The organism is Rhodococcus sp. AZ1, from assembly GCF_054979605.1.
The window spans coordinates 115,344-230,686 of sequence record NZ_JBUEQF010000005.1 but is presented as its reverse complement, the minus strand read 5'-3'; the positions used below and the strand labels follow the sequence as shown (position 1 = coordinate 230,686).

Below are 115,343 nucleotides of genomic sequence, written 5' to 3'. Positions count from 1 at the left end.
CGGTACGGGGATCAGTGCGCCGACGGCCGGGGTGACCGAGGCGATGAAGTACGCCTGCTGCTCGGCCCTGGCCATGATCGAGCGCGAGCCCATGCCCAGCGCGAGTGCGCCGTACGCCTTGCCGTGCGCCACCTCGACGCGCTTCATCGACGCTCCGTCCTCGCGCTGCGCGGCGACGATATGGCCACCGGCGTCGAGCACCACCACCGTGAGGGGCTTGAAGCCCTGCTCGCGGCCGTGCGCACGCGCACCGTCGATGATGGTGAGGGCCTGGTCGAGGGTGAGGGGCTCGAGGGACATGACGGGTTCGCCTTCTCTCCGGGGGAACACCCCCTGGCTCTTCCGGGGGAGTGCCCCCGAGGCGGGGGCCGCTCGAGGTTAACGCGACCGGCCGACACCGACTCGATTCGGGTCACACGATCAGGCTCGATTCGGGTCACACGATCAGGTCGTCGCCGAGCACGCGCGCCCGACCGCTGTGCCGTCGCGTCGCCGACCACGCCGCGGCGATGGCGTCGAGCACGTCGTCGAACGCGGGACCGTCCGGGATGGACGCGAACGCGCTCGTGAGTACCTCCGCCGGGAGGAACTCGGTGAGGGCGGCGATGCGCTGCCCGGCTCCGCGGGCGGTCTTCTTCGACGCCGTCACCCCGCGCCCGACCACCCGGAAGGTGGTTTCCGGGTGAACCTCGACCACCCGCTCGCGGTCGAACTCTGCCTCGCGCCAGGCTCGGATTGACGGGACGAGGTACCACGCCTGTTTGCTGATCGCCTTGCCGGTGATCGACCGCGAGATCGCGCACGCCTGCGGGTAGTCGGCGGCGTCGAGCACCGCGGCGACGGGAGTGTGGAAGATCGAGGACCTCGCGGGCCCCAGGAGCGCCTTCGCTTCCAGCTCACACTGGCGGTAGTCGCGCGCGGGCATCGACAGCGGCATGTCCACCCCGACCACCGCGCAGTCGGCGGTCACGGCGAGCACGTCGTCGACGGTGGCCGCGCGATCGAGCAGCAACCGTGCGCCGTCCGTGCGGGCGACGATCCACGCGCCGCGCGCGCCATCGACGCCTGCGTTCCACACGTGCGAGCCCACCTGCCAAACTCTATGCATGCGCGTATACCTGGGTGCCGACCACGCCGGCTTCGAGTTCAAGAACCAGATCATCGACCACCTACGGGCGAGCGGCCACGAGCCGATCGACTGCGGCGCCTTCGAGTACGACGCCGTGGACGACTACCCGGCGTTCTGCATCGAGGCGGCGCGTCGCACGGTCGCCGATCCGGACAGCCTCGGACTGGTGCTCGGCGGTTCCGGTAACGGCGAGCAGATCGCCGCCAACAAGGTGCCCGGCGCTCGGTGCGCCCTGGCCTGGAGCGTGGAGACCGCGAAACTCGCCCGCGAGCACAACAAGGCGCAGCTCATCGGTATCGGTGGGCGCATGCACTCGCTGCCCGAGGCGCTGGCCATCGTCGACGCGTTCCTGGCCACGCCGTGGTCGGGGGAGGAGCGCCACCAACGACGCATCGACATCCTCGCCGAGTACGAGAAGACCGGTGTCGCGCCCGAGGTTCCGGGCAAGCCGGCCTGACCGATGCCCGAAGGGCACACACTGCACCGCCTCGCGCGGCTGCATCAGCGTCGGTACGCCGGTTCACCGGTGGAGGTCTCGAGTCCGCAGGGCCGATTCGTAGAGGGCGCCGAGTGGGTGGACGGTCACGTGCTCACCCGCTCGGATGCCTGGGGCAAGCACCTGCTGCACTCCTACGACAACGGCGCCGTCGTCCACGTCCACCTCGGTCTCTACGGCAAGTTCTCCGAGCAGAAGGTGCCGATGGCCGACCCCGTCGGGCAGGTACGAATGCGGCTGGTGGGCAGCGAGTACGGCACAGACCTGCGGGGACCGACCGCCTGCGAGATCTACGACGACACTCAGGTCGAGGCGCTCATTGCACGGTTGGGGCCGGATCCGCTGCGCAAGGAGTCCGATCCGGACAAGGCATGGAATCGGATCCACCGCTCGTCCGTGGTGATCGCGGCACTGCTGATGGAGCAGGACGTGATCGCGGGAATCGGCAACGTCTATCGCGCCGAGCTGCTCTTCCGCCATCGGGTGGACCCGTATCTGCCCGGCAAGAAGTTGGGCCGGGGCCAGTGGGAGGAGATGTGGGCCGACCTGGTGGAACTGATGAAGGTCGGTGTGCGGCGGGGCAAGATCATCACCATCGACCCCGAATACGACCACGGTGAGGGCGGCCCCGGTGGGCGCCCGCGCAACTACGTCTACCGGCGCGCGGGTCGACCCTGCCGAGTGTGCGGGACAACGGTGCTGCTCGCAGATCTCAAGGGCCGCAACCTCTTCTGGTGCCCGTCGTGTCAGGCGAGTTGACTCCGTAGCTCAGAAGCCGCCTCCGAAGTCGCCCCCGCCACCGAAGTCGCCGCCCCCGCCGTCCCAGCCGCCGCCACTGTCCCAGCCGCCCCCGAAGTCCCCGCCCCCGCCGTCGGTTCCGTCGTAGCTCGCCCCGTCGCCCGCGGACAGCCCGTCCTGGTAGCCCTCGCCGTAGCCCGACTCGAACTGCTCGGCGCCGTAGGACACCCCGGCCATCCCGGAGAACATCGACGAGAAGAGCATCGCCGACCCCAGTGCCCACGTCCCGGTGATCAGCGCGCTCTGCCACCACGGCTCGGAGTACCACCCGGCCGGCACCGGGCGCCCGGCGACGCGTCCGCCCGGGTAGTAGTTGGGTGTGGCAGGTCCGGGTTCCGGCGAGGCCTGCACGGTTCGACCGTCGAAGTCGACGGTGCGCTTCTCGGTGACCGCGCCGGCGGAGGCCTGCCCGGCGAGCACCGGAATCTCGGGTCCGGGATCGATGCCCATGGCCGTGCGTGCCGCGCGAATGTAGTACAGACCTTCGATGGCGGTCTGCTTGGCCAGGTTCGCCTGCGCCGGGGTGGTGGCACGGTCGATCTGCGAACCTGCGGCGGTGAACCGCTCGGCGGCGTCGGCCAGTGCCTGTTTGGACGCCGCGTCGGTGCCGACGAGGTTCATCACCTGCCCGCCGAGGCGTTCGATCGACTGGCGGGCATCAGCAGCGGCGTCGGCCAGTGTGGTGGCGGCGCGGGCGGCCGTGGAACGGCGAGCGAAGACCACCAGCGCGATCGCGGCGGCGAGGACGAGTATCACCGTGAGAGCGAGCATGCTTCCCACGGTACCGACCGTGTGACGACCCGCAGATCAGCTCGGCTCAGGTCACCGTGAGGTCGGACGGGCCCTCCCAGCCACAGTGTTCGCAGCCCGCGTACGTGCTCGACATCGGCTGTCCGCCGCGACGGGTGGTGACCAGCTCGGCCGTGCAGGGCGCGGCGCACATCGGGCACTTCCCGCGAAAGTCGGGAACAGGTCGGTAGTGAGGCAACGGCGGACCAATGCGATCGGTGGATCGATGTCGTCGACAGCGGTCCGAGTTCGGAGGAATCGGGAAAGCATACCTGCTGTCACGAAAGATCACTCACGCCGTGCGAGATCGAGAACGTGTACGGCAGCAACCGCGCTTGACTACGGTGGCCAGCATGACAGTGCGCGTCCTGGACGAGGCCCATCCCTTCTCGGCGGACGGTGGTAGCACCGGGTTCGTCGTCAGCCACGGTTTCACCGGCAACCCGTCGTCGGTGCGGGGGTGGGCCGAGCATCTCGCCGGAGCCGGGTTCTCGGTGCGGGCTCCTCGACTGCCGGGGCACGGCACCACGTGGCAGGACATGAACACCACCACCTGGCACGACTGGTACGGCGAGGTCGAACGCGCCTACGACGACCTGGCCTCGCGCTGCGACCGGGTGTTCGCGGGCGGTCTGTCCATGGGCGGCGCGCTGGTGACCCACCTCGCGCAGGAGCGGCCGGTGGCCGGGCTGGTGCTGGTGAACCCGGCGTTCGCCACCGAGCGCCTCGACGCGAAGATGGCCCGCTACGTGGCCTGGGCCATCAAGTCGCGGCCGGCGATCGGTGGTGACATCAAGAAGGCCGGCGTGGTGGAGTCCGCATACGACCGCACGCCCCTGCCGGCTTTCGTCTCACTTCAGGATCTGTGGCGGATCACCGTTCCGCGGCTCGGCGAGATCACGTGCCCCATCCAGTTCTACCGCAGCCGCATCGACAACGTCGTCGAGCCGCTCTCCGGGAAGATCCTGGTGGCCGGGGCGACGAACACCACGGTCACCGAGACGATCCTCGAGAACAGCTACCACGTGGCCACGATGGACAACGACGCCGAGACCATCTTCACCGGCAGTGTGGCGTTCGCCAGGGGGTAGGTGACCTATCCGCCGGCGGCCGGGTCGACCACCGAGTAGTCCCGGTCGCCCCACACCGACTTCGCGCCCGAGTCGCCGATGCGGTAGACGGCGATGAACGACGCGATCGCGACCACGACGGCGAGGAACCCGACGCCGGCGTGCAGGATTTGCGGGACTGCGCCCTTGCGCTCGCGCAGATGCACGTAGACCAGTGCTGCCGCACCCAGGACGATCGCGATCGAGTAGTAGAGCATGGTGTCGCCGAGCTCGGTGTGCTCGCGCAGCGCGGCCGAGTCGGCAGTTCGCTGCTCGAGCCACTCGCCCGCGTTGGTGGTCAGCGGGGTCAGCACGAGGGTGATCAGGGCGAGGGCGGCGACCAACCACACCAGACGTTTGCGTGCGGGTGCCCAGAGCGCGCTGATGACCAGGAGCACCGCCGTGAGCGGGGCCAGCACGATCACGCCGTGGACGAGCAGAATGTGGGCGGGGAGCCCGTTGAATGTCGACACCTGCCGAACCCTACAGAGGTTGACGGTGCAACCGCCAGAGGAGAGGTCAGGTTCGGGCGGGGGTTGCGCGAACCCACCCCTTGCGGTCGTAGAACCACGTGATCACCCACCCGAACAGGGCGCCGACCACCAATCCGAGTAGCGACATCCCCACCCCGCGCAGCAGCCCGGCGTCGAGCCTGCCGTAGAAGTGCAGGATCGCGCGTACCCCGAGGAAGATCTGGTGCAGCGGCTCGAAGGACGACAGGGCCACCAGAACCCGAGGGGTTGCCTCCAGGGGAATGGTGGCACCGGCCGAGGGGAGGCCGAGCACCACGAAGAAGACGAGGTTGATGATCAGCCCTGCCGAGCCGAACACCGAGATGATCGAGGTGGCCGTGACCCCGACCGCGGCGATGGCCAGCGCGCCGAACATCCACAGCAGCCACGAGTTGGGGATCGGCATGCCCACCAGGCGACAAACCCCGATGTAGACCCCCGACACCACCGGGGCGACCGCCAGCACGATCGCCCACTTGACGTAGAGGGTGGTCAGTCGGCTGGGCGGGTCGGTCAGCGGTGCCATCGAGTAGCTCGGACCCACCTCCAGCGGGACGAACCTGAGGTGGCTGTCGACGAGTGCGCTGATGATCATCGCGCCGGTGAACCCTGCGAGCAGCAGCAGCAGGGCGTAGTAGAAGGCCGTCAGCCCGAACCCCGTTCCGTCGGGGAGTGGGTCGCTCGGTGCGGTCACCACCTGTATCGGGTCGGCGAGTGCCACCTGACCGGCACCGGTGATGCGCGCCGTGGGATCGGTGGTGCGCAACTGGGCCTGCACGTTCTGGACCAGGCGATCGCCGAGCGTGGAACTCGCCCGGGTGAGCGCCGTGGTGGCGACCGTGGTCACCACGGACTGGCTCAGAGTGCTCGCCCGCGGGTTCGTCACCACGGTGATGGTCGGCTTGACCAGTGTTCCGGGTACCACCGATCCGGCCGCGAGGTTGAGTGATCGTTTGGTGAAGTCGGACGGGATCACGAACGCCCCGTACAGCTTTCCGTCGGCGAGCTGCTCACGAACCTGGCCGGGTCCGAGTCGGCGGACGTCGAACTCGGCGGGATCGAGGCCGGCGACGAGCGCATCGGCAATCTGGGCGCCGAAGTTGGCGCGGGTGCCGTCGGGCAGGGTGTCGCCGTCGTCGTTGACGACGACGGCGACGGGGAAACCGTGCAGATTGCCCCGGGGGTCGGCCACGCCGCCGACGTACATGGCGGCGAGCAGGGCCATCACCAGCGTCACGGCCAGAGCCGGCCCGAGCCACAGCGCGGGACTGGCCAGTCTCGCGTTGGTGGCTGCAGGATCACTGGTGCGTGCAGGATCGCTGGTGTTTGCAGGGTCGGTGTCGGTGTCGATGATCGGACCCCCGGTGTGGAGCGGGCGACGGGAATCGAACCCGCGTAATTAGTTTGGAAGACTAAGGCTCTACCATTGAGCTACGCCCGCGTGCATCCGGCGGCGCCAGGATCGCCGGCCCAGCCGTCTGCGGTCACCGACTGTACCCAATCCCGCTGTGGAACCGGTAATCGCGCCACCGTACGATTGCCTGCGGCGGTGACCGGGATGTGGCGCAGCTTGGTAGCGCATCCGCTTTGGGAGCGGAGGGTCGCAGGTTCGAATCCTGTCATCCCGACACCGGTCGATCCGACAGACTCCACAGTCAGGTTTCCCCACGTCGAACGACCTACCGAACGACCTACCCGAACGATCTACAGAACGAGGAGTGCGTGGCCGTGAAGAGCACCGTCGAGCGAGTGAGCCCGACGCGAGTCAAGATCAACATTGAGGTGCCCTTCGAGGAGCTCAAGCCCGATTTCGATGCCGCGTACAAGCAGCTCGCCCAGCAGATTCGCGTGCCGGGCTTCCGGCCCGGCAAGGCGCCCGCCAAGCTGATCGAGGCCAGGGTCGGCCGAGTGAACGTGCTCAACCAGGTGGTCAACGACGCTCTGCCCGCCAAGTACAACGACGCACTCACCAGCACCGACCTCAAGCCCCTCGGCCAGCCCGACATCGAGATCACCAAGCTCGAGGACGGTGAGGAGTTCACCTTCACCGCCGAGGTGGACGTTCGCCCGGAGATCGCGTTGCCGGACTACTCCGCCATCGCCGTCACGGTCGACCCCGTCGAGATCGACGACGCTGCCGTCGACGAGCAGTTGCAGTCGCTGCGCGAGCGTTTCGGCACCCTCACCGGCGTCGATCGCGCCGCCCGCACCGGCGACTTCGTCTCCATCGACCTCTCGGCCACCGTCGACGGGCAGGACGTCCCCGAGGCGTCGACCGAGGGTCTGTCCCACGAGGTCGGCTCGGGCCAGCTGATCGAGGGCCTGGACGAGGCCATCGTCGGGCTGTCGGTGGACGGCTCCGCCGAGTTCACCACCACCCTCGTCGCCGGGGAGTTCGCCGGACGGCAGGCGCAGGTCACCGTCACCGTCAAGTCGATCAAGGAGCGCGAGCTGCCCGAGGCGGACGACGAGTTCGCCCAGCTGGCAAGCGAATTCGACACCCTCGACGAGCTGGTGGCGGACCTGCGCGAGCGTGTGGGACGGGTGAAAAAGGTCGAGCAGGCCGGTCAGATCCGCGACAAGGTGCTCGAGCACCTGCTCGAGACGCTGGAGATCCCGGTGCCCGAGGCGTTCGTGCAGGCCGAGGTTGACGCCGCCGTGCACGACGCCGTGCACTCGCTCGACCACGACGAGGACGCCCTCGCCGCCCAGCTCGAAGCTGCCGGCAGCTCGCGGGAGGAGTTCGACCGCACCGCTCGCGAGAACGCCGAGAAGTCGGTTAAGACCCAGCTCCTGCTCGACGCCATCGCCGACGCGGAGAAGACACAGGTCGGCCAGGAGGAGTTGACCCAGAACATCGTCTACCAGGCCCAGCGCTACGGCATCTCGCCGGATCAGTTCATCTCGCAGATCCAGCAGGCCAACCAGTTGCCGGCCCTGTTCGCCGACATTCGTCGCAGCAAGTCCCTCGCGGCGATCGTCGACAAGGTCACCGTCACCGACACCACCGGCGCAACCGTCGACACCGCCGAGCTGTTCGGCGGTGGCGACGACAGTGCGGACGCTGGTGGTTCCGCCGAGGGCGAACAGAACGCGTAACGCTCACAGCGAACGACGGCGGTTCCGGGACTCCGGGACCGCCGTGCTTCGTTAGTGTCGACGTCAGCAAGTACATCCGTTTGGAGAAGGCAGGTACCGTGACAATCCCGAATCCGGCAGCACCGCGTCACCCGGTCGGCACAGTCGGCGCGACGAGCCCGATCATGACCTCGGCCACGGCGGGTCTGAACCTCAGCGACTCCGTCTACGAACGCCTTCTGCGCGAGCGCATCATCTTCCTGGGCACTCAGGTCGACGACGACATTGCCAACAAGCTCTGCGCCCAGATCCTTCTGCTGTCCGCGGAGGACCCCACGCGTGACATCTCGCTCTACATCAACTCCCCGGGCGGATCGGTCACCGCGGGCATGGCAATCTACGACACCATGACCTTCGCCGAGTGCGACGTCGCCACGTACGCGATGGGCCTGGCAGCGTCGATGGGCCAGTTCCTCCTCACCGCCGGCGCCAAGGGCAAGCGCTACGCCCTGCCGCACGCGCGGGTGATGATGCACCAGCCGTCGGCCGGTATCGGTGGTTCGGCCGCCGACATCGCGATCATGGCCGAGCAGTTCGCGCACACCAAGCGCGAGATGGCCGAGTTGATCGCCAAGCACACCGGTCAGACGTTCGAACAGGTCACGGCCGACTCGGATCGCGACCGCTGGTTCACCGCGGCGGAGGCGCTCGAGTACGGCATGGTCGACCACGTGATCTCCCGGGCCGCGCAGGCCGGCGGCACCGGCAACTGATCCGGGTCCGCCCCACCATCACCCGGAGAAGTCCGGACACACGTCGCACGTACAGATCAGCAACGGAGCACAGATGAGCAACCTCTTCGACCCGAGTCAGCTGCCGAGTTCGCGGTACATCCTGCCGTCGTTCGTCGAGCACTCGAGCTACGGCGTCAAGGAATCCAACCCCTACAACAAGCTCTTCGAGGAGCGCATCATCTTCCTCGGCGTGCAGGTCGACGACGCGTCGGCCAACGACATCATGGCGCAGCTGCTGGTGCTCGAGGGTCTCGACCCCGACCGCGACATCACGATGTACATCAACTCACCCGGTGGCTCGTTCACCTCGTTGATGGCCATCTACGACACCATGCAGTACGTGCGCGCCGACGTCGCCACCGTCTGCCTCGGGCAGGCGGCATCGGCGGCGGCGGTGTTGCTGGCGGCCGGCACACCCGGTAAGCGCGCCGCACTGCCCAACGCCCGCGTGCTGATCCACCAGCCCGCCACCGGTGGGATGCAGGGCCAGGTCTCCGATCTCGAGATCCAGGCCGCGGAGATCGAGCGGATGCGACGGCTCATGGAGACCACCCTGGGTCGGCACACCAACAAGGATCCCGACATCATCCGCAAGGACACCGATCGCGACAAGATCCTCACCGCCGCCGAGGCCAAGGACTACGGGATCATCGACACGGTCTTCGAGTACCGCAAGCTGTCGGCACAGAAGTAGCGGCCGGCACAGAAGTAACGGCAGGCACAGAAGTAGACGAACTGCAGCCGACACGCGGGTCGGCAGGAGCCTCGCGTGTCGGTCTGCTCCCACATACTCACTGGGAGAAAGTCCACCTTGTTCGCCGTCGGCGGGTACGGTCGGATCGGACACCGAACGTGCGAGTTCGCCGCAGACGGTGTTCGGAAGTCGATGAGGAAGTAGGAACTGGCACATGGCACGCATCGGAGACGGTGGCGATCTGCTCAAGTGCTCTTTCTGCGGAAAGAGTCAGAAGCAGGTCAAGAAGCTGATCGCCGGACCCGGCGTGTACATCTGTGACGAGTGCATCGACCTGTGCAACGAGATCATCGAGGAGGAGCTGGCCGAGTCCAGCGAGGTCAAGCTCGACGAGTTGCCCAAGCCCTCGGAGATCCGGGACTTCCTCGAGAACTACGTCATCGGTCAGGACACCGCCAAGCGCACCCTCGCCGTGGCCGTCTACAACCACTACAAGCGTATTCAGGCCGGGGAGAAGGCCCGCGATTCCCGCGGGGAGACCGTCGAGCTCGCCAAGTCCAACATCCTCATGCTCGGTCCCACCGGGTGCGGCAAGACCTACCTGGCGCAGACGTTGGCCAAGATGCTCAACGTGCCGTTCGCCATCGCCGATGCCACCGCGCTCACCGAGGCGGGTTACGTCGGTGAGGACGTCGAGAACATCCTCCTCAAGCTCATCCAGGCTGCCGACTACGACGTCAAGCGGGCCGAGACCGGGATCATCTACATCGACGAGGTCGACAAGATCGCGCGCAAGAGCGAGAACCCGTCGATCACCCGCGACGTCTCGGGTGAGGGCGTACAGCAGGCGCTGCTGAAGATCCTCGAGGGCACTCAGGCGAGCGTGCCGCCGCAGGGTGGGCGCAAGCACCCGCACCAGGAGTTCATCCAGATCGACACCACCAACGTGCTGTTCATCGTGGCCGGGGCCTTCGCCGGTCTCGAACGCATCGTCGGTGACCGCATCGGCAAGCGCGGTGTCGGCTTCGGCGCCGAGGTGCGCACCAAGGCCGAGATCGACACTCAGGACCGCTTCGCCGATGTCATGCCGGAGGATCTGATCAAGTTCGGCCTCATCCCGGAGTTCATCGGCCGCCTCCCCGTCGTCGCGTCGGTGACCAACCTGGACAAGCGCTCCCTGGTCACCATTCTGTCCACTCCCAAGAACGCGCTGGTCAAGCAGTACACGCGCCTGTTCGAGATGGATGGTGTGGAACTCGAGTTCACCCCCGCAGCCCTCGACGCCATTGCCGATCAGGCCATCCACCGGGGTACCGGTGCCCGTGGCCTGCGCGCGATCATGGAGGAGGTGCTCGGGCCGGTGATGTTCGACATCCCCAGTCGCGACGATGTCGCCAAGGTCGTGGTCACCGAGGAGACCGTGGTCGACAACGTGCTGCCGACCATCGTCCCGCGTAAGCCCGAGCGTCCGGAGCGCCGCGACAAGACCGCGTGATCGTCAGCGGTGCGATCCAAGGTCGTCTCGACCGCAGCCGAGGCCGTCGTCGACGTACCTGACGGCGCAACCATCGCGGTCGGTGGTTTCGGTTTGGTCGGTGTTCCCGAAGTTCTCATCGCGGCCCTGCTCGAGCAGGGCGCCACCGATCTCGAGACCGTCAGCAACAACTGTGGGACGGACGGGTTCGGCCTGGGAATCCTGCTGGCGCAGCGACGCATCCGGCGCACGATCAGCTCCTATGTCGGAGCGAACGAGGAGTTCGCTCGGCAGTACCTCGCCGGGGAACTCGAGGTGGAGCTGACCCCGCAGGGCACGCTTGCCGAGCGGCTGCGAGCGGGCGGGGCCGGGATCCCCGCCTTCTACACCCCCGCCGGTATGGGCACCCTGGTGGCCGACGGAGGCCTGCCGCTGCGGTACGACAGCGCCGGAGGCATTGCGCTGGCAAGCCCACCCAAGGAGACGCGGGAGTTCGACGGCGTCACCTACGTCCTCGAACGCGGCATCGTGGCCGATGTGGCGTTGGTGCACGCCTGGAAGGGCGATCGGCACGGAAACCTGGTCTACCGGGCCGCGGCGCGCAATTTCAATCCGCTGGCCGCAGCGTCCGGCCGGATCACCATCGCGCAGGTGGAGCACCTTGTCGAGCCGGGTGAGATCGACCCGCAGGACGTGCACACCCCCGGCATCCACGTCGCGCGCGTGGTGCACGTGGGTCCGGTCACCGTGGGTATCGAGCGGCGGACGGTGCGCGGGTGAGCGCCGAGCGGCGGACGGTGCGCGGGTGAGCGCCGGTCGCACGCGAGATCAGATGGCGGCGCGGGTGGCGCAGGAGTTGTCCGACGGCCAGTACGTCAACCTCGGCATCGGCATGCCCACCCTGGTCCCCAACCATATTCCCGCCGATGTCGCCGTTGTCCTGCACTCGGAGAACGGAGTGCTCGGCGTCGGCCCCTATCCCACCGTGGCCGACCTCGACCCCGAACTGATCAATGCCGGCAAGGAGACCATCACGGTGCTGCCGGGGGCGTCGTTCTTCGACTCGGCCGATTCGTTCGGCATGATCCGCGGCGGTCGCATCGACGTCGCGGTGCTCGGCGGTATGCAGGTGGACCGCCACGGCAACCTGGCCAACTGGATGGTGCCCGGCCACATGGTCAAGGGGATGGGTGGGGCGATGGACCTGGTCCACGGTGCGCGGCGGGTGATCGTGATGATGGAGCACTGCTCGCGCTCGGGGGAGTCGAAGATCGTCGATCGGTGCACCCTCCCGCTGACCGGTGCTGCCTGCGTGCAGCGCATCGTGACCGACCTGGCGGTCATCGACGTCACCGTCGCCGGTCTCGTGCTCGTGGAGACCGCACCGGGGGTGTCGGTGGACGAGGTCCGCGCCGCGACGGCCGCGGAGCTCCGGCTGTGAGCGTGCCGGTGATCCCGGGTCGGCGATCACCGGCACAGTGATCACAGCTCGTCGTGCATCGCCTCGGCGGCGCGTGCCCGCTTGGCACGGGTGGCGGCGTACGTGGCGCCGAAGAACCCGCATATGGACCCCACGATCAACCCGGAGGCTGCCGATACGCCATCGGCGGCGGGATAGAGAAGGCGGACCGCGATCCCCACGATGCCCACGAGGTACACGCCCATGAACACCCACAGGCGACGGCCGAGCCAGGGCCGCTCGATGGCGGTGTCGACGCGGCGGGCCCGGGCGTACAACGAGACGACGCTGGAGATGATGGCCGTCGCGACCAGCAGCCCGACGGCCACCCACGCTCCGGGGGTGCCGGCCACCCAGGGCAGCACCGCCGCGGCGATGAGGGACGACCACAGGAACAGCTGCAATCCGATTGCCGACGCCTCGTTCCACACGTCTCGCTGGAACTCGTCGGCGTAGAACCGGTCGTCGAGATCGCCGACGAACCGCATGGCCTTGATGAACGTGCTCATTGGGGATCCTCTCGGGAAGATGCGGTGGTTGCCGGGGGCGCGATGCCCTCGAGGTGTGTTCCGCTTGCGGGCAGTGCCGGGTCGAGTGGGAACAGGTTCTCGACCGTGGTGTCCAGCGCGCCGGCAAGGCGCAGGGCGAGGTAGACACTCGGTGCGTAGTCGCCCCGTTCGATCGAGACGATGCTCTGACGGCTGACGCCGACGATGGTTCCGAGTTCGAGCTGCGTCAGTTTGGTCGGCCGACGGTGCTCCCGAACACGGTTCGTGCGGGTAACTTCGGGCATGACAAAAGACAACCCGACTTGACAATAAATGTCAAGCCCACTTGTCACGCGGGGGTCGGTGCGCGGTGCTCGACCCGATCGGTGCGGGTGTAGAGGTTCATCGAATCGCCCCGCAGGAAGCCCACGATGGTCAGGCCCGCCTCGGCCGCAAGATCCACTGCCAGCGAGGACGGGGCGGAGACGGAGGCGAGAACCGGGATACCGGCCATCACGGCCTTCTGCGCGAGTTCGAACGATGCGCGGCCGCTGACCATCAGGATCATGCCGCGCAGCGGGATCGACCCGTTCTGCAGCGCCCACCCGATCACCTTGTCGACGGCGTTGTGGCGCCCGACGTCCTCGCGCACCACCAGCAGTTCACCGGTCGCGGTGAAGAGGGCTGCCGCGTGCAGACCCCCGGTGGAGTCGAAGATCCGCTGCTGCTCGCGAAGTCGGTCGCCCAGGGTGGCGAGCACCGCCGTGTCGACCACGACGGGATCGGCGGCGGGGGAGTGGTGGGTGCGCAGGCGCACGGCGTCGAGTGAGCCCTTTCCGCACACTCCGCACGAGGACGTGGTGTAGAAGTTGCGTTCCACTCCGGTCTCGGGGGCCGGAACCCCTTGTGCCAGAACCACGTCGAGAACGTTATAGGTGTTGAGGCCGTCGTCGCCCACGCCGTCGCAGTACCGCGCCGCGGCCACGTCCTCCCGTGCGGTGAGCACACCTTCGGTCAGCAGGAATCCGTGTGCGAGTTCCACGTCGTGACCGGGGGTCCGCATGGTGACGGCCAGGGCCTTGCCGTCGACCCGAATCTCGAGCGGCTCCTCCACTACCACGGTGTCCGGTCGCGAGTTCTCGTGAGCCCCTCGGATTCTCACCACGGGGCGTCGAGCGGTGGCCCGACCCATCAGGGCCGGGCCGGTTCGACACGCACGACGATTGCCTTGGAGACCGGTGTGTTCGAGCGTGCCGCAACGTGATCGAGCGGCACCAGCGGGTTGGTCTCCGGGTAGTACGCCGCCGCGTTGCCCACGGGCGTGTCGTAGGAGACGACGCGGAATCCGCTCACGCGGCGTTCCTCGATGCCGGACTCGGTGGGCCACTCGGAGACCAGGTCCACCAGTTGCCCGTCGTGCAAACCCTTCTCGGCGATGTCGGTGGGGCTCAGGAAAACCACGCGGCGCGCGTTCTTCACACCTCGATAGCGGTCGTCGAGGCCGTAGATCGTGGTGTTGTACTGATCGTGACTGCGCAGGGTCTGCAGGATCACCCGGCCCTGCGGGATCGGCTCCCACACCAGATCGTTGACGGTGAAGTTGGCCTTGCCGGTGGTGGTGTGGAACTCGCGGGAATCGCGTGGGGGGTGCGGCAGCTGAAACCCGTCCGGGCGGCGCACGCGGGTGTTGAAGTCCTCACACCCGGGCACCACGCGCGAGATCGAGTCGCGAATGCGGTCGTAGTCGTCGCGGAACTGCGCCCACGGCACCGGGTGGTCGGGGCCGAGGAGTTCGAGCGCGAGCTCGCAGACGATGGCGACCTCGCTGCGCAGGTGCTCGCTCACCGGCTCGAGTCGCCCACGGGAGAGGTGCACCATCGACATCGAATCCTCCACCGACACGGCCTGTTTGACCCCGCCGCGGTCGTCGCGATCGGTGCGGCCCAACGTGGGCAGGATCAGCGCCGTGCGCCCGGCCATCGCGTGGCTGCGGTTGAGCTTGGTGGAGACCTGCACCGTGAGATCGCACGAGCGCAGCGCCTTCTCGGTGACCTCGCTGTCGGGTGTGGCGCGCACGAAGTTGCCGCCCATGGCCATGAACACCCGAGCCTTGCCGTCACGCATGGCCCGAATGGCGTCGACGGTGTCGTAGCCGTGCCGACGGGGGCTGGTGATGGAGAACTCGGCATCGAGTGCGGCCAGGAACGATTCGGGCATCTTCTCCCAGATGCCCATCGTGCGGTCGCCCTGGACGTTGGAGTGCCCGCGCACCGGACACACCCCGGCGCCGGGCTTGCCGATCATCCCGCGCATCAGCAGCAGGTTGGTGGCCTCGCGAATGGTGTCCACACCGTGGCGCTGCTGTGTGATGCCCATCGCCCAGCAGATGATGATCCGCTGCGACCGTGCGAACGCCGCCGCGGTGTCGCGAATCTGCTTCTCGCTCAGTCCCGTTGCGGCTACCACGGTAGCCAGGTCCACCGCCCGGGCGTGCTCGGCGTAGGCGTCGAACCCGGCGGTGTGATCGCGTACGAAGGCCTGGTCGACCACGGTTCCCGGGTCGGCGTCCTCGGCGTCGAGCAGCAGCCGGCCGATGCCCTGGAACAGCGCCATGTCGCCGCCGATGCGAATTTGCAGGTAGTCGTCGGCAATGTCGACACCGTTGCCGATCACGCCGTTGACCTTCTGAGGGTCCTTGAATCGGCGCAGCCCGGCCTCGTGCAGCGGATTGACCGCGATGATCCGTGCGCCGTTGCCCTTGGCCTTCTCCAGCGTGGAGAGCATGCGCGGATGGTTGGTGCCCGGGTTCTGCCCGGCGATGACGATCAGGTCGGCCTGCTCGAGATCGGGAACGGTCACCGAGCCCTTGCCGATGCCGATCGTGTCGGTCAGCGCGGTGCCCGACGACTCGTGACACATGTTGGAGCAGTCCGGCATGTTGTTGGTGCCGTAACTGCGGATCAGGGTCTGGTACGTGAACGCGGCCTCGTTGCTGGTGCGCCCGGAGGTGTAGAAGACGGCCTCGTCGGGGCTCGGCAGGGCGCGCAGGTGCTCGGCGATCAGCCGGTAGGCGTCGTCCCAGGAGATCGACGAGTAGTGGGTATCGCCCGGGCGGACCACCATCGGGTGCGTCAGCCGGCCCTGCTGACCCAGCCAGTAGTCGGTGCGCTGGGCGAGCGATTCCAGCGAGTGCGCGGCGAAGAACTCCGGCCCGACGGTACGTTTGGTGGCCTCCTCGGCGACGGCCTTGGCGCCGTTCTCGCAGAACTCGGCAATCTTGCGGTGGCCGGGGGTTTCCGGCCAGGCGCAGCCGGGGCAGTCGAAGCCCTCACGCTGATTGAGCCGCAGCAGCGATCGACCCGTCCGCACGGCGCCCATCTGCTCGACTCCGCGTTCGAGCGAGACCAGCACGGCGGGCACCCCGGCGGCGTAGGTCTTGGGGGTGCCCACTTCGAGGGCGGATTCGTCGATGTCCTTCTCGGGGGCTCCGCGCGTCATGGTCTCCAGTGTGCACCCGCGGCGGGCTCGAAGGTCCCACCTTCACTGCCCACACCGACTAGGTTTCCTGTGGTGAGCGAAACACCTTTCGACGACCTCGACTCCTACGTCGCCCTGACCCGCGCCGCGGGTCTGGCGCTCTCGCCGGACGGCACCCGACTGGTGACTGCGGTGTCGCGGCTGGACGAGAAGTCCACCGCGTACGTGTCGTCGCTGTGGGAGGTCGATCCCACCGGGGCGGATGAGCCGCGTCGACTCACCCGCGGTCCACGCAGCCAGTCGGGCGCGGCGTTCACCGCGTCGGGTGACCTGCTGTTCGTGGCCCCGGAGTCGGGCGACGACGACGCGCCGTCCGCGCTGTGGTGCCTGCCCGCGGTGGGGGAGGCCTACCGCGTGGCCCGTCGCGGGGGTGGGGTGTCGGGTCTGCTCACCGCCGCCTCCAGTGATCGCTACCTGGTGCTCACCGACGTTCTCGGCAGCAGCGGTGACGCCGAGCAGGACGAACGCATTCGCACTGCCCGCAAGGACGGCAAGATCAGCGCCATCCTGCACACCGGCTACCCGGTGCGGTACTGGGATCACGACCTCGGGCCCGCGGTGTCGCACCTGCTCATCGGGTCCTCCGCCGCGCCGGATACCGAGTTGACGGACCTGACCACGATGCCCGGCCCGGCGCTGCGCGAGGCGAGTTACTCCCTGGCTCCGGACGGGTCGTTCCTGGTCACCACCTGGCGCGTCGGTGGCCCCCTGGCGTCGCAGCGGATGACGCTGGTGCGCATCGACACCGCCACCGGCGATCGGACGGTGCTGATCGACGACCCCGACGCCGACGCGCTCGAGCCGGTGATCTCGCCCGACGGTGCCCGCGTCGCCTACCTCCGCGAGGTGCTGCCCACACCCGAGTCCGCGCTGCGGTACACCGTGCACGTGCTCGATCTCGAAACCGGTGAGTCCGAGCAGTGGGCGCCGACCTGGGATCGCTGGGCCTCCTCGCTCGCCTGGACGCGTGACGGGTCGGCCCTGATCGCCACCGCGGACGAGGACGGGCGCGGCCCGATCTTCCGACTCACGGCCGGGGATGCGGTGGCCGTCACCGCCGACGACTGGACGTACACCGACGTGATCGTCGCCGCCGACGGGTCGACGCTGTTCGCGCTGCGCTCGTCGTATGCGGCGCCGTCGCACCCGGTGCGGATCGACCTGGCCTCGGGTGAGGTGATCGTGCTGCGCTCGCCGGCCGACACCCCCGCTCTGCCCGGCACGCTCGAGGAGGTCGAGACCACGGCCGCGGACGGGTCGCGGGTGCGTGCCTGGCTGGCGGTGCCCGCGGGCGCGTCGGACCAGGCGCCCGCGCCTCTGTTGCTGTGGGTGCACGGTGGGCCGTTGGGATCGTGGAACGCCTGGTCGTGGCGCTGGAACCCGTGGCTGATGGTGGCGCGCGGCTATGCGGTGCTGCTGCCGGACCCGGCGCTGTCCACCGGATACGGGCAGGCCTTCGTCCAGCGCGGGTGGGGCCGCTGGGGGCAGGAGCCGTTCACCGATCTGATGGCGATCACCGACGCCGCCGAGCAGGTGCCACACATCGACGGCTCCCGCACCGCGGCGATGGGCGGTTCGTTCGGCGGGTACATGGCCAACTGGATCGCCGGCCACACCGACCGATTCGACGCCATCGTCACTCACGCGAGTTTGTGGGCGCTCGATCAGTTCGGCCCGACCACCGACGCGGCCTGGTACTGGGCGAAGGAGATGACGCCGGAAATGGCGTTCGAGAACTCCCCGCACCTTGCCGTCGCCGACATCGTGACCCCGATGCTGGTGATCCACGGGGACCGGGACTACCGCGTGCCGATCGGGGAGGGACTGCGGCTGTGGTACGAGTTGCTGTCCGAGTCAGGTTTGCCCGCAGACGATTTCGGCACCACCGACCACCGGTTCCTGTATTTCCCGACCGAGAACCACTGGATCCTGACCCCGCAGCACGCCAAGATCTGGTACCAGGTGGTGCTGGCCTTCCTCTCCGAGCACGTGCTCGGAGAGGCCATGGAGCTGCCGGAGAGTCTGGGGTTGTAGGGCAGCAGGGGTGGTCGGCCACAGCGTCAACCCGCGGTTGACGTTCGGGCATCGTCAACTTAACGTTGACGCATGGCTATCGACAGACCTGCACCCACCGTCCGACTCGACGACCTCATCGACGCCATCACCCGGACCGAGAGCGAGCCCCTCGGGCAACTTTCGCGCGCGGTCGTTGCGGCCGATCATCTCGGCGACGTCGCCGATCACCTGATCGGCCACTTCGTCGACCAGGCTCGGCGGTCGGGTGCATCGTGGACCGAGATCGGGCGCAGTATGGGCGTGAGCAAGCAGGCGGCGCAGAAGCGCTTCGTCACCAAGGGCCCCGACGAGCCCGACGACCTCGATCCGAACCAGGGCTTCGGCCGCTTCACCGAGCGCGCCCGCGCCGTCGTGGTCGCCTCGCAGACCGAGGCGCACGCCGCGGGCAACGACACCATCACGCCGGGACACCTGCTGCTCGGCCTGACCGCCGAGTCGGACGGGTTCGCGGCCGTCCTGTTGACCGAGCAGGGGATCGACCGAGCGGCCCTCGCCGAGCGCGCGCGAGCGAGTCTGCCGGTCGCCGCACACGCCGTCCCCGCTCTGGTGCCCTTCGATCCCGACGCGCGCAAGGCTCTCGAGCTGACCTTCCGTCAAGCGCTGCGCCTGGGCCACAACTGGATCGGTACCGAGCACATCCTCCTCGCCCTCGCCGAGATCGAGGGTGACGACGGCATCCTCGCCGGGGTCGGTTTCGACGCGGTGGCCGCCGCGGCGTACCTGCGTGAGGCGATACCGGCAGGCGCAGTGGAGGATAGTGCCCGGTAGGCGGGCACTATCCTCCACTTCTTGCTCCGAGGGCGCCGACTAGAATCGCCCGGTGACCGAATCGACGCCTGATCAGGCCCGCACGCCCGCCGACCAGCTGCCCAAGAACTGGGTTCCGGGCGATGTGGAGGCCGATCTCTACGCCGGGTGGGTCGACGCCGAGTACTTCACCGCCGACGCCACCAGCGACAAGCCCGGCTACTCGATCGTGCTGCCCCCGCCCAACGTCACCGGCAGCCTGCACATGGGCCACGCACTCGACCACACGTTGATGGACATCCTGGCGCGCCGCAAGCGGATGCAGGGCTTCGAGGTGCTGTGGCTGCCCGGCATGGACCACGCGGGCATCGCCACGCAGTCGCTGGTGGAGAAGCAGCTCGCCGCCGAGGGCACCACCAAGGAGGAACTCGGCCGCGACGAGTTCATCGAGCGCGTGTGGTCATGGAAGCGCGAGTCCGGCGGCACCATCGGCGCGCAGATGCGACGGCTCGGCGACGGGGTCGACTGGTCGCGGGAACGTTTCACCATGGACGAGGGCCTCTCGCGTGCGGTGCACACGATGTTCAAGCAGATGTTCGACGCCGGTCTGATCTACCGGGCCGAGCGACTGGTGAACTGGTCGCCGGTGCTCGAGACGGCCATCTCCGACATCGAGGTCAAGTACGAGGACGTCGAGGGCGAACTGGTCTCGTTGCGGTACGGCTCGCTCGACGATTCCGAGCCGCACGTCATCGTCGCCACCACCCGCGTGGAGACCATGCTCGGCGACACGGCCGTGGCCGTGCACCCGGACGACGAGCGGTACCGGGACCTGGTGGGCACCACACTCGCGCACCCGTTCCTCGACCGGCAGATCCCGATCATCGCCGACGATTACGTCGATCCCGAATTCGGTACGGGTGCGGTGAAGATCACCCCGGCGCACGATCCCAACGACTTCGAGATGGGGTTGCGGCACTCGCTTCCGATGCCCTCGATCATGGACGAGAAGGGCCGGATCACCGGCACCGGAACACAATTCGACGGGCTCGACCGGTTCGAGGCCCGCGTGAAGGTGCGCCAGGCCCTGGCCGAGCAGGGCCGCGTGGTCGCCGAGAAGCGGCCCTACCTGCACAGCGTGGGTCATTCCGAGCGCAGCGGTGAGCCCATCGAGCCGCGCCTGTCGATGCAGTGGTGGGTGAAGGTGGAGTCCCTCGCCGCGGCGGCCGGCGACGCGGTTCGCAGCGGTCACACCACCCTGCACCCGAAGAGTCAGGAGCCGCGGTGGTTCTCCTGGGTCGACGACATGCACGACTGGTGCATCTCGCGCCAACTGTGGTGGGGCCACCGCATTCCCATCTGGTACGGCCCCGACGGGGAGGTGCTGTGCCTCGGCCCGGATGAGACCGCGCCGGAGGGCTATCGCCAGGACCCGGACGTTCTCGACACCTGGTTTTCGTCGGGACTGTGGCCGTTCTCGACCATGGGCTGGCCCGACCGCACCGCGGACCTCGAGAAGTTCTATCCCGTCTCGGTTCTCGTGACCGGATACGACATCCTGTTCTTCTGGGTGGCGCGCATGATGATGTTCGGCACCCTGGCGGCAGATCAACTGCCGGGCGGCGTTCCGTTCACCGACGTGTTCCTGCACGGGCTGGTGCGCGACGAGTTCGGGCGCAAGATGAGCAAGTCCAAGGGCAACGGCATCGACCCGTTGGACTGGGTGGACAAGTTCGGCGCCGATGCCCTGCGCTTCACTCTCGCGCGCGGCGCGCACCCGGGCGGCGACCTGTCGGTGGGCGAGGGGAATGCACAGAGCTCGCGCAACTTCGCCACCAAGCTCTACAACGCGGTGAAGTTCGCGCTGATGAACGGTGCCGAGATCACCGAACTCCCGGCACGTGAGCATCTTTCGGACTCCGACCGCTGGATCCTCGATCGGTTGGCGGCCGTGCAGGCCGAGGTGGACGAGGCTTTCGACCGCTACGAGTTCGGCAAGGCCTGCGAGGCGCTCTACCACTTCGCATGGGACGAGGTGTGCGACTGGTACCTCGAGCTGGCCAAGGTGCAGATCGCGAGCGGCGCGGCGGAGAGCACCCGTGCCGTGCTGGGCGCGGTGCTCGATTCGCTTCTGCGCCTGCTGCATCCGGTGATCCCCTTCGTCACCGAGACCCTGTGGAAGACCCTCACCGGCGGCGAGTCCCTGGTCATCGCGTCGTGGCCCGCACGTGCGGAGGGCGAGCCCGATGCCGTTGCGGCCCGGCGGATCGACGATCTGCAGAAGCTGATCACCGAGGTGCGGCGCTTCCGCAGCGACCAGGGTCTCGCGCCCAAGCAGAAGGTGCCCGCGCGGTTCGGCGGCACCGAGGCTGCCGACCTCGCGGGCGTTCTTCCGGCTGCCTACGCGCTGTCGTTCCTCACCGAGGCGGTGGACGGCGACTTCACCCCGTCGGCGTCGGTGCAGGTGCGGTTGAGCGGGGGCACGGTGAGCGTGGAGGTCGACACCTCCGGCACCATCGACGTGGCCGCGGAGATCAAGCGGGCGGAGAAGGACCTCGCCGCGGCGCGCAAGGAACTCGACACCACCACGGCCAAGCTCGGCAACGAGCAGTTCGTCTCCAACGCCCCGGCGGCGGTGGTGGAGAAGATCACGGCGCGCCGGCAGGTGGCCACCGAGGACATCGAGCGGCTCACCGCACGCCTGACCGAGTTGAGCCGGGCGTGAGCTCACCCGAGCCGGGTCCGGTGGATCTGGCGGAGTTCACCCTCGTCGAGGTCGAACTCGATCGGCGCTGGCCGGAGACGAAGATCGAGCCGTCGCTCGCGCGGATCAGCGCGCTGATGGACATCCTCGGCAACCCGCAGAACAGCTATCCGACGATTCACGTCGCGGGAACCAACGGCAAGACCTCGGTGACCCGAATGATCGAGTCGCTGCTGCGGGCGTTCCATCGACGTACCGGGCGCACCACCAGCCCGCACCTGCAGGTGGCCACCGAACGCATTGCGGTGGACGGGGTTCCGATCTCGCCGCGCACCTACGTCGATACCTACCGGGAGATCGCACCGTTCGTGGAGATGATCGATTCCCGCAGCGAAGCCGCCGGCGGACCGGCGATGAGCAAGTTCGAGGTGCTCACGGCCATGGCGTTCGCCGCGTTCGCCGAAGCGCCCGTCGACGTGGGTGTGATCGAGGTGGGTCTCGGCGGTCGCTGGGACGCCACCAACGTGATCGACGCGCAGGTTGCCGTGATCACCCCCATCGGACTGGATCACGTGGAGTACCTGGGGTCCGATCTCGCGGGCATTGCCGCCGAGAAGGCCGGAATCATCAAGAAGGCCAGGGACTCTGTGATCCCGGTCGATACCGTCGCCATTCTCGACGAGCAGGTCCCCGAGGTCGCGGACGTGCTGCTGCGCCGGGCCGTGGAGACCGACAGCGCCGTCGCGCGCGCCGGGTCGGAGTTCCGCGTACTCGCCCGGCGAGTGGCCGTGGGTGGCCAGCAGCTGCAACTGCAGGGCCTCGGTGGCGTGTACGACGACATCTTCCTGCCGCTGCACGGAGAACACCAGGCCCGCAACGCTTCCCTGGCCCTGGCGGCGGTGGAGGCGTTCTTCGGTGCGGGTGCCGAGCGCGGACTCGACGCCGACACCGTGCGGGAGGGGTTCGCCTCGGTGGTCAATCCCGGCCGCCTCGAGCGGGTTCGCAGCGCCCCGACGGTGTTTCTCGACGCAGCCCACAACCCCCACGGGGCACAGGCCCTGGCGAGCGCGCTGACGACCGAGTTCGACTTCCGCAAACTGGTCGGTGTCGTGGCTGTGATGGCGGACAAGGACGTCAGCGGCATTCTCACCGCGCTCGAGCCCGTACTCGACGAGATCGTGGTCACCCACAACGGCTCCGCCCGGGGGATGGCGGTGGACGAACTGGCCGACGCCGCGGTGGCTCGGTTCGGCGACGAGCGCGTCGTCGTCGCCGACACGCTGCCGGACGCCATCGAGGTGGCCGTGAGCATCGCCGAGGACACCGTCGACGACGGTGAGGCAGTATCGGGTGCAGGTGTGGTGGTGACCGGATCCGTCGTCACGGCGGGTGCCGCACGCACCCTGTTCGGGAAGGATCCGGCATGAGCGAGCAGCCTGCCTACGACGACATCGATCCGGAGACCGGCTTCCGCGCCCCCATCACCGATCCCTGGAAGGGATTTCGAGGGGTGTGCGCCGGCACGCTGGTCCTCGAGGCGATCGTGGTGTTCCTGGCCCTGCCCGTGGTCGCGACCGTGGGCGGTGGGCTCAGCTGGATCTCCACGCTGTACCTGGTCGGGGTGGGGCTCGCGCTGATCGCGGGCGCCGGTTTGCAGCGTCGCCCGTGGGCGATGACGTTCACGCTCGTTCTGCAGGGACTGCTGCTGCTGGGCTTCCTCGCCCACCCGTCGATCACCGCGGTCGGGGTGATCTTCTCCCTTGTGTGGGGCTACATCCTGTATCTGCGCCGCGACATCAGGCGACGCATCCGGCAGGGCCGCCTGGCCGGCCAGCGGGACTTCTAGGGCGCTCGGCTCGCCCGCGATCGGGCCCCCTAAGCTGAACGGCGTGAGCGCGCAGACCGTGACAGAGAAGACGCTGATCCTGATCAAGCCCGACGGCGTGGCCCGCCGATACGTCGGTGAGATCATCGGCCGGATCGAGCGCAAGGGCCTGACCCTGGTCGCGCTCGACCTCCGGACGGTCAGCCGAGAGGTGGCGCAGGAGCACTACGCCGAGCATGCCGATCGGCCTTTCTTCCCCGGTCTGATCGACTTCATCACCTCCGGCCCCCTGGTGGCCGCCATCGTCGAGGGCCCGCGTGCCATCGCCGCCTTCCGCCAGCTCGCGGGCGGAACCGACCCCGTCGAGAAGGCCGTGCCGGGCTCGATTCGCGCCGACCTCGCGCTCGACGGCGGCGAGAACCTCGTGCACGGCTCGGACTCGCCCGAGTCCGCCGCGCGCGAGATCGCGCTCTGGTTCCCCTCCCACTCCTGACGCTCTCGCCCGCGCGCCGAAGGGCGCTTGTGGCGTGAGCGAGCCACCGAGTGTGGGATAGTGGGAGGCGGTTGCACCGCAACCGGATGACACCGACACCTCGATGCCCGTCATCGCGAACGTCGTCGCAGGACTTCCCTGCGGCACGCCACGCTGAGGATCAGGCGCTCGAGAAGTTGGGCCGTACCAGCCATCCGACCAGGCAACGCTCGAACGCTCGTGGTGACTACAGTCGCTCGGTTCGTGCGGAGCGAGACCTATTTCCCGTCCTCGGCGACGATGCGGGATACGAACCAGCCCCTGCGTGGCCGCGTCTTCACTCTTCCGTCGTGTGCGCGCCCGGGGGCCCGAGGAGAACACGTGGCCGACCACGAGCCGCACGACACACCGTCCACCCCCGCACTCGAGATTCCCGACCGGATTCGCGTGCACGCCCTGGCGAAACTCCTGGGTGTCACCAGCAAGCAGGTGATGTCCGCGCTGGTCGACGCCGGATCCAGCGCCCGCAACGTCCAGTCGTCGGTGCCCCGGGCGGAGGCGCAGGCCGTTGCCGCGGCGCTCGGTGTCGCAGGTGATGCGGGTGCCGCGGCAGATTCGGCTGTCGTAGGGGAATCTGCGCCGTCCGAGGCGACTGCCGTGGACACCGCCGCCCCCGTCGCGGATCTGTTCACCAACATCGAAGCGCAGACGGCCACCGTGGCACCCGCCATGGCCGCCGAGGTGCCGTTGTTCCTGCAGCCCGAGATCCCGGAGCCGGCTCCGGTCGCCGCGGCCGACGACGACTCACCCGCCGAGGACACCGTCGCCCGGGCTCCTCGCCGGCGCCGTCGTCGCTCCGGCGGCTCCACCGGTGCAGCAGAGCAGCAGGCTGCCGACGAGGGCCGCACCGGTGAGACCGCATCCGGCGACGCCGTCACCGAGGCGAGCGCAACCGAGGCGAGCGCAAGCGAGGAGACCGCAAGCGAGGAGACCGCAACCGAGGAGACCGTCGGCGATCAGGGCGAGGACGAGGCCGGTGCCACCGGTCCACGGCGTCGTCGGCGTGGTCGGCGTGGTCGAGGTCGTGGTCGTGGCGACGCAGCCGGTGAGGAGTCGGCCGAGACCGATGCGGCCGACGCCGACACAGCTGACACCGAGACGACCGAGGCCGATACGACCACCAGCGACGCGGCCGCCCTCGGCACACCCGATGCCGATACCGGCGATGCCGCGGATGCTTCCGAGTCCGCGGACTCCGAGACCGCCGAGGCAGGGGAGGACGAGGAGAGCACGGGAAGTCGCCGTCGTCGTCGCCGCCGCCGTCGCAAGTCCGGTTCCGATTCCGCGGATGATGCGTCCGACGACGATCCGCCGAACACCGTCGTGCACGAGCGCGAACCGCGCAACAAGCAGCGCTCGCGCGACGAGGTTCAGGGCATCGCCGGATCCACGCGACTCGAGGCCAAGCGCCAGCGCAGACGCGACGGCCGCGACGCCGGTCGCCGTCGTCCGCCCATTCTGAGCGAGGCCGAGTTCCTCGCTCGTCGCGAGGCGGTCGACCGGAAGATGGTGGTGCGGCAGAAGTCGCTGGCCGGTCACCCCGATCTGACGCAGGTCGCCGTGCTCGAGGACGGGGTGCTGGTGGAGCACTTCGTCACCAGCACGTCGTCGGGGTCGATCGCGGGCAACGTCTACCTCGGTCGCGTGCAGAACGTGCTGCCGAGCATGGAGGCGGCGTTCATCGACATCGGCAAGGGCCGCAACGGGGTCCTCTACGCCGGTGAGGTGGACTGGGACGCCGCCGGCCTCGGCGGTAGTGCCCGCAAGATCGAGCAGGCTCTCAAGCCCGGCGATCAGGTGCTGGTCCAGGTGAGCAAGGACCCGGTGGGGCACAAGGGTGCCCGCCTGACCACGCAGATCTCACTGGCCGGTCGCTTCCTGGTCTACGTTCCCGGAGGATCGTCCACCGGCATCAGCCGCAAGCTCCCCGACACCGAACGCAAGCGGCTCAAGGACATCCTGCGCGAGGTGGTCCCCGCCGACGCCGGCGTGATCATCCGCACCGCATCCGAAGGGGTCAGCGCGGAGGAACTGGCCCGCGACGTCAGTCGGCTGCAGGCGCAGTGGGCTGCCATCTCCGAGGCCGCCTCAGCGGCCGACTCGGGGAGGGGCACCGGCCCGCAGAGCCTGTACGAGGAGCCCGACCTGCTGGTCAAGGTTGTCCGCGACCTGTTCAACGAGGACTTCTCGACCCTCGTCATCGAGGGTGAGCGCGCCTGGTCGACCGTGCAGAGCTACATCGAGACCGTCGCGCCCGACATGGTCGAGCGGGTTCAGCGGTACGAGCCGACGTCGAAGGACGTCGACGTGTTCGCCGCGTACCGCATCGACGAGCAACTCGCCAAGGCCCTCGATCGCAAGGTGTGGCTGCCCTCGGGTGGCACCCTGGTGATCGACCGCACCGAGGCGATGACCGTCGTGGACGTCAACACCGGCAAGTTCACCGGTGAGGGCGGCAACCTCGAGGAGACGGTTACACGCAACAACCTCGAGGCCGCCGAGGAGATCGTGCGGCAGATGCGTCTGCGCGACATCGGCGGCATGATCATCGTCGACTTCATCGACATGGTTCTCGAATCCAACCGCGACCTCGTGCTGCGTCGTCTCACCGAGGCGTTGGGCCGTGACCGCACCCGCCACCAGGTTTCCGAGGTCACCTCGCTCGGACTGGTGCAGATGACGCGCAAGCGCATGGGGACCGGCCTCGTGGAGGCCTTCTCGACCACCTGCGAGCACTGCCACGGCCGCGGCATCATGATCCACCAGTTCCCGGTCGAGCACCGTTCCGACGACGGTCGCGACGGCTCCCGTGGCGGCAGCAGGTCCGAGTCCTCGGGCAGCTCCCGTCGTCGCCGAGGGGGTCGGGACAAGTCCGATTCCCGCGCCGAGGGTGGCGCCGAGACTGCCGGTGTCGACGCCGAGGATGCCGACGACGTCGCCGCCCGCCGCGCTCACCCCGTAGCCCTCGCGATGGCAGCCCACCACGCCGACGATGCCGATCCGGCGGTCGAGGCCTCCGCCGCGGCCGAGCCGGCGGTCGAGGACACGGCCGCGGCCGAGCCGGCGGTCGAGGACGCCGCCGCGGCCGAGCCGGCGGTCGAGGACACCGCAGCGGAACCGGTCGCCGAGCCTGAGCCGGTGGTCGACGCCGAGGTCGACAGTGCACCCGAGCCCGTCGCCGAGGCCACGCCACAGCCGACTCCGGAGGCCGCGCCGCGTGCGCGCCGCGGTCGGCGGGTTGCGCGGGCAGCGGCGGCACCGGCCGGTGATTCGGCCGGAACCGTGATCGTGGTTCCCGCGTCCGACGCCGACGCCGACGGTGCGCCCGCGCCCGCTCCCGCGGCGCCGCCGTCGACCACGACGGGGACGGCCTCGGTGGCTGTGGTGAAGGCCGCGAGCCGTCCCGCGCGCCGCCGTTCGGCGGCCCGTCCGGCGGGTCCGCCCGCCGACGAGCAGGGCTGATCGGGCGGTTTGACCAGCCGTAGCGCTCTGCCGTAGCCTTGGACGGTCGCTGTTGGCGACGCGGTATCGCCCTGCCCGCTGTGCGGGATGGCTCGCGTGGCCCGTCCGGCCGGTGGCCGCGTCCGACACGCGACCGTGCTGCACCACCCGGCACGTGACCGTGCTGCCCCAACGGGGCAGCAACAACCTGACCTTCTCGTGCCTGTGGCCCGAGATTCGTTCGAAGAAGCAAGGGGAAGCCCTCCGATGGCAACGTACGCGATCGTCAAGACCGGCGGAAAGCAGTACAAGGTCGCTGTCGGCGATCTCGTCGAGGTCGAGAAGATCGAGGGAGCGCCCGGCACGGCTGTCTCGCTTGCTCCGGTTCTCGTCGTCGACGGTTCCGACCTGACCACCGATGCGGACAAGCTGGCGAAGATCTCCGTCGCCTCCGAGATCGTCGAGCACACCAAGGGCCCGAAGATCCGCATCCACAAGTTCAAGAACAAGACCGGCTACCACAAGCGGCAGGGACACCGGCAGAAGCTGACCGTCCTCAAGGTCACCGGAATCAAGTAATCGCCCAACCGGCGTGACAACCCAGGAGGGTTAGCAACATGGCACACAAGAAGGGCGCGTCCAGCTCACGCAACGGTCGCGATTCCAATGCACAGCGTCTCGGCGTCAAGCGCTTCGGCGGCCAGTCGGTGAGCGCGGGCGAGATCCTCGTTCGTCAGCGCGGCACCCACTTCCACCCCGGCGTCAACGTCGGCCGCGGTGGTGACGACACGCTGTTCGCTCTCTCGGCCGGCTCGGTGCTGTTCGGCACCAAGCGCGGACGCAAGACCGTCAACATCGTTCCGGCTGCCGCAGAGGCCTAATTCTGCGACGAATCGGGCCCGCGGTCCGATCCGATCATCTCCCGACAGGGGCGGACCAGGGCCACGTGCTCTGCATCCGCCCCTGTCGGCGTTCTCCACCCGCTCCTGGAAGGACCACCCGCTGTCATGTCCCGTTTCGTAGACCGCGTCACGCTGCACGTCAGCGCGGGCAAGGGCGGTAACGGGTGTTCCTCCGTGCACCGCGAGAAGTTCAAGCCCCTGGGCGGACCCGACGGCGGCAACGGTGGGCGCGGTGGTGACGTGATTCTCGAGGTCGACCCCGGCGTGCACACCCTGCTGGACTTCCACTTCCATCCCAATGCCAAGGCCACCAACGGTGGTCAGGGAGCCGGCAGCAATCGCGACGGCGCCAACGGTGAGGACCTGATCCTCGCCGTCCCCGATGGCACCGTGGTGCTCGACGACACCGGGCGCATCCTCGCCGACCTGGTCGGGGAGGGCACCAGGTTCCAGGCTGCGTCGGGTGGGCGAGGAGGACTGGGCAACGCCGCGTTGGCATCTCGCGCGCGCAAGGCGCCCGGATTCGCGCTGCTCGGTGAGCCCGGCGTGGCACGTGATCTGGTGCTCGAACTCAAGTCCGTGGCCGACGTGGGCCTGGTGGGTTTCCCCAGTGCAGGCAAGTCGTCGTTGGTCTCGGTGCTCTCGGCGGCCAAACCGAAGATCGCGGACTACCCCTTCACCACGCTCGCGCCGAACCTCGGTGTGGTGTCGAGCGGCACCACCACGTTCACCGTCGCCGACGTCCCGGGCCTGATCCCCGGCGCCAGTCGGGGCAAGGGACTGGGGTTGGACTTCCTGCGTCACCTCGAACGGTGCGCGGTGCTCGCGCACGTGGTCGACTGCGCCACACTCGATCCCGGCCGCGACCCGATCTCCGACATCGATGCGCTGGAAGCCGAACTGGCCGCGTACCGCCCCGCTCTGTCCGGTGACGCGAGTCTCGGCGATCTGGCGGACCGTCCCCGCATCGTCATCCTGAACAAGGTGGACGTGCCCGAGGCGGCCGAGCTCGCCGAGATGGTCGGACCCGAGATCGCCGAGCGGGGCTGGCCGGTGTTCTCGATCTCGGCGGTCAGTCGAGAAGGTCTGCGGCCGTTGACGTTCGCGCTCGCACAGCTCGTGGCCGACTACCGCGTGGCTCATCCGAAGGCCGCGCCGCGCCGCCAGGTGATCCGTCCGATCGCCACCGACGAGTCGGGCTTCTCGGTGATCGTCGATCCGGACGTGCCGGGTGGTTTCATCGTTCGTGGTTCCCGGCCGGAGCGCTGGATCCAGCAGACACAGTTCGACAACGACGAGGCCGTGGGTTACCTGGCCGATCGCCTCGCCCGCCTCGGCGTCGAGGACGAGCTGGTCAAGAAGGGCGCCGTTGCCGGGGCATCGGTCACCATCGGTGACGTCAGCTTCGAGTGGGAGCCGCAGACACCCGCGGGCGTGGACGTGACCATGACCGGCCGCGGCACCGACTCCCGCATCGATCAGGTCGAACGCATCGGGGCGGCCGAGCGCAAGCACGCCCGCCGTGTGCGGCGCGGTCTGGACACCGACGACCGGTGAACACCCGCACCCAGATCGCCACCGCGCGCAGCGTCGTGGTCAAGATCGGATCGTCTGCCCTGACCAGCCTTGCCGGTGGCCTCGACACCGAACGACTCGACCGGCTGGCCGAGGCACTGGAGGCACGCATGCGGGCGGGCTCGGATGTGATCGTGGTGTCGTCCGGTGCCATCGGTGCGGGCCTCGCGCCGCTGGGGCTGCGCAAGCGCCCCACCGATCTGGCCACCAAGCAGGCCGCCGCCAGTGTGGGGCAGTTGGCTCTGGCGTATGCGTGGGGGGCGTCGTTCCGCCGGTTCGATCGCACCGTGGGGCAGGTCCTGTTGACCGCCGACGACCTCAGCCGGCGCTCCAACCATCGCAACGCCCAGCGCACGCTGGACCGCTTGCGCGCGCTCGGCGCGGTGGCCGTGGTCAACGAGAACGACACCGTCGCCACCACCGAACTGCGCTTCGGCGACAACGATCGACTCGCAGCGCTCGTCGCTCATCTCGTCGGTGCCGATGCGCTGGTCCTGCTCTCCGACGTCGACGGTCTGTACACCGGTGACCCGCGCAAGGACCCGCAGGCGCAGTTCATCGCCGAGGTGGCGGGCCCTGAGCATCTCGACGGCGTGATCGCGGGGTCGGGCGGTGCGCTCGGGACCGGCGGGATGGCGTCGAAGCTGTCGGCGGCGCGCCTGGCGGCCGACGCCGGGGTTCCGGTGCTGCTCGCCGCCGCATCGGACGCCGCCGCTGCACTCGCGGGCGATCCGGTGGGAACGGTGTTCACGGCGAAGCCGCATCGGCTCTCCGCCCGGCGATTCTGGGTGCGCCACGCCGCGGACACCCGCGGCGAGATCCGCTTGGACCCCGGCGCCGTCCGCGCCGTGCTCGAGCGGCGCAGGTCATTGCTGCCGGCGGGCATCACGAGTGTGATCGGCTCGTTCGGAGCGGGTGACGTGGTGTCCCTGTGCGATGGGGACGGCGCCGTGGTGGCGCGCGGGGTGGTGGCCTACGACTCCATCGAGCTCGAATCGATGCTCGGGCGATCGACGATCGATCTGCCGCCGGACCTCCAGCGGCCCGTCGTGCACGCGGACGATCTGGTGTCCGCCACGTCGTGATGAGGTGACGTCCTGATGGGGTGTCCGGGTGGGCGAGTACCCTCGTCGGCCATGACCGGTGACTGGCGCGCGCAGACCGTCGAGACGATTCGGGCCGCGATACTCGCTGCCGACGACGAGGTGGTCGAGGAGATCAAGTGGCGCAAGCCGTCCAATCCCGATGGTGTGCCCACGTTCTCGTGCGCGGGCTTGGTGTGCACGCTCGAGACCTACAAGGACAAGGTGAAGGTGACCTTCGCCAAGGGAGCATCGATCGACGACGCGGCGGGGCTGTTCAACGCAAGTCTGACCGCCGGGACCCGGCGGGCCGTCGACATCGCCGAGGGTGCGACACCAGACCTCGCGGCCTTCACCGATCTGGTGCGCCGCGCGATCGCGGTGAACCGCTCCTGATGTCCGGTCAGGCGAGCGCCGACGCCGCCGCCGCCAGCTCCGTGAGTACGTCCGAGCATCCGAGTTCGAGCTTGGCGGTGGCAAGTTCGTCGCCGCGGGTCGCGCCGCGGTTGACGATGAACACCGGCTTGCCGTGCTTGTGGGCGTGCCGGACGAATCGCAGGCCCGACATCACTGTCAGCGACGAGCCCAGCACCAGAAGAGAGGTGCCCGCATCCACCATGTCGTACGCGGCGCGCACACGTGGCTTGGGGACGCTCTCGCCGAAGTAGACGATGTCGGGTTTGAGGATCCCGCCGCACTTCTCGCACGCGACCATGCGGAAGTGCGCGGTGCTCTCGATCATCGCGTCGCCGTCGGGTGCTATCTCCACGCCCGTCGCCGGGGTGACGGTGTCGGCGAACCCCGGGTTCAGTCGGTGCAGTCGCTCGTCGAGTTCGAGGCGTGAGATCAAGGCGTTGCAGCTCAGACATCGGATGCGCCCGTACACCCCGTGCAGGTCGATCACATTCCGTGAGCCCGCCTTGGTGTGCAGCATGTCGACGTTCTGAGTGATCACACCCGTCATCAGTCGGCGCTGCTCGAGCGTCGCCAGCGCACGGTGGCCGGCATTGGGTCGGGTGCTGTCCATGTGACGCCACCCGATGTGATTGCGCGCCCAGTAGTGGCGTCGAAAGTCCTCGCCGCTCATGAACTGCTGGAAGGTCATCGGGGAGCGCGCCGGCGACGACGGACCTCGGTAGTCGGGGATTCCGGAGTCTGTGGACAGCCCCGCTCCGGTGAGAGCGACCACGCCACCGGCCGCGACGGCCGACACGAGTGAGTCAGGAAGGTCCACCCGATCCAGAATAGGCGCGGTCTCGACCCGCCATTGTGGCGAGAATGGTTGCCAAATCGTTGTCTGCCCTCACGGCGCGGGAGTTACAGGTGAGGCAGGAGTGACTCTAGGGTCCCGAGAACTATGAGGCTCCTCTCCACCCGGCTGCGTCGTTCAACCCGGCTGAGTCAGTCAACCCGGCTGCGTCCGAGAACCCGTGCACTGACCTCGGTGGCGTTGCTCGCCGCGATCGCCGCTCCCGCGGTGGCGGCGGGGGTGTACTTCGTGGGCAGCTCACCGGCACCGACGTCCGTTTCGACGCAACCGACGTCGTCGACTGCCGACCCTCTCGCGCCTGCGCGGAAGTCCCTGGCGGCGACCACGCTTCCGCTCGGACTGATCACCGCGTCGCTCGGCACACTCACCACCGGTAGCGCCGAGATCGACGACGGCGCACACCGGATCTCCGACGGACTGCACACCGCGCGCAGTGGATCGCGCGATCTCGCCGACGGCATGGTGGCCCTGCGTCAAGGTGTGTGGGCGCTCGGTGACGGATCCACCAAGGTCAGCGGTGGCGTCAACCAGGTGGTGGACTCCCTCGCGGGCATCGGCGCGGTACAGGGACAGGTGGAGCTGATCGTGGGGCAGGTGATCGACCAGCTCGCCACCAGTACCGACCCTGCGGCCAAGAGTGCCGTCGACCAACTCACCACGGTCAAGACCACCCTCGCCACCGCCGGGCTGGGGAGCGAGGTCATGGCTCGCCTGCGCGACCTTCAGTCGGGTGCCGCAGCAGTGTCGTTCCAGCTGACCGACCCCAAGTCCGAGTTCGTCGACGGTCTTGCCCGTGCCACGAACGGATCGGCCGCCCTGCGCGACGGGTTGGTCACGCTCGACGACGGTGCCGCCAAGCTCGCGGTGGGTACCACCAGCCTGGTCGACGGTGTGCGTCCCATCCCCGGCGTGGTGTCCACGCTGCAGACCAACCTCACCACCGCCACCCGGTCACTCCCCCCTGCCGACTCCCTGGCGGCCGGCGGCGCGGGCGCGGCGGAGGGCACCGCGACCTACGTCGTACGACCCGCGGCGCCCCAGTGGCCCTTCCTGGTGGCGTCGTTGGTTCTGGTGGGTGCGGTGCTCGTGGGGTGGCTGCGCCCGGGAGCTGTGCGGTTCCCCGCGGCCCTGACTCTGATCATTGCCGCGTCGGCGCTGCTGACCGTGTGGGGGGCGTCGCGTGAGCTGTCCGTCGGCGCTTTCGTCGTGACCGGAGTGGTGCTCACTGCCTGGTCGGGAGCGTTCGTGGCAGCCGGGCGGGCGGTGGTTTCGTTGGTCGGTGCGGGCCGCGCGGTTCTCGCCGCTGTGGCCGGTCTCCAACTCGTGGTGTGCGGAGCTGTGGGCGTCGGTTCGTGGGGGTCGTCCGCCGACAGCGCCGCGTCCACGGTTGCGTCGTTCCTGCCGCTCGGGCAGCTCATCACCGCGCTCGGCGACGTGGCGGGCTCCGGCCCGGGGATGCCGACCATCGTCTCCGTAGTGGTTGCGGTGGCGATCATCGCGGTCGCGTCGGTGGTCCGGACCGCGCAGTTCTCTACGGGTGGACCCGCAGCGGTCTCGGCCGAAACACCACACACCGCCCTGGTTGACTCCGTACCCTGAGGGCAACTTTCGACCACGTCGATTGGGGAGGTGGGGCCGGCGGTGCTGCTGGAAGGTCAGAATGCCGTCGTGTACGGCGGCGCCGGTGCGGTCGGCACGGCGGTCGCCCTCGCCTTCGCCCGCGAGGGCGCCGAGGTGCACCTCGTGGGCCGCACGATGTCGCGTCTGCAGGCCGTGGTGGACCGCATTCACAGCTTCGGCGGGATCGCCGAGGCCATGGTTGTCGACGCTGCCGACGAGGTGGATGTCGATGAACACGTCGACCTCGTGGCCGCTCTCTCGGGAAGCGTCGACCTCTCGTTCAATGTCACTGCCCTCGATCGGGCGCATCCCGAAACCGGCCTGCGCTCGCAGGTGCTCACCACGTGCGCCGCAGCGAGACACATGATGTGCCAGCGGTCGGGGGTGATCCTGCTGCCCGGCTGGATCGCCGGCCTCGACGTGCTGCGGCGCTCGTTGAGCACCGAGATCGGTGCCCGCGGGGTACGTGTGATCCAGGTTCAGAGTGCGGGCATCACCGACATCGCCCGTGCTGCCGTGTCGGCCGCTGCGAACGGATTCGCCGGGCGCGCAGTCTGAGCGTTCGGTGCCGCATCCGGATCCGGTGCGTACTACGTCGGGATGGCCAGGGCTCGGTGGGTGTGGCCAGGGCTAGGTGGGTGTGGCCAGGGCTAGGTGGGTGTGGCCAGGGCTAGGTGGGTGTGGCCAGGGCGAACGGCAACACCGCCTCGGCGCCGGCGTGGCGCAGGGCGCGCGCAGCCATCGTCAGGGTCCACCCGGTGTCGGAGAGCATGTCCAGCAACAGGATCGGCCCGGAGACGTCCGTGAGATCGGGGGGATCGAACGCGTCGACCAGCCCGGCCACGGCGAACGCGGAGTTCGCTGCCGCCCTGATCGGGACGTCGGGCCGCCGCCGCAGAACGCCGAGGTCGGTCAATCGGCCGACCCGCGCCAGCCGCGCGCCGAGATCTCCCAGGAGGTGGCCGTGCCCGGTGGTGTCCATGACCATGATCGCCGACGGGCGGGTCGCCCAGTCCCAGGTGGCCAGCACCGTGATGCATGCCTTCTCGAGAGCGTCCGTCGCCGGTTCGTCGGGCCCGTCGAGCAGGGCACGCAATCGTGGACCCCACACCGGATCCGACAGGCGCCCGAGCACTCGTCCGGTCTCGGGTCCGTCGGTGATCCTCCCCGAGAGCGAGACCCCCACCTTCGCCAGGCCGGTGGGCCACTGCTTGCGGAACGGCAGATCCACCCCGGGGCGGTCGAGTCGGGAGCGGGTGGCGGCGACGGTCTCGGGATCGACCTGCGCGGAATATGCTGTGCCCGTGCAGTTGTCGCATCGCCCGCACCGGTCCCGCTCGGCGCTGCCGGTCAGTTCGGGATCATCGAGTTGGCGCCGCAGGAAGGCCATGCGGCACTCGGTGGTGCTCTCGTACTCGAGCATCGCACGCTGCTCGCTCAGCCGCGCCTCGTCGAGCCGCTCGTAGCGTTGCGCGTCGTAGGTCCACGGCTGTCCGGTGCCGACCCATCCACCGCGTACACGTCTGACGGCCCCGTCGACGTCGAGCACCTTGAGCACCATCTCGAGGCGGGTGCGCCCAAGCTCGACGAGGGGCTCGAGGGCCTGGGTGGACTGCGCTCGCTCGGAGTCGAGCACCTCGAGAACTCGCCTCACCACGTGTTCGCGGGGGAACGCGACGGAGGCGAAGTAGCTCCAGATTCGCTGGTCCTCGGGGCCGGGGAGCAACACCACCTCGGCGCGCTCGGTGGCGCGGCCGGCGCGGCCCACCTGCTGGTAGTAGGAGATCGGCGACGATGGTGCACCCACGTGCACCACGAACCCGAGGTCCGGCTTGTCGAAGCCCATGCCCAGTGCCGACGTGGCGATGAGCGCCTTCACCCTGTTGTGCTGCAGATCCTGTTCCGCTGCTTCGCGTTCGGCCGGATCGGTCTGCCCGGTGTAGGCCGCGACGGTGAGGCCGCGTTCGGTGAGCAGCGACGCCAGGTCGGTGGCCCCGGCGACGGTGAGGCAGTACACGATGCCCGACCCGGGTAGCGAGTTCAGATGCTCTGCCAGCCAGGCGATCCGAGCCGTCGGGTCCGCGATGCGCACCACCGACAGGTGCAGCGATCGACGTTCGAGCCCACCGCGCAGGATCGTCGTATCGGACCCGCCCACTCCCAGTTGTGCTGCGACGTCGGCCACCACGCGGTTGTTGGCGGTGGCCGTGGTGGCCAGCACCGGGATACCGTCGCGTAGGTCGGCAACCAGGGTGCGGATGCGGCGATAGTCGGGGCGGAAGTCGTGGCCCCAATCGGAGACGCAGTGCGCTTCGTCCACCACGATCATGCCGGCATCGGCGGCGAGCGCGGGCAGCACGGCGTCGCGGAAATCAGGGTTGTTCAGCCGCTCCGGGCTCACCAGGAGCACGTCGAGTTCGCGGGCCCGCACGCGTGCATGGATCTCGTCCCACTCGGTGACGTTGCCGGAGTTGATGGTGGCTGCAGCCACCCCCGCGCGCTCGGCCGCGGCCACCTGGTTGCGCATGAGGGCGAGCAGGGGCGAAACGATGACGGTGGGTCCGAGACCCTGCTCACGCAGGAGCCGCGCGGAGATGAAGTACACCGCCGACTTGCCCCACCCGGTTCGTTGGACGACCAGCGCACGACGGTGGTGGACGACCAAAGCCTCGATGGCGGTCCACTGATCCTCGCGCAACACTGCCGATTCACCGGCCAGCTCGCGTAGCAGCACCGCGGCTCGGGTGCGCAGCGCGGTCACGGTGCTGGGGTCGGTGTGCTCGTCGGTTCGGGAGGCTGTGGCCATGAACCGACCGTAGCCCCGCGGTCCGACAGCGTCGTCCGCTTTAATGGCGCCCATGACACCGCCCCTGACTGCGGCCGAGTTCTTCGCCGCCAAGCTCGCCTACGAGACCGATCCTGCCGATCTGGCTGCCGCCCGCTCGGGCGGAGCAGCGCCGCTCGTGATCGACGTCCGCAATGAGCAGGCGTGGTTGCAGGGCCACATTCCCGGCGCCGTGCACGTACCGAATGCCGAGCTGGCCGCGCGTGCCGGGGATGTGGCTCCGGATCTGCACGCCGCGATCGTCGTCTACTGCTGGGGTCCCGGGTGCAATGGGAGTACGCGCGGTGCGCTGACGCTCGCCACACTCGGGTACTCGCAGGTCAGGGAGTTGATCGGTGGGTTCGAGTACTGGGCGCGCGAGGGCTTTGCCATCGCGTCCGCGTCGGGTCGCTCGCGACGGGCACCGGATCCGCTGACGGCCCCGGTTACGGAAGGTTCTTCGGAAAGTTCGACAGAACTATAGAACATACGTTCGATTCTGAGGTAGGCTGCCGGAACGATGCCAGGGAGGCGTCGGTTCGGGGGTTTCGATCGTGCGTTTCGAAGATTGCACAGGTGTCACCAGCACGGGCGCTGTCACCAGCAGGGGCGCTGTCACCTGTGCGACCACATTCGAGGGATCCGTTCGCGCTGCATTGACAGGGCATGAGATCGCAGGGTGGTCGGCCAGTTCGTTGGAGCAGCACCTGGCGGGTCTCGAGCGCCTCGCCGCGACCATCGCGGCGGAACAGGCGCGGGTGGTGCACAGGATGCACACGGTGGCCTCGTCGGCGGATGCCGCGCAGAAGCAGAGAGACGCTCAGGAGTTCGACGGAACCACGGTGCCGTCGCGACCCGGTCGCGCGGCGGGTCTGGCGCTGGTCGTGGGCCTGGCGTGCCAGGTGTCGCCGAGCACGGGCGCGCGCACCATCGATCGTGCGTGTCGGCTGGTCACCCGGTTGCCATCTGTGATGCGACTGCTCGAGCAGGGTCTGCTGACGTCAGCGCGGGTGCAGGTTGTGGTCGATGCGGCCGCGGTGCTGGGCGACGATGGTTGCGCAGAATTGGATGCGCGAATCGCCGAGCGGTCGAGCGAGCTGTGCGGCGCGTCCACTGCCAGGGTGCGCGAACTCGTGGTGGCCTGGATCGCCGAACTCGATTCCGATGCCGTTCTGGCGAAACGAGATTCGGCCGTGCGGGGGAGACGGGTGACGTCGTCCCCGCTTCCGGACGGGATGGCGAGAATCTCCATCACCGCGCCGATCGACCAGTGCGCGTACGTGATCGGTGCCCTGCGGGCGAGGGCAGCGCAGGTGATCGCGACCGGTGATCCCGCCGGTCGCACGCGAGGTCAGATCATGGTGGACCTCGCCGTCACTCGGCTGACCGGACAGTCCGTCGCAGATCAGGTTCCCACCACCGTCGACCTGGTGATCTCCGACGAGACGCTCTTCGCCGGTGGCGCCGAGCCCGGATGGTTGGGGGACGGCACCGCGATCCCTGCCCCGCTCGCGCGACGGCTCGTGCGCGACAGCGTGCTCGGCCCGTCGGATTGTTCACCCCCGCCGAGGATTCCAGAGCCACCCCCGGTGGTCCGGGACGGGGATCGGCCGTTACCGGTTGCCGGGGACTTCGGTGCCGCTGCTCGATACGGCGTGCTGGCTGATGTGCTCGGGGGTGACAGGCCGAGGGAAGGCGAAGGTGTGGGCTCTGCAGAGAGGGGATGCGCCGAGTCCCCGAGCGCGGAGGAGGTCGATGCCACGTTCCGGGTGGCCGAACTCGAACTGCTGCTGGCCGCCACGGTGAGTGCGGCCGACAGCGCTGCGGCTCGTGTTCGCAACGCGGCGGCCACGCAGTTGCGACTGCTGTACGCATGCCCCGAGACCGGTGCGCTGACAGCCACCAGGTCGCGGTCACGGACCTTCCCGACGGCGCTGGCCACGATGATCGACCTGCGGGACGGTGGTCGATGCCGCACTCCGTTCTGCGGAGCACGGATCGCCCATCACGATCACGTTCGGCCGTACGCGCAGGGCGGCTCGACGTCGCTGGCCAACGGGTCGGGCCTGTGCGCGCGATGCAACCTCGTCAAGGATGCGCGCGGCATAGTCACCGACACCGACACCATCGAGGCCGAGCGGCACACGACGCGGATTACGACTCCGGGTGGTCGCTACGTCTCGACGGCACCCCGCATGCCAAGCCCTACGCAGGCCGCAGGAACAGCTCAGTACGCCCGGGCGTACTGCCGGGGCGGAGCGGGGTCGATGTCCGCACCCAGCTCACGGGCGGCGCGGCGAGGCCAGTAGGGATCGCGCAGCAGTTCGCGCGCGAGGAACACGGCGGTGGCGTCGCCCTCGGCCACGATCTTCTCGGCCTGGCGGGGTTCGGTGATCATGCCGACCGCCGCGGTGGGGATGCCTGTCTCGCTGAGAAGGCGGTGGGCGAAGGGCACCTGGTAGCCGGGCTCCACGGGAATCTGCGCGCCGGGGTGGTTGCCGCCGGTGGAGACGTCCACCAGATCGACTCCGAGTTCACGAAGTTGACGGACCAGGATCACGGTTTGCTCCGGCGTCCAGGTGGCGGAGTCGACACCGAGGTCGTCGCCCACCCAGTCGGTGGCCGAGACCCGGACGAACAGCGGAAGATCCGTCGGGATGGCGTCGCGGACGGCGGCCACCACCTCGCGCAGCAGCCGGGTCCGGCCGTCGAACGATCCGCCGTAGTTGTCGGTGCGGTGGTTGGACTCGGGGGAGAGGAACTGGTGCAGCAGGTACCCGTGGGCCGCGTGGATCTCGACCACCTCGAAACCGGCACGAACCGCGCGGACGGCGGCGGCACGGAAACCATCGATCACGGCCGTGATGTCTGCGCCGGTCATCTCCCGCGGCGGCGTGTACGAGCCGAACGCGATGGCCGACGGACCGATCGTGGTCCAGAACAGCGGGTCGTCCGATGCGAGTGAGCGGCCACCCTCCCAGGGGACGGTCGTCGAGCCCTTGCGTCCGGCGTGGGCCAGTTGGATGGCGGGTACGGCGCCGAAGGATCGGATGTCGGAGGTGATCTCGGCGAGGGCGCCGACCTGTTCGTCGTTCCACAAGCCCAGGTCGGCCGGGGTGATGCGGCCAACCGGGTCGACGGCGACGGCCTCGGTCATGACGAGGCCGGCGCCGCCGATGGCACGGGATATCAAGTGAGTGCGGTGCCAGTTGTTGACCGTGCCGGTCTCGGCGCCGCTGGTGGCAGCGGAGTACTGGCACATCGGCGACACCCACACCCTGTTGGGGATGGTCGTGCCGCGCAGGGTCAGGGGTTGGAACAGGTTGCTCACGGGTGGGTCCAACCTGTCGGGGCCCGGCGACATTCCGTCGGTGACCTAGTCTGACGGTGTGACTTCCCTATCTTTGAGGGCCGAAGGTGACCTCCGCGAAGATGTCCACGAGGCGGCTCGGCGTGCCCGGGTGGCGGCGCGGAGTCTGGCGTTGGCGGATCGGGCACGCAAGGACGCGGCGCTGCACGCTGCGGCGGACGCTGTCCTTGCCGCGGCCTCGGCGATCCTCGATGCGAACGCGAAGGATGTCGCCGCGGCGGAGGCGTCCGGCACCGCACCCGGCCAGATCGATCGGCTGCGGCTGACCGGTGATCGCATCGACTCGATCGCAGCCGGTCTGCGGCAGGTGGCGTCGCTGCCCGACCCGGTCGGCGAGGTTCGCCGCGGCAGCACCCTCCCCAACGGCCTCGAGCTGCGACAGATCGCCGTTCCACTGGGCGTGGTGGGGATGATCTACGAGGCGCGTCCGAACGTGACGGTCGATGCCTTCGGGCTCACGCTCAAGTCGGGCAATGCCGTGCTGCTGCGAGGTTCGTCGTCGGCGGCGCACAGCAACACTGCACTGGTCGAGGTGCTGCGCGGTGCGCTGGCCGATCAGGGGATCGATCCCGATGCGGTCCAGCTGCTCTCGAGCGCTGATCACAGCACGGTCACCCACCTCATCCAGGCGCGTGGACTGGTGGACGTGGTGATCCCGCGCGGCGGCGCCGGGCTGATCTCGGCGGTGGTGCGCGATGCCACCGTTCCCACCATCGAGACCGGTGTGGGCAACTGCCACGTCTTCGTGCACGCGGCGGCGGATCTGGATATGGCCGTCTCGATCGTCCTCAACGCCAAGACTCGACGGGTGAGCGTGTGCAACGCCGCCGAGACGGTTCTGGTCGACGCCGCGATCGCCGACCGGGCGGTGCCCGTGCTGCTGGCAGCGCTCGCCGATGCCGGGGTCACGGTGCACGGCTCGATTCCCGGCACCGTGCCGGCCACCGAGGTGGACTGGGGTCAGGAGTATCTCTCCCACGACATTGCCCTGGCGGTGGTGGACGGCGTCGACGGCGCCGTGGCCCACATCGACACCTACGGCACCGGCCACACCGAGGCCATCGTCACCGGTGACCTGGCCGCGGCCCGCGAGTTCGGTGCCCGCGTCGATGCGGCGGCGGTGATGGTCAACGCGTCGACGGCGTTCACCGACGGCGAGCAGTTCGGGTTCGGTGCCGAGATCGGAATCTCCACGCAGAAGTTGCACGCCCGCGGCCCGATGGGATTGCGAGAGCTCACCTCGACCAAGTGGTTGGTGTGGGGCACCGGACATGTGCGGCCGGCATGAGCGAGACGCATCTGTTCCGGGACGTCGACGATGTTCTGACCAGGCTGGCGACCACCGGCTACCTGGCCGACAAGGCGACGGCCACGTCGGTCTTCCTCGCCGACCGGCTCGGCAAGCCGCTGCTGATCGAAGGCCCCGCAGGAGTGGGCAAGACCGAACTCGCCAAGGCGGTGTCCGAGTGCACGGGTTCCGAACTGGTGCGTCTGCAGTGCTACGAAGGTGTCGACGAGGCGCGTGCGCTCTACGAGTGGAACCACGCCAAACAGATCCTGCGTATCCAGTCCACCTCCGGGCAGAGTTGGGACGAGACCAAGCACGACGTCTTCGCCGAGGAGTTCCTGCTCGCGCGACCGCTCCTGACCGCGATCCGTCGAGAAGATCCGACGGTCCTGCTGATCGACGAGACCGACAAGGCGGACATCGAGATCGAGGGTCTGCTGCTCGAGGTGCTCAGCGATTTCGCCGTCACTGTGCCCGAGCTGGGCACCATCACCGCGGCCAGGCGCCCCTTCACGGTGCTGACCTCGAACGCCACCCGTGAGCTGTCCGAGGCGCTCAAGCGTCGCTGCCTGTTCCTGCACCTCGACTTTCCCGATGCCGATCTCGAGCGCCGAATCCTGGCCAGCCGTGTCCCCGAACTGCCCACCGCGGTCGCCGAGGCGATGGTGCGCACCATCGGCGTCCTGCGCGGGATGCAGCTCAAGAAGGTGCCGTCGGTCGCGGAGACCATCGACTGGGGTCGCACCCTCCTCGCGCTCGGGATGAGCGAACTCGACGACGCCGCGGTCCGCAGCACGCTGGGTGTGGTGCTCAAACACCGCTCCGATCAGGACAGGGCCATCAGCGAACTGCGACTGGTCTGAGCGGGGTCACCGATGTCTCCCTTCGTCACGCCGACACCTACGGTTACGCACGGGGAGAACGCGTTCGGCGCGCATCTCGTCGACTTCGTGGAAGCGTTGCGCCGCAGGGGAATCGGCGTGGGGCCGTCGGAGACGGTCGATGCGGGACGAGTGCTCTCGGTGCTCGACCTCCTCGACCGCGAGGCCGTGCGCGAGGGGCTGGCCTGCTCGCTGCTGCGACGGCCGGGCCACCGCGAGACGTTCGACGCGCTCTTCGACCTGTGGTTCCCGTCCGGCATCGGTGCGAGCGCCGACGAGCAGTCCGAGAAGGTGATGCCGCGTCATCGGGACGGCACGGTCGATCTCGATGCGCTGCGCGATCTCGTCGCCGAGCTGCTCGCCGACGGCTCGGCGGAGGCGATGGCAATGGTCGAGGCGCTGATCCGCGGCATCGTCGACGAACTCGGCCAGTACCGAACCGGCGCGGGCTCGTCGTTCTCGGCGTATCAGGCTCTGCGCGAGGTGGATCCGGCGACGATCACGACCAAGCTCATCGAAGGACTGATGGGCCGGTCCGGCGGTGGTGGCCGCTCGGACTCCGGCGACTACGCCGCGGAGGTGGCCACCCGGGCGGCGGCCACGCGGATCTCCGATTTCGAGAAGTCCGTTGCCCGCGAGACCCGTCGGCGATCAGCGGAGGTGCTCGGGCGTGAACGCGTCGCCACCTACGGCGCTCCCAAGCTCATCGAGGAGGTCGACTTCCTGCGCGCCAACAACGCGGAGTTGACGGCGCTGCGGCGCAACGTGGTCCCGCTGGCCAGGCTGCTGGCCACGCGGCTGGCAGCGAGGCGCAGACGTGCCCGGGCCGGGTCGGTGGATCTGCGCCGCACGCTGCGCCGATCGATGTCGACCGGGGGCGTCCCGATCGACCTGGTGATGCGCAAGCCGCGCGCTGCGCGCCCGGAACTGGTCGTGCTGTGCGACATCTCGGGATCGGTGGCGGGATTCAGCCAGTTCACGCTGCTCCTCGTGCACACCCTGCGCGAGCAGTTCAGTCGGGTGCGGGTGTTCGCGTTCGTCGACACCACCGACGAGGTGACCCGGTTCTTCGAGGGCGGTGACGACCTGGCGTCGTCCACCGCCCGGATGATCGAGGAATCAGACGTCATCTCCTACGACGGGCATTCCGACTACGGCAACTCGTTCTCGGTGTTCGCCGACAAGCACCTCGGTGCCGTCTCGGCGCGGTCGTCGCTGCTGGTGCTCGGTGACGGGCGCACCAACTACCGGGACCCGCGGATATCGGATCTGGTCCGCATGGTGACCGTGGCCCGGCACGCGTACTGGCTCAACCCGGAACCGAAGGGACAGTGGGGGACGGGTGATTCGGCGGCGCAGCTCTATGCGGAGGTGATCGAGATGCACGAGTGCCGCTCGGCGCAGCAACTGGCCGACGTGGTGGCCCGCCTGCTGCCGACATGATCGGCCGGTGATCGCCCTGCCCGTAACATCGCTGCACATGACCACCGCCCCAGCGTCCGGCGCTGTCGATGCCGATCGGCGACGCGTCGGTGTGATGGGTGGGACGTTCGACCCCGTCCACCACGGTCACCTCGTCGCGGCCAGCGAGGTTGCCGATCGGTTCGGGCTCGACGAGGTGATCTTCGTGCCCACCGGGCGCCCGTGGCAGAAGCTGGACCGGTCGGTCAGCCCCGCCGAGGATCGCTACCTGATGACGGTCATCGCGACCGCGTCCAATCCGCGGTTCTCGGTCAGTCGCGTCGACGTCGAACGCGACAAGCCCACCTACACCGTCGACACCCTGCGCGATCTGCGCCGCCAGCACCCCTACGCGGAGTTGTTCTTCATCACCGGCGCCGACGCACTGGGCAGCATCCTGAGCTGGCAGAACTGGCAGGAATTGTTCGACCTCGCGCACTTCGTGGGCGTCTCGCGTCCGGGATACGAACTGCGTGCCGACCACCTCGATGCCCTCGACGCCGAGTCGGTGACGTTGATGGAGATCCCGGCGCTGGCCATCTCGTCGACGGAGTGTCGCCGACGCGCCGCCGAACACCGACCCGTGTGGTACCTCGTTCCGGACGGGGTGGTGCAGTACATCTTCAAGCGCGGTCTCTACCGCCCGGACGGGGAGATACGTCCCGACGGGACGGTGACCACCTCCGAGCCCACAGCCCCGCCACCGGACGCAGCACACGAAACGGATCCCGAACCCACCCCCGACAGCAGGAGTGCCAGCACGTGAGTGCCACCGAAGACGCCACGGCCATCGCTACGATCGCCGCGCTCGCAGCCGATGACAAGCTCGCCACCGACGTGGTGGTGCTCGACGTCTCCGAGCAGTTGCAGATCACCGATTGCTTCGTGATCGCCTCCGCGCCCAACGAGCGGCAGGTGAACGCGATCGTGGAGAACGTGGAGGAGAAGTTGGCGGCCGCCGGGCACAAGCCGGTTCGACGTGAGGGCACCCGTGAAGGACGGTGGGCGCTCCTGGACTACGTCGATGTGGTGGTGCACGTCCAGCACAACGACGAGCGCAACTTCTACGCCCTCGAGCGACTGTGGAAGGACTGCCCCGTGATCGCCGTCGACGGCATCGCGGCCGCCGGGAACGCCGGGGCCGGGAATGCCGGAGAGACCGGGGACGAGTGAGTCGGCGCCTGATCCTGCTCCGGCACGGGCAGACCTCGTACAACGCCACCGACCGGATGCAGGGGCAGCTCGACACCGAGCTCACCGAGACCGGCCGCATGCAGGCCGTTCGCGCCGCCGCCGACCTCCGCGACCGGGGACCGTCGGTGATCATCTCGTCCGATCTCACGCGTGCGCGCGACACCGCCACGGTGCTCGGCGAGGCGGTCGGGCTCGAGGTGAGCACCGACGAGAGACTGCGCGAGACGCATCTCGGTGCGTGGCAGGGCCTGACGCATCACGAGGTCGACGCGCAGTACCCCGGTCAGCGACTGGCCTGGCGCGCGGACGCGACGATGGCACCGCCGGGCGGTGAGTCGCGACTGGACGTCGCGGCACGGACGGTTCCCGTGGTGAACGAGATCCTGGCCGATCCTCTCCTCGGCGACGGCCCGGCTGTGCTCGTCGCGCACGGAGGCACCATCGCCGCGCTCACCGCGGCTCTGCTCGATCTGCCCGTCGAGCGGTGGCCGGTGCTCGGCGGGTTGGACAACGCGAGCTGGGTGCAGGTCTCCGCCCATGATGGGCTCGGTGTGGCCGGTGCCGATGGACGACCGTCGTGGCGACTGGATGTGTGGAATGCATCCGCCCGCGTGGCGAGCGACGTCCTGTAATGACGCGCCGGGTGCTGCTCGTCCTCGCCGATTCTCTGGCCTATTACGGCCCCGAGGGTGGTCTGCCCGCCGACGATGCGCGCCTGTGGCCCAATCTCGTTGCCGCCGAACTCGATTGGGATGTCGAGCTCGTCGCCCGAATCGGCTGGACCTGTCGGGACGCCTGGTGGGCCCTGACGCAGGACCCGCGCGTGTGGGCGGCCGTGCCGCGGGCGGGTGCGCTCGTCGTCGCCACCGGGGGGATGGACTCGCTCCCGTCGCCGCTGCCCACCGCGCTCCGCGAACAGATTCGCTATCTGCGACCGGACGCGGTGCGACGGGCAGTGCGCACGGCATATGGATGGGCGCAACCGCGGCTGGCTCCGCTGGGCCGACCCGTCGCGCTCCCACCGCGGTTGTCGGTGGAGTACCTCGAGAAGATTCGTGCGGCGATGACCGCGGTGCGACCCACACTGCCGATCATCGGCACCCTGCCGTCGGTGCACCGCTGCCAGGGTTACGCCATGGTGCACTCCGGGCGCGCTCCCGCCGTCGCCGCCACCAGCGACTGGGCGGCCTCCCGCGCTGTTCCGCTGGTGGATTTCGGTGCTGCTGTGGCCGACCACATCGATTCCGCCGACGCCAACCCCGACGGGATCCACTGGGGTTTCGCCGCCCACCGACGCGTCGCAGACGACGTGCTCGCCGTTCTGGGTCCCCTGCTCGCCGCGCACCCCGACTGATCCGGGCCGGCCCGGTTGTCCACACCCGGGTCGGTTGTCCCCGGGTGGGCGTCGAGGCCGATCGGGGACGGCGGTCGGCTGGCACCGGCCACATAGGGTCCGCTCATGGCTCCGTTCGAACCCCGCATCGCACCGCGGCCGCGTGACCGCGCGATCGACAGTCCGCGCCGGCGCCTGCTGACCGTGCCCGCAGACGACCACCGGATCGGCCACGACGTCTCTCCCGAGGTGCCGGCCGCCACGGTGCCCCCGTTGCACTCGGAACCTCCGCTGCATCCGGAACCGCTGGTCGAGCCCGAACGCATGCGCCTGGACCCCGGCCGAAAAGGGATGTTCGCGCTGGCCGGTGTCGCGGCTGTCATCGTGCTCTACGCGGGGGTGACGTACTGGCGCGATGCTCCCGCTCCCGCACCGGTACCGGCTCTGCCGGTGGTCGCGGTCGGCTCGGATCCGACGTCCACCCCCGGATCGCCGTCCCCGCCGCCGCCCCCGCCTGCACCGATGGTGGTGTCGGTGGTGGGGGCGGTGGCCCGGCCCGGCCTGGTGACGTTACCCGCAGGTGCCCGGGTGGCCGACGCCCTCGCTGCCGCCGGGGGAGCGGCGCCCGATGTGGACACCACCTCCCTCAACCTCGCCGAGCGGATGTCCGACGGGCAGCAGATCGTGGTGGGGGCTCCGCCAGCGCAGGCGCGGGCTCCCGCGGCGCAGTCCAGGCCGTCGACGGGCGCGGGGCAGTCCGCCCCGTCGCCGGGCGGCGCCGCGGGACCGGTCTCGCTCAACACCGCGACCGTCGAGGACCTCGACGCACTGCCAGGGGTGGGTCCGGTGACCGCCGTAGCGATCATTGCCTGGCGGGAAACCAATGGACCTTTCACGACCGTCGATCAGTTGGCCGAGATCAACGGCATCGGTCCCACGCGCCTCGCGCGCCTGCGCACGCTGGTCACCGTGTGAGCGAGTCGTCGGGTCGCGGCGATGCCACCCACGGTCCTCTCGATGTCCGACTGGTCCCGGCCGCTGTGGGGTGCTGGGCGGTGACGGTGGCGGCCGTGGTGGGCGGGCCGGTGAGCGGGGCGGTGGCGGCAGGGCTTGCCGCGCTGGCGTCCGCGGCGGTCTGGGGTGCCGCAGCGGTCCGAGTGTCGGCACAGTCGGATCGTCGTGTGCTGTTCGATCGTCGTCTACTGTTCGATCGTCGTCTGCTGGCGGGAATCGTGGCGTTCTGCGCACTGGTCGCCTCCTGCGCGCTGCTGGCGGGTGTGCGGGCCCACGAGGCCCGGTCGAGTCCGGTGCGTGCCGCGGCCGATCGCGGCGCCACCATCACCGTCGTGGGCACGGTGATCGATGATCCCCGTCCGCTGTCGGGTGCCTTCGCGCGCACCGTGCTGGTCCCGATCCGTCTCCAGTCGGCGGTGATCGGTCGCGACGGCGTGACCCTCGGCGGACGGCTGACCGTGTTCGGCAGCGGTGCGCGCTGGGCGCACACCACGCCGGGTCAGAGCCTGCGCTTCCGCGCAGAACTGTCGCCGCCCGATCGGGCCGACCTCACCGTCGCGGTGGCGCGGGCGCGCGGTGACCCGGACCTCGTCGCCCCGGCCGGCGGAGTGCTCGACGCGGCTCGAACGGTGCGCGAGCGACTGGCGCAGGCGTCATCGCATGCGCTGCCCGCCGACACGGCGTCGCTGCTACCGGCGATCACGGTCGGTGACACCTCCGCAGTTCCGGACGATCTGCGCGCCGACTTCCGAGCCACCGGACTGACCCACCTGACAGCGGTGTCGGGGGCGAACTTCACGTTCCTCATCGGTGCGGTGCTGCTGCTCGCGCGGCTGCTGACGGTGGGACCGCGCACCGCCACGGTGATCGCCGCGGTGGTGCTGGTGGCGTTCGTGGTGATCGCCCGACCGTCGCCGAGCGTGCTGCGCGCCGCGGTGATGGGCGCGATCGGGCTGTTGGCGTTCGTCACCGGTCGTCGAAAGCATGCGGTGCCCGCACTGGCCACCGCCGTGATCGCTCTTCTGGTCTACGACCCGGCGTTGGCGGTGGGCCCGGGATTCGTGCTCTCGGTGACGGCCACCGGTGCGCTGATCCTGTTGGCGCCGTGGATCACCCGGCGACTGAGCCGACTGATTCCCGAACCTGCGGCGGCGGCGATTGCGGTGGCCGTGGCAGCCCAGGTGGTGACGGCGCCGGTGATCGTGGCGATCTCCGGATCGGTCAGTGTGGTCTCGGTGCTCGCGAACATCGTGGTGGCGCCCGTGGTGGGACCGATCACGGTGGTGGGGGCGATCGTGGCTCTGGTCGCGGTGGTGCACCCGCCGACCGCGGAGGTGCTCGCGCGCGCAGCGGAACCGGGGCTGCGGTGGCTGGTTCTGGTCGCCGAGCGCCTGGCTGCGTTACCCGGCGCCGGCGTCGCAATGCCGGGCGGGTGGAGTGGCGTGGCGATGGTGGCCGCTGCGGGGATCGCCGTGCTCGCGGCGATCGCTCGGCTGTCGGGGCGGCGTGGGACGATCGAGCGATGACCGAGACGCCGGCCCGCCCGCAGCCTCTGCACCTGGTGCTCGGCGACGAGGAATTGCTGGTCGAGCGTGCGGTGGCAGCGGTGATAGCCGACGTGCGCGCCGTGGCCGGGGCGGACGTGCCGATCGATCGCCTGCGCGCCGGCGACACCACGGTGACCGAACTCGCCGAGTTGCTCAGTCCGTCGCTGTTCGCCGAGGACCGGGTGGTGATCTTCGAGGCCGCAGCCGAGGCGGGGAAGGACGCGGTCGCCCTGGTCACCGACACCGCGGCGTCCCCGCCGGAGGGCGTGGTACTCGTGGTGGCGCACTCCGGCGGCGGCCGAGCCAAGGCGATGGTCGCGGCGCTCGAGAAGGTCGGGGCAACCGTCCACCCGGCAGCCAAGCTCACCCGCGCCGCCGAGCGGGAGGACTTCGTGCGCGGTGAGTTCCGCACCCACCGCACCCGGGTCTCGGGCGACGTGGTGGCCGCCCTGGTGGACGCGGTGGGCTCGGATCTACGCGAGTTGGCCGCCGCCTGCTCGCAGTTGGTGGCCGACACCGGCGGCAGGGTCGACGTCGCCGCCGTACGGCGCTACTACAGCGGCCGAGCGGAGATCAGCGGGTTCGATATCGCCGATCGTGCGGTCGCCGGTGACCCGGGTGGTGCGCTCGAGGCGTTGCGGTGGGCGAGTGTGCGCGGCGCGCCGCATGTTCTCATTGCAGATGCGCTGGCGGACGCGGTGTACACCATCGCCCGCGTCGGTTCGGCCGGTCGGGGAGATCCGTTCGCGATGGCCTCGCAGCTGGGCATGCCACCGTGGAAGATCAAGAAGGCTCAGCAGCAGGCCCGGTCATGGAACGCCGAGCGGATCACCGCGGCACTCGATGTGGTCGGCAGGCTCAATGCCGACGTCAAGGGACAGGCCGCGGACGCCGACTACGCCGTCGAGAGCGCGGTTGTGAGGGTGTCCGAACTCGCGCGAGGATGAGTGATCGAGCTCCTCCGCTCGGACCACGCCGCGCCCGGGACACACAAAACCGCCCCGGCATGTGCCGGGGCGGTGGGTGCGTGTGGAGCGGGCCGGCGGTGCTGCGCGGCCCACCGGGATCAGAGCTTGTTCAGTGCCAGGGCGAGTGCCGACTTCTTGTTGGCGGCCTGGTTCTTGTGGATGACACCCTTGCTGGCGGCCTTGTCGAGCTTGCGGCTGGCGGTCAGCAGCAGTGCCTCGGCCTTGGCCTTGTCACCCTCGGCGGTGGCCTCACGGAAGGACCGGATGACCGTGCGCAGCGACGACTTCACCGACTGGTTGCGCAGGCGGTTGCGCTCGTTGGTGCCGATGCGCTTCACCTGGGACTTGATGTTGGCCACGCGTGATCCTCTGTTCTCCGGGAGCAGGGTGCTCCCCGGTTGGTTCTCGAGTTCGTACAAGTTCACGAGCTCACGACTACTGAGCCCACGACGCGATCGACGGGCACGGCCCGGCGCGTCGTCCGACGTGCAACAGTACCAGCGCACGGCGCGCGAACCCAATTCCAGCCGTCTGCTCGGCCGCGAGTGCCGGCTGCGCGGCCGCGGGGCCGAAGCTCGGTGGCGGTGAGAATCGTCGGCCCTGCTGAATTTCCGCCCTGCCGAATTTCCGCCCTGCCGAATCTCCGCCCTGCCGAATCTCCGCCCTGCCGAATTTCTGTGGGTGGGGCAACATGAGCCCCATGAGTCCGCGATCGACCACAGTGCCGCGCACCAAAGCCACCGCGGCGGCTGCACGCAAGAACTCCGCGCGGGGATCACGCGAGGCACCGAGCGTGTTCGACGGGTACGCCGACATCGGCAAGTACGACCTGGCGTACGACGAGATGTTCGACGGCTCGGGTGGTCTGCGAGCCCCGTACCGCGGCATTCACAAGGCATTGGCGCAGCAGGACGCCGCCGACCTCGACGCCCGCTCGCAGGCCCTCGGGCGGGCCTTCGTCGACCAGGGCATCACCTTCTCGCTGTCCGGTCAGGAGCGGCCGTTCCCGCTCGATCAGGTGCCGCGCGTGATCGCGGCGGCCGAGTGGTCGCGCCTCGAGAAGGGCATCAAGCAGCGGGTGAAGGCGCTCGAGATGTTCCTCGCGGACATCTACGGTGATCAGGAGATCCTGCGCGACGGTGTGGTGCCCAAGCGGCTGGTCACCTCCTGCGAGCACTTCCACCGCGAGGCGTTCGGGATCACCCCGCCGAACGGCGTGCGGATCCATGTTGCGGGCATCGACCTCATTCGTGACGCCGAAGGCACGTTCCGGGTTCTCGAGGACAACCTGCGAAGCCCGTCCGGGGTGTCCTACGTGATGGAGAACCGGCGCACGATGGCCCGGGTGTTCCCCAACCTCTTCGCGACGCACAAGGTGCGAGCGGTCGGTGACTATGCGACTCATCTGCTGCGCGCACTGCGAGCGGCCGCGGCGGTCAACGAGGCCGACCCCACCGTGGTGGTGCTGACCCCTGGTGTGGCGAACTCCGCGTACTTCGAACACTCCCTGCTCGCGCGGCTCATGGGCGTCGAGTTGGTCGAGGGGCGCGACCTGTTCTGCCGTGACAACAAGGTCTACATGCGCACCACCGAGGGCGAACGGCAGGTCGACGTGATCTACCGCCGCATCGACGACGACTTCCTCGACCCCATGCAGTTCCGCCCGGACTCGGTGCTCGGTGTGGCGGGGCTGGTCAATGCCGCCCGCTCCGGGAACGTGGTGATCTCGAGTGCCGTCGGCAACGGTGTCGGCGACGACAAGCTCACCTATACCTACGTTCCCACGATCATCGACTACTACCTCGGTGAGAAGCCGCTGCTGGCCAACGTCGACACCTATCGGTGCTGGCTGCCCGACGAGTGCGAGGAAGTGCTCGATCGGGTGGCTGAGCTGGTGATCAAGCCGGTGGAGGGGTCGGGCGGATACGGCATCGTCTTCGGACCCGACGCGTCGCCGCGAGAGCTGAACGCCATCTCGAAGAAGATCCGGTCCGATCCGCGCGGATGGATCGCGCAGCCGGTGGTGCAGCTGTCGACGGTTCCCACCAAGATCGGTGATCATCTCGCTCCGCGGCACGTGGATCTGCGCCCCTTCGCCGTCAACGACGGTGACGACGTGTGGGTGCTGCCCGGTGGTCTGACCCGTGTTGCGCTGCCGGAGGGGTCGTTGGTGGTCAACTCCAGTCAGGGTGGCGGCAGCAAGGACACCTGGGTGTTGGCCGGCCGCACGGCCACCGAATCCGAGCGTGAGCTGGGCGGCGAGGAGATCGTCAGTGATCCGCCTGCCGCGCCGATGGCCGAGCAGGGCCCCGAACTGAGCGGCATCCAACAGATCCAGCAGCAACAGCAACAGCAGCAACAACAACAGCAGCAACAACAACAGCAGGCTCGGGCCGCGGCGGGTGAGTGCTGATGCTCGCGCGCAACGCGGAGTCGCTGTACTGGATCGGCCGGTACGTCGAGCGCGCCGACGACACCGCCCGCATTCTCGACATCACCGTCCACCAACTTCTCGAGGACGCAACCGTCGACCCCGACCACACCTCGCGCGTGCTGCTGCGGGTGCTGGGGTTCGAGCTGCCGGAGACGCGCCTGGACGTGTGGTCGCTGACGGAGTTGGTGGCGTTCTCGCGTGACGGGGTGGGCTCGATCGTCGACTCCCTCTCGAGCGCCCGGGAGAACGCCCGCGGCGCCCGCGAGGTGACCTCTAGCGAAATGTGGGAGTGCCTCAACACCACCTACAACGCCCTCGGTGACCGGATCCGGGCGTCGAAACGGCTGGGCCCGCACGAGTTCTTCAGCTTCATCGAGGAGCGGGCGGCGATGTTCGCAGGGCTGTCGGACTCCACCCTCAGCCGCGACGACGGCTACCGGTTCCTCATTCTCGGACGCTCGGTCGAACGTGTGGACATGACGGTGCGGCTGCTGCTCGCCCGCGCCGGCGATCGCCCGTCGTCGCCCGCGTGGGTGACGGTGTTGCGCTCGGCCGGTGCCCACGACACCTACCTGCGCACCTACCGCGGTGCCCTCGACGCGCAGCGCGTGCTCGAGTTCATGCTGCTCGATCGACTGTTCCCGCGGTCGGTGTTCTACGCGCTGACCCAGGCCGAGCACGCGCTCGAGCGGCTGGACCTGAGCCCGAACAGCCGCGTCGGCGCCCGCGCGGAGGCGCAGCGCCTGCTGGGCCGGGCGCGCAGCGAACTGGAGTTCCTGCAGCCGGGTGTACTGCTCGAGGATCTGCAGGATCGACTGATGGGTCTGCAGGAGGCGTGCCGGGAGATCGGCGAGGCGATCTCCAAGCAGTACTTCCATGCCGCGCCGTGGGTGGCGTGGACCGGCGCCGGTGTGAGCTCGGACGATGTGCAGTTGGAGGGTGAGGTATGAGCTGGCGCCTGCGGGTGGTGCACACGACCGGGTTCAGTTACGCGGCGCCGGTGACCTCGTCGTTCAACGAGGCTCGTCTGACCCCGCGCAGCGACAACCGTCAGAACGTGATCCTCAACCGAGTCGAGACCGATCCGGCCACCCGGTCCTACCGGTACACCGACTACTGGGGCACCGCGGTGACCGCGTTCGACCTGCATGCCCCGCACACGGCCCTCGAGGTGGCCGGGTCCTCGGTGGTCGAGACCGAGGCCTTCACCCCGCCCGAGGAATCGTGGACCTGGGACGAGTTGTCCAGCACCGCGGTGATCGATCGGTTCGACGAACTGCTCGGAGCCACGGCCTACGTGCCGGTCGATCGTCCCCTGGCGGCGGTGGCGCGCCGCCTCGCGCGCGGACTCGAGCCCTACGACGCCGTCGTCGCGATCGCGGGGTGGGTGCACGCGGAGATGAAGTACGTCTCGGGAACCACCGGCGTGCACACCTCCGCCGTCGAGGCGTGGGGTGAGCGCAAGGGTGTGTGCCAGGACTATGCGCACCTGACGCTGCTGATGCTGCGCAGCGTCGGGATCCCCGCGCGGTACGTCTCGGGGTATCTGCACCCGCGCAAGAACGCGGTGGTCGGCGCGACGGTCGAGGGACAGTCGCACGCGTGGGTGGAAGCGTGGACGGGCTCGTGGTGGGGGTACGACCCCACCAATGCGACGCCGATCGGAACCCAGCACGTGTCGGTGGGTATCGGCCGGGACTACGCGGACGTGCCGCCGCTGAAGGGCATCTTCTCCGGTGGCAGTTCCACCGAACTGGACGTGGTGGTCGAGATCACTCGGCTGGCCTGACGCCGGGTGCGCCTACTTCCAGGAGTAGTCGCTACGCAGACGGTCGGCGACCATGCGGAATCGCTCCTCCGACAGGATCGTTCCCTCGCGGCGGATGCCCTCCTCGGGAACCACGAGCACCCGGTCGAGGCGAACCCAGCTCGGGCGATGCGCAGCGTCCCAGTTGCCGGACCCCAGAGCCAACCATCCGTGCTTCCCGTCGCGGCTCGACTGGCTCGACAGCATCAGCCCCAGCAGCGACGATCCGTCGCGCCCGACCACCAGCACGGGCCGGTCCTTGCCCTGACCGGCATCCTCCTCGTAGGTCACCCACGTCCACACGATCTCCCCCGGATCGGCCTTGCCGTCGAGGTCGGGGGAGTACTCGATGTGCCGGGCCGTGGACGAGGTCGGCAGTGCGGTGGACGAGACCGGGCGCCCACCGGCATGCGACGGGCCCGGTTGGGAGGAACTCGGCCCGGACGAGCCCGCACCGCCACCGATCGCGGTGGTGATCCTGTCGAGGGCGCCCGAGCGCTGGATCTGACGCAACAGCGTCGGTCCGTGCTGCTGCGCCAGTTTTCCCAGAGTGCTCCAGATCCCTGCCATGGGCACAAGGCTAGCGGTCGTCGCCGGTATCGCGACCGCGCACCGTCCGTGGACCGCCACCGCGCTCGGGCCGATATTGTGGGGGTGGACCGCGCGCGAGATCGCGGTCTCAGACCGCACTCGCGGCCGCCGCCGAGTCGTCACGGACACAGCGCCGTCACGGAGGAGTACCCCATCAGTAGCTTCGCCGACATCACGTTCACCGATCCCGCCCGGATTCGGAACTTCTGCATCATCGCGCACATCGACCATGGCAAGTCGACACTGGCCGACCGCATGTTGCAGCTCACGGGTGTGATCGACGACCGGTCGATGCGCGCCCAGTACCTCGACCGGATGGACATCGAGCGTGAGCGCGGCATCACCATCAAGGCGCAGAACGTCCGCCTGCCGTGGGTACCGACCAGCGGCGAGCACGCCGGCCGCGAGCACGTTCTGCACCTGATCGACACTCCCGGCCACGTGGACTTCACCTACGAGGTCTCCCGCGCGCTCGAGGCGTGCGAAGGGGCGGTCCTGCTGGTGGACGCCGCGCAGGGCATCGAGGCGCAGACGCTGGCGAACCTCTACCTCGCCCTCGACAAGGATCTGACGATCATCCCGGTCCTGAACAAGATCGACCTTCCTGCGGCCGATCCGGATCGCTACGCCGCCGAGATCGCTCACATCATCGGGTGCGAGCCCGAGGAGGTGCTGCGGGTGTCGGGCAAGACCGGCGTCGGTGTGGGCGAGTTGCTCGACGAGGTGGTCTCGTCCGTACCCGCGCCCGTCGGCGACCCCGACGGTCCGGCCCGGGCGATGATCTTCGACTCGGTGTACGACGCGTACCGCGGCGTGGTCACCTACGTGCGGGTGGTCGACGGGCGGATCATGCCGCGCGAGAAGGTCACCATGATGTCCACCGGCTCGACGCACGAACTGGTGGAGGTGGGCATCGTCTCGCCCGAACCGAAGGCCACGCAGGGCCTGGGTGTCGGGGAAGTGGGATACCTGATCACGGGCGTGAAGGACGTGCGCCAGTCGAAGGTCGGCGACACCGTCACCACTGCTCGCAAGGGCGCCACCGAACCGCTCACCGGGTACCGCGAGCCGCGGCCGATGGTGTACTCCGGCCTGTATCCGGTCGATGGTTCGGACTACCCCGATCTGCGCGACGCACTCGAGAAGTTGCAGCTCAACGACGCCGCCCTGACCTACGAGCCGGAGACGTCCGTGGCCCTGGGCTTCGGGTTCCGATGCGGGTTCCTGGGCCTGCTGCACATGGAGATCACCCGCGAGCGCCTCGAGCGGGAGTTCGACCTCGATCTGATCTCGACCTCGCCGAACGTGGTGTACAGGGTGGAGATGGACGACGGGTCCGAGCACGTCGTCACCAACCCGTCGTACTGGCCGGAGGGCAAGACCCGCAGTGTGTACGAGCCCATGGTCAGGTGCACGATCATCTCGCCCAGCGAGTTCATCGGATCGATCATGGAGTTGTGCCAGAGCCGTCGCGGTGAGCTCGGGGGGATGGACTACCTCTCCGAGACACGCGTGGAACTCCGGTACACCATCCCCATGGCGGAGATCATCTTCGACTTCTTCGACATCCTGAAGTCGCGCACCCGCGGGTACGCGAGCCTGGACTACGAGGAGATCGGCGAGGAGACCGCGGATCTGGTGAAGGTCGACATCCTGCTGCAGGGTGAGGCCGTCGACGCGTTCTCGGCGATCGTGCACAAGGACGCCGCCGGTGCCTACGGCAACAAGATGACCCTGCGGCTCAAGGACCTGATCCCGAGGCAGCAGTACGAGATCCCGATCCAGGCCGCCATCGGCTCGAAGATCATTGCGCGCGAGAACATTCGGGCCATCCGCAAGGATGTGTTGGCCAAGTGTTACGGCGGTGACATCAGCCGCAAGCGCAAGCTGCTCGAGAAGCAGAAGGCCGGCAAGAAGCGGATGAAGACCATCGGTCGCGTAGAAGTACCTCAGGAGGCCTTCGTGGCGGCTCTGTCGACCGAGTCCACGGCCGACAAGAAGAAGTAGTCGGGCAGTCTCACCCGCCGCGCGACCGGGCGGTGGTCACCCGCCGTGCCGGTGGGCGGGACGGAAGTGGCCGATGCCCTGGCTCTCCTCCGCGCGAACGACGTGCATGACGGCGTTGATCAGCGCCAGGTGGGTGAACGCCTGGGGGAAGTTGCCCAGGTGCCGTCCGGTGCTCGCGTCGAGTTCCTCGGCGTAGAGCTTGAGCGGACTGGCGTAGCCGAGCAGACGGTGGCACAGGCTCTTGCCGCGATCGAGTTCGCCTATCTCCACCAGCGCGGACACCAGCCAGAACGAGCAGATCGTGAAGGTGCCCTCGTGTCCGGACAGGCCGTCGTCGGTGGTGTCGGTGCGGTAGCGCAGCACCAGACCGTCCTCGGTGAGTTCGTCCGCGATGGCCAGGACGGTGGCTCGGATGCGGGGGTCGTCGGCGGGCAGGAACCGCAGCAGCACTGCCAGGAGCAGGGACGCATCGAGCGAGTCGTCGCCGTACCGCTGGGTGAGGACCCCGCGCGAGTCGACGCCGTGGGTGAGAACGTCGGCCCGGATCTCGTCGGCGATGGCCGTCCACTGTTCGGCGTAGCGCGTCTCCCCGTGCAGGACGGCAAGTTTCGCGCCACGGTCCAGTGCCACCCAGCACATGATCTTCGACGACGTGAAGTGCTGCGGCTGCCCCCGGACCTCCCAGATGCCGCGGTCGGGTTCGCGCCAGTGCGCGATGGCCTGCTCGACCTGCATGCGCAGCAGCGGCCACAGGGCTTCGGGAACCTGACCGCGTGAGCGCACGTGTAGGTACACCGAGTCGAGCATGGTTCCCCAGATATCGTGCTGAACCTGATCGAACGCGCCGTTGCCGATCCGCACGGGCGAGGCCCCCTCGTACCCGGACAGGTGGGGAAGTTCGGACTCGGGCAGCGAGTACTCCCCGCCGATCCCGTACATCACCTGGAGCGGGACGAGCGTGCCGTCGGGGCCGCGGGAGACGTCGGAGATGAAGGCGAAGAAGTCGTCGGCCTCACGGTCGAGTCCGAGGGTGTACAGGCCCCACAGCGCGAAGGTCGAATCGCGCACCCAGGTGTATCGGTAGTCCCAATTGCGGCCGCCCCCTGGCGTTTCCGGAAGCGAGGTGGTGGCCGCGGCCATGAGCGCGCCGGTCGGCGCGTACGTCAGGCCCTTCAGCGCGAGCGCACTCCGCTGGAGATATCCGCGCCACGGGTGGTCGGGGAAACGTCCCGTGGTGATCCATTCCCGCCAACACTCGGCGGTGCGGTCCATGCGCGCGGCGGCCTCCGCGAAGGTCGCCGGGGCGGGCAGCGGTGACCACGACAGCGCCACGAACACGTTCTCGCCCTGTGTCATTCGGGTGCGGGCCCGCGCGGCGCCGCCCTCGATCCCCAACCGCATGTTCGTGTTCAGGCGCAGCGCGGTGTCCAGGTGCCCGGTGGTGCCCGGGTGCCCGGCTCCGTCGCCCACGACAGCGGTGGCGGTGGCCTCCTCGTACACCGAACCGGTGTACTCCCACCGGGCCCGCGCTCGGTGATAGTCGAAGGCGGGCTCGCAGTTGAGTTCGAGTTCGACTGTGCCCGATACGCATTTGACCGTGCGGACCAGGCAGTGCTCGGCATCCCAGTCGTTGGGGGTGCGGCGATGGCTGCGCGACCGCTCGTCGGTGTTGTGCCACGGGCCCATGACCAGCGCGTCACGCACGATCAACCACCCTGTCTCGGTCTGCCAGGTCGTCTCGAGGATCAGGCCGCCCGGCAGGTAACGACGGGCTGCGGGCACGTTGCGGCCGTACGGGCCGAGCCTGAAGTGCCCGGCGCTGCGGTCCAACAGTGCACCGAAGACGCTCGGTGAGTCCGGCCGCGGCAGGCACAGCCACTCCACCGCGCCGTTCCGTGCGATCAGGGCGGTGTTCTCACAGTCGGAGAGAAACGCGTAGTCGTCGATCGGAGGGAACGGGGTGCTCATCGGCAGCTCGTACCGCTCGTCGGGTGAGATGGGCTCGTCGGGTGAGACGGATGGGAGTCCGGGCGCGCTCATCACCCCACCTTGGCCCGCCGATCTTCCGCCGTCCACCCCCCGAGGTGGGTGCGACTACAGTCGTTCTCGTGAACGGCGTACCGAACTGGTGGGATCAGGTGGAGTTGACGCTGGCCGGACTGCCCTTCCTGCCGCAGGTCGCCCTGGTGCTGCTGGTGGTGGTCCCGTCCGCGGCCGCAGTGGCCACGGTGTTCGACCGCATCGTGCAGACGGTGCGTGTGCGCCGGTCGACTCGGCCGGTCGCCGACACGACGGCGGGGGAGTAGATGCTGCACTCGCGCGTGACGCTGACGCTCGCGGTTCTGTTGGTTCTGATCGTGGTCGGGTGGTTCCTCACCCGCTGAGCCGAGGTTTCCGTTCGCCGAGTTCACGGGTCTCGCCCGATTTCTCACGTGTACCTGGCTCTGCTACCTTTGCGCACGTGATCGTCGCCGTACGCCCCGATTTCCGCCATGTGCTGGCGTTGATTGCCGTGGGTGTGCTCGACGTCGCCGACGTCGACTGTTGCTGACCGCCCCCTGAATCGTCCCGCTGTCGGGGGTTCGGGTGCCCGTCCTGCGTTCAGACAAGACCCACCACTGCAACCCACGTGGCAATGGCCCGTGCGCGTGAAAGGCCCACCCATGAAGTTCCGTTCCGTCGCGTTCCCTGCCGTCGTCACGGCCACCGTTCTCGCCCTGACCGCGTGCAGTGGCGGCGCCTCCGACACCGTCGGTGCCTCGTCGGGCGGCGGCTCGGGCACCACCCTCACTCTCATCGGCTACGCCGTTCCCAAGAACGGATGGGATGCCATCGGCGAGGCCTTCGCCAAGACCGACGCCGGCAAGGACGTCACCATTCAGGCCGATTACGGCGCATCCGGTGCCCAGTCCCGCAAGGTGGCCGACGGCGCACCGGCGGACATCGTCAACTTCTCCGTCGAGCCGGATGTGACGCGACTGGTCAAGGCCGACAAGGTCGACGCGAGTTGGGACGCCGGGGCCGACAAGGGCATCCCGTTCGGATCCGTCGTCTCCATCGTGGTGCGCCAGGGCAACCCGAAGGGCATCAAGGACTGGGCGGACCTGCTGCGGCCGGACGTGTCGGTGATCAGCCCGAGCCCGCTGAGCTCCGGCTCCGCCAAGTGGAACCTACTGGCTCCATATGCTGCCGCCAGCAACGGAGGCGTCGATCGGCAGGCCGGGTTGAACTTCATCACCGAGTTGGTCAAGCGCTTCCCCATTCAGCCGGACTCCGGTCGCTCGGCCAGCGAGGCGTTCGTGCAGGGTCAGGGTGACGTGCTGCTCAGCTACGAGAACGAGGCTCTGCTGCTCGAGAAGCAGGGCCAGAAGGTCGAGCACTTCAACCCGCCCACCACCTTCCGCATCGACAACCCGGTGGCCGTGATCAAGGGCGCCGCGCACGCGGACAAGGCCAAGGCGCTCAGCGACTTCCTCTACACCGCCGACGGCCAGAAGGTGTGGGCCGAGGCCGGGTTCCGCCCGGTCGACCCGGCGGTGGCAGCGCAGTACGCATCCAAGTTCCCCACGCCCGCAAAGCTGTTCACCATCGACGACCTCGGTGGGTGGAGCAAGGTCGATCCCGACCTCTTCGGTGACAACGGCGCCATCACGGCAATCTACAAGAGCGCGAAGTAACCATGACGACGCTGCGCGCACCACGCGTTCGGCGCAGTCCCACGCGGCTGGCCGCCGGTGGGACGGTGGTGCTGTGGCTATCGATCGTGGTGCTGCTCCCGCTGGCGGCGATGACCTCGAAGTCCTTCGACAACGGGCTCTCGGGGTTCGTCGACGCCGTCACCGATCAGCGCGCCGTGGACACCTTCGTGGTCACCCTCATCGTGTCGGTGGGCGCAGCGGCGATCAACGTGGTGATGGGAACGATCATCGCCTGGGTGCTGGTGCGGGACGAGTTCCCGGGCAAGGGCATCGTCAACGCCCTCATCGACCTGCCGTTCGCGCTGCCCACCATCGTCGCGAGCCTGGTGCTGCTCTCGCTCTACGGGCCCGACAGTCCCGTGGACATCACGCTCAACGCCACCAAGGCCGGTGTGATCCTGGCCCTGGCGTTCGTGACGCTGCCGTTCGTGGTGCGAGCGGTGCAGCCGGTGCTCATCGAACTCGACACCGAGATCGAGGAGGCCGCGGCCTCCCTCGGGGCGGGCAACGCGACCATCTTCCGCAAGATCGTGCTGCCGGTGCTGATCCCGTCCATCCTCACCGGCGCGGGTCTGGCCTTCGCGCGCGCTCTGGGCGAGTTCGGCTCGGTGGTGCTCATCGGTGGCAGCGTCCCCGGGCAGACCCAGGTGGCGTCGCAGCTCATCCGCGAGCGTATCGAGACCGACCAGCCGGTGGACGCCGCCGCGATCTCGGTGGTGCTGCTGCTGATCGCCTTCGTGGTGCTGTTCCTGCTGCGGGTGATCGGCTCGAGGTTCGCCCGGCGAGAGGAGCGCAACGCGTGAAGCAGAGCACATCGAGCAGGTTGACGCTGCGCACGGTGGGGCTGGCCTACCTGGCGGTGCTCGTTCTGTTCCCGCTGGTCACCATCTTCTGGCGAACGTTCGAGAACGGCATCGGCACGTTCTTCGACCTCATCTCCACCCCGGCTGCCGTGTCGGCGCTGAACCTCTCGCTGCTCATCGTGGCGATCGTGGTGCCGGTCAACGTGATCTTCGGGGTGATCACAGCGCTGGCACTGGTGCGCGGGAAGTTCCGCGGCAAGGGTGTCATCGAGGCGATCGTGGACCTCCCGTTCGCCGTGTCACCGGTGATCGTCGGCGTTTCCCTGATCCTGCTGTGGGGGGTCAACGGCTGGTTCGCATTCCTGCCGCAGTCGGGACTCACCATCATCTTCGCCCTGCCGGGCATGGTGCTGGCCACGATCTTCGTGACGCTGCCGTTCGTGGTCCGCGAGGTCGAGCCGGTGCTCTACGAGATCGGGCAGGAACAGGAGGAGGCCGCGGCCACCCTCGGCGCCACCGGCTGGCAGACCTTCTGGCGGATCACCCTGCCCGCGATCCGGTGGGGTCTGACCTACGGCGTGGTGCTCACCGTCGCACGATCGCTCGGCGAGTTCGGTGCCGTGATCATCGTCTCGACCAACCTGCCCGGTGTCTCGCAGACCCTGACACTGCTCGTGAACTCCCGCTACGAGGACTTCAATCAGGCCGGTGCCTACGCCGCGTCCACCCTGCTGATGATCGTCGCGGTGATCGTGTTGCTTCTGATGACAGTTCTCGACCGCAAGAGGAGTTCGACATGACCGATTCCGGCAGCGTGGGCATCGAGATCTCGGTTCGCAACGCACGCAAGAACTACGGCGACTTCGCCGCCCTCGACGACGTCTCGATCGACATCCCCGAGGGATCGCTGACGGCACTGCTGGGCCCGAGTGGATCGGGCAAGTCGACGTTGCTGCGCTCGATCGCCGGGCTCGAGGAACTGGATTCGGGTGCGGTGCTGATCTCGGGCAGCGACGTCACCCGAGTGAGCCCGCAGAAACGCGACATCGGGTTCGTGTTCCAGCACTACGCGGCGTTCAAGCACCTGAGTGTGCGGCGCAACATCGCCTTCGGACTCGAGATTCGCAAACGCCCGAAGAAGGAGATCGACGCGCGAGTCGACGAACTCCTGACCATCGTCGGCCTCTCGGGGTTCGCCGATCGTTATCCCGCACAGCTCTCCGGTGGACAGCGTCAGCGCATGGCGCTGGCTCGGGCGCTGGCGGTGGACCCGCAGGTGCTGCTGCTCGACGAGCCGTTCGGTGCTCTCGACGCGAAGGTACGCGCGGATCTGCGCACCTGGCTGCGACGCCTGCACGACGACGTGCACGTCACCACAGTGCTGGTCACGCACGACCAGCAGGAGGCGCTCGACGTCGCCGATCGCATCGCCGTGCTCAACAAGGGCCGGATCGAACAGGTCGGCACACCGCAGGACCTCTACGATCGCCCGGCCACCGAATTCGTGATGACCTTCCTCGGTGATGTGTCCAAGCTCAACGGACAGCTGGTGCGCCCACACGACATTCGCCTGGGTCGTACGCCGGAACTGGCGCGGGTCGACGAGCGAAGCGGCGCCACCCACTCGGCCGACGTGATCAAGGCGACCGTGCAGCGCGTGGTCCACCTCGGTTTCGAGGTACGTGTGGAGTTGCTCAACGCCGCGACGGGGGAGCTGTTCTTCGCTCAGATCACCCGCGGTGATGCCGCGGCGCTGGTGCTCGAACCCGGCGACGCGGTGTACGTGCGCGCGACGAGGGCGACTACCGCCGTCGGCTGACCCGATGGCGATGCGGGGCTCACTCAGGTCGCGGTGATGGCCTCGAGTACCGCGCGGGCGGACGCGTCCACGTCCGCGGCGTCGGGGTGATTCTCCGGGTGCACGGTCACGGCGACCACGTCGACACCGCCGTCGGTCAGCACCGCCCGTGCCTCGTCGGTGACCTCGGTGGCGGGCACGATCGCCAGCACGTGGGCTTCGGCCAGCACGCGGGTCAGGTGCGCGAGCCGTTCGGTCCGCGCCGGTCCGGCGTCCGAGCCCACCAGCGCGTCGACCGATGGTCCGGTCAGCACGTGCGCTGCTCGCCCCCCCGCGGCGGCGTAGCGGTCGATCGCCTCGGCGACGGCTGTGGTGCGGGCGCTGGGCGTGCCGGTCAGCCACACCGAGGTGGCGGGGGCGTGCACTGCTGCACCATCGCTCGACCCGCCGGCAGGTGCGACGGACACCGACTCGGACGCGCTGGTGATGGTGCCGGCTCCGACGGTGTCGTTGGTGTGCTCGTCGATCAGGACGAAGGCGCCGCTGTCGCGGTTGTGCGCGTACGAATCCACGACGACGGGTGCGCTGGTGCGCAGGGTGACGCGAGCGATGTCGTTGAGTGCGAGTTCGCTCTCGACCGGATGCTCGTCCAGGGTCTCCGGGTCCAGCCGCGCCGACAGCCCCGCGACCGTGGCGCGCACGGTGGAGGTGGTGTGTTTGAGCGCCACCCGGTCCCCGACGCGCAGCGGACGCTCGGCGAACCAGCAGACGGTGGTGTCGAGTTCGCGCGCGATCGTGGGCCGATCGGCCTGCTCGAGTGCGGAGACGATGGTGTCGCCGCGAGCGATGTCGATGTCGTCGGCGATCTCGATGGACACCGACAGTGGTGCCACTGCGGTGGTGCGGTCCGGGTCGAGCGTGTCGAGTGCGGTGACGGTGGTGGTCGAGTTCGAGGGCAGCACCAGCAGGCGGTCACCGACGGTGAGGGTGCCGGCGCTGAGGCGGCCGGCGTAGCGCCGTCGGCCGCCGTCGGTGGGCCGGGAGACCCACTGGACGGGTAGCCGCAGGTGGTGGGCGTCCGCGGCAGGTGCGTCTAGTTCGATGCCCTCGAGGTAGCCGAGCAGCGTGGGGCCGGTGTACCACGGGGTGTGCTCGGAGCGGTGCACCACGTTGTCACCGCCGAGAGCTGCGATGGGAATGACGGTGATGTCGGTACCGAGGCGGCGTCCGAGTTCGTGGAGTTGGGCCTCGACCTCCCGGAACCGACGCTCGTCGTAGTCGATCAGATCGATCTTGTTGACCGTGGCCACCAGGCGCTCGACACCGACGACGGTGGCGATGCGGGCGTGTCGACGACTTTGCCGCAGCACACCGGAGCGGGCGTCGACCAGCAGGATCGCGACGTGGGCGTTGGAGGCGCCGGTGAACATGTTGCGCGTGTAGCGCTCGTGTCCGGGAGTGTCGGCGAGGATGTAGCTGCGGGTCTCGGTGGCGAAGAAGCGGTAGGCGACGTCGATGGTGATGCCCTGCTCGCGCTCGGCGCGCAGCCCGTCGGACAGTGCGGCGAGGTCGGCCACCCCGTCGCCGTCGGTGACGGCATCGAGGTGATCGAGGGGCAGCGAATCGGTGTCGTGCAACAGGCGCCCGATCAGGGTCGACTTGCCGTCGTCGACCGATCCCGCGGTGGCGATGCGCAGCAGCTGCCGTACCCCCACCGGGCTTGCGGTCCCGGGCGCGCCGGTGGTGACGGTCATCAGAAGTAGCCTTCCCGTTTGCGATCCTCCATCGCCGCGGCGGACGTGCGATCGTCGGCGCGGGTCTCACCGCGCTCGGACACCGTGGCAGCGGAGATCTCGGCGATGACGCGATCGATGGTCGTCGCCGTCGAGCGAACGGCCCCGGTGATCGTCAGGTCCCCGACGGTGCGGTAACGCACCCACTCGGTGGTGGCCGTCTCGCCGTCGGCCGGGGCTGTGAACTGCGATGTGGCCAGCAGTATCCCGTCGCGCTCGAACACCTCGCGCTGGTGGGCGAAGTAGATCGAGGGCAGTTCGAGGTTCTCGAGCTCGATGTAGCGCCAGATGTCGAGTTCGGTCCAATTGCTCAGCGGGAACACCCGCACCTGCTCACAACGCCTGATGCGGCCGTTGTAGAGCGTCCACGGTTCGGGGCGCTGCGCGCGGGGGTCCCACTGGCCGAACTCGTCGCGGAAGGACAGCACGCGCTCCTTGGCGCGGGCGCGTTCCTCGTCGCGTCGGGCCCCGCCGAACGCGGCGTCGAAACCGCCCTTCTCGAGTGCATCGAGCAGAGTGCGCGTCTGCAGCCGGTTGCGCGATCCGCTGGGACCGCCCACCTCCTGCACGCGTCCGCTGTCGATGGACTCCTGCACCGACGCCACGATCAGCTGATGTCCGTGGTCGGCGGTGCGGCGATCGCGGAAGGAGATGACCTCCGGGAAGTTGTGGCCGGTGTCGACGTGCAGCACCGGGAACGGCAGCGGAGCGGGCCGAAACGCCTTCTCCGCCAGGCGCAGCAGCACGATCGAGTCCTTGCCGGCCGAGAACAGCAGAACCGGCCTCTCCAACTCGGCGACCACTTCGCGGATGATGTGCACCGATTCGGCCTCGAGTGCCCGCAGCTCGTCGACGTGTGTCACGTCTGGTGTGGGAGCGCCGTGTGTCACGTCTGGTGTGGGTGTGCCGTGGGTCACGTCTGGTGTGGCTGTGTTCACGCGATCCCGCCGGGGCCCGAGATGGGTGCGTGCAGGCCGCACTCGATCTTGCTGGTGCCGGCCCAGCGCCCACTGCGCGGATCGGCGCCCGGCGCCGGCTTCGTGGTGCACGGCCGGCATCCGATCGAGGGGTAGCCGTCGTCGATGAGGGGGTTGACCAGGATCGAGTGCTCGTCGATGTAGGCCTGCTTCTGCTCGTCGGACCACGCGGCGATCGGGTTGATCTTGACCAGCCCGAACGCGTCGTCGAACGAGATGAGGGGAGCGTTGGCGCGGGTGGGGGCCTCGACGCGGCGGATGCCGGTGACCCATGCGCTGTAGCCGGCGAGGGTGGTGCGCAGCGGTGCGACTTTACGCAGTGCGCAGCAGCGGGAGGGGTCGCGGGCGAACAGGTCCTTGCCCTCGGCGGCGTCCTGCTCGGCGACGGTGGCCTCGGCGCGCGCGTTGACGATGTTCACCCCGTACACCGATCCGACGGCGTCGCGCGTGCCGATGGTCTCGGCGAAGTGGTAGCCGGTGTCGAGGAAGAGCACGTCCACGCCGGGGTGCACCTGCGTGGCCAGGTGCACCAGCACCCCGTCCTCCATGTTGGAGGCGACGATGAAGTCCGAGCCGAAGGTGTCCTCGGTCCAGCGCATCAGCTCCTGCGCGCTCGCGCCGTCGAGGTCGCGGGCGCCGCGGGCGGCGATCTCACGGAGCTGGTCCTCGGTGAGGTGTCGGTGCAGGTCAGAGGTCATGGTCGGTGCTCCTGAGTCGGTCACTGCAGGTCGGCGTCGGCGGCGCGGACCGCCCACTGGGCGAAGCGCTCACCCTCGGTGCGCTGGTCGACGAAGTTGCGCACCACGCGCTCGATGTAGTCGCCGAGTTCGGTGCTGGCCACCTTGTGCTGGCGCAGCTTGCGCCCGAATGCGCTGTCGAACCCGAGGCTGCCGCCCAGGTGCACCTGGAAACCCTCGATCTGGTTGCCCGCACCGTCGTCGATCAACTGGCCCTTGAACCCGATGTCGGCGATCTGGGAGCGAGCGCACGAGTTGGGGCAGCCGTTGATGTTCACGGTGATCGGCACGTCGAGCTGGGAATTGATGTCGGCGAGGCGCTGCTCGAGCTCCGGCACCAGCACCTGCGAGCGCTTGCGGGTCTCGGCGAACGAGAGCTTGCAGAACTCGATTCCGCTGCAGGCCATCAGGTTTCGACGCCATACGCTGGGCCGGCTGGGCAGGCCCAGGGCGTCCATCTCGGCGATGAACGACTCGAGCTTGTCGTCGGCCACGTCGAGGACGATCAGCTTCTGGTAGGGAGTGAAGCGGATGCGATCCGACCCGGCCCGCTCGGCGGCGTCGGCCACCGCGGAGAGAATGGTTCCCGAGACGCGGCCGGCGATGGGGGCGAGCCCGACGGCGTTGAGGCCGTTCCTGAGCTTCTGCACCCCAACGTGATCGATGGGGGCGGTGGGCTTCTCGGGCGCGGGACCGTCGATGAGTTTGCGGCCCAGGTACTCCGTCTCGAGCACCTCGCGGAACTTCTCGATGCCCCAGTCCTTGACCAGGAACTTCAGGCGCGCCTTGGTGCGCAGGCGCCGGTAGCCGTAGTCGCGGTAGAGGCTGACCACGGCCTCCCACACGTCGGGTACCTCGTCGAGGGGCACCCAGGCACCCACGCGCTGGGCGAGCATCGGGTTGGTGGACAGGCCGCCGCCCACCCACAGATCAAGACCCGGGCCGTGCTCGGGATGGTTCACCCCGATGAACGCGATGTCGTTGATCTCGTGCACCACGTCCTGCTGCCCGGAGATCGCGCTCTTGAACTTGCGCGGCAGGTTCGAGTACTCCTTCTTGCCCACGTACCTGCGCACGATCTCGTCGATGGCGGGGGTGGGGTCGAGCACCTCGTTCAGCGATTCACCCGCGAGCGGGGAGCCGAGCACCACGCGGGGGCAGTCGCCGCACGCCTCGGTGGTCTGCAACCCGACGGCTTCGATGCGACGCCAGATCTCCGGGACGTTCTCCACCTCGATCCAGTGGTACTGCACGTTCTCGCGGTCGGAGAGGTCGGCGGTGTCGCGTCCGAACTCGGTGGAGATCTGCCCGAGGGTGCGCAGTTGCTCGACGCTCAACGCTCCGGCGTCGCATCGGATGCGCATCATGAAGTACTTCGCCTCGAGCAGGTCGATGTTGTCGTCACCGGTGAAGGTGCCGTCGTAGCCCTGCTCGCGCTGGGTGTAGAGCCCCCACCAGCGGAACCGACCGCGCAAGTCGCCCTTGTCGATGCTGTCGAAGCCCTGTTTGGAGTAGATGTTCTCGATGCGGGCGCGCACGTTGAGCGGGTTGTCGTCCTTCTTGGACTGTTCGTTGGCGTTGAGCGGCTCGCGGTAGCCGAGCTTCCACTGTCCCTCGGCCTTGCGCTTGACCGGGCGTGCCCGGCGAGCGGGCGTGGTCTCGGGTGTTGTCTGCGTCATGTGAGCAGGTTCTCCGTACGTGTCGGGTGCCTGTGGGGCCGATCGGCGGGCGACGCGAGAAACAGCGCTCACCCTGCCGTGTCGACCGGCCGGGTGGTGCGGGCGGGGCGAATCAGCGGTACGCGCTCAGACAGCTGCTGACCCGACCCAGATCGACGTGGCGTCGCTGCACCAGGGGGACGCCGCGGGAGGTCATGGCGTCGATTCTGCCACGCACCGAGAGGCCGACGAACCTCCGGTACCCAATTTCCCGAAAATTTCCGGGAAATAGAGAACTTCGGGAAATGGCCGTCGGGCTCCGGGTCGCTGCGGTGGGAGACTGGTTCCGATGAGTACTCCCGCTGTTCCCGTCGCGTTGACGCTGCCCGCCGATCCCGTCGCGTTGACGTTGCCCGCCGATCCCGTCGGAACCGGGCCCTTCGGGGTGTACGTGCACGTGCCGTTCTGCGCGACTCGCTGCGGGTACTGCGACTTCAACACCTACACCGCCGGGGAGTTGGGCACGTCCGCCTCACCGCAGTCGTGGCTCGACGGTGTGCGCCGCGAACTCGATCTCGCGGCAGCCGCGATCGCCGCCACCGGATCGCCGGTACCCGTCGCCGACACCGTGTTCGTCGGGGGTGGGACGCCCTCGCTGCTCGGCGGCGACGGTCTGGCCGCGGTGCTCGGCGCCGTGCGCTCGAGCTTCTCCCTCGCCGCGGACGCAGAGGTGACCACCGAGTCCAATCCCGAGTCGACCTCGCGGGCCTTCTTCGACGACCTGCGTGCGGCGGGATACACGCGGATCTCCCTCGGCATGCAGTCCGCCGCCCCCGCGGTGCTCGAGATCCTCGATCGCACCCACACGCCGGGACGGCCGGTGGTGGCGGCGCGGGAGGCGCGCGTGGCGGGGTTCGACCACGTCAACCTCGACCTGATCTACGGCACGCCCGGCGAGTCCGACACCGATCTCGACGACACCCTCGCCGCAGTGCTCGATGCCGGCGTCGACCACGTCTCGGCGTACGCGCTCATCGTCGAGGACGGCACCGCCCTGGCCCGTCGTGTTCGACGGGGGGAGATCGCCGCCCCCGACGACGACGTGCTCGCTGCCCGCTACGAGCGCATCGACGCGACCCTGACCGCCGCCGGTCTGAGCTGGTACGAGGTGTCGAACTGGGCGCGCGACGACGCCGCACGCTGTCGCCACAACCTCGGGTACTGGGACGGCGGCACATGGTGGGGCGCCGGTCCCGGAGCGCACGGGCACCTGGGCGGCACACGGTGGTGGAACGTCAAGCACCCTGCTCGCTACGCGCAGATGCTCGCGGACGGGGTGCTGCCGGTCGCCGAGCAGGAGGTGCTCAGCGCCGACGACATCCACCTCGAACGCGTGATGTTGACCACCCGCCTGCGAACGGGGCTGTCCGCGTCGGATCTGAGCCCGGAGGAGGTGCGGCGCGCCGACCGTGCCGTCGCCGACGGGTTGCTCGTTCGTGAGGGGCAGCGGTGGGTGCTCACCGACCGCGGACGCCTGCTCGCCGACGGCGTGATTCGCGATGTGCTGAGCTGAGCGGCCTCGTCGGTGTTGGATGAGTCGATGACCATCCGAACCAGCCCCGCAGAACCCGTACCGGCAGCGTGGTGTGTCGGCCTGGCCGGGTTCCAGGCCGCCCTGGCGCTGGGTGCGCCGTGGGGCGCCGCGGCCTGGGGCGGCACGAATCGCGGGGTGCTCCCGGCGCGGATGCGTGCGGCCAGCGCAGTTGCCGCCGCGGCGTGGGCGGGCGCTGCGGCCAGCCTCGGCGTCCCCGGCCTGGTGACCGCTCCCACGCGACGCCGCGTGCTGATCGGTGTCACAGCGTTCGCCGGAGTCGGGGTCCTGGCCAATGCGGCCTCGCGCTCACCGGTCGAGCGTGCGATCTGGGTGCCGCTGAGCGCCGTCGGCGCAGGCCTGGGCGTGCGGGCGTTGCGTCAGCCGGCCAGAGCGTCGTAGTCGAAGACCCTCGCGTGCAGGACGACGCGGTTGCGCAGAGCGGCGCGGACGGCGCGGTGGAGCCCGTCCTCGAGATAGATCACGCCGCGGTAGTTGACCGCGTGCGGGAACAGGTCGCCGTAGAACGTGCTGTCCTCGGAGAGCAGTCGGTCGAGTTCGAGAACCTTGGTGGTGGTGACGATCTCGTCGAGCCGCAGCTGCCGGGGCGGGATCTTCGACCAGTCGCGCAGAGAGAGCCCGTGGTCGGGGTAGGGCTTGCCGTCTCGGACGCCTTTGAAGATCACCTGCCCCACCCTAGTTCGGGCGCGGGGTCCTGTTGCCGTGAACCGCCTCGGCCCCTGTCGAGATCGAATCGCGCGAGTTTCCGGGGAGTCGGGGGTTCACGGGGCTCCCGGCGTCCCGGGTGGTCGCATCGTGGGTGAACATGACAACGTGCACGGCGAACGCGAACGTCCAGCGACTCATCCGGCACCGGATCTGCGCGGCCCGCTGCGTTTCCTCCTGTGGCTGGCACGGTGTCAGCCATGGCGCGTGGCGGCGGGTTCGGTGTACGCGACCTTGTGGATGGTCGGTCTCGCTCTGCCGACGTTTCTGCTGTCCAAGGCCATCGAGGACCTTCTCGGAGGCGCCCCGCCCCTGCGCGTCGCGGCGTGGTCGGCGGCTGTGGTTGGTGCGGGCGCACTCAGTGCCGTGCTGGCCGTCGCTCGGCACCGCACGATGAGCCAGATGCGGATACGGGGTTCCTACCTGCTCAACCGCATCCTGGTTCGGCACGCCATGCAGCTGGGGTTGGAGTTGCGCCGGCAGGTCGATTCCGGCCAGTTGGCCACGATCGGACTCGGCGATGTGGCTCGCGCCAGCACCTCCCTCACCGTCACCGGCCCGGGTGTGGGTGCGGTCGTGGCCTACGGGGTGATCGGGATCCTGCTGCTCGGTGTGTCCGCACCGGTGGCGTTGGTCGCCGGGCTCGGTATCCCGGTGATCGTTGTCGTCGTCGGGCCGGTCATGAGGCGGGTGATCGAGTCGCAGGAGTCCTACCGCACTGCTGAGGGGGCTCTCACGTCCCAGCTGGTGGATTCGATGGCGGGGCTGAGGGTGCTGAATGCGTTCGGTGGCAAGGACCGCTACCGTCGCCGCTTCAGCGAGACGTCCGACCAGCTTCTGCATCGTGGCTACCGCGTGGCGTCGGTGACCAGTTGGGTCGACGCCGTTGCCGTGGGCCTGCCGGCCATCTTTCTCGCTGCCGTCACGTGGCTGGCGGCTCGGCTGGTCTCGCGTGGTGAGATCTCGCCCGGCGATCTGGTCGCCGTCTACGGGTACACCGCCGCCCTCGTCGCACCTGTCACCGCGCTCATCGAAGGCGGAGACATGCTGGGCCGCGGCATCGTCTCCGCCCGGCGCATCATCGCGTTCCTGAGCACTCGACCCTCCCCGCAGGACGCTGCGTCCTCGTTCCATCTGCCGTCCACGCCGACCGACTTGGTCGACCAGACCACGGGGATCCGCGTGCCGCCCGGAGCCTCCGTGTGCGTGGCGAGCGATTCCCCCGCCGCAGCCACCGCGCTGCTCAACCGCCTGGGACGGGTCGAACCCGGCCCGGTGACGTGGGGCGGCGTCGGTGTTTCCTATCCAGCTCCAGCCCGGTTCCGCCGGGCAGTGCTCCTGGCGGAAAGTGACGCCGAACTCTTCGCAGGAACCCTCGCATCGGTGGTGCGCAGCCGACGCCGGGAGGCCTCCGACGACGAGGTCCTCGCCGCACTGCACACGGCCTCAGCCGACGACCTCCTCACCAGCCTGCCCGGGGGACTCGCGGGCCGCATCGAGGCCGGCGGATCGAACCTTTCCGGTGGTCAACGTCAACGCGTGCGACTGGCACGCGCGGTGCTGCACGATCCTGCCGTGCTGCTCGCGGACGAGCCGACGTCGGCGCTCGACGCGCACACCGAAGCCGCTGTGGCCGAACGCTTTCGAGCGCATCGGGAGGGCCGTCAGACCGTGGTCGCCACCACCTCCCCGCTGATGCTGGTCTGCGCCGACGTCGTGTACTTCCTCAGGAGTCAGGGCCCCACCCTGTCCGGTTCGCACGAGGAGCTCCTGCACCAGCCCGACTACCGCCACCTCGTGCACCGCGGCGGGGATGACGCGGCGGAGGTGGGCGGATGAGCACCGATCCAGCTCTCCCGATCGCCGACCGCGCACAAACCTGGAAGGCCGCCCGCCGAGTCTTGAGCAGGGACAAGGCCGGGCTCGCCCTCCTGATCGTCACGACGGTACTGGCGTCGGTCGCTGCCCTCGGTGGCCCGTTCCTGATCGGCCGCATCATCGATGCGGTCACCGATTCCACCCTCGCCGACCGGGTGGACCGGCTCGGACTGGCGCTGGTGGTGCTGGCCTGCGCCCAACTCGTGCTCACGCGGTGGGCGAGTCTGGTGGGCACCAGGTTCGGCGAACGGACCCAGGCATCGATCCGCGAGGAGTTCCTCGACGGCGCGTTCGGTGTCCCCACCCGGGTGGTCGAGCGGCACGGAACCGGCGACCTGACCGCGCGCGGAATCAGCGACATCCCGGTGGTGGGAAACTCACTGCGAGAGGCGATCCCGCAGTCCGCGGTCGCTGTGGCGCAGGGAGTGCTGATCGTTGTGGCGGCCGTTCTGGTCGATCCGCTGCTCGGGGTCATCGGCCTGACCGGACTGGTCGGCATCACGTTCGCGACCCGGTGGTACCTGAGACGGGCACCGCGGGCGTACTTGGATCAGGGCGCAGCGGTGACGGGTCTGGCCACGCAGCTGGCCGAGACGATGCGGGGTGCCCGGACCATCGAACTGCTGGGCCTCGAGGACCAGCGGCTGGTGGCCTGCGACGCCGCCATCGAGGACGCTCGTCGAACCGCGCGACGCACCCTGAACCTGCGCACCGTCTTCTACCCGAGCGTGGACATCTCGGTGGCCGTTCCCACGGGACTGGTGCTGCTGGTCGGGGCACTGCTGGCCACGTCCGGGGTGTCGAGCGTGGGAGCCGTGGTGGCGGTGACGCTCTACATGCAGCAGTTGGCTCAACCGACCCAGACGCTGCTGATCTACATCGAGCAACTGCAGGCATGTGCGGCATCTTTCGCCCGTGTCGCGGGTGTGGGCGCACCGAAGCCTCCGCCCCGGTACACCGACGAGGTTCCCGCCGACGACACGGTCAGCGTCGAGCACGTGAGCTTCTCCTACGGGCATGAGGACGCCCTGAGTGACGTGTCCCTTCGCGTCGCGGGCGGCGAAAGTGTGGCGCTGGTGGGGCTGTCCGGTGCCGGGAAGTCCACCCTCGGAATGTTGATCTCCGGCGACGAGGAGCCGCGCAGCGGTGTCGTCACGGTTGGTGGTGTGAACGTCTTCGACCTGCCGCCGGAACAGGTGAAGAAGCACATCCTGCGGGTCACTCAGGAGCAGCACATCTTTCACGGCACGCTGCGGGACAACCTGAGCCTGGCCGCGCCGTCGGCGAACGACGAGACCCTCGCCGAGTCTCTGCGATCGGTGGGCGCGAACTGGCTCGACGATCTGGAGTTGGGGTTGGACACCGTGGTCGGAGACGGCGGGGAGCGTCTGCATGCAGGGCAGGTTCAACAACTGGCCCTGGCGCGGGTTGTACTCGCCGACCCCCGAACGGTTGTGCTGGACGAGGCGACCAGCCTGCTCGACCCCGTCAACGCGCGGGTGGCCGAACGGGCGCTCGCTGCGGCGCTCGAGGGCCGCACGGTCATCGCCATCGCCCATCGCCTCCAGACAGCGCGTGACGCAGACCGCGTCGCCATCATGGAATCGGGACGGATCGTGGAAATCGGCACGCACGATCAACTCGTCACCGGCACAGGCCCGTACGCGGCGATGTGGGCCGCGTGGTCGGGGTCCGGCTAGCTGTACTGCTCGAGGACGTTGATCAATCGCGAGAAGGGCGGCTGGTCGTTGTCCGACAACACGCGCTCGATGGTGACGCCACGGTCGGCGAACCACTCGACGGCTCGGTAACGCCGACAGCGGTGACGGCGGTTTCGTCATCATGGACCTCGGTGTACGCGACACGCGAGTGATCGTCGATGACCGTATGCACGAACGCGTACCCAAGCTTGGGGTTGCGCCACTTGCTCCTCGGCTTGTCCAGGGTGGCGGCGCGGTCGACATAGGCCGGCCGGTTGAGGCGGGCAGTGGTGAGGATGCGATGGACTGTTGACGGTGCGATGCCGAGGCGGCTGGCGAGCTGAACCGGCCTTTCCCGCAGCCGCATTCGCAGGCTCACGCACCGCCTCGTCACACGCCGGCCCCGTCTTGCTCGGTGACGTCTTCGGTCGCGACGACCGGTCGTGCATAGGCTCGCCGTCGAGGTAGCGGTCGACCCAGCGCTTTACGGTTGGCCAGGACACCTGGAAGCGGGCGGCGACCTCGCCGATCGGCCACCCGTCCTCGACAACGAGTTGCGCGACCTTCAAGCGATGGCGGGGCGTGAGAGCGGCGTTGGCGTGGGACACGGGGCTTCAGACGTGAGCTCGAGCGGGCACTTCGCGAGCCAGCACGATGGTGACGGCACCAAGCAGGGTGCCGGTGACGCGTCGCTGCCAGGCGGTCCAGGACGGGCGGTGGGCGAGGAAACTCGCGATCGATCCTGCGCCGATGACGATGAGAGCGTTGATGGTCATGCTGACGGCGATCTGCTGCAGGCCGAGCGTAATGCCTTGGGCAAGCTGGTGGCCGAGGCTCGGATCGATGAATTGGGGGATGAGTGTCAGGTACATGATCGCGGCCTTGGGGTTGAGTAGGTTGGTGATCAGGCCCATCCGGAACAGCCGCCAGTTGCTGTCGATGGGAAAGTCGCGTACCTCGAAGGCGCCGACACCACCAGGGCGCAGCGCCTGCCAGGACAGCCAGGCCAGGTACGCGACGCCTGCAGCCTTGAACCCGATGAACAACCACGGGACGGCGACGAACACCACGGCCAGACCGAGGTTGGCCATGAGCATGTAGATGCCGAAGCCCACTCCTGTTCCGGCCAAGGACACCAGGCCCGCCCGCCGGCCCTGCCCGATGCTGCGTGAGGCGAGATACATCATGTTCGGGCCAGGGGTGAGCACCATGGCCAAGGCAGTAGCCGCCATTCCGAGCGCGGCGTGCGCGCTGACGGGCCATCCGATGAGTGAGGTAAACATGCCGCCACCCTGGTGTAATGCTGTGATGCATCTCAACCCTTACGGCGAGTATGCGGTTCTCCTCGCACAGTCCCTGGCCAACGACTGGCCCTTGGACCGCGCAGGCGTCCTGGCCAGGACGCGTGAGTACGGCATGACCATGCCCTTCCCGGAGCAATCGGGCGATCATGCCCGGTGCCGAGACGTCGTCGACCAGTGGTTGACCGTCGTCGACGTCCAGGACGCGGATGAGCGGGCCGCCCGGCTCAATGCCCAAATGGCTGCTGTGTCGGCCTACCCCCGCCTGACAGACCACAACGGCGAGGGATGGCACCTGCACTACCGCGACACGGACGATGACCTACCGGTGGTCCTTCACTCGGTCTTCGCCGTTGGGACCGCGCTCCACCTGACGACGCGCGGCATGACCCGACTCGGACGGTGCGCATCGACACCCTGCAGCAACGTGATCGTCGACGTCTCCCGGAAGGGCACCCAGCGCTACTGCTCGCCAAGATGCGCGAGCAGGGATGCCGTCCGACGCCACCGCGCCCGGAACCGGCCCACGCGACCAATCGACGTGTCCGGTCACTTCAGCTAGCCGCACTCCGGTCTCGGCTCCGGAGTCGCACGGGTCTCGGCTCCGAAGTCGCACAGGTCTCGGCTCCGGAGTCGCACGGGTCTCGGCTCCGAAGTCGCACACCACATCACAGGGCCGCGCGAGTCAGGCTCGCGTGGGCGTGACGTAGTCGATGACGCGGATGATCACCGGATCGGGTGGGTTTGCGTGGTGCTCGGCCAGGATCCGTTGCAGGCTGCGTTCGATCTGTGACCAGTCGATGGACGGTGGTGGATGCTCGTCGAGGATGCGGTCGGGTCGGTGGAGGTGGTTGGTGCGGGGCGGGTCGGTGGTGCCGTTGGCGACCCAGCCGTAGCGGCCGCGGTCGGGTCCGTCGGCGATCTTCACCGTCCGCCAGCCACCGGGACGAGCGTGCACGGCCCGATTGTGGGGCCCACATGCCGGGGCCAGATGCGGGGCATCGGTGGACCCGCCGGCGGCCCAATCTTGTTCTGCATGATGGGCTTCGATGTGTGCGAACGGTGCCGGACACGCGGGTTTCGAGCAGCCGCCGTACATGGCGAACAGCAACATCCGCTGCGACCGGGTGGCCAGCCGGGCCGAGCGGCCCAGGTAGAGCGGCTCACCGGTGTGATCGTCGAACACCGCCAGGTACATCTGCGCCTGCGCCGCCAAGGTCACGATCTGCGACATCGGCAGATCGGTGCCGGTGGCGGTGTGCCCGACCCCGGCCCGCTCCCGTAGCTGCGACTCGGTGATCGAGACGATCACATGCGGCGGCAACCCACGATGTGAGGCGCCGTACAGTCCGCCATCGGCTGCGGCACGCACCAGCGCCGCCAACGCATCGTGATTGCGTTGGAGTTGACTGCGGGTGTCACGCTCGGCAGCCACCCGCACCGCGGCAGCGTCGATCCCGTCGTCGTCGACACCACCACGCGGGGACTGCTCATCATCAGGATTGTTCATTCCCGGCGCGGCCCACGCCGCCAACAGCACCTCCACCAACGCACGCGTGGTGGGGTCGAGGGTGGCGGTCAGCTTCGACATCCCCAGCGAGTCCTGAGCACCGAGCGACAGGCCACGAGTGCGGGACCGATCCTGATCGCTGGGCAGGGTGCCGTCGGGATCGAGGTACGCCAGGATTCGTTGCCCCGCCCGGGTGATGTCTCGGGGGCTGTGATGGCGAGCGATCTCGGCGAGCTGCTCCTCGGCCTGCTCCCGCACCGGCACCGCAGTGTCGGCGGGCACCTTGGCCATCACCGCCAACACCGCGTCGACGTGCTCGTGCCCCACAGCACCGTCGGCCATCGCCGACGCCGTGTTCGGGCACATCGGATCCACCCGCTGTCCGCTGATCGCGTACGACGCCACCAGCTGATCGACCTGGTTCAGCCGCCGTCTCGGGTTGGCCACCCGCAGTCGCTGCGCCACGAACTCGACCACCGTGGTGCAGTGCACACTGCGGTGAGCATCACGATCGGACACGTCACGGATGCGCTGCAACCCGATACCCGCCATCACTCGGACCGCGCGCTCGTGAGCGATGGCCACCTCGGCCACCTCGACCTCGGAACACGCATCCGACGTCGAAGCCGCGATGCGCGCCAACAGACGATGCAACGCCTCGTAATCCGCGACCAGCGAACTTTCGTCGACCAATTTTCACCTCCCCGGCTTGTTCCACAATAATAGAACATATGTTCGAGCGCAAGATGTGGACGAGCCCATCACCAGAAAGTTGCCGACGGAGATCAGCCCCGGGTACCGGGGCCTCGCCGCCGGTCCCCACCTCGTGCAGCAACTAGACTCGGGGATTACCGGAACTTCTGCAGCTGTGGAAACCGGCAGGCAACTCGATCAGCAGGAGGTGACGATGTCGAGTACCGAGGACCGCAGATTCGAAGTGCTGCGAGCGATCGTGGCCGACTACGTGGCCACCCAGGAGCCCATCGGTTCCAAAGCGCTCGTCGAGCGCCACAACCTTGGTGTGTCGAGCGCGACGGTGCGCAACGACATGGCCGTTCTCGAGGCCGAGGGATACATCGCCCAACCGCACACCAGCTCCGGCCGCATTCCCACCGACAAGGGGTACCGCCGGTTCGTCGATCGCATCGACGACGTCAAGCCGCTCTCGTCCGCCGAGCGCCGCGCCATCCTGCACTTCCTCGCCGACGGCGTGGACCTCGACGACGTCCTGCGCCGCGGTGTGCGCCTGCTCGCGCAGCTGACCCGCCAGGTGGCGGTGGTGCAGTACCCGACGCTGTCGGCGTCCTCGGTGCGTCACCTCGAGGTGGTCGCGCTCACGCCGGCTCGGTTGCTGCTGGTGCTGATCACCGATTCGGGGCGGGTGGATCAACGCATCGTCGAACTCGGCGACGTGATCGGTGACGAGGACCTCTCCCGGCTGCGCAGCCTTCTCGGTGGCGCGCTCGAGGGCAAGAAGCTCGCGGCGGCGTCGATCGCGGTCGCGGAGCTGGCCGAGAACGCTCCCGAGCAGATTCGTGACGCCGTGGTGCGCTCGGCGACGGTGCTGCTGGAAACCCTCGTCGAGCACCCGGAGGAGCGTCTGGTGCTGGGCGGGACGTCCAACCTCACACGCAACGCCGCAGATTTTGCGTCGCTGAACGGGTTCCCCGGCTCTCTGCGCTCGGTTCTCGAGGCACTGGAGGAACAGGTGGTGGTGCTCAAGCTCATCGCCGCCGCGCAGGATCCCGGTCGGGTGACCGTGCAGATCGGCGAGGAGACCAACGTTCAGGAGATGCGTGGGGCGTCGGTGGTGTCCACCGGCTACGGTTCCGGGGGCAACGTTCTCGGCGGCATGGGGGTGCTGGGGCCGACGCGCATGGACTATCCGGGAACCATCGCCTCGGTTGCGGCGGTCGCGCGCTACATCGGCGAGGTTCTCGCCGAACGCTAGGGGCCGGACCGAACACCTGTCACAACCGAACACTTGTCACACACGAGACTGCACACACGCACGGACATGAAGGACGGCACGGACACGTGGCACGGGACTATTACGGAACGCTGGGCGTCGATTCGAAGGCGTCCGACCAGGAGATCAAGCGCGCGTACCGCAAGCTGGCGCGCGAGTTCCACCCCGATGTGAACCCGGACGAGTCGGCGCAGGCCAAGTTCAAGGACATCTCCACCGCCTACGAGGTGCTCTCCGATCCGGAGAAGCGACGCATCGTCGACCTCGGTGGCGACCCGCTCGACAACGGCGCCGCCGGGGCCGGTGGCTTCGGCGGCGGTGGCTTCGGCGGCGGTCTGGGCGACGTCTTCGAAGCGTTCTTCGGTGGTGGCGGCGGCGGTCGCGGCCCGCGCGGGCGGGTGCAGCCGGGCTCGGACTCGCACCTGCGGGTCACCCTCACCCTCGAGGAGTGCGCGACGGGCGTGACCAAGCACTCGCTGGTCAGCACCGCCATCCTGTGCGATGTGTGCACCGGTGCGGGCACCAACGGCGACAGCAAACCCCAGCGCTGCGACACCTGCGGCGGCGCCGGTGAGGTGCAGTCGGTGCAGCGCTCGTTCCTCGGCCAGGTGATGACCTCGCGTCCGTGCCCGACCTGCCGCGGGGTGGGCGAGGTGATCGCCGATCCGTGCCGCAAGTGCGGTGGCGACGGGCGGGTGCGTGCGCGCCGAGACCTGGCCATCAAGATTCCCGCCGGTGTCGGCGGCGGCATGCGGATTCGGCTGGCCGGTCAGGGCGAGGTCGGTCACGGCGGCGGACCGGCCGGCGACGTCTACGCCGAGGTGGCCGAGAAGCCCCACGAGACGTTCGTGCGGGACGGCGACGACCTGCACTGCACGGTCAGGGTCCCGATGGTCGACGCGGCCCTCGGCACGTCGGTGACCGTCGACGCCATTCTCGACGGGCCCACCACCCTCACCGTGGAGCCGGGCACCCAACCGGGCGCGGTGACGATTCTGCGCGGGCACGGGATGCCGAAGCTGCGCGGCGGCACGCGCGGCGATCTGCACGCCCACCTCGAGGTGGTCGTACCCACCCGCCTCGACGGCGAGGAGACGCGTCTGCTCGAGAGCCTGCGTTCGCGTCGGGGCGGGGAGTCGGCCGAGGTGGTCACCAGCGGCTCCCAGCACACCGGGGGCCTGTTCTCGCGGCTTCGCGACGCATTCACGCGCTGATCGGGACCCGCCCCCGTGGCCGCCACGCTCTACTACCTCGATCCACTGCCCGATGTCGGCGAGCTCGCCGTGCTCGACGGGCCGGAGGGGCGCCACGCGGCCACCGTGCGGCGCACCGCTGTCGGTGAACCCCTGGTTCTCGCCGACGGGCGTGGCGGCGTGGCGCACGTGACGGTGAGCGCCGTCTCTCCTGGTCGACTCGAAGCACGCGTGGTGGCGCGTGGCGTGCACACCGCGCCCACCCCCGTGGTGACGCTGGTGCAGGCGCTGCCGAAGTCCGAGCGCTCCGAACTGGCCGTCGAGACCGCCGTCGAGGCCGGTGTCGACGCGGTGGTGCCGTGGCAGGCGGCGCGCTGTGTGGCCCGATGGGAGGGGCCGCGCGCTGCCAAGGGCGTCGTCAAGTGGCGCTCGGCCGCTCTCGCCGCCGCCAAGCAGTCCCGTCGGCCGATCGTTCCGACGGTGGCGGATCTGGCCGACACCGCCGCCGTCGTGGCACTGGTGGGCGCCGTCGTGGCGCGCGGCGGTGTGGCCGTGGCGCTGCACGAGTCCGCGAGCACCCCGCTGGCGACGATCGATGTGCGCGGCGCCGCCGAGGTGGTGCTCGTCGTCGGTCCCGAGGGCGGCCTCGACGACGCGGAGATCGGGCGTTTCGTCGCGGCAGGAGCGCACACTGTGGTGCTCGGACCCACCGTGCTGCGCACGTCGACGGCCGCGGCAGTTGCACTCGGGGCGCTGGGGGTCCTGACCGATCGATGGTCCGCGCAGCCCCTTCGGAGCGAAACTGCCTCGAAGGATCGGCCCTGACGGCGCTACGCTTGCGGGGTCGGGTGTGTTCACCCGGCCTCGTGCCGAGCACCGGAAAGCAGGCCATACACATCACGTGAGCGAGAACAGTCGCAGCGCCACCCCGACCTCGAACCCACGCCCGAGCGTGTCGACCCTGGAACTTCCGGCCGAGGCGATGTTCGACCTGCTCGGATCCACCGACGAGAACCTGCGCGCACTCGAGCGCGCCCTGACGGCCGATATTCACGTGCGCGGCAACGTGGTGACCCTGACGGGCGCGCCGGCGGACGTCGCACTGGCCGAGCGTGTGGTCGAGGAACTGATCGGCACCATTGCCAAGGGTCAGCCTGCGAGCCCGGACATGGTTCGACGCACGGTGGGGATGCTCACCCGCGGGGTGTCGGAGTCCCCGGCCGAGGTGCTCAGCCTCGACATCCTCTCGCGCCGCGGCAAGACCATCCGTCCCAAGACGCTGAACCAGAAGCGCTACGTCGACGCCATAGATGCCAACACCATCGTGTTCGGGCTCGGCCCGGCCGGTACCGGCAAGACGTACCTGGCAATGGCCAAGGCCGTGCAGGCGCTGCAGGCCAAGGCGGTCAGCCGCATCATCCTGACGCGTCCGGCGGTCGAGGCGGGGGAGAAGCTGGGCTTCCTGCCGGGCACCCTGCACGAGAAGATCGACCCGTACCTGCGGCCGCTGCACGACGCGCTGCACGACATGATGGACCTCGAGGCGATCCCGAAGTTGATGCAGGCCGGGGTCATCGAGGTGGCCCCGTTGGCCTATATGCGTGGCCGCACACTCAACGACGCGTTCATCATCCTCGACGAGGCGCAGAACACCACGGCCGAGCAGATGAAGATGTTCCTGACCCGTCTGGGGTTCGGCTCGAAGATCGTGGTCACCGGCGATGTCACCCAGGTGGACCTGCCCGGTGGGGCCACCTCGGGTCTGCGCGCCGCGGCCGAGGTGCTCGTCGGTATCGACGATATCCACTTCTCGCACCTGGATTCCTCCGACGTCGTGCGTCACCGCCTGGTCTCGGAGATCGTCGATGCGTACGACCGCGCCGATCGTGGCCGCAGCTCGCGATCCGTTCGTCGGTGATCGAACCCGGTATCGTTCTCGCTCGAACCGGCGGATCGGCGAAAGCGTGTGCGGCATGAGCATCGAGGTCTCCAACGAATCGGGGATGGACGTCTCCGAGGAGAGGCTGATCTCCGTCGCCCGCTTCGTGATCGCCAGAATGGACGTACACCCGTCCGCGGAGCTGTCGATGGTGCTGGTGGATTCCCCGACCATGGCTGATCTGCACATGCGCTGGATGGACCTGCCGGGGCCCACCGACGTGATGTCGTTCCCGATGGACGAGCTCGAACCGGGCGGTCGTCCCGACTCTCCGGGTCCCGGTCCGTCGATGCTCGGGGACATCGTGCTCTGTCCGTCGTTCGCGGCCGAGCAGGCCGAGAAGGCCGGTCATCCGGTCGAGCACGAGCTTGCCCTGCTGACGGTGCACGGTGTGCTGCACCTGCTGGGGTACGACCACGCCGAGCCGGCGGAGGAGAAGGAGATGTTCTCGCTGCAGAACTCTCTCCTCGAGGACTGGTACGAGGACGCCCGTCGTGCGCGTCGAGATCAGCGTTTCGCCGAGCGCGATGCCCGCCTGCTCGACCGCACCGGATTCACCGATCGTGCGGGTGAGTCCGCGCCGTGAGCAGCCCTGCGGCGCTGATCGTCCTCGCCGTGCTCCTGGTGATTCTCGGTGGTGTGTTCGCCGCCGCCGATTCGGCCCTGAACACCGTCTCCCCCGCCCGCGTTGAGGAGATGATCAAGGATCGTCGCACCGGCGCCGTCGCGCTGGCGAGGGTGCTCGGTGAGCGCGCACGCTATGTGAACCTGACGGTGCTGCTGCGCATCGTGTGCGAGATCGCAGCGACGGTACTGCTCGCCGCGGCCTTCCTCGACTACTTCGACACCGACACCGGCCTGCTGCTCACCACGGCGGTGATGGTGGTGGTGAACTACGTGGCGATCGGGGTCGGTCCCCGAACGCTGGGCCGTCAGCACGCCTACTCGATCACGCTGAGCGCGGCGTATCCGCTGCGGGCCGTCGGTATTCTCCTCGGACCGGTCTCGCGGCTGCTGATCCTGCTCGGCAACGCGGTCACACCCGGAAAGGGATTTCGTAACGGCCCCTTCGCATCCGAGATCGAACTGCGGGAACTGGTGGACCTCGCAGGTGAGCGAGGAGTGGTCGACGACGAGGAGCGACGGATGATCCAATCGGTCTTCGAGTTGGGCGACACCTCCGCGCGCGGGGTCATGGTCCCGCGCACGGAGATGGTCTGGATCGAAGCGGACAAATCGGCGGGTCAGGCCACCAGTCTTGCTGTGCGCAGCGGGCATTCGCGCATACCCGTGGTGGGGGAGACGGTCGACGACGTTCTCGGGGTGGTGTATCTGAAGGATCTCGTCCAGCGCACCTACACTTCCTCGGACGGCGGTCGGAGCGTGCGCGTGGACCAGGTGATGCGCCCGGCGGTGTTCGTGCCCGACTCCAAGCCGCTCGACAGTCTGCTCGCCGAGATGCAGCGCGACCGGAACCACATGGCGATCCTGGTCGACGAGTACGGCGGTGTGGCGGGGCTGGTGACCATCGAGGACGTGCTCGAGGAGATCGTCGGTGAGATCGCCGACGAGTACGACGTCGACGAGGTTGCACCCGTGGAAGCGTTGGCGGACGGCCGTTTCCGTGTCTCGGCGCGGCTACCGGTCGAGGACGTCGCGGAGCTCCTGGGCGTGGAGATCGACAACGACGAGGTCGAGACGGTGGGCGGGCTGCTCTCCTACGAGTTGGGTCGGGTGCCGTTGCCGGGTGTGCAGGTCGATGCCCACGGACTCGTGCTCGAGGCCGAAGGTGGGTCCGATGCCCGCGGCCGCGTCCGGGTGAGCACGGTGCTGGTGGGCCGGGCACCGGGCGAGGAGGGCGGCGATCGATGAGCGAGCGCGAGGCAGGATTCCGGTCGGGTTTCGTGTGCCTGGTCGGCCGTCCCAACACCGGCAAGTCGACGCTGACCAATGCCCTGGTGGGCAGCAAGATCGCGATCACGTCGTCGCGCCCGCAGACCACACGGCACACCATTCGCGGCATCGTTCACCGTGAGCACGCTCAGCTGATCATGGTGGACACTCCCGGATTGCACCGTCCGAGAACCCTTCTCGGGCAGCGGCTCAACGATCTGGTTCGGGACACCTACTCCGAGGTGGACGTGATCGGCCTGTGCATCCCGGCCGACGAGAAGATCGGCCCGGGTGATCGGTTCATCCTCGAGCAGGTTCGGCACAATGCCCGCGGCACCACGCTGGTCGGCTTGGTGACCAAGATCGACAAGGTGTCCAAACAGCGTGTAGCAGAACAACTTCTGGCGCTATCGACGCTTCTGGGCCCCGAGTGCGACGTGGTGCCGGTCTCGGCCGCCAAGGGCGAGCAGGTCGAGGTGGTGGTCGAGGTGTTCGCCGCGGCGTTGCCGGAGGGCCCGGCGTTCTACCCCGAGGGTGATCTGACCGACGAGCCCGAGGAGACGCTCATGGCCGAGCTGATCCGTGAGGCTGCGCTCGAGGGCGTGCACGACGAGTTGCCGCACTCGCTCGCGGTGGTGATCGACGAGGTCACCGAACGTGAGGGGCACGAGAACATGCTCGACGTGGCCGCCGTTCTCTACGTCGAACGCGACAGTCAGAAGGCCATCGTGATCGGCAAAGGTGGCGCTCGGTTGCGAGAGGTGGGCACCGTGGCCCGGCTGCAGATCGAGAAGCTCCTGGGGACGCGGATCTACCTGGACCTACGGGTGAAGGTCGCCAAGGATTGGCAGCGCGACCCCAAGCAGATGGGACGCCTCGGATTCTGACCAGTGACGAGAAAGGGACCGACAGTGCGCTTCACCCCGACCGATCGTGACGTGCGCCGGTGGCGGCGCTACCTCGCGGACGAGAAGGCCGAGGCTGCGGTGTACCGCGACCTGGCGGCCCGGCGCACCGGTGAGGACCGGGAGATCCTGCTCGCGCTCGCCGCGGCCGAGGGTCGTCACGAGGCGTACTGGCGACAGATGCTCGGCGATCGGGTGGGCCGGCCGGTGCGATCGAGCGTGCGCTCGCGACTGTTGGGTCTGCTCGCCCGCCGTTTCGGATCGGTGTTCGTCCTCGCTCTCGCCCAGCGCGCGGAGACGCGCTCGCCCTACTCGCAGGACATCCACGCCACCGCCGCCATGGGCGCCGACGAGCAGATCCACGAGGAGGTGGTGCGCGCCCTGGCCGCCCGCGGCCGCAATCGCCTCTCCGGTTCCTTCCGCGCCGCGGTGTTCGGTGCCAACGACGGCCTGGTGAGCAATCTCGCCCTGGTGCTCGGCGTCAGCGGATCGGGTGCGAGCACGCAGTTCGTGCTGATCGCGGGCCTGACCGGCCTGCTGGCGGGTGCGTTGTCGATGGCAGCGGGCGAGTACGTCTCGGTGCGCAGCCAGCGCGAACTGCTCGAGGCGTCGGCTCCGGCGCCCACGGCGAACGCTGCGCTACCGCTTCTCGACGTCGACGCGAACGAACTCGCCCTGGTGTACCGGGCACGCGGGATGAGCACCGAGGAGGCGGACAGTCGCGCCGCGGCGGTCCTGGCCGCAGTCGGAGACACCGAGCCGGTGCCGGTGGTCGATCCCGCGGTCGACGGGGACGTGGACGAGCACGAGTCGGTGGGTACGGCGCTGGGGGCGGCGCTGTCGAGTTTCGCGTTCTTCGCCTCGGGTGCGGTGATCCCGGTTCTGCCCTACCTGATCGGGCTGTCGGGCACCACGGCACTGGTGGCGGCGGCGGTGCTCGTCGGTATCGCCCTGATGACCACGGGTGCGGTGGTGGGCCTGCTCAGCGGCGGTCCGCCGTGGCGGCGGGCGTTGCGTCAGTTGGCCATCGGCTTCGGCGCGGCGGCGATCACCTTCGGTCTCGGACTGCTGTTCGGCACCGGGCACGTGGGGTGATCTCGGGCCGGGTCGGTGGCGGCCCCGTCGCACGCGCCGGCCGACGCGCGTGACGACAGGGCCTTCGGTGCCCCCTCGAGTCGGCGTCGGGTGCCATAGTGGACTTCTCACACACGTGTGATTCCCGATTCGGATGGTGAGGAGGTGCGGCGGTGAGGCTCTATCGCGAGAACGCCGTCGTGCTGCGTCACACCAAGCTCGGTGAGGCCGATCGCATCATCACTCTGCTCACCCGGAACTCCGGGCTGGTGCGGGCGGTGGCGAAGGGGGTCAGGCGACCGCGCAGCAAGTTCGGCGCGCACCTCGAGCCGTTCGCGCACATCGACGTGCAGCTGCATCCGGGGCGCTCGCTGCACATCGTCACCCAGGTGGTCACGCTCGACGCGTTCTCCTCGTCCATCGTCACCGACTACACCAGCTACACCACTGCCTGCGCGATCGTCGAGACCGCGGAGCGGCTGGCCCCCGAGGAGCACTCGCCGATGCCGCGGCTGCACCATCTGACGGTCGGTGCGCTGCGGGCGATGAGCACGCGGGCTCACCCGTCGGAGTTGATCCTCGACGCCTACCTGCTGCGCGCGATGAGCGTCGCCGGGTGGGCGCCGTCGCTGATCGAATGCGCCAAGTGCGCTGCGCCCGGTCCGCATCGCGCGTTCCACGTCGGTGCCGGGGGAGCGGTGTGCGTGCACTGTCGTCCCCCCGGCGCGGTGACGCCGTCGCTGGGAGTGGTCGAGTTGATGGACAGCCTGCAGCGCGGTGACTGGCCCGGTGCGGAGGCGAGCACGCCGACGCTGCGGGGTCAGGCCAGCGGGTTGGTGGCCGCACATCTGCAGTGGCATCTCGAACGGCAGCTGCGCACGCTGCCGTTCGTCGAGCGTGACGGTGGCCGCGGCGAATCCGGCGTGGCACGGGAAATCGCGACAGTTTCTCCCGTGTCCGTGGCCCCGGGGGACAATGAGCCACGTGATCCGTCGACGCTCCACCACCTCACCGCCTGAGACTCGCACGCCTCGTCCTCCCGATCCTCACCCGTCGGGTGCGGTGCCGCCGCGGATCGATCCCGAGTTCGTCCCGCGGCACGTCGCCCTGGTGATGGACGGCAACGGTCGATGGGCGCAGGATCGCGGGCTGCCCCGAACCGCCGGGCACGAGCGAGGTGAGGCGGTGCTCATGGACACCGTGTGCGGGTGCATCGAGATGGGTGTGGGGTGGCTCTCGGCGTACGCCTTCTCCACCGAGAACTGGCGACGCAGCCCGGACGAGGTGAAGTTCCTGATGGGCTTCAATCGCGACGTGATCCGACGCCGTCGTGACGAGATGCACGAGATGGGCGTGCGCGTGCGCTGGGCGGGGCGACGACCTCGGTTGTGGCGCAGCGTGATCACCGAACTCGAGACCGCCGAGGAGTTGACCCGGCACAACACCACGATGACCCTGACGATGTGCGTGAACTACGGTGGACGAGCCGAGATCGCCGATGCGGCAAAGGAAATCGGGCGTCGAGTCCAAGCCGGGACCCTGGACCCGGAGAAGATCACCGAGGCCACGTTCGCGAAGTATCTCGACGAGCCGGACATGCCCGACGTCGATCTGTTCCTGCGACCCTCGGGCGAGCTGCGCACGTCGAACTTTCTGATCTGGCAATCCGCCTACGCCGAGATGGTGTTCCAGGAGAAGCTCTTTCCGGATTTCGACCGCCGCGACCTGTGGGCCGCGTGCCTCGAGTACGCCGCCCGCGATCGACGCTTCGGCGGCGTCAAGTGAGCGACGCTGATCCGGTGTCCGCGGAGGACCTGCAACACCGCGCGCAGCAACTGCTGGCCCCGTTCACCGAGGCGACCCTCTCACCCGACGGCTCGCTGGGATTCTCCTACGCGGGGGCGCTGTGCTCGCTGCGTGCGGTGGCTCTGGCCGAGGGTCTGGACGTGCTGTCGCTGACCGCGGTGTTGGCATGGGATCGGCCGATCTCGGCCGGGCTGCACCGCAAGGTCGCCGAGCGCAATGCCGAATCACAGTTCGGGTCGATTGCCGTGACCGCCCACGGTCGGCAGGCCGATGTGGTGATGCGCTACACCTTCCCCGGCTCGGGGCTCGGTGACGAGGCGCTCACCACGATGCTGGTGCTGGTGCTCTCGGGCGTCGATCGCGCCCGCGCCGGTCTACTTCCCTGACGGGCCCGCGCAGCCGGCGCACAGCCCGAAGATCTCCGCGGTGTGCTCGACCTCTGTGAAGCCGTGCTCGGCGGAGATGCGGCGCGTCCACTGCTCCACGGCAGCGCCCTCCACCTCGACGGTGTGGCCGCACTCGCGACACACCAGGTGGTGGTGGTGTCCGCTCGAGCATCGGCGGTACACCGACTCACCCGTCGCGGTGCGCAACACGTCCACCGATCCGGCGTCGGCCAGCGACTGCAGGGTGCGGTACACCGTGGTCAGGCCGATCCCCGCCCCGCGTCGTCGCAGTTCCTCGTGCAGTTCCTGAGCGGAGCGGAACTCGTCGACGGTGTCGAGCAGATCCGAGATCGCGCTGCGCTGCCTGGTCGAGCGCACCGCGGGCCGAGTCATCGCCCCTCCTCGGCGTGGGCGACTGCGTCCACGACGATGTGCGCAAGATGGTCGTCGACGAGGCGGTAGAGCACTTCGCGGCCCGAGCGTTCGCCTTCGACCACCCCGGCGGACTTCAGCACGCGCAGGTGCTGGCTGATGAGGGGTTGGGTGACACCGAGGGAGCCGACCAGTTCGTGCACGCAGCGAGCCGATTCGCGCAGCTCGAGCACGATCGCGATGCGTACCGGCGCCGCGAGTGCGCGCAGGATCTCCCCGGCCGCGGCCAGCGTCCGGCTGTTCGGCAGCGTGGAACCGGCGTCCAGGGCCGGTTCGGGTGGGGAGAGATCGGGTTGGGAAAGGTCGGATCGCGGCACGGCTTCTCCTATCTGAAAACAATTGTCATTTTGATATGCATGCAGACGCATGTCAAGCGCCCCGGGCGGGTGGCGTCGACGCCGACGGATACTCTTGTCGCGCAGCGCACACCCGAGCCTGGTTGCGTAGCACACCGCCCAGCAGAGCAGATGGAGAGCGAGCCCCGTGGCACCGAAATCCAAGATCGATACCGTCGCCAACCTGGCCAAGCGTCGCGGCCTGGTGTACCCGTGCGGTGAGATCTACGGCGGCACCAAGTCCGCGTGGGATTACGGCCCGCTCGGGGTGGAGCTGAAGGAGAACATCAAGAAGCAGTGGTGGCGCAACATGGTCACCAGCCGTGAGGACGTGGTGGGCCTGGACTCCTCGGTGATCCTCCCGCGCGAGGTGTGGGAGGCGTCCGGGCACGTCGAGACCTTCTCCGACCCGCTCGTCGAGTCGCTGCACACCCACAAGCGCTACCGCGCGGATCATCTGATCGAGGCGTACGAGGAGAAGCACGGCCATCCGCCGGCCAACGGCCTCGCCGATATTCGTGACCCCGAGACCGGCGAGCCCGGAGCGTGGACCGAACCGCGCGCCTTCTCCGGCCTGCTCAAGACGTTCCTCGGGCCTGTCGACGACGAGAAGGGCCTGCACTACCTCCGCCCGGAGACCGCCCAGGGCATCTTCGTCAACTTCGCCAACGTCCTGACCACCTCGCGCAAGAAGCCGCCGTTCGGCATCGGTCAGATCGGCAAGAGCTTCCGTAACGAGATCACTCCCGGCAACTTCATCTTCCGTACGCGCGAGTTCGAGCAGATGGAGATGGAGTTCTTCGTCAAGCCCGGTGAGGACGAGACCTGGCACCAGTACTGGATCGACTACCGCATGACGTGGTACACCGACCTGGGAATCGACCCGGAGAACCTGCGGCTCTACGAGCACGCGGCCGAGAAGCTCTCGCACTACTCCAAGCGGACCGTCGACATCGAGTACCGCTTCCGCTTCCAGGGCAGCGAGTGGGGTGAACTCGAGGGCATCGCGAACCGCACCGATTTCGATCTGTCCACGCACTCGAAGCACTCGGGTACCGATCTGAGCTTCTACGATCAGGCGGCCGACGAGCGCTACACGCCCTACGTCATCGAACCTGCTGCGGGACTGACGCGTTCGCTGATGGCCTTCCTCGTCGACGCCTACCACGAGGACCAGGCGCCCAACGCCAAGGGCGGGGTGGACACCCGCACCGTGCTGCGGCTCGATCGCCGCCTCGCGCCGGTCAAGGCCGCGGTGCTGCCGCTGAGCCGCAACGCCGACCTCACTCCGAAGGCCAAGGACCTCGCGGCGGATCTGCGTCGGCTGTGGAACGTCGAGTTCGACGACGCCGGGGCCATCGGCCGCCGCTACCGTCGCCAGGACGAGATCGGCACCCCGTTCTGCATCACCGTCGACTTCGACACGCTCGACGATCAGGCGGTGACCATTCGCGAGCGCGACTCGATGGAGCAGGAGCGGGTGGCTCTCGATCAGGTGCAGGCCTACCTCGGTCAGCGGTTGCTCGGTGCCTGACCTGCCCTGAGCTGCTCTGATCGATCGGGTCGCGGCGTCCGATCCACCTCGAGAGGTACGCCGGGATACCCCTCGCGACCGATGTGTGCGCACAGCGTGCGTCCGTAGCGTGCCCGGTATGCCGGAGAAAGCGATCGACACCACGCCGTCACACACGGCGACCAGACGAATCCCGACACTCGACATTCTTCGCGGACTGGCCATCATCGGAACGTTCGCGTCGAACGTGTGGGTCTTCGCGGGCGCGGTCGGCATCCGGGACGACGGCCCCTATGGCCTGACCGCCATCGCGTCGTGGATTCCGAACGGGAAGTTCGTCGGCCTACTGACGATCCTCTTCGGTATCGGAATTACCATCCAGTTCCAGAGCGCACGCCGATCCGGGGCTCGGTGGCCCGGTTCGTATCTGGTGCGATGCGTGCTGCTGTTCATCGACGGCCTGATCAACTACTTTCTGATCATCACCTTCGACGTGCTGCGCTACTACGCCGTGGCGGCCTTCATCGTGGCCTTCCTCATTCTGTTCAGCGACCGAATCCAGTGGGTGCTGCTCACCATCTTCGGAGCGATCCACATCTGGGGCATGATCAGCGTCACCAGCGCCCTCGCTCAGGAGCCGACCGAGAAGATCGTCGATCGAGGTCTGGACCCGGCGGTGGTGGACGAGCCGGTCAAGACGGTGGCGGTGGCCGGGCCCTCGTACATCGAGACCGTCAAGTTCAACCTCTCGGACTTCACCTCGGCGTTCAACCCGACGTTCGAGTTCAAGACCTTCATGTTCTACGTGGGTGCACTGTTCCTGCTCGGCGGTCTGCTCTACCGCCGCGGGATTCTCGACGAGCGTGGCGCGCGCCTGCGCAAGGTCGTCATGGGAATCGGCGCGGTGAGCGTTCCTCTCGACTCCTACACGGGTGTGGTCGCTCGCGAGGAGTGGGGATTGTTCTCCCGCTACTTCTTCGCCGTCGCGATCGCGCTGGGCATCCTGGCTGCTGTTGTCGAGTTCTATCGGTGGCGGCCGCGCGTCGGCGTGCTCGGGACCGCACTGTCGTACGTCGGCAGGATGGCCTTGTCGTGCTACCTCCTGCAGAACATCCTCGGGGTGATCGCCGAGCGCACGCTCCTGCTCTCACCGTGGTTCGCGAACTACCACCAGGGATACATCGCGATCGGAATGTGGCTGGTCGTGTCGGTGATCCTGGTGCTGTTCTCGTGGGCGTGGTTGCGAGTGTTCAGTCGAGGGCCCGTGGAGTCGATCTGGCACGCCGTCTACACCAGGATCACCTAGAAGCGACCGCCGGAGTTCCGGCGGCCCCCGCCGGCCCCTCCGGAGAAGCCGCCGCCGATCGACACTCGCAAGCGGAGGGATGCGCCCGGGCAGTCCACTGTAGGAATATTGCAAAGTCTTTGCTACACTTTACTACGCATTTACCAATGCAAGTTCTGTCCCTCCCACGGCAGAGGGCGTCCACGTCGCCCTCGTTGAGTCGCCCCGCTCCGAGGTAATGGTCGTTTTCTGTCACATTCCTCTTGACGCATCGAACGGAACACACATGAGAATTCGAACCCGACTGATGTCCGCGGCAATCATCAGCACGATGGTCCTGTCCACCGTGGCCGCTACTACTGGCACTGGCGCAGCGCAAACTGTGTCGAGTGACGCCCCGACTCTTGTCGAGTCGGATGTCGACTCCGCCGAGCGGCAGTCACTTCCGCCGGAGGTACGTGTGCAGATCGCGACCGAAATCGACAGCTTGAACAATTCGACAGCGGCCGAAGGTTCGGAAGAGTGGGGCTTCCTCGCAGTCGCTGCTGCACGCGCAATCGTCGCGGGTGCACGAGCGGCCGGGCCGGCGGTGTACAACGCGCTCTCCTCCGCCGTGCGGGGCGGTTACAGCGCATTCAACGGATGGTGCGTCAGGAACCCCTTGCCGTGCGCGATTCCCGGCGGCATCGCAGGCAACGCAATCTACGACGCGCTCCGGAGCATCATCGGATGAGCGAGTCGCACCGAACCGAGCTGAACTCGACGCATACCTTCGGGGCGGGGGTCATCGTGTGCGTCCTTCTCAGCGTGGCGCACTACGCGTTCGACGCTTCGTCTGGTCCCCACACGGTCGCCTTCGCCCTGGCTGCGCTGGCTTTCGGGTACCTGACGTACTGGGCCTGGTTCAAGGACGGCACTGCCTTCTTCGGAATCGTCTGGGGCTTGTTCACTGTCGGAACGGCAACTGTGGTCACGGGTAGTGTTCTGTAACCGAGTCGCTGCCGCGACAGTCGTATTGGTCGCGGCGGCGATAGTGACTCCCGCCGGTGAGTCGGTTTCAGCTACTCCCGCCGGAGAGGCTTCGATCTGGAACTCGGAAGTCCCCGTTCCGCAAGCGTGGGGCTCGACCGTCGCCCGTGGCGACAGCTATGAGGGATCGTCTCCTTCGATTTCCTCGTTGAGGGTCATCGGTTCCGATGACCGAACACGCGTACCGTCCCCAACGTCATTTCCCGCTCGAACCACAGCGTTCGTCGTGGCCACCGACACGGCGGGACGGCAGCGAGCGTGCACCGGCTTCATGCACGGCCCGCGGTCGCTGGCCACATCGGCACATTGCCTGTTGAGCGAATCCGGCTGGAACACCAAGTTCGAGATTTTTCCCTCCGTAGACGGCGGGACCGCTCCATTCGGCCAATGTGGCTGGGTGAAAGCAACCGTGGATCCTCGTTTCGTTACCGATCGTTCGGCTCGATTCGACCTCGGTGCACTCCAACTCGATTGCACGGTCGGCGAGACTGTCGGCTGGTTGCGCCCCGGGCCGGTCGGTGCCTTGGCAGTTGGTGACAGCGTGTCCTCCACCGGATACCCACTCGACAGGTTTCCCTCTGAGATGTGGACTGCCCGTGGATTCGTGACTGCGAGGTCGCAGGATCTGGTCGACTACGATATCGACACCGCCGAAGGGCAAAGCGGATCACCCGTCGTCACAGACTCCGATCCGAGCACCGCGATTGCGGTGCACAGCAGCGGTTTCTCCACCTTCAACACTGGAACCGCCCTCACCGCAAGACAGTCGGCCGATCTCCTCCACTGGTCGGCAACTCTGCCTCCCCGTGACTCTGCACGGTCCTTCGGATCGAGCTGAGGCTTGGCTGTGAGTGCTCCCTGGTTCCTGTCAGCTTCTATTTCTGTTCTTCTGCAATCCGCAAGAGGTGACCCATCCATCGTGACAACCTGGATCCGGTGCCGGAACGCATGATCGCGCACGTCGAGCCCGATGAAGCCGCGGATTGCGGCGACACCGGAAATCGGAACAGGGGCTGAAAGATGGCGCCTTCGAATGCGAGATGCTCGCGCGACACCTAGAAGCGACCGCCCGAGTTCCGGCGGCCCCCGCCGCCGCCACCGAAGCCGCCGCCGCCGAAGCCACCGCCACCGCGGCGGCTCGATCCGCCGTAGCCGTACGCGCTGCCCGAACCGCTCAGCACGCCGCCGAGGACGCCGCCGAGAACACTGCCGACCACTGATCCGCCGGTGCCGGAGGCGCCGCCGAACCCGCCGTGGTTCTGCGACGACTCCCAGCTGCGGTAGTCGGCCTGTGCGATGGAGTCGGCGCGCTGCGCCAAGTCCAGTGCCGCCGTGGCGAACTGCAGGGCCTGCACCGGGTCCGACGACGCCAACTGCTGCGCCGAGGCCAAGTTGCGCTGAGCTTCCGACAGTCGCGTGCGGGCCTCGGTGCCCACCGCGGCGCGTCGAGTGTCGATGAAGTCCGACACCGCCGACACCCGGGCGGCAGCTGTGGTCAGGTCGGCGGACAGTCGCGCGGCGGCGCGATCGCGTTGCTCCTTGGCCTGTTGCGCAGCAGCGAGCAGCCGATCGAGCTCGGCGTCGGCGGCGACGATCGCGGTCATGCTGCCCAGCGGATCGGTGTCCTTGGCCGACTCGGCGCGCGCGAGTGCTGCCTCGGCGGCACTGCGCGCAGCGGTGATCGGCGACCCGGGATCGCCCGCGAACTGGGCCGCGGCGTCGATGCCCGCGCGCACGTCGGTCATGGCCGCGGGCAGTTGGGCGATGGCCGCGCGAATGTCGTTCTCCGCGCGGTCGACGGCATCGAGCAGTGTGCGCGCCTGACCCAGTGCACCCTCGGCCGTGCGCACGGCGTTCACCACCGGACCCTGCTGGCCGACCGGGAGCGCGGCGGCCGCACGGCCGGCGTCGATGTTCTGCTGCGCCAGGCTCGCCTGGCCACTCGCGAGGTCGACGTTGTGTATCACCGGCTCGAGCACGCTCGGTGCGAACTGCGCACGGAGCCGCTCGAGCACCTTCTGCGATTCGGGCACGCGCACCGTGATCGCAATCTGCTCGCGCGTGAGGGCGTCGAGTCGGGCGGGGGCGTCGATGAGCAGGTTGCGTGCCGCCTCGAACTGCTCGACCTGCGCATCGAGCCGGGCATCGGCGTCGGCGCACGTGCGCACCAGATCGATCAGCATGTCGCGGCGCTGCTGGGGGTTCTCGGGGGTGGAATCGTCGAGTTGCTGGCGAATCGCGAACGCCCGTCCGAGCGCGGCCTTCGCGTACTCGACGGCCTCGACGAAAGGGCGGGCCCCGGCCTCCCCGAGTTCACCACGCGCAGTGTCCACCTCGTCCGAGCTCGACCGCACGGCCTCGTCGACCTCCACGAGGATCGTCTTTCCGCGCTCCTCGAGTACCTCGGTGGACAGGCCCGCCACCACGGCGGGATCGCGCAGATCGAGCGACGCGGTCGCGGCGACGTCCTTGCTCAGCTTCGCCTTCGCGCGGCGTCGCAGCAGCAGATACGCACCGGCCCCGCCCGCACCGAGGACACCGACGCCCACCCAGGTCGCGGTCGAGCTGCCCGACGAGGTCGTCGACGACGTACCCGACGATGCGGCTGCTCGGCCCAGGCCGTCCGCCGTCGCGGTCACCGCGCCGGACCAGTCGCCCCGCCCGAGGGCCGGTTCGATGACGTCCGCACGCAGGGACGCCAGTTCCGCATCGGTGACGGCGGTCAGCGCCGCGGGGGCGTCGAGGCTGTACGCGCGGTCCTTCGTTGCCACCGCCAGCAGAACGTCGCGGTCCCCGAGACTGCTCTGCTCGGAGGTCTGCGCCGTCCACGTCTGCGCGTCCAGCCCGGAGAAGGTGGGTACGAAGGCCACCCACAATCGCACCCGATGGTCGGCGTAGAGCCGGTCGATCGCCGACTGCGCGGCCGAGGTGTTCGCGCCCAGTGCCCCGGCGGTGTCGACGATCTGATCAGGCAGCCGCAGCGGCTGGTCCGCACGGGCCACCGGGGCGGGTCCGACCAGCGCTCCGATGCCGGCCACCACGGCGACGGCGGCGAGCAGGGCCACTCGGGTCGACAGGCGCACGAGGACGGGGCCGAGGACTGCTCGTGAAGGCATGGGCAGGAATCTACCGGCTGGGTGCGGCGCGGCGGCGGATCGGCAACCACGCTGCCATCGATCATGGACGGTGCGACCGATGACGAATGTCATGGGCGGACCCGTGACGGTCGAGCCGAGCGGACCGGCCGCGGCGGGTGCACAGTGTTAGGCATGACAGCCACCCAATCGCAGCCGGGGTCGACACCGCCCCCGGCGATCGAGCTGACCGCGCTGCACAAGTCGTTCCCTGGTTCCGGGGCCGACCGTGTGCGAGCGGTCGACGGCATCGACCTGCGGATCGAACAGGGCGAGATCGTCGCGTTCCTCGGGCCCAACGGCGCGGGCAAGACCACCACCATCGACATGATCCTGGGTTTGGCCGCGCCCGATTCGGGGTCGGTCTCGATCTTCGGCCGTGATCCCGACCGTGCCGTGGCACTCGGCCTGGTCTCGGCCGTGATGCAGAGCGGCGGGCTGCTCAAGGACGTCACAGTGCGCGAGACCGTCGAGCTGGTGGGCGCGCTGTTCGCGTCGTCGGCTCCGCCCGAGCAGGTGCTCGCTCGCGCCGGGATCGCCGACATTGCCGGGCGCATGGTGGGCAAGTGCTCCGGTGGTCAGCAGCAGCGGCTTCGGTTCGCGCTGGCGCTGCTGCCCAACCCCGACCTGATCATTCTCGACGAGCCGACCACGGGTATGGACGTCGAAGGTCGCCGCGAGTTCTGGCGGGCCATGCGCGAGGACTCCGACCTCGGTCGCACGGTGCTGTTCGCCACCCACTACCTCGACGAGGCCGATGCGTACGCCGACCGGATCGTGCTGGTGAGCGCCGGCCGTATCGTCGCCGACGGGTCTTCGGCGGAGATCAAGAACCTTGCATCCGGACGGGTGGTCAGCGCACTGCTGCCCGGGGCCACGCGCGAGAGTCTGCTCGCGGTGCCGGCCGTCGAGTCGGTGGAGATTCGCGGTGAGCAGGTACTGCTGCGCACCGACGACTCGGATTCGGTGGCCCGCTACCTGCTCACGAAGACCGATGCCCGGCAGCTCGAGATCACCTCGCACAATCTCGAGGAGGCATTCGTCGCGCTGACGTCGGCCGACCTCACCTCCGATGCGGCCCGGACGGCAGATGTGGAGGCAACACGATGAGCATCACCACAGACCGCACGCTGCCACGCAACGGCGGCTTCAGCGTCGCCTTCCTGCTTCTGGAGATGCGCCGGATGCTGCGCAACAAGCGCAGCCTGGTCTTCACGCTGCTGTTGCCGCCGGTGTTCTACGTGATTTTCGGCCTGGAGGACGAGTTCAAGACCCGGCAGGCCGGCAACGGCAACGTCACCGGGTACATCATGATCAGCATGGCCGTCTACGGTGCGATGCTCGCCACCACCAGCGGAGGGGCGATGGTGGCGGTGGAGCGCAGCCTCGGATGGTCGCGACAGCTGCGTCTGACCCCGCTGCAGCCGGGGGCCTACATCCTCACCAAGGTCGTCGTCGCCATGGCTCTCGGACTGTTGGCGGTGACGGTGGTGTTCATGCTCGGCGCCGCCACGGGCGCGAAGCTGCCCGCCGGTGCCTGGGCGGCCTCGTTCGTCATCGCCTGGGTCTCGTCGGCGGTCTTCGCGGCATTCGGGCTCTTCATGGGGTACCTGCTGCCGTCGGAGAACGTGATGCAGGTGCTCGGACCGGGCATCGCGGTGCTCGCGTTCGCCGGTGGCCTGTTCACCCCGCCCTCGGGGTGGTTCGCCGACGTCGCGAAGTTCTTCCCCACGTACGGCGTCGCCACGTTGGCCCGCGCGCCGATGGGTGGCACGGACACGGGCGATCTGGTGGCCGGGGTGATCAACATCGTGGTCTGGGCAACCCTGTTCATTATCGGTGCCCGGGAGCTGTTCCGACGGGACACGGCACGGGTGTGAGCCTGCACGGGCGCCTTGCGCAGGCGCTGCCATCGGACGACCCGGCCGAGTCGGCGGCGCGAGTACGTAGGTAACGCATCGGCTGGTACCTGGCGTCGCTGTTCCTGTTCTACCTCGCAGGCACGGTGATCGAGGCGGCCCGCTCGAGTGCGCCGCTCGCGGTGCGCGTGGTCGGCGTCGCGGCGGTGGTGGTGTTCGGCGTCGGTTACTTCCTCCTCTTCCGTGGTCGACGCGTCGGTGACAGGCTCGAGTTCGCACCCACCGACGGCCCGCGGCGGTGGGTGGTGTGGGGCGCCATGGTTGCTCTGCTGGTGATCGCGGCGCCCGCAGCGGGGGTCTCGGTGTTGGCGGGGACGGTGTACCTGGCCGTGGTGGCGCTGTTCCTGTTCGAGCTCCGGGTCGCCGTCGCGCTCGTCGCGGGCCTGGTGGGTGCGGTGTATCTGCTTCCGCGTGTGGTCCCCGGGTGGACGGAGATCGACGACCTCGTCCCGACGCTGCTGCTGGTGGCGTTCGCGTCCAACGCGTTCATCGGCCAACTGGTACGCAACCTCGATCTGCAGAACACGCGGCGTTGCACCGCCGAACTCGCCGCGGTGACCGAGCGTCAACGGGTGGGCCGCGACGTGCACGACATCCTCGGGCACACCCTCACCGTGATCACGATCAAGGCGGAGCTGGCAGGTCGACTCGTCGATATCGACACCGATCGCGCGACGGCCGAGATCCACGACGTGGAGAGGCTCGCGCGCACGGCACTGGCGGAGGTTCGGGCCACCGTCGAGGGGCTCAACCGGCCGACGCTGGACGGTGAACGGCGAGCGGCATCGGAGGCACCGGCCTGCGTGGCCTGAGTTCGCGTGCCGAACGGGTGGGCGCGGCCCTGATGGTGTCCCCGTCGGCTCTCGGCGGGGTCTCGGTGACGACGGCGGTGGGCTCGTGATCCGGCTCCTGCTGGCGGACGACCAAGCCCTCGTGCGCGGCGCGCTGGCGGCGCTGCTGAGCCTCGAGGGTGATCTGCGGGTGGTGGCCGAGGTGGGAAGTGGCACAGAGGTTCTGGGTGCCGTGCGCACTCACCGTCCCGACGTCGCCCTCATCGACGTCGAGATGCCGGGCCTGGACGGTATCGAGGCCACCGCCTTGCTTCGCGAGTGCGAACCGCAGTGTCGTGTGCTGATCGTGACCACGTTCGGGCGGCCGGGCTTCGTGCGCCGTGCACTCGACGCCGGCGCCCGCGGATTCGTCGTCAAGGACACTCCTGCCCGTGCGCTCGCCGACGCGGTCCGGCGCGTCCACGCGGGATTGCGGGTCATCGATCCCACCCTCGCCGCGGAAGCGTTGACCGTGGGTGTCTCCCCCCTGACACCGCGCGAGATGGAGGTGCTCGCAGCGGCGTCGGGTGGGGCGACGGTGTCGAGCATCGCGGCTGCCATGCACCTGTCGGAGGGAACCGTGCGCAACCACCTGTCCGCGGCGATCGGCAAGACCGGTGCGACGACACGCGCGGAGGCCGCTCGGATCGCCGAGGGCAACGGGTGGCTGTAGACCTGGCACAGTAGTGCTGTGAACGCCTTCGCCCCACCTCGTCGTGCGGGCGCGACGGTGGGTTCGTGGTTGCGACGCCTCGTCGTGGGATCGGTGCTGATGGCCCTGGTCCTGGTGGGTGGGACCGCCTTCCGCGTGTGGCAGGTGGCCCGCGTGGACGATCTGAGCCCCTCCGACGCGATCGTGGTGCTCGGGGCCGCGCAGTACGACGGCACCCCCTCGTCGGTGTTCGAGGCCCGCCTCGAGCGTGCCCGCAAGCTCTACAACGCGGGGGTGGCGCCGCTGATCGTCACAGTGGGCGGCAAGCAGGTCGGTGATGCGTTCACCGAGGCCGCCTCGGGCAGGAACTACCTCGAGGCCGAGGGTGTGCCGGCGACGGCGCTCGTCGCGGTCGAGGAGGGGTCGGACACGCTGCGCAGCATCGAGGCCGTGGCGGCGGAGCTCGCCCGTCGCGGCCTGAACTCGGTGACGTTGGTCAGCGACCCGTGGCACTCGCTGCGGACGCGGACCATGGCCCGTGACGCCGGGCTCGACGCCACCACCGCGCCCACCCGCCAGGGGCCGGCGGTGTTCACGCGCGAGTCGCAGATCCACGGCATCGCACGCGAGAGCGGCGCCCTGCTGTGGTACCAGCTCACGCATTTCCCGGCCGACTTCCAGTACACGGCGGGCCAATGACTGGGGACTGCGGATGACGGGGGACTGCGGATGACCGGAGCCGAGGTGTATCGCTACCACCAGCGCGATCGCGAACGAGCCGTGCCGGAGGCCGCCAAGGTTGCCGCACTACCAGGCACCGACGCCCACGCGGGTGCACGCAGCGACTTCGGACGAGACCGCGCACGGGTGCTGCACAGCGCTGCCCTGCGCCGTCTGGCCGACAAGACCCAGGTGACCGGCCCACGCGACGGCGACACCCCGCGTACCCGCTTGACCCACTCCCTGGAGGTGGCGCAGATAGGGCGCAGCATCGCCGAGGGTCTCGGGTGCGATGCGGATCTGGTGGAGCTTGCCGGGCTGGCACACGACATCGGTCATCCGCCCTACGGTCACAACGGCGAGCGGGCGCTCGATGCGGTGGGAAGCACGTGCGGCGGGTTCGAGGGCAACGCGCAGAACCTTCGGATACTCACCCGGCTCGAACCGAAGATCCTCGGCCCGGATGGAGTGAGCGCAGGCCTCAATCTCACACGGGCAGCGCTGGATTCGGCGATCAAGTACCCCTGGACGCGCCCGTCGCCCGGTGCGAAGTTCGGCGCGTACGACGACGACGCGGACATCCTGGCCTGGATTCGCGAGGCCGCGCCCGCCGCTGCGGGGCACGCGGCGCGGCAGTGTATCGAGGCCCAGGCAATGGACTGGGCGGACGATGTCGCGTACTCCGTGCACGACGTCGAGGACGGGGTGATCGCCGGTCGCATCGACCTGCGTTCGCTCGCCGACCCGGCCGAACAGGCGGCCCTCGCGCACCTGGGGGTGGCGGAGTTCCGCGGTCTCGATTCGCGCAGTCTCGAGGATGCCGCGCAGCGGATCTCGGAACTGCCGTTCGTCTCCGATGCCGTCGGGTTCGACGGCACACTCGCCAAGTCGGTAGCGCTCAAGCGTCTGACCAGCGAACTGGTCGGCCGGTTCACCACCGCTGCGGTCTCGGCCACCCGCGCCGCCGCCGACGGCCGCCCCGTGGGCCGCTACGACGCCGACCTGGTGGTGCCACCGATGGTGCGGGCAGAGGTGGCGCTGCTCAAGACGGTCGCTCTGCGATACGTGATGTCCGATCCTGGTCATCTCGCGCGCCAGGACCGCCAGCGCGACCGAATCCACCGCGTCGCGGACTGGTTCCTGCAGTCGGCGCCCGCCAGTCTGGACCCGCTGTTCGTGCCCATGTGGTCGGCCGCGACGGACGACGCCGCTCGAATTCGGGTGGTGATCGACCAGATCGCGTCGTTCACCGAGAGTCGACTCGAGGCCGTCGACCGTGCCAGCCTCGGAGCCCAGGCCAGCTGGGGCTGAGTCGCCGCCCGGTGCCGGGGCCGGTGTGTCGATCGGGGACCTAGACTCGACGCCGTGCCAGGCCGAATCCCCGAACGCGATATCGCTGCCGTCCGCGAGCGCACTCGGATCGAGGATGTTGTCGGCGACTACGTCGCCCTGAAGGCACCGCGCGGCGACTCGATGATGGGCCTGTGCCCGTTCCACGACGAGAAGAGTCCGTCGTTCCACGTACGTCCCAACCACGGTACGTTCCACTGCTTCGGCTGCGGCGAGGGTGGCGATGTGTACACGTTCCTGCAGAAGATCGAGCACATCACGTTCGTCGAGTCGGTGGAGCAACTGGCCGATCGACTCGGGTACACCATCAATTACGAGGGCGGCGGACCGTCGGTCCAACGTGACCGCGGCACTCGGGCGCGTCTGGTGGCGGCCAACACCGCGGCGCAGGCGTTCTACGCCGAGCGGCTGCGCGGTCCCGACGCCGCCACCGCACGCGCCTACCTGACCGAGCGCAACTTCGACGCGGCGGCCGCTGCGACGTTCGGCTGTGGCTACGCCCCCGACGGGTGGGACACCCTCACCAAACATCTGCAGGGCAAGGGCTTCGAGTTCGCCGAGCTCGAGGCCGCGGGGTTGTCGCGGATGGGCAAGCGTGGCCCGATCGACCGGTTCCATCGGCGGCTGCTGTGGCCGATCCGCAATCTGGCCGGGGACGTGATCGGCTTCGGCGCTCGCAAGCTCTTCGACGACGACACCATGCCGGGCAAGTACGTCAACACCCCGGAGACGTTGCTGTACAAGAAGTCGAACGTGCTGTTCGGGATCGACCTGGCCAAGCGGGACATCGCCCGCGGACACCAGGCCGTGGTGGTCGAGGGTTACACCGATGTCATGGCGATGCACCTGGCCGGGGTGACCACCGCGGTGGCCGCGTGTGGAACCGCGTTCGGCGAGGAGCACCTGTCGATGTTGCGACGGTTGCTGATGGACGACAAGTTCTGGCGCGGCGAGATCATCTACACCTTCGACGGCGACGCGGCCGGTCAGGCGGCGGCCATGAAGGCGTTCTCCGGCGATCAGCGACTGGCAGGTCAGAGCTTCATCGCCGTTGCCCCGGACGGGATGGACCCCTGCGATCTACGTCAGCGATCCGGTGACGCCGCCGTGCGCGACATGGTCGCCCGGCGAACCCCACTCTTCGAGTTCGCGATCAAGGGTGTACTCGCCGAGTGCAACCTCGACACCGCCGAGGGGCAGGTGGAGGCGCTGCGTCGGGCGGTGCCGATGGTCGCGCAGATGAAGGACCGCGCACTGCGCGACAACTACGCGGCCCGGCTCTCCGGATGGGTGGGGTGGATCGACGAGAAGATGGTCGTCAACCGGGTACGCGACGAGGCCGCCCGCCTCGCCAGGAACGGGGCGTCGCCGCGTCCGGTCCGTGCCCGTGACGACCGTGCCCGTGACGACCGGGCGAACTCGGCACCTGATTCGGCGCCGTCGGAACCGGTGACGATGCCGCATCCGCAGCGCACCGACCCCACTCTCTGGCCGCAGCGCGAGGCGCTCAAGGCAGTGATGCAGTTTCCGCAGATTGCAGGATCGGTGTTCGATTCGCTTCCGCCGGAGACGTTCGGCCACCCCGCGTACGCCGCGGTGGCCGACTCGGTACGTGAGGCGGGCGGCACGGCTGCCGGGCTCGGGGGAGGGGATTGGCTTGCCGCCGTGGGCGATCGTGCCGACACGCGCGGTCTGCGGTCGTTGGTCACGGAGTTGGCGGTCGAGGAGATGCCCGTTGCCGAGGAGTCCGTTCCGCGGTACATCGCCGGAGTGCTCGCTCGCCTGCAGGAAGTGTGGGTGGGACGGCAGGTGGCCGAGCTGAAGTCCAAGCTGCAGCGCATGTCACCGGTGGACAGTCCCGACGAGTACAACGCTCTGTTCGGCGATCTGATCGCCCTGGAGCAGTATCGGCGCAGCCTGCTCGAGCAGGCGGTGGGCAGCACTGCCGACGTGGAGTACGGTTGAGCCGGCGCCGGCCGGACGCTGGCGCTGCTAGCGCTTCCTCGGCTTCTTCGACGGAGCAGAGAAGTGCGAGTGCGGCACGTAGACGGTGGTGTCGTCCGCACTGCGCACCGGTTCGAGCTTCGGTGTCGTACTGAGGGTGTCTGCAAGCTTCTGACGCCCGACCTGCACCGCCTTGCGGGTCACGGGGCTGGTTGCAACGGCCTTCGCGCCACGGCTGATCTGCTCGTAGCGAGCTCGACCGGCTCGTGTTCCCAGGACGTAACCGGCGGCGGCACCCAGTAGCAGGCGGATCATCGCTTCTCGCTCTCCTCACTTCTCGGGCCCCGAGGGGCGTGCTCCCATCCTGCCCGACGGGCAGGTTCGGGGGCGATGTGTGGACACCCGCCGTGGTGCGCTAGAGTCTGATCTCGGTTCGCAGCGGTCCCCCATAGCTCAATTGGCAGAGCATTCGACTGTTAATCGAAGGGTTTCTGGTTCAAGTCCAGATGGGGGAGCAGACGAGAAGAACTCCCCCCGATCGGTCATGATCGGGGGGAGTTCTTCTCGTTGTGGGGCCTTCGCAGTTGTCGACCGTGCGGAGCGTCAGCGCCGGTTGTACGCGCTGGAGACCTGTCGACGCTGGAAGTCGAGGCTGCTACCGCTGGCCAGGTTGGCCCACGCGAGGATGACGAAACCGGCCACGGTGAGTGTGACGAGCGAGAACATGTCGGACCTCCTTGCCCTGTGCGATGTTGTCTCGGATCCGATGCGAATCCGCGTGCTCATCAGAAGAACATGATGCGCATCGAAAGGGTTCCCCCGCCGCGCCGTTTCACACGAACTTCGAACGGTGACGGTGCTCACCAGGACTATCGGGTGTGACGGTCACTGCTGCCGGAACCTTCGATCAATGGATCGCAACCCTGTCGTGCGCAACCGGTTGGCGCGTGCAATGGCCTGGATCCGTATTCACCCCCAACGGGCGGAGAATTGCGATGTGAACGTCAGGTCCGCCAATTCGTCAGTTCTCGGATCCGCGTATAACGAAAATATAAATCAACAATCACGTTTCTATTTCTAGCGTATCTCGCAAGGATTGCAGTTGCCTTCGACACGTCGATGAACTGGCGACGAGCAGGAGAGACGGTGATACAGTTGAGTCGTCAACGTGTCAACCAGCATCGCTTCGGTGTCTCCGGGGCGTGCGATCCGAACTTCACAGACCATTCGTTTTGCACCGTGCGGTGCCGGGGGACTTTGTTACCCATCCAACTTATAGCTGTGGAAGTTCGTTGTGGGGGAATGGGAAGAATAGTGCACGCTCACAACGGTGCCGACCGCGGAAATATCGGTGCAGGGACAGCCGACGCTGCCCACGAGATCGGTGCTGGACCGATGCTGGCGGCAGCGGCGGCCGAGAACGTTGTTCCGATTGCAGGTGAGTTCGAATACTTCGTGGCGGACGGCGTGCTCACCTGGTCGCCGGAGATGTACGAGATCTACGGACTCCCCATCGATCACGTTCCGACCGTCGACAACGTCCTCGGTCACAGCCACCCCGACGACACAGCGGGCCGAGCGGCCATCGTGCACAGTCTGCTCAGCGAAGTCGGCCCGTCGTCGTACGCCTATCGGATCGTTCGGCCCGACGGCGCGATACGGAACGTGGTGATGGCCGCCCGCAGCCATGCGAACTCCGCAGGCGAGATCGAGCGCGTGACCGGTCACCTGATCGACGTCACCGAGCACATCCAGCGCGCGCTCTCGCATCGGGTCGGGGATGCTCTGGCGGGCATAGTCGATGCACGGGCCGAGATCGAGCAGGCCAAGGGGATTCTCATGCTCGCCTTCGGGGTGGGCGCGGACAAGGCGTTCGACGTTCTGGCATGGCAGTCGCAGGCGCACAACATCAAGGTGCGAGACCTCGCCGCACGGATCGTGGTCGACGTGCGGGAGTCGTTCACGCTGCCGCAGTCGTACCGGGACGCACTGGGACGACTGTTGATGACGGCGTACATGCGGGTCACCGCGCGGGCCTGACGGGGCCGCCCGGCGTTCGACGATCGGTCGCGCACCCGATTCGTGCACCATGGAGTGCATGGGACGAATGACTCGCGCACTGGATTCCGCCCTCGACCTCGCGGTGGTTCCCGGATACACCCGGATCGGGCCGAGCGTGCGGCGACGCTTCTGGCCCGCTGATCCACACCCGTTCCCGGCACCCGTCGATGTCGTGGTGACGGGCGCCGGATCCGGCCTCGGTGCGGCCACCGCGCTGGGACTGGCTCGGCTCGGTGCGCGCGTCCACCTGGTCGGTCGCACGCGTTCCCGATTGGAGGAGACCGCTGCGGCGATTCGCGCGGCCGTCCCTGCCGCCGAACTGCGTGTTCGTACAGCGGACATGTCCGATCTGGATTCGGTACGTGAGTTCGGAACGTCCCTGCGTGCGCAGGTGAGCACCCTGCACGCGCTGATCCACTGCGCCGGTGTCATGCCCGCGCAGCGGTCGCAGACTCCGCAGGGGCACGAATCGGCCTACGCCACGCACGTTCTCGGGCCCGTAGCCCTGACCATGGCGGTGCGTGAGTTGTTCACGAGGTCCTCGCGGGTGGTGTTCGTCAGCAGCGGAGGGATGTACCCGGTTCCGTTGCGCTTCGACGACTTCGAGTACACGACAGGTGGGTACAAGGGCATCACCGCCTACGCCCGTACCAAGCGCATGCAGGTGGTGATCGCCGAGCAACTCGCCGCCGCACTCACCGGCCCCGAGGACCCGGTGGTGCACAGCATGCATCCGGGGTGGGCGGCGACGCCCGGGGTCAGCGAATCGCTGCCGGGTTTCGACACCGTGCTGGGTCCGCTGCTGCGCACCGCCCGGGAAGGGGCGGACACCATAGTCTGGCTCGCCGCATCCGATGATGCGCTGGCGACGAACGGCGCGTTCTGGCACGACCGGTCCGTGCGACGCACCCACTACCCGCTGACACCGGGGGACAGCGCAACCGCGCGCGATGCTCTGTGGCGCAACGTGGTCGAGGCCACCGGCATCGAGATCGACTGACGCCGCCACCGGGGTCGGCCTAGCCGGCCGCCCGCTCGAGCAGCAGGGTGGTCATCTCCGACGCGGTGGCCGGCTCGGCGAGCAGGAAGCCCTGCGCCTGGTCGCAACCACTCTCGCGCAGCCGATCGAGTTGATCCTGCGTCTCGACGCCCTCCCCGACCACCGACACATCGAAGGCGTGTGCCAGGGAGACGATGGCCGAGACGATCGCCTCGGGTCGTCGGCCCGGCATCGCCTGGATGTACGCCTGGTCGATCTTGAATGCCTCGATCACCGGGTATCGGCTCAGATAATTGACACTGCTGTGTCCGCTGCCGAGATCGTCGAGCAGTATCGACACACCCATCTCGTGGAGGTCGGTGAGCGTGTTGCGAACCTGCGCGGTATCGGCCAGCCACACGGTCTCGGTGATCTCGATGCCGAGTCTGCGAACCGGCAGACGCGTGTCGGCGAGTACCGCAGCGAGCTCGTCCACGAAGCCGGGTGCTCGCAACTGCAGAGCGCTGACGTTGACGCGCATCCCGATCTCCGAGATCGACTGCCAGGAAGCCGCCTGCTCGCACGCGGTCCGCAGCGCCCACAGTCCGAGCGAGTTGATCAGCCCGGTGCGCTCGGCCACGTTGACGAACGTTGTGGGGCTGACCTCCCCGAGCGTGGGATGCGTCCATCGCGCCAGGGCTTCGACGGCGGTGATCGCGCCGGACGAGATGTCGAAGATCGGCTGGTACTTCATGGTCAGCCGATTCTGATCGAGTGCTCCGCGCAGTTCTGTGGACAGGATCAGCTCGCGACGCGCCTGGTCCTTGTCATCGGTGTCGAACACGGCGGTGCAGTCGGCACCCCCGTCCTTGGCCCGGTACATCGCCACGTCGGCCCGCCGGATCAGCTCGCTGCCGGTCATCTCCGGCTCTCCCATCGCGATACCGATGCTGGTGGTGATGCGCAGGGTGGTCGTCTCCACCACGATGGGGGCCCGAACGGCGTCGGAGAACGCGCTCGCCAGTCGGCGACACTCGTCGAGGGAGGACATGTTCTCGCAGATGGCCACGAACTCGTCGCCTCCCAGGCGCGCGACCGTATCGCCCGGACGAGCCGCACGAGCGAGCCGCGCGGCCATGGTCACCAGGGCGGTGTCACCGGCGTCGTGCCCGAGACTGTCGTTGATCGACTTGAAGTCGTCGAGGTCGATGAGCATGACCGCGACACCCGTCGAACCGTCGCGGCCCCGACTGCCTGCCGCGCGTTCGAGAGCGGTGTCGAGGCGGTCGTAGGCCAGCACCCGGTTGGGGAGACCGGTCAGGGGATCTCGCAGGCTGCGAAAGCGCAGTTCCGACTCGAGGTCGACGCGACGTATCGCCGATGCGAGGACATCGGTGACGGCAGCGAGCATGGACAACTCCGTCGCGCCCAGGCGCGGGCCGATGGGACCGGCCAGGGTCAGCACACCCCACGGACGTCCGGAACCGGCGATCGGGACCGCGACTGCGGCCGCCACACCGTGTTCGACGAGGTTCGCGGTGCAGAACCGGTTCTCCGCGACCGGGTCGGTGCACACGACGGTGGTGTCGGTGGTGAGCGCGAACCCGGGCAGCGAGTCCAGGGTGGGGGGAGCGGTCCCGAACGCCCGGCGCGAGCCGGTGTGCGCGATGGTCTCGAGGGTGGCGGGGGCGGAGTTCGCACGGGTGATCAGAGCGCAGTCGGCACCGAGCGCGGACGCCGTGGCCTCGGTTGCCGCGGCGAGCAGTTCGTCCAGTCGCCCGTCGAGTGCCAGGCGCGAGAGTTCTGCCAGCATGCGCTGCTCGGCGATGCGGTACGTCGACGCCGCGAGCGAACTCTGGAGCACCTCGTCACGACGAACCCGCTCGCGAAGATCACGATGCACCGAGACCACGACGGGGCGATCGGTGCCGTCGTCGACCACGAACGCGGATGTGGACACCGGAATCTTCTCCTTCGTCTCGGTGTGGACGATCAACGCCTCCCCGCTCCACTGCGAGGCGGTGAGGGCTTCGGTGGCGATGTCGAGGTCCGGGTCGGTGGCACCGGTCACGAGGTCGCTCACCCGTAGGTAGAGGTGTGGGCCGTGCAGCCCTGTCACACGCCGTGCGGCGGGGTTCAGGTCGAGGACCGTGCCTCGCTGATCGGCGACGATCACGGCGTCGGGGCTGTTCTCGTGGATCTGGATCAGTCGGTTCGCTGCGAGGCGTGCGCCATCGGGGTTGGGTGTCATGAACCGGCGCCCGCGTTGCCGGCGGGTGCCACCTCCCGTCGTGGCCGCAGGTCCGCCCGTTCACCGCGACGGCATCCGATGAATCCCGGTGAAACTATCCAATGACAGGCTTCCGGGCGGTAAACAAACTGTCAGTACAAATAACGGTATCAGAGAAAACCGCACGATGTCGTCGCCAGGAGCGGGGCACGGCGGGAACTCGCCCGCGAGGTCGTGCCGGTAGGCTTCCCGCCGGGGCCCCTGGCCTCTCGGGGGCGGTAGCTCAGTCGGTCAGAGCCGTGGACTCATAATCCATTGGTCGCGGGTTCGAGCCCCGCCCGCCCCACTCCCGACGCCGAGCACGAAGGTCGTCTCAGACGGGGACGGCCACCGCGAGAATGAAGTCACGGGACGCGACAGTGGTCCCGGTGAGCGTCAGGCGCACGGGTACGCGACGGCTGTGTTTGCCCACCAGGTCCAGTGCGAACGACTCGGAGGTCTGCGGTGCCGCCCGTACTCGCGAGAATGCGTCGCTGATGTGGTCGCTGAATTCGGCGGGGACGAGTTCGGACAGTACGAGCGTGGCGAGTTCGGATGCGTCGTACCCGAGCAGAACCGTGCAGGCGGGGTTGTGCAGGACGGGCAGGCATCCGTCCTCGATCACGGCCGTGGCTGCTCCGGAGGAGATCACGTAGTAGTAGAAGGCCGAGAGGGCGGGATCCTCACCGTCGGTTCCGGGCTCGCGCATGATGTGATGTTTGCATATAAAACGGTCGCAAGGTTTGTTCTTCAGGCTCTCCGAGGTCGAACGGTCGGTCCGTGTGCAGTAGCGTCTGTCTCCGGGAAACACGCGAATTCCTACTTTGACCTGCGAACTAACGAGTCGATCCGCTCGCGTTGGACTCCGGGTCTGCGGTGTGTGTCACAGTCGAGATTCATCGGCTCGGATCGCGCCGCACGCACCGGAAGGGGAGCCGATGGGTAGGTTCACCGTCCCCGTGCTCGTCCGCGTGCCGGCTGACGCACAGGATGGCGATGGCCTCGATCGGCGTGCGTTCGCCCCGCGCTGCTACAGGGTGGCCGATATCGCCGCGGCGGCCACCATCGGTGATCCGCGGCGGAGCATTCACCTGGCGCGCTCGTATCGGGAGGGCGCCCTCGGGCTCGGCGGCCCCGCCGTCACCGCCGCGGTGGACACCGCGGTGGACACCGCCGTCGACACCGCCGTCGACACCGCGGTGGACACCGCTCTCGAACCCGATTCGTCCTCGCCGACGCTGACGGTGGTTCTTCACGATCGCGCCGGTGCACTGCTGGGGGGTGCACACTTCGACACCCTCACCGCAGGAGAAGAACTGCTGCGCTCGCACACCCTCGCGGTCTGGGCGGGAAGGCCCGGCGCGGATGCCCTCGCCGTGCGCGTGCGATCTCGGCTGGACGAGGGAACAGTGGAGATGCGCGGGGTCTTCGTCGTTCCCTACCGGCACCCCAGTGCGCCCGCCCTCAGCGTCGCCCGAGCGCTCGCCCGAACGATCCCGATCGCGGCGTCGGCGTTCGGGGCGCGCTGGGTCCTCGGCTGCGCGCCCAGAACCGCAGTGCCGATCTGGCTCGAGAGCGGCGCCGAGGTTGCCGTCGAGGTCGATCCCTGTCCGTATCCGGACGATCGATTCCGCACTCAGGTGCTGTGGTGGGACGCGGCGACGATGTGGGAGCGCGCCACCGGTACCGAAAGTCGGTCGATGGTGGTCGAGCACAGTCGGTGGTCCGGCAGACGAAGTCGGTGAACTGCGGTGAACCGTCACTTCGCGACTCCCGGCCCGAGGCCACAGCGGTAGACTCCGGCACCGGACGGTCCTCGCGGGGCCACGGACCGCGTTGCCCAGGGCAGGAGGATCGTGCAGCGACGCCTACTGGATCTCTTCGTCGCCGATGTGGCCTCCCTGCTGATGAGCGTGGACGCCATCACGGTCGACACTGCTTATCAGCAGGTGATGCGAGACATCGTCGAGTTCTTCGGCATCGATTCGTGCTTCCTGCGACACAACGACCATGCCGCGCGCGCCACCTACCTCGTCTCGGAGTGGCCGCCGCGGGAGAACGTCCCGGACCCGGACCCGCTGGGCGTGGTGTACTTCGCCGACGCCGATCCGGTCTTCGCCTCGACGGAGTTCCTGACCACCATCGGGATCTTCCGGCCCGGCGACCAGACACCGGACTACATCAAGCGGGTCACCGATGCCACGGGCATTCCGGCCACCTCGCTCGCGGCCGTGCCGCTGGTGTCGAAGGGGCAGCCGACCGGGGTTCTCGGCTGCCTGAAATACGGCGATCGCGAGTGGAGCGACGACGAACTCGACGCACTGAAGCTGATCGCCACTCTCTTCGCCCAGCTGCAGGGACGCGTCGCCGCCGAGGAGCGTCTGAGATTTCTGGCCTACCACGACGATCTGACCCAACTGCCCAACCGAACCCGCTTCACCGAGCACCTCGACACCCTCCTGGACACCCATGCCGACGGCCGGGGCGAGGTGGGTCGCGCCGTGGTGTATTTCGATCTCGATCGACTCAAGTCGCTCAACGACTTTCTCGGCCATGTCGCCGGCGACGAGTACCTGCGCGCCATCGCCGATAGGCTTCGTGAGCGCCTCGGGCCCGGCGCCTACATCGCCCGGGTCGCCGGTGACGAGTTCGTCGCGGTGCTCTCGGGCTCGTACGATCTGGAATCCGCCTTCGCGTATGCATCCGCACTGCGCGCCGCCATCGCCGAGAGCGTCGAACTGTCCGGTCAGCGGGTCTCGCGGAACGCGAGTATCGGTGTCGCGGTGGGTGTTCCGGGTCGTGACAAGGCGGCGGAGGTGGTTGCCGGCGCCGAACAGTCCGCGGCACTGGCCAAGCGCCAGGGCGGCAATCAGGTGGTTCCCTACACCGCGGCCAGGAAGGCGGAGTCGGCCTTCCGCAGCGACATGGAACTGCACCTGCCCACCGCCATCGAGGAGGAGCGATTGTTCCTCGAGTTCCAGCCCGAGGTCGACCTGCGCACCGGTCGGATCACCGCCGTGGAAGCCCTGGCCCGCTGGAGCCACCCCACCCGCGGCATCCTCGGACCTCGCCAGTTCCTTCCGGTGGCCGAGGCCACCAACCGTGCCACCGAGATCGGGCTGTGGGTCATCGATCGCGCCTGCGCGGCACTCGCGCGCTGGCGCACCGGGCCCGGACCCGCCGATCTGCGGATGCTGCTCAACATTTCGCCCGACCAGCTCGTCACTCGCGGATTCACCGAATCGGTTCTGGCAGTGATGGATCGGTACGGCCTCGAGCCGGCGGCGCTGGGGTTCGAGGTCACCGAGGTGGCCGCGGTACCGGACCCCAGCCGCACCGCGCGCGCCCTCGACACCCTCGACGAGGCGGGATTCTCGGTTGCCATAGACGATTTCGGCACCGGCTTCAGCTCACTGCTGCACGCCCGACAGTTCCCGTTCCACGCCCTGAAGATCGATCGGGCGTTCGTCCGGGCGCTCGGACGCAACCCCGACGATTCCGCGGTGGTCAGCGCCATCATCGATCTGGCCGGGTCGCTACGGATGTCGGTCATGGCCGAGGGGGTCGAGAGTCGCCTCGCAGCACGAACTCTGGTGGAGAAGGGGTGCTACCGAGCCCAGGGGTTCCTTATCTGCCGGCCGGTCGACGAACCCACCATCGTCGACCTGCTGCGCACCCGCGAGCCCCTGATCACCCTCGGCGCACCGTGACGGCATCCGCCGACGCGGTGCGGGCGGTGCGACAGGGTGTGCCCGTGGTGGCCCCGACCGACACGATCGCCGAAGCCGCGCGGGCGATGACGTCGGCCCGTCGACCGTGCGCTGCAGTGCGACTGGGGACCGACCGGTGGGGCATCGTGACCGACGGTGATCTGCGTCGTCGCGTGCTCGCCGTCGGTCTCGACGCGTCCGCGACCGTCTCGACGATCATGAGCGCTCCGGCCGTCACGGTGGCCGCCGGCGCTCCGCTCACACAGGTCACCGCCACCATGATCGAGGCCGGCGTACGTCGGCTGCTCGTGGTCGACGACGAGGGCCGGACGGTGACGGGCACGATCGACGACACCGAGGTGTTCTCCGGTCCCGTCCGCGCGAGCATGGCGCTGCGGACGGCGGTCGAGCACGCGGCGTCGGAGGCGGATCTGGTGGAGCTCGGAGGTCGGCTACCGGCCGCGGCGAGCGACCTGGTGTCCGCTCGGGTGTGTGTTCTCGACACCACCCGGGTGGTGTCGATGCTCGCGCGCGCGGTGGTCGATCGGGCGGGCGAGCTGGTCGCCACCGATCCCACGGCCGTGGAGTTCCACGTCCTCGGGAGCATCGCCCGCGGTGAGGCCCTTCCGTCGTCGGACATCGAGACCGCCGCGGTGATCACCCGACCCGACGCCGACGGCACACTCGCATCCGGGCGAGCACTGCACGAGGTACTCGCGGCCTGCGGCCTGCGGCCCGATCCGCACAACGCCGTGGCCATGCTGCCGCGCTTCGCCCGCACCGCACAGCAGTGGTCCGAGGCGATCGAGCAGTGGTGCCGGGATCCGTTCGAGGACCAGGGTGTGGTGATGCTGTCCCTACTGCTCGATTCCATCGGCCCGGTCGACGGCGCGGCCGGTGTGGATCTGGCCGCGACGACGCGGGCCGCGCTGGCGCGATCGCCCCGCACCGTGCAGCTGATGCTCCGCGAGGCCACCGCCCAGCGAGCGGCAGTGGTGCTGCGGGACAGGCTTTTTCGTCGGGTCGAGACCGTCGACCCCAAGCAGAGTGTGCTCTCGGCCATCACGAACGTCGGGCGCTGGGCGGCCGCAGCATCGAACTCGCCGGCTCGCTCGACAGTCGACCGCCTGCGTGACGCTGCGGCCGCCGGGCTGCTGCCCGGCGACGACGCGACGATTCTGGCCGAGTCCTACGAGGTGGTCCAGCGCATCCGTCTGACGCACCAGTGCGAACAGATCCGCGCCGGGCTCACCCCGACCGACGTCGTCCCCCTCGATCGGCTCGGCCCGCTCTCGCGCAGTCTGCTCGCCGAGGCGGCCCGTGAGGTGGCGGCGGTGCAGCGGGTTCTGGCGGGCTCGATGGCGTGAGCGAACGCGCCGAGGACCTCGCGCCGTCGGCGTGGGCAACAGTGGGGCCCGCGCAGCGGTGGGCCGTGCACTGCGCTGTCGCGGCGCAGTGCCTGGAAGGGTGGTCTCCCACCGCCGCCGATGTCGAGACCCTCATCGCCGACGCCCGAGGGGAGACCGTGCTGGCGGACCTCGCTCGACGGCATCGGAGACCGTCACCGCTGCCGGGTCCGCGGCGCATGGGACGCCGGCGTGGTCCGGGGCGCATCGGACGCCGGCGGGTGCCGTACCTGATCCCCGGCTCCACCGTGCTCGCGAACACATGGGGAATCACCGACGCGGCGCAGTTGACCGCCGTCGAGTCGCTCTGGGCCGCACTGCGAACCGCGCGCCTGCTGACCGGTCGCGCGCAGGTGACGGGTGTGGGTATCCACCGACTGCTCCCGATCCACGCGCAGATCTTCGGGGACACCTATGCGTGGGCCGGATCCGTTCGGACGGTCGACATCTCCAGGGGACCAACGGTGTTCGCGTCGGTCTCCGACATCTGGGAGGTGTTGATCGCTGCTCATCGGAGCATCCTCGCCGCGCGGTGGGTCGAGAGCGACCGCGGACGCATGGCCCATCAGCTGGCGCGGGTGTACGCCGAGATCAACCACGCCCACCCGTTCCGCGACGGGAACGGCCGGGCGGCCACCACTTTGCTGCAGTTGCTGATGGCCCCCTCGCCGTTGCGGTTGGACCTCGCCCGCATCGACCGGACCGAGTGGATCACCGCCTCCCGCGAGTCGGCGCCGTTCCGGGTCACCGGTACCCCGTCACCGCGGCCCCTGATCCCGGTGTTCCTGGGCGCTCTGATCGAACTCGAACGACTCGACGAGTTCGGCGGCCGCCGCTGAGGTCGCCGTGTCGTCGAGTCCGAGGATCCGCAGGCACGCACCCGACAGTGCGCCGGCCCACCGCATCAGGCCCTGTTCGTCGGTGTGGGTGCCGCCGCCGTCCGCCCTGGTGTTGATCACCGATTCGACGATGCGGAACGGCAGCGCCGCCGTCATCGAGCGCACGCTGTCGTCCTCGCGTTCCGGGCGTGGGCCGGCTGTGTCCATCGCTGCGCGGGCCAGGTCGTCGTAGCACGTGCGCAAGTCGCGTCTGCGTGCGGTGAACTGGTCGAACCTGTCACTGCGCAGCTCCGGGAGCAGGTAGAGCGCACCGAGATTCCACTTCGACGACGCCAGGTGGCGCGAGTCGAACCAGGCGAGGGCGTGGATGCGGAGCACGGCGTCGTCGGTGGCCTCGACCACGTGAGCGGAGAAGGCCAGGGGTGCATCGACGGTGTCGGCCAGCAGAGCGACGAGGATGGCGTCCTTGTTGGGGAAGTGGTTGTACAGGGACGCTTGGCGCACCCCGACCGCGTCGGCGATCGCGCGGGTGGTGGTGGAGGCGAAGCCGCCCGTGGTGAACAGCTCGGCGCAGGCGTCCAGGATCTCCTCGCGCGCCGTGGCCCCCGGGCGCTTACGGGCCGCTGCGCGCGGGCGTCCGATCCCGACCGTCACGAGGACACACCAGCGCTCACGGACCCATCGTGCCACCGCCCGGCATCCGTGAGGACTCGGTAAAGAACTCGAAACACGGCGCAGCGAATTCGATACA

The 115,343-nt window shown here is 68.6% G+C and carries 108 protein-coding genes, 4 tRNA genes and 2 pseudogenes (1 of these 114 only partly in view); 82 read left to right on the top strand and 32 right to left on the bottom strand.

The features are described from left to right. Both ACY48E_RS08675 and ACY48E_RS08670 read right to left on the bottom strand, forming a co-directional pair. Positions 1-300: the 5' portion of a GlcG/HbpS family heme-binding protein gene (locus tag ACY48E_RS08675; RefSeq protein ID WP_462871739.1), read on the bottom strand. The gene continues 135 nt to the left of window position 1, outside the view; the window shows 300 of its 435 coding nt (coding positions 1-300); its start codon is at positions 298-300; its stop codon lies off the left edge, out of view. Between the two features lie 136 nt (positions 301-436). Continuing rightward, on the bottom strand, positions 437-1,090 hold the full coding sequence (locus ACY48E_RS08670) for a DUF429 domain-containing protein (RefSeq protein WP_462871738.1): 654 nt from the start codon (positions 1,088-1,090) through the stop codon (positions 437-439). A 16-nt stretch (positions 1,091-1,106) separates the two neighbouring features. Between ACY48E_RS08670 and ACY48E_RS08665 the strand changes: the two genes are divergently transcribed. Continuing rightward, entirely contained in the window at positions 1,107-1,586 is a 480-nt protein-coding gene (locus ACY48E_RS08665) for a ribose-5-phosphate isomerase (RefSeq protein WP_462871737.1), read from the top strand. A 3-nt stretch (positions 1,587-1,589) separates the two neighbouring features. Beyond that, entirely contained in the window at positions 1,590-2,384 is a 795-nt protein-coding gene (locus ACY48E_RS08660) for an Fpg/Nei family DNA glycosylase (RefSeq protein ID WP_462871736.1), read from the top strand. A gap of 9 nt (positions 2,385-2,393) precedes the next feature. Here ACY48E_RS08660 and ACY48E_RS08655 read toward each other — a convergent pair whose 3' ends face one another. Further along, positions 2,394-3,203, bottom strand: a complete 810-nt coding sequence (locus ACY48E_RS08655) for a DUF1542 domain-containing protein (RefSeq protein WP_462871735.1) — start codon at positions 3,201-3,203, stop codon at positions 2,394-2,396. A gap of 362 nt (positions 3,204-3,565) precedes the next feature. On the opposite strand from ACY48E_RS08655, the gene ACY48E_RS08650 reads away from it, so the two are divergent. Further along, on the top strand, positions 3,566-4,303 hold the full coding sequence (locus tag ACY48E_RS08650; RefSeq protein WP_462871734.1) for an alpha/beta hydrolase: 738 nt from the start codon (positions 3,566-3,568) through the stop codon (positions 4,301-4,303). Positions 4,304-4,308: 5 nt separating this feature from the next. Here ACY48E_RS08650 and ACY48E_RS08645 read toward each other — a convergent pair whose 3' ends face one another. The 3 genes from ACY48E_RS08645 to ACY48E_RS08635 all read right to left on the bottom strand — a co-directional run bounded on the left by ACY48E_RS08645 (position 4,309) and on the right by ACY48E_RS08635 (position 6,274). Beyond that, positions 4,309-4,794: a DUF2231 domain-containing protein gene (locus ACY48E_RS08645; protein ID WP_462871733.1), complete on the bottom strand. Its 486-nt coding sequence runs from the start codon at positions 4,792-4,794 to the stop codon at positions 4,309-4,311. A 46-nt stretch (positions 4,795-4,840) separates the two neighbouring features. Next, the gene (locus tag ACY48E_RS08640) at positions 4,841-6,070 is read right to left on the bottom strand and encodes a DUF3533 domain-containing protein (RefSeq protein ID WP_462871732.1); all 1,230 of its coding nucleotides are present in this window, start codon (positions 6,068-6,070) and stop codon (positions 4,841-4,843) included. Positions 6,071-6,200: 130 nt separating this feature from the next. Next, positions 6,201-6,274: transfer RNA gene (locus ACY48E_RS08635), tRNA-Gly, on the bottom strand. Positions 6,275-6,387: 113 nt separating this feature from the next. On the opposite strand from ACY48E_RS08635, the gene ACY48E_RS08630 reads away from it, so the two are divergent. The 7 genes from ACY48E_RS08630 (at position 6,388) to ACY48E_RS08600 (ending at position 12,314) form a co-directional block, all read left to right on the top strand. Further along, a tRNA-Pro gene (locus tag ACY48E_RS08630) sits at positions 6,388-6,461 on the top strand. Between the two features lie 94 nt (positions 6,462-6,555). Next, on the top strand, positions 6,556-7,932 hold the full coding sequence (tig, locus tag ACY48E_RS08625) for a trigger factor (protein ID WP_462871731.1): 1,377 nt from the start codon (positions 6,556-6,558) through the stop codon (positions 7,930-7,932). Between the two features lie 164 nt (positions 7,933-8,096). Beyond that, a complete protein-coding gene (locus tag ACY48E_RS08620) occupies positions 8,097-8,684 on the top strand; it encodes an ATP-dependent Clp protease proteolytic subunit (protein WP_462871730.1) in 588 nt (195 codons plus the stop codon). Between the two features lie 73 nt (positions 8,685-8,757). After that, positions 8,758-9,399 carry an ATP-dependent Clp protease proteolytic subunit gene (locus tag ACY48E_RS08615; protein ID WP_462871729.1) on the top strand — a complete coding sequence of 214 codons (642 nt, stop codon included), beginning with the start codon at positions 8,758-8,760 and terminating at the stop codon, positions 9,397-9,399. A 214-nt stretch (positions 9,400-9,613) separates the two neighbouring features. Then, positions 9,614-10,894: an ATP-dependent Clp protease ATP-binding subunit ClpX gene (gene clpX, locus ACY48E_RS08610; protein WP_462871728.1), complete on the top strand. Its 1,281-nt coding sequence runs from the start codon at positions 9,614-9,616 to the stop codon at positions 10,892-10,894. Between the two features lie 9 nt (positions 10,895-10,903). Further along, positions 10,904-11,653 carry a CoA transferase subunit A gene (locus tag ACY48E_RS08605; RefSeq protein WP_462871727.1) on the top strand — a complete coding sequence of 250 codons (750 nt, stop codon included), beginning with the start codon at positions 10,904-10,906 and terminating at the stop codon, positions 11,651-11,653. Positions 11,654-11,705: 52 nt separating this feature from the next. After that, the gene (locus ACY48E_RS08600) at positions 11,706-12,314 is read left to right on the top strand and encodes a CoA transferase subunit B (RefSeq protein ID WP_462871817.1); all 609 of its coding nucleotides are present in this window, start codon (positions 11,706-11,708) and stop codon (positions 12,312-12,314) included. A 41-nt stretch (positions 12,315-12,355) separates the two neighbouring features. Here ACY48E_RS08600 and ACY48E_RS08595 read toward each other — a convergent pair whose 3' ends face one another. From ACY48E_RS08595 to ACY48E_RS08580, 4 genes are read right to left on the bottom strand one after another with little or no spacing between them, the layout of a single operon-like run. After that, the gene (locus ACY48E_RS08595; RefSeq protein ID WP_462871726.1) at positions 12,356-12,841 is read right to left on the bottom strand and encodes a hypothetical protein; all 486 of its coding nucleotides are present in this window, start codon (positions 12,839-12,841) and stop codon (positions 12,356-12,358) included. Further along, a complete protein-coding gene (locus ACY48E_RS08590) occupies positions 12,838-13,125 on the bottom strand; it encodes a helix-turn-helix transcriptional regulator (protein ID WP_462871725.1) in 288 nt (95 codons plus the stop codon). The genes ACY48E_RS08595 and ACY48E_RS08590 overlap by 4 nt, the downstream gene beginning before the upstream one ends. A gap of 44 nt (positions 13,126-13,169) precedes the next feature. Continuing rightward, entirely contained in the window at positions 13,170-14,012 is an 843-nt protein-coding gene (gene fdhD / locus ACY48E_RS08585) for a formate dehydrogenase accessory sulfurtransferase FdhD (RefSeq protein WP_462871724.1), read from the bottom strand. Then, positions 14,012-16,318 (bottom strand): FdhF/YdeP family oxidoreductase, encoded by a 2,307-nt coding sequence (locus ACY48E_RS08580; protein WP_462871723.1) that lies wholly within the window; start codon positions 16,316-16,318, stop codon positions 14,012-14,014. The genes fdhD and ACY48E_RS08580 overlap by 1 nt, the downstream gene beginning before the upstream one ends. Positions 16,319-16,390: 72 nt before the next feature. Between ACY48E_RS08580 and ACY48E_RS08575 the strand changes: the two genes are divergently transcribed. The 12 genes from ACY48E_RS08575 to ACY48E_RS08520 all read left to right on the top strand — a co-directional run bounded on the left by ACY48E_RS08575 (position 16,391) and on the right by ACY48E_RS08520 (position 31,637). Then, positions 16,391-18,391, top strand: a complete 2,001-nt coding sequence (locus ACY48E_RS08575) for a S9 family peptidase (protein WP_462871722.1) — start codon at positions 16,391-16,393, stop codon at positions 18,389-18,391. 72 nt (positions 18,392-18,463) lie between these two features. After that, positions 18,464-19,201, top strand: coding sequence for a Clp protease N-terminal domain-containing protein (locus ACY48E_RS08570; RefSeq protein WP_462871721.1), 738 nt, complete (start codon positions 18,464-18,466; stop codon positions 19,199-19,201). A gap of 52 nt (positions 19,202-19,253) precedes the next feature. Continuing rightward, positions 19,254-21,905, top strand: a complete 2,652-nt coding sequence (locus tag ACY48E_RS08565; protein ID WP_462871720.1) for a valine--tRNA ligase — start codon at positions 19,254-19,256, stop codon at positions 21,903-21,905. Further along, positions 21,902-23,311, top strand: a complete 1,410-nt coding sequence (gene folC, locus ACY48E_RS08560; protein ID WP_462871719.1) for a bifunctional tetrahydrofolate synthase/dihydrofolate synthase — start codon at positions 21,902-21,904, stop codon at positions 23,309-23,311. The genes ACY48E_RS08565 and folC overlap by 4 nt, the downstream gene beginning before the upstream one ends. After that, on the top strand, positions 23,308-23,730 hold the full coding sequence (locus ACY48E_RS08555; protein WP_462871718.1) for a DUF4233 domain-containing protein: 423 nt from the start codon (positions 23,308-23,310) through the stop codon (positions 23,728-23,730). Before folC ends, ACY48E_RS08555 begins: the two co-directional genes overlap by 4 nt. Positions 23,731-23,788: 58 nt before the next feature. Then, complete coding sequence (gene ndk / locus ACY48E_RS08550; RefSeq protein WP_462871816.1) at positions 23,789-24,202, top strand: nucleoside-diphosphate kinase; 414 nt, start codon at positions 23,789-23,791, stop codon at positions 24,200-24,202. 360 nt (positions 24,203-24,562) lie between these two features. After that, positions 24,563-27,703, top strand: coding sequence for a translation initiation factor IF-2 N-terminal domain-containing protein (locus tag ACY48E_RS08545; protein ID WP_462871717.1), 3,141 nt, complete (start codon positions 24,563-24,565; stop codon positions 27,701-27,703). Positions 27,704-27,949: 246 nt separating this feature from the next. Continuing rightward, the gene (gene rplU, locus ACY48E_RS08540) at positions 27,950-28,261 is read left to right on the top strand and encodes a 50S ribosomal protein L21 (RefSeq protein ID WP_462871716.1); all 312 of its coding nucleotides are present in this window, start codon (positions 27,950-27,952) and stop codon (positions 28,259-28,261) included. A gap of 38 nt (positions 28,262-28,299) precedes the next feature. Then, positions 28,300-28,563 carry a 50S ribosomal protein L27 gene (gene rpmA / locus ACY48E_RS08535; RefSeq protein WP_462871715.1) on the top strand — a complete coding sequence of 88 codons (264 nt, stop codon included), beginning with the start codon at positions 28,300-28,302 and terminating at the stop codon, positions 28,561-28,563. A gap of 126 nt (positions 28,564-28,689) precedes the next feature. Then, positions 28,690-30,141: a GTPase ObgE gene (gene obgE / locus ACY48E_RS08530; protein ID WP_462871714.1), complete on the top strand. Its 1,452-nt coding sequence runs from the start codon at positions 28,690-28,692 to the stop codon at positions 30,139-30,141. Then, the gene (gene proB / locus ACY48E_RS08525) at positions 30,138-31,244 is read left to right on the top strand and encodes a glutamate 5-kinase (protein WP_462871713.1); all 1,107 of its coding nucleotides are present in this window, start codon (positions 30,138-30,140) and stop codon (positions 31,242-31,244) included. Before obgE ends, proB begins: the two co-directional genes overlap by 4 nt. 51 nt (positions 31,245-31,295) lie before the next feature. Next, a complete protein-coding gene (locus ACY48E_RS08520) occupies positions 31,296-31,637 on the top strand; it encodes a DUF1801 domain-containing protein (protein ID WP_462871712.1) in 342 nt (113 codons plus the stop codon). Positions 31,638-31,644: 7 nt separating this feature from the next. On the opposite strand, the gene ACY48E_RS08515 is transcribed toward ACY48E_RS08520, so the two are convergent. Further along, on the bottom strand, positions 31,645-32,475 hold the full coding sequence (locus ACY48E_RS08515) for a Sir2 family NAD-dependent protein deacetylase (RefSeq protein ID WP_462871711.1): 831 nt from the start codon (positions 32,473-32,475) through the stop codon (positions 31,645-31,647). 210 nt (positions 32,476-32,685) lie between these two features. Here ACY48E_RS08515 and ACY48E_RS08510 point away from each other — a divergent pair, with 210 nt between their 5' ends. Next, on the top strand, positions 32,686-34,110 hold the full coding sequence (locus tag ACY48E_RS08510) for a hypothetical protein (RefSeq protein WP_462871710.1): 1,425 nt from the start codon (positions 32,686-32,688) through the stop codon (positions 34,108-34,110). Positions 34,111-34,152: 42 nt separating this feature from the next. Further along, a complete protein-coding gene (locus tag ACY48E_RS08505) occupies positions 34,153-34,689 on the top strand; it encodes an SDR family NAD(P)-dependent oxidoreductase (RefSeq protein WP_462871709.1) in 537 nt (178 codons plus the stop codon). 112 nt (positions 34,690-34,801) lie between these two features. Here ACY48E_RS08505 and ACY48E_RS08500 read toward each other — a convergent pair whose 3' ends face one another. Then, positions 34,802-36,937, bottom strand: a complete 2,136-nt coding sequence (locus tag ACY48E_RS08500) for a RecQ family ATP-dependent DNA helicase (protein WP_462871708.1) — start codon at positions 36,935-36,937, stop codon at positions 34,802-34,804. 52 nt (positions 36,938-36,989) lie between these two features. Here ACY48E_RS08500 and ACY48E_RS08495 point away from each other — a divergent pair, with 52 nt between their 5' ends. Next, positions 36,990-37,439, top strand: a complete 450-nt coding sequence (locus ACY48E_RS08495; protein ID WP_462871707.1) for a rhodanese-like domain-containing protein — start codon at positions 36,990-36,992, stop codon at positions 37,437-37,439. Between the two features lie 211 nt (positions 37,440-37,650). Continuing rightward, positions 37,651-39,264 carry an HNH endonuclease gene (locus tag ACY48E_RS08490; RefSeq protein ID WP_462871706.1) on the top strand — a complete coding sequence of 538 codons (1,614 nt, stop codon included), beginning with the start codon at positions 37,651-37,653 and terminating at the stop codon, positions 39,262-39,264. Here the strand turns inward: ACY48E_RS08490 and ACY48E_RS08485 are convergent. Next, positions 39,183-40,286 carry an NADH:flavin oxidoreductase/NADH oxidase gene (locus ACY48E_RS08485; protein ID WP_462871705.1) on the bottom strand — a complete coding sequence of 368 codons (1,104 nt, stop codon included), beginning with the start codon at positions 40,284-40,286 and terminating at the stop codon, positions 39,183-39,185. The genes ACY48E_RS08490 and ACY48E_RS08485 overlap by 82 nt on opposite strands. A gap of 58 nt (positions 40,287-40,344) precedes the next feature. On the opposite strand from ACY48E_RS08485, the gene ACY48E_RS08480 reads away from it, so the two are divergent. From ACY48E_RS08480 to holA, 10 genes are all read left to right on the top strand, one after another. Further along, positions 40,345-41,613 carry a glutamate-5-semialdehyde dehydrogenase gene (locus ACY48E_RS08480; protein WP_462871704.1) on the top strand — a complete coding sequence of 423 codons (1,269 nt, stop codon included), beginning with the start codon at positions 40,345-40,347 and terminating at the stop codon, positions 41,611-41,613. Continuing rightward, positions 41,610-42,476, top strand: coding sequence for an AAA family ATPase (locus ACY48E_RS08475; RefSeq protein WP_462871703.1), 867 nt, complete (start codon positions 41,610-41,612; stop codon positions 42,474-42,476). Before ACY48E_RS08480 ends, ACY48E_RS08475 begins: the two co-directional genes overlap by 4 nt. A 12-nt stretch (positions 42,477-42,488) precedes the next feature. Then, positions 42,489-43,937, top strand: a complete 1,449-nt coding sequence (locus tag ACY48E_RS08470) for a vWA domain-containing protein (RefSeq protein ID WP_462871702.1) — start codon at positions 42,489-42,491, stop codon at positions 43,935-43,937. A gap of 37 nt (positions 43,938-43,974) precedes the next feature. Next, positions 43,975-44,721 carry a nicotinate-nucleotide adenylyltransferase gene (nadD, locus tag ACY48E_RS08465; RefSeq protein WP_462871701.1) on the top strand — a complete coding sequence of 249 codons (747 nt, stop codon included), beginning with the start codon at positions 43,975-43,977 and terminating at the stop codon, positions 44,719-44,721. Next, entirely contained in the window at positions 44,718-45,128 is a 411-nt protein-coding gene (gene rsfS, locus ACY48E_RS08460; protein WP_462871700.1) for a ribosome silencing factor, read from the top strand. The genes nadD and rsfS overlap by 4 nt, the downstream gene beginning before the upstream one ends. Continuing rightward, positions 45,125-45,781, top strand: coding sequence for a histidine phosphatase family protein (locus ACY48E_RS08455; RefSeq protein WP_462871699.1), 657 nt, complete (start codon positions 45,125-45,127; stop codon positions 45,779-45,781). Before rsfS ends, ACY48E_RS08455 begins: the two co-directional genes overlap by 4 nt. Next, on the top strand, positions 45,781-46,503 hold the full coding sequence (gene octT / locus ACY48E_RS08450) for a diglucosylglycerate octanoyltransferase (protein WP_462871698.1): 723 nt from the start codon (positions 45,781-45,783) through the stop codon (positions 46,501-46,503). Before ACY48E_RS08455 ends, octT begins: the two co-directional genes overlap by 1 nt. A gap of 105 nt (positions 46,504-46,608) precedes the next feature. Then, positions 46,609-47,457 carry a ComEA family DNA-binding protein gene (locus ACY48E_RS08445; protein WP_462871697.1) on the top strand — a complete coding sequence of 283 codons (849 nt, stop codon included), beginning with the start codon at positions 46,609-46,611 and terminating at the stop codon, positions 47,455-47,457. Beyond that, complete coding sequence (locus ACY48E_RS08440) at positions 47,454-49,022, top strand: ComEC/Rec2 family competence protein (RefSeq protein WP_462871696.1); 1,569 nt, start codon at positions 47,454-47,456, stop codon at positions 49,020-49,022. The genes ACY48E_RS08445 and ACY48E_RS08440 overlap by 4 nt, the downstream gene beginning before the upstream one ends. Then, the gene (gene holA, locus ACY48E_RS08435; RefSeq protein ID WP_462871695.1) at positions 49,019-49,990 is read left to right on the top strand and encodes a DNA polymerase III subunit delta; all 972 of its coding nucleotides are present in this window, start codon (positions 49,019-49,021) and stop codon (positions 49,988-49,990) included. Before ACY48E_RS08440 ends, holA begins: the two co-directional genes overlap by 4 nt. 119 nt (positions 49,991-50,109) lie before the next feature. On the opposite strand, the gene rpsT is transcribed toward holA, so the two are convergent. Further along, positions 50,110-50,370: a 30S ribosomal protein S20 gene (gene rpsT, locus ACY48E_RS08430; protein ID WP_462871815.1), complete on the bottom strand. Its 261-nt coding sequence runs from the start codon at positions 50,368-50,370 to the stop codon at positions 50,110-50,112. Between the two features lie 341 nt (positions 50,371-50,711). Here rpsT and ACY48E_RS08425 point away from each other — a divergent pair, with 341 nt between their 5' ends. The 3 genes from ACY48E_RS08425 to ACY48E_RS08415 are packed head-to-tail and all read left to right on the top strand — an operon-like array spanning position 50,712 to position 54,234. After that, positions 50,712-52,424 (top strand): circularly permuted type 2 ATP-grasp protein, encoded by a 1,713-nt coding sequence (locus ACY48E_RS08425; protein WP_462871694.1) that lies wholly within the window; start codon positions 50,712-50,714, stop codon positions 52,422-52,424. Further along, positions 52,424-53,395 (top strand): alpha-E domain-containing protein, encoded by a 972-nt coding sequence (locus ACY48E_RS08420; RefSeq protein WP_462871693.1) that lies wholly within the window; start codon positions 52,424-52,426, stop codon positions 53,393-53,395. The genes ACY48E_RS08425 and ACY48E_RS08420 overlap by 1 nt, the downstream gene beginning before the upstream one ends. After that, positions 53,392-54,234: a transglutaminase family protein gene (locus ACY48E_RS08415; RefSeq protein ID WP_462871692.1), complete on the top strand. Its 843-nt coding sequence runs from the start codon at positions 53,392-53,394 to the stop codon at positions 54,232-54,234. The genes ACY48E_RS08420 and ACY48E_RS08415 overlap by 4 nt, the downstream gene beginning before the upstream one ends. A 12-nt stretch (positions 54,235-54,246) precedes the next feature. Here the strand turns inward: ACY48E_RS08415 and ACY48E_RS08410 are convergent, their stop codons facing one another. Next, the gene (locus ACY48E_RS08410; protein ID WP_462871691.1) at positions 54,247-54,822 is read right to left on the bottom strand and encodes a type II toxin-antitoxin system PemK/MazF family toxin; all 576 of its coding nucleotides are present in this window, start codon (positions 54,820-54,822) and stop codon (positions 54,247-54,249) included. A 174-nt stretch (positions 54,823-54,996) separates the two neighbouring features. On the opposite strand from ACY48E_RS08410, the gene lepA reads away from it, so the two are divergent. Further along, positions 54,997-56,850 carry a translation elongation factor 4 gene (gene lepA, locus ACY48E_RS08405; RefSeq protein WP_462871814.1) on the top strand — a complete coding sequence of 618 codons (1,854 nt, stop codon included), beginning with the start codon at positions 54,997-54,999 and terminating at the stop codon, positions 56,848-56,850. A gap of 36 nt (positions 56,851-56,886) precedes the next feature. Here the strand turns inward: lepA and ACY48E_RS08400 are convergent, their stop codons facing one another. Then, positions 56,887-58,890 carry a glycoside hydrolase family 15 protein gene (locus tag ACY48E_RS08400; RefSeq protein WP_462871690.1) on the bottom strand — a complete coding sequence of 668 codons (2,004 nt, stop codon included), beginning with the start codon at positions 58,888-58,890 and terminating at the stop codon, positions 56,887-56,889. 68 nt (positions 58,891-58,958) lie between these two features. Here ACY48E_RS08400 and ACY48E_RS08395 point away from each other — a divergent pair, with 68 nt between their 5' ends. The 6 genes from ACY48E_RS08395 (at position 58,959) to ACY48E_RS08370 (ending at position 63,170) form a co-directional block, all read left to right on the top strand. Beyond that, positions 58,959-59,156: a hypothetical protein gene (locus ACY48E_RS08395; protein ID WP_462871689.1), complete on the top strand. Its 198-nt coding sequence runs from the start codon at positions 58,959-58,961 to the stop codon at positions 59,154-59,156. A gap of 155 nt (positions 59,157-59,311) precedes the next feature. Further along, the gene (locus tag ACY48E_RS08390; RefSeq protein ID WP_462871688.1) at positions 59,312-59,401 is read left to right on the top strand and encodes an Ms4533A family Cys-rich leader peptide; all 90 of its coding nucleotides are present in this window, start codon (positions 59,312-59,314) and stop codon (positions 59,399-59,401) included. Between the two features lie 112 nt (positions 59,402-59,513). Then, entirely contained in the window at positions 59,514-60,527 is a 1,014-nt protein-coding gene (locus ACY48E_RS08385; protein ID WP_462871687.1) for a sulfate ABC transporter substrate-binding protein, read from the top strand. A gap of 2 nt (positions 60,528-60,529) precedes the next feature. Continuing rightward, positions 60,530-61,351, top strand: a complete 822-nt coding sequence (gene cysT, locus ACY48E_RS08380; RefSeq protein ID WP_462871686.1) for a sulfate ABC transporter permease subunit CysT — start codon at positions 60,530-60,532, stop codon at positions 61,349-61,351. Next, positions 61,348-62,151 (top strand): sulfate ABC transporter permease subunit CysW, encoded by an 804-nt coding sequence (gene cysW, locus ACY48E_RS08375; RefSeq protein WP_462871685.1) that lies wholly within the window; start codon positions 61,348-61,350, stop codon positions 62,149-62,151. Before cysT ends, cysW begins: the two co-directional genes overlap by 4 nt. Next, a complete protein-coding gene (locus tag ACY48E_RS08370) occupies positions 62,148-63,170 on the top strand; it encodes a sulfate/molybdate ABC transporter ATP-binding protein (RefSeq protein ID WP_462871684.1) in 1,023 nt (340 codons plus the stop codon). The genes cysW and ACY48E_RS08370 overlap by 4 nt, the downstream gene beginning before the upstream one ends. A gap of 179 nt (positions 63,171-63,349) precedes the next feature. Here ACY48E_RS08370 and ACY48E_RS08365 read toward each other — a convergent pair. The 4 genes and pseudogenes from ACY48E_RS08365 to ACY48E_RS08350 all read right to left on the bottom strand — a co-directional run. Continuing rightward, positions 63,350-64,903, bottom strand: a pseudogene (locus ACY48E_RS08365) (sulfate adenylyltransferase subunit 1); the annotation flags it as partial. Continuing rightward, positions 64,903-65,832 carry a sulfate adenylyltransferase subunit CysD gene (gene cysD, locus ACY48E_RS08360; RefSeq protein WP_462871683.1) on the bottom strand — a complete coding sequence of 310 codons (930 nt, stop codon included), beginning with the start codon at positions 65,830-65,832 and terminating at the stop codon, positions 64,903-64,905. The pseudogene ACY48E_RS08365 and the gene cysD, both read right to left, overlap by 1 nt. A gap of 44 nt (positions 65,833-65,876) precedes the next feature. Continuing rightward, positions 65,877-66,617, bottom strand: coding sequence for a phosphoadenylyl-sulfate reductase (locus ACY48E_RS08355; RefSeq protein ID WP_462871682.1), 741 nt, complete (start codon positions 66,615-66,617; stop codon positions 65,877-65,879). A 20-nt stretch (positions 66,618-66,637) separates the two neighbouring features. Continuing rightward, a complete protein-coding gene (locus tag ACY48E_RS08350) occupies positions 66,638-68,335 on the bottom strand; it encodes a nitrite/sulfite reductase (protein WP_462871681.1) in 1,698 nt (565 codons plus the stop codon). A 328-nt stretch (positions 68,336-68,663) separates the two neighbouring features. Between ACY48E_RS08350 and hemW the strand changes: the two genes are divergently transcribed. Continuing rightward, positions 68,664-69,887, top strand: coding sequence for a radical SAM family heme chaperone HemW (gene hemW / locus ACY48E_RS08345; RefSeq protein ID WP_462871680.1), 1,224 nt, complete (start codon positions 68,664-68,666; stop codon positions 69,885-69,887). Positions 69,888-69,914: 27 nt separating this feature from the next. Beyond that, positions 69,915-70,307 (top strand): hypothetical protein, encoded by a 393-nt coding sequence (locus tag ACY48E_RS08340; RefSeq protein ID WP_462871678.1) that lies wholly within the window; start codon positions 69,915-69,917, stop codon positions 70,305-70,307. On the opposite strand, the gene ACY48E_RS08335 is transcribed toward ACY48E_RS08340, so the two are convergent. Beyond that, entirely contained in the window at positions 70,286-70,591 is a 306-nt protein-coding gene (locus ACY48E_RS08335; protein WP_462871677.1) for a type II toxin-antitoxin system VapB family antitoxin, read from the bottom strand. The two genes, ACY48E_RS08340 and ACY48E_RS08335, sit on opposite strands and share 22 nt — an antisense overlap. 130 nt (positions 70,592-70,721) lie before the next feature. Here ACY48E_RS08335 and ACY48E_RS08330 point away from each other — a divergent pair, with 130 nt between their 5' ends. Continuing rightward, entirely contained in the window at positions 70,722-72,470 is a 1,749-nt protein-coding gene (locus tag ACY48E_RS08330) for an ABC transporter ATP-binding protein (protein ID WP_462871676.1), read from the top strand. After that, positions 72,467-74,209 (top strand): ABC transporter ATP-binding protein, encoded by a 1,743-nt coding sequence (locus ACY48E_RS08325; RefSeq protein ID WP_462871675.1) that lies wholly within the window; start codon positions 72,467-72,469, stop codon positions 74,207-74,209. The genes ACY48E_RS08330 and ACY48E_RS08325 overlap by 4 nt, the downstream gene beginning before the upstream one ends. 47 nt (positions 74,210-74,256) lie before the next feature. On the opposite strand, the pseudogene ACY48E_RS08320 reads toward ACY48E_RS08325, so the two are convergent. Next, a pseudogene (locus ACY48E_RS08320) lies at positions 74,257-74,817 on the bottom strand (helix-turn-helix domain-containing protein); the annotation flags it as partial. A gap of 6 nt (positions 74,818-74,823) precedes the next feature. Then, complete coding sequence (locus ACY48E_RS08315; protein WP_462871674.1) at positions 74,824-75,492, bottom strand: LysE family translocator; 669 nt, start codon at positions 75,490-75,492, stop codon at positions 74,824-74,826. A 25-nt stretch (positions 75,493-75,517) separates the two neighbouring features. On the opposite strand from ACY48E_RS08315, the gene ACY48E_RS08310 reads away from it, so the two are divergent. Beyond that, complete coding sequence (locus ACY48E_RS08310) at positions 75,518-76,072, top strand: CGNR zinc finger domain-containing protein (protein WP_462871673.1); 555 nt, start codon at positions 75,518-75,520, stop codon at positions 76,070-76,072. A gap of 123 nt (positions 76,073-76,195) precedes the next feature. Here the strand turns inward: ACY48E_RS08310 and ACY48E_RS08305 are convergent, their stop codons facing one another. Continuing rightward, on the bottom strand, positions 76,196-77,713 hold the full coding sequence (locus ACY48E_RS08305) for a DUF222 domain-containing protein (RefSeq protein WP_462871672.1): 1,518 nt from the start codon (positions 77,711-77,713) through the stop codon (positions 76,196-76,198). Positions 77,714-77,927: 214 nt separating this feature from the next. Here ACY48E_RS08305 and hrcA point away from each other — a divergent pair, with 214 nt between their 5' ends. From hrcA to ACY48E_RS08250, 11 genes are all read left to right on the top strand, one after another. Continuing rightward, positions 77,928-78,971, top strand: coding sequence for a heat-inducible transcriptional repressor HrcA (hrcA, locus tag ACY48E_RS08300; RefSeq protein ID WP_462871671.1), 1,044 nt, complete (start codon positions 77,928-77,930; stop codon positions 78,969-78,971). 86 nt (positions 78,972-79,057) lie between these two features. Next, the gene (gene dnaJ / locus ACY48E_RS08295) at positions 79,058-80,203 is read left to right on the top strand and encodes a molecular chaperone DnaJ (protein WP_462871670.1); all 1,146 of its coding nucleotides are present in this window, start codon (positions 79,058-79,060) and stop codon (positions 80,201-80,203) included. A gap of 15 nt (positions 80,204-80,218) precedes the next feature. Beyond that, positions 80,219-81,007 carry a 16S rRNA (uracil(1498)-N(3))-methyltransferase gene (locus ACY48E_RS08290; RefSeq protein WP_462871669.1) on the top strand — a complete coding sequence of 263 codons (789 nt, stop codon included), beginning with the start codon at positions 80,219-80,221 and terminating at the stop codon, positions 81,005-81,007. Between the two features lie 76 nt (positions 81,008-81,083). Then, the gene (locus ACY48E_RS08285; RefSeq protein ID WP_462871668.1) at positions 81,084-82,100 is read left to right on the top strand and encodes a PhoH family protein; all 1,017 of its coding nucleotides are present in this window, start codon (positions 81,084-81,086) and stop codon (positions 82,098-82,100) included. Positions 82,101-82,155: 55 nt separating this feature from the next. Further along, positions 82,156-82,707, top strand: a complete 552-nt coding sequence (gene ybeY / locus ACY48E_RS08280) for an rRNA maturation RNase YbeY (RefSeq protein ID WP_462871667.1) — start codon at positions 82,156-82,158, stop codon at positions 82,705-82,707. Continuing rightward, entirely contained in the window at positions 82,704-83,993 is a 1,290-nt protein-coding gene (locus ACY48E_RS08275) for a hemolysin family protein (RefSeq protein WP_462871666.1), read from the top strand. Before ybeY ends, ACY48E_RS08275 begins: the two co-directional genes overlap by 4 nt. Beyond that, positions 83,990-84,901, top strand: coding sequence for a GTPase Era (era, locus tag ACY48E_RS08270; protein WP_462871665.1), 912 nt, complete (start codon positions 83,990-83,992; stop codon positions 84,899-84,901). The genes ACY48E_RS08275 and era overlap by 4 nt, the downstream gene beginning before the upstream one ends. 24 nt (positions 84,902-84,925) lie before the next feature. Then, positions 84,926-86,014 carry a VIT1/CCC1 transporter family protein gene (locus ACY48E_RS08265; RefSeq protein WP_462871664.1) on the top strand — a complete coding sequence of 363 codons (1,089 nt, stop codon included), beginning with the start codon at positions 84,926-84,928 and terminating at the stop codon, positions 86,012-86,014. 152 nt (positions 86,015-86,166) lie between these two features. Beyond that, positions 86,167-87,012, top strand: coding sequence for a DNA repair protein RecO (gene recO / locus ACY48E_RS08260; protein ID WP_462871663.1), 846 nt, complete (start codon positions 86,167-86,169; stop codon positions 87,010-87,012). After that, a complete protein-coding gene (locus ACY48E_RS08255; RefSeq protein ID WP_462871662.1) occupies positions 86,969-87,778 on the top strand; it encodes an isoprenyl transferase in 810 nt (269 codons plus the stop codon). Before recO ends, ACY48E_RS08255 begins: the two co-directional genes overlap by 44 nt. Beyond that, the gene (locus ACY48E_RS08250) at positions 87,775-88,185 is read left to right on the top strand and encodes a YbjN domain-containing protein (RefSeq protein ID WP_462871661.1); all 411 of its coding nucleotides are present in this window, start codon (positions 87,775-87,777) and stop codon (positions 88,183-88,185) included. Before ACY48E_RS08255 ends, ACY48E_RS08250 begins: the two co-directional genes overlap by 4 nt. Here the strand turns inward: ACY48E_RS08250 and ACY48E_RS08245 are convergent. Then, positions 88,174-88,578, bottom strand: coding sequence for a Fur family transcriptional regulator (locus ACY48E_RS08245; protein ID WP_462871660.1), 405 nt, complete (start codon positions 88,576-88,578; stop codon positions 88,174-88,176). The two genes, ACY48E_RS08250 and ACY48E_RS08245, sit on opposite strands and share 12 nt — an antisense overlap. After that, positions 88,575-88,883 carry an ArsR/SmtB family transcription factor gene (locus tag ACY48E_RS08240; protein ID WP_462871813.1) on the bottom strand — a complete coding sequence of 103 codons (309 nt, stop codon included), beginning with the start codon at positions 88,881-88,883 and terminating at the stop codon, positions 88,575-88,577. The genes ACY48E_RS08245 and ACY48E_RS08240 overlap by 4 nt, the downstream gene beginning before the upstream one ends. A 217-nt stretch (positions 88,884-89,100) precedes the next feature. Between ACY48E_RS08240 and ACY48E_RS08235 the strand changes: the two genes are divergently transcribed. From ACY48E_RS08235 to ACY48E_RS08215, 5 genes are all read left to right on the top strand, one after another. Then, positions 89,101-90,486 (top strand): glycine--tRNA ligase, encoded by a 1,386-nt coding sequence (locus ACY48E_RS08235; RefSeq protein WP_462871659.1) that lies wholly within the window; start codon positions 89,101-89,103, stop codon positions 90,484-90,486. A gap of 118 nt (positions 90,487-90,604) precedes the next feature. After that, positions 90,605-91,771 (top strand): DUF418 domain-containing protein, encoded by a 1,167-nt coding sequence (locus ACY48E_RS08230; RefSeq protein ID WP_462871658.1) that lies wholly within the window; start codon positions 90,605-90,607, stop codon positions 91,769-91,771. A 439-nt stretch (positions 91,772-92,210) separates the two neighbouring features. Then, positions 92,211-92,483, top strand: a complete 273-nt coding sequence (locus tag ACY48E_RS08225; RefSeq protein WP_462871657.1) for a hypothetical protein — start codon at positions 92,211-92,213, stop codon at positions 92,481-92,483. Then, the gene (locus ACY48E_RS08220) at positions 92,480-92,740 is read left to right on the top strand and encodes a hypothetical protein (protein WP_462871656.1); all 261 of its coding nucleotides are present in this window, start codon (positions 92,480-92,482) and stop codon (positions 92,738-92,740) included. The genes ACY48E_RS08225 and ACY48E_RS08220 overlap by 4 nt, the downstream gene beginning before the upstream one ends. Before the next feature lie 265 nt (positions 92,741-93,005). Then, complete coding sequence (locus ACY48E_RS08215) at positions 93,006-93,617, top strand: trypsin-like serine peptidase (protein ID WP_462871655.1); 612 nt, start codon at positions 93,006-93,008, stop codon at positions 93,615-93,617. Between the two features lie 217 nt (positions 93,618-93,834). Here the strand turns inward: ACY48E_RS08215 and ACY48E_RS08210 are convergent, their stop codons facing one another. Further along, a complete protein-coding gene (locus tag ACY48E_RS08210) occupies positions 93,835-95,895 on the bottom strand; it encodes a TPM domain-containing protein (RefSeq protein WP_462871654.1) in 2,061 nt (686 codons plus the stop codon). Between the two features lie 153 nt (positions 95,896-96,048). Here ACY48E_RS08210 and ACY48E_RS08205 point away from each other — a divergent pair, with 153 nt between their 5' ends. The 7 genes from ACY48E_RS08205 (at position 96,049) to dnaG (ending at position 103,349) form a co-directional block, all read left to right on the top strand. Continuing rightward, the gene (locus ACY48E_RS08205; RefSeq protein ID WP_462871653.1) at positions 96,049-97,023 is read left to right on the top strand and encodes an ABC transporter ATP-binding protein; all 975 of its coding nucleotides are present in this window, start codon (positions 96,049-96,051) and stop codon (positions 97,021-97,023) included. After that, entirely contained in the window at positions 97,020-97,793 is a 774-nt protein-coding gene (locus tag ACY48E_RS08200) for an ABC transporter permease (protein WP_462871652.1), read from the top strand. The genes ACY48E_RS08205 and ACY48E_RS08200 overlap by 4 nt, the downstream gene beginning before the upstream one ends. A gap of 125 nt (positions 97,794-97,918) precedes the next feature. Beyond that, on the top strand, positions 97,919-98,644 hold the full coding sequence (locus ACY48E_RS08195; protein WP_462871651.1) for a histidine kinase dimerization/phosphoacceptor domain-containing protein: 726 nt from the start codon (positions 97,919-97,921) through the stop codon (positions 98,642-98,644). An 85-nt stretch (positions 98,645-98,729) separates the two neighbouring features. Beyond that, positions 98,730-99,335, top strand: a complete 606-nt coding sequence (locus ACY48E_RS08190; protein ID WP_462871650.1) for a response regulator — start codon at positions 98,730-98,732, stop codon at positions 99,333-99,335. Positions 99,336-99,353: 18 nt separating this feature from the next. After that, the gene (locus tag ACY48E_RS08185; RefSeq protein ID WP_462871649.1) at positions 99,354-100,013 is read left to right on the top strand and encodes a YdcF family protein; all 660 of its coding nucleotides are present in this window, start codon (positions 99,354-99,356) and stop codon (positions 100,011-100,013) included. A gap of 30 nt (positions 100,014-100,043) precedes the next feature. Then, a complete protein-coding gene (locus ACY48E_RS08180) occupies positions 100,044-101,345 on the top strand; it encodes a deoxyguanosinetriphosphate triphosphohydrolase (protein WP_462871648.1) in 1,302 nt (433 codons plus the stop codon). A 54-nt stretch (positions 101,346-101,399) separates the two neighbouring features. Beyond that, the gene (gene dnaG, locus ACY48E_RS08175) at positions 101,400-103,349 is read left to right on the top strand and encodes a DNA primase (protein ID WP_462871647.1); all 1,950 of its coding nucleotides are present in this window, start codon (positions 101,400-101,402) and stop codon (positions 103,347-103,349) included. Between the two features lie 27 nt (positions 103,350-103,376). On the opposite strand, the gene ACY48E_RS08170 is transcribed toward dnaG, so the two are convergent. Next, on the bottom strand, positions 103,377-103,643 hold the full coding sequence (locus tag ACY48E_RS08170) for a hypothetical protein (RefSeq protein ID WP_462871646.1): 267 nt from the start codon (positions 103,641-103,643) through the stop codon (positions 103,377-103,379). 127 nt (positions 103,644-103,770) lie between these two features. On the opposite strand from ACY48E_RS08170, the gene ACY48E_RS08165 reads away from it, so the two are divergent. Beyond that, positions 103,771-103,843 (top strand) — tRNA-Asn (locus tag ACY48E_RS08165). Positions 103,844-103,931: 88 nt separating this feature from the next. Here the strand turns inward: ACY48E_RS08165 and ACY48E_RS08160 are convergent. Then, complete coding sequence (locus ACY48E_RS08160; RefSeq protein WP_462871645.1) at positions 103,932-104,054, bottom strand: hypothetical protein; 123 nt, start codon at positions 104,052-104,054, stop codon at positions 103,932-103,934. A gap of 669 nt (positions 104,055-104,723) precedes the next feature. Here ACY48E_RS08160 and ACY48E_RS08155 point away from each other — a divergent pair. Together ACY48E_RS08155 and ACY48E_RS08150 are read left to right on the top strand one after the other, a co-directional pair. Continuing rightward, positions 104,724-105,368, top strand: coding sequence for a PAS and ANTAR domain-containing protein (locus ACY48E_RS08155; RefSeq protein ID WP_462871644.1), 645 nt, complete (start codon positions 104,724-104,726; stop codon positions 105,366-105,368). 58 nt (positions 105,369-105,426) lie between these two features. Further along, positions 105,427-106,389, top strand: coding sequence for an SDR family NAD(P)-dependent oxidoreductase (locus ACY48E_RS08150; protein ID WP_462871643.1), 963 nt, complete (start codon positions 105,427-105,429; stop codon positions 106,387-106,389). Positions 106,390-106,408: 19 nt separating this feature from the next. Here ACY48E_RS08150 and ACY48E_RS08145 read toward each other — a convergent pair whose 3' ends face one another. Continuing rightward, positions 106,409-108,619 (bottom strand): sensor domain-containing protein, encoded by a 2,211-nt coding sequence (locus ACY48E_RS08145; protein ID WP_462871642.1) that lies wholly within the window; start codon positions 108,617-108,619, stop codon positions 106,409-106,411. Between the two features lie 251 nt (positions 108,620-108,870). Between ACY48E_RS08145 and ACY48E_RS08140 the strand changes: the two genes are divergently transcribed. Continuing rightward, a tRNA-Ile gene (locus tag ACY48E_RS08140) sits at positions 108,871-108,944 on the top strand. Positions 108,945-108,971: 27 nt separating this feature from the next. On the opposite strand, the gene ACY48E_RS08135 is transcribed toward ACY48E_RS08140, so the two are convergent. Further along, positions 108,972-109,346 carry a hypothetical protein gene (locus tag ACY48E_RS08135; protein ID WP_462871641.1) on the bottom strand — a complete coding sequence of 125 codons (375 nt, stop codon included), beginning with the start codon at positions 109,344-109,346 and terminating at the stop codon, positions 108,972-108,974. Positions 109,347-109,575: 229 nt separating this feature from the next. Between ACY48E_RS08135 and ACY48E_RS08130 the strand changes: the two genes are divergently transcribed. The 4 genes from ACY48E_RS08130 (at position 109,576) to ACY48E_RS08115 (ending at position 114,592) form a co-directional block, all read left to right on the top strand. After that, positions 109,576-110,382 (top strand): hypothetical protein, encoded by an 807-nt coding sequence (locus ACY48E_RS08130; protein WP_462871640.1) that lies wholly within the window; start codon positions 109,576-109,578, stop codon positions 110,380-110,382. Between the two features lie 111 nt (positions 110,383-110,493). After that, positions 110,494-112,347 carry a putative bifunctional diguanylate cyclase/phosphodiesterase gene (locus tag ACY48E_RS08125; protein ID WP_462871639.1) on the top strand — a complete coding sequence of 618 codons (1,854 nt, stop codon included), beginning with the start codon at positions 110,494-110,496 and terminating at the stop codon, positions 112,345-112,347. Further along, a complete protein-coding gene (locus ACY48E_RS08120) occupies positions 112,344-113,714 on the top strand; it encodes a putative nucleotidyltransferase substrate binding domain-containing protein (protein ID WP_462871638.1) in 1,371 nt (456 codons plus the stop codon). Before ACY48E_RS08125 ends, ACY48E_RS08120 begins: the two co-directional genes overlap by 4 nt. Then, positions 113,711-114,592: a Fic family protein gene (locus tag ACY48E_RS08115; protein WP_462871637.1), complete on the top strand. Its 882-nt coding sequence runs from the start codon at positions 113,711-113,713 to the stop codon at positions 114,590-114,592. Before ACY48E_RS08120 ends, ACY48E_RS08115 begins: the two co-directional genes overlap by 4 nt. On the opposite strand, the gene ACY48E_RS08110 is transcribed toward ACY48E_RS08115, so the two are convergent. Beyond that, the gene (locus ACY48E_RS08110; RefSeq protein ID WP_462871636.1) at positions 114,512-115,246 is read right to left on the bottom strand and encodes a TetR/AcrR family transcriptional regulator; all 735 of its coding nucleotides are present in this window, start codon (positions 115,244-115,246) and stop codon (positions 114,512-114,514) included. The genes ACY48E_RS08115 and ACY48E_RS08110 overlap by 81 nt on opposite strands. Positions 115,247-115,343 lie beyond the last annotated feature (97 nt).

Coding starts and splice junctions, on each gene's coding strand:
- ACY48E_RS08245 (WP_462871660.1), bottom strand. CDS start 88,578: ATGACTCGGCCCGCGGTGCGCTCGACCAGGCAGCGCAGCGCGATCTCG.
- ACY48E_RS08210 (WP_462871654.1), bottom strand. CDS start 95,895: ATGCCTTCACGAGCAGTCCTCGGCCCCGTCCTCGTGCGCCTGTCGACC.
- ACY48E_RS08410 (WP_462871691.1), bottom strand. CDS start 54,822: ATGGCAGGGATCTGGAGCACTCTGGGAAAACTGGCGCAGCAGCACGGA.
- ACY48E_RS08415 (WP_462871692.1), top strand. CDS start 53,392: ATGAGCTGGCGCCTGCGGGTGGTGCACACGACCGGGTTCAGTTACGCG.
- rplU (WP_462871716.1), top strand. CDS start 27,950: ATGGCAACGTACGCGATCGTCAAGACCGGCGGAAAGCAGTACAAGGTC.
- ACY48E_RS08665 (WP_462871737.1), top strand. CDS start 1,107: ATGCGCGTATACCTGGGTGCCGACCACGCCGGCTTCGAGTTCAAGAAC.
- cysT (WP_462871686.1), top strand. CDS start 60,530: ATGACGACGCTGCGCGCACCACGCGTTCGGCGCAGTCCCACGCGGCTG.
- ACY48E_RS08590 (WP_462871725.1), bottom strand. CDS start 13,125: ATGCCCGAAGTTACCCGCACGAACCGTGTTCGGGAGCACCGTCGGCCG.
- era (WP_462871665.1), top strand. CDS start 83,990: ATGAGCGAGCGCGAGGCAGGATTCCGGTCGGGTTTCGTGTGCCTGGTC.
- rpmA (WP_462871715.1), top strand. CDS start 28,300: ATGGCACACAAGAAGGGCGCGTCCAGCTCACGCAACGGTCGCGATTCC.
- ACY48E_RS08170 (WP_462871646.1), bottom strand. CDS start 103,643: ATGATCCGCCTGCTACTGGGTGCCGCCGCCGGTTACGTCCTGGGAACA.
- ACY48E_RS08660 (WP_462871736.1), top strand. CDS start 1,590: ATGCCCGAAGGGCACACACTGCACCGCCTCGCGCGGCTGCATCAGCGT.
- ybeY (WP_462871667.1), top strand. CDS start 82,156: ATGAGCATCGAGGTCTCCAACGAATCGGGGATGGACGTCTCCGAGGAG.
- ACY48E_RS08135 (WP_462871641.1), bottom strand. CDS start 109,346: ATGCGCGAGCCCGGAACCGACGGTGAGGATCCCGCCCTCTCGGCCTTC.
- ACY48E_RS08400 (WP_462871690.1), bottom strand. CDS start 58,890: ATGAGCGCGCCCGGACTCCCATCCGTCTCACCCGACGAGCCCATCTCA.
- hemW (WP_462871680.1), top strand. CDS start 68,664: ATGAGTACTCCCGCTGTTCCCGTCGCGTTGACGCTGCCCGCCGATCCC.
- ACY48E_RS08650 (WP_462871734.1), top strand. CDS start 3,566: ATGACAGTGCGCGTCCTGGACGAGGCCCATCCCTTCTCGGCGGACGGT.
- octT (WP_462871698.1), top strand. CDS start 45,781: ATGACGCGCCGGGTGCTGCTCGTCCTCGCCGATTCTCTGGCCTATTAC.
- ACY48E_RS08470 (WP_462871702.1), top strand. CDS start 42,489: ATGTCTCCCTTCGTCACGCCGACACCTACGGTTACGCACGGGGAGAAC.
- ACY48E_RS08205 (WP_462871653.1), top strand. CDS start 96,049: ATGACAGCCACCCAATCGCAGCCGGGGTCGACACCGCCCCCGGCGATC.
- clpX (WP_462871728.1), top strand. CDS start 9,614: ATGGCACGCATCGGAGACGGTGGCGATCTGCTCAAGTGCTCTTTCTGC.
- ACY48E_RS08150 (WP_462871643.1), top strand. CDS start 105,427: ATGGGACGAATGACTCGCGCACTGGATTCCGCCCTCGACCTCGCGGTG.
- ACY48E_RS08325 (WP_462871675.1), top strand. CDS start 72,467: ATGAGCACCGATCCAGCTCTCCCGATCGCCGACCGCGCACAAACCTGG.
- ACY48E_RS08445 (WP_462871697.1), top strand. CDS start 46,609: ATGGCTCCGTTCGAACCCCGCATCGCACCGCGGCCGCGTGACCGCGCG.
- ACY48E_RS08315 (WP_462871674.1), bottom strand. CDS start 75,492: ATGTTTACCTCACTCATCGGATGGCCCGTCAGCGCGCACGCCGCGCTC.
- ACY48E_RS08310 (WP_462871673.1), top strand. CDS start 75,518: ATGCATCTCAACCCTTACGGCGAGTATGCGGTTCTCCTCGCACAGTCC.
- hrcA (WP_462871671.1), top strand. CDS start 77,928: ATGTCGAGTACCGAGGACCGCAGATTCGAAGTGCTGCGAGCGATCGTG.
- ACY48E_RS08570 (WP_462871721.1), top strand. CDS start 18,464: ATGGCTATCGACAGACCTGCACCCACCGTCCGACTCGACGACCTCATC.
- ACY48E_RS08230 (WP_462871658.1), top strand. CDS start 90,605: ATGCCGGAGAAAGCGATCGACACCACGCCGTCACACACGGCGACCAGA.
- ACY48E_RS08255 (WP_462871662.1), top strand. CDS start 86,969: ATGAGCCACGTGATCCGTCGACGCTCCACCACCTCACCGCCTGAGACT.
- ACY48E_RS08420 (WP_462871693.1), top strand. CDS start 52,424: ATGCTCGCGCGCAACGCGGAGTCGCTGTACTGGATCGGCCGGTACGTC.
- obgE (WP_462871714.1), top strand. CDS start 28,690: ATGTCCCGTTTCGTAGACCGCGTCACGCTGCACGTCAGCGCGGGCAAG.
- ACY48E_RS08370 (WP_462871684.1), top strand. CDS start 62,148: ATGACCGATTCCGGCAGCGTGGGCATCGAGATCTCGGTTCGCAACGCA.
- ACY48E_RS08220 (WP_462871656.1), top strand. CDS start 92,480: ATGAGCGAGTCGCACCGAACCGAGCTGAACTCGACGCATACCTTCGGG.
- ACY48E_RS08350 (WP_462871681.1), bottom strand. CDS start 68,335: ATGACGCAGACAACACCCGAGACCACGCCCGCTCGCCGGGCACGCCCG.
- ACY48E_RS08145 (WP_462871642.1), bottom strand. CDS start 108,619: ATGACACCCAACCCCGATGGCGCACGCCTCGCAGCGAACCGACTGATC.
- ACY48E_RS08340 (WP_462871678.1), top strand. CDS start 69,915: ATGACCATCCGAACCAGCCCCGCAGAACCCGTACCGGCAGCGTGGTGT.
- ACY48E_RS08520 (WP_462871712.1), top strand. CDS start 31,296: ATGACCGGTGACTGGCGCGCGCAGACCGTCGAGACGATTCGGGCCGCG.
- ACY48E_RS08130 (WP_462871640.1), top strand. CDS start 109,576: ATGGGTAGGTTCACCGTCCCCGTGCTCGTCCGCGTGCCGGCTGACGCA.
- ACY48E_RS08475 (WP_462871703.1), top strand. CDS start 41,610: ATGAGCGAGACGCATCTGTTCCGGGACGTCGACGATGTTCTGACCAGG.
- ACY48E_RS08385 (WP_462871687.1), top strand. CDS start 59,514: ATGAAGTTCCGTTCCGTCGCGTTCCCTGCCGTCGTCACGGCCACCGTT.
- ACY48E_RS08160 (WP_462871645.1), bottom strand. CDS start 104,054: ATGTTCTCGCTCGTCACACTCACCGTGGCCGGTTTCGTCATCCTCGCG.
- ACY48E_RS08600 (WP_462871817.1), top strand. CDS start 11,706: ATGGCGGCGCGGGTGGCGCAGGAGTTGTCCGACGGCCAGTACGTCAAC.
- ACY48E_RS08615 (WP_462871729.1), top strand. CDS start 8,758: ATGAGCAACCTCTTCGACCCGAGTCAGCTGCCGAGTTCGCGGTACATC.
- holA (WP_462871695.1), top strand. CDS start 49,019: ATGACCGAGACGCCGGCCCGCCCGCAGCCTCTGCACCTGGTGCTCGGC.
- nadD (WP_462871701.1), top strand. CDS start 43,975: ATGACCACCGCCCCAGCGTCCGGCGCTGTCGATGCCGATCGGCGACGC.
- ACY48E_RS08355 (WP_462871682.1), bottom strand. CDS start 66,617: ATGACCTCTGACCTGCACCGACACCTCACCGAGGACCAGCTCCGTGAG.
- ACY48E_RS08200 (WP_462871652.1), top strand. CDS start 97,020: ATGAGCATCACCACAGACCGCACGCTGCCACGCAACGGCGGCTTCAGC.
- ACY48E_RS08620 (WP_462871730.1), top strand. CDS start 8,097: ATGACCTCGGCCACGGCGGGTCTGAACCTCAGCGACTCCGTCTACGAA.
- ACY48E_RS08155 (WP_462871644.1), top strand. CDS start 104,724: ATGCTGGCGGCAGCGGCGGCCGAGAACGTTGTTCCGATTGCAGGTGAG.
- ACY48E_RS08580 (WP_462871723.1), bottom strand. CDS start 16,318: ATGACGCGCGGAGCCCCCGAGAAGGACATCGACGAATCCGCCCTCGAA.
- ACY48E_RS08425 (WP_462871694.1), top strand. CDS start 50,712: ATGAGTCCGCGATCGACCACAGTGCCGCGCACCAAAGCCACCGCGGCG.
- ACY48E_RS08595 (WP_462871726.1), bottom strand. CDS start 12,841: ATGAGCACGTTCATCAAGGCCATGCGGTTCGTCGGCGATCTCGACGAC.
- fdhD (WP_462871724.1), bottom strand. CDS start 14,012: ATGGGTCGGGCCACCGCTCGACGCCCCGTGGTGAGAATCCGAGGGGCT.
- ACY48E_RS08500 (WP_462871708.1), bottom strand. CDS start 36,937: ATGGCCACAGCCTCCCGAACCGACGAGCACACCGACCCCAGCACCGTG.
- ACY48E_RS08180 (WP_462871648.1), top strand. CDS start 100,044: ATGACCGGAGCCGAGGTGTATCGCTACCACCAGCGCGATCGCGAACGA.
- ACY48E_RS08555 (WP_462871718.1), top strand. CDS start 23,308: ATGAGCGAGCAGCCTGCCTACGACGACATCGATCCGGAGACCGGCTTC.
- ACY48E_RS08495 (WP_462871707.1), top strand. CDS start 36,990: ATGACACCGCCCCTGACTGCGGCCGAGTTCTTCGCCGCCAAGCTCGCC.